We start from the raw sequence: 105,592 nt of genomic DNA on the forward strand, positions 1-105,592 counted from the left end.
GTTCTGGACCGTCAGAACGTGCGCCACCGCATGGTCGGCGTCCGGGCGGGTCAGCTCGTCGTGCAGGTGGCGGTCGGCGCGGCGGACGGCGCGCTCCCCGTCCCGATGAACCCGGCGGTCGCCGTGGCTCCCGCGGCGAGCGTGCGGTTCCAGGCGGCGTGGGTCACGTGGACGCCGTCGGCGTCCGACGTCGCCTCGCCACCCCAGACCTGGGCGACCGTGACGCCCGTGGGCAGCGCGAACGCGACGTCCCAGCCGTCGACGGCGGCGTCGCCGGCCGTCACGATCACCTCGCCCTGCCAGCCGCCGGACCACGAGGCGACGACCCGCACCGTGGCGGTGCAGGCGTCGTCGGTGGGCGGGTCGGTGGGCGGGTCGGTCGGCGGGTCGGTGGGCGGGTCGGTGGGCGGGTCGGTCGGCTCGGTGCCGCCGCCGAACCACGACGCCTCGACGGCGGTCTCCCGCAGGCCGTCGGCACCGTCGATGATCCGGGTGCCCCACGCGCTGGGGTTCGTGGCGTCGAAGCCGAGCACCATGTCGAGGTACGGGTCGGTGTTGCCGCTCCACGACCAGGCGAGCCAGCCGAGGTCGAGGCGCTCCGCCTCCGACAGCACCCAGTCCTCGTCGACGTCGGCGGAGGTCTGCTGCCAGCCGAACTCGCCGACGATGATCGGCAGCCCCGCGTCCACGAAGAACTCGAGGTAGTCCGTCACCGTCTGGTGCTGGTTGTACACGCTGTACATGTGGATCGAGAAGATCGTGTTGGCGTCGGGGTCGGAGGCGAACACGTCGGCGGCCGCGGGCCGCATGTAGTTCTTCCAGTCCTGGCCCCAGTTGGGCGCGTCGACGACGAGCGCGTGCTCGTACCCGATGTCGCGCAGCCGCACGATGGCGTCGGAGGTCGCGCTGCCCCAGGTCTCGTTGGTGGCGTCGTCGTTGCCCATCGGCTCGTTGCCGATGTTCACCACGACGAAGTCCTCGGTGCCCACGAGCGTCGGGTACAGGTCCTCCCAGTAGTCGACCGCCTGGTCGAGGGTGGCGGCGGCGGGCGCGGACGTGTCGCCGTACCCGGTGGTGTCGTGCACCTCGAGGATGCAGACCAGCTGGTTCTCCTCGCAGAGGTCCACGACGTTCGCGACGTCCTCCGGGGTGTTGCGGGTCCACTGGTCGCCGCTGGACAGGACGACCCGCACGCTGTTGGCGCCCGCGGCCTTGATGTCCGCGAACGACGCGGTCTGCTGGGTGTACCAGGTGTGCGCGTGGTTGACGCCGCGGAGCACGAGGTCGGTGCCGTCGGCCTCGACGACACGGCCGTCGGCGACGTGGATGCCGGGCGGGGTGTCGGCCCGGGCGTCGGCTGCCGTCGCGACGAACGTGGCCGCCGCGCCGGCCGCGAGCGCGGCCGCGGCGACCGCCGCCGGGACGCCGCGCCGCGCCGCACGGCGGGTCGTCGTGCCGGGAGGAAGGGGTGGGTGGGGTGAGCGCTGCATGGCGGGACGTCCTCGTCTCTCGTGCGACTCGGCACGCGCTGCGCGTGCGGTCCCACCCTGGTCGAGGTGCCGGAGCCGGTCAGGCCGATGAAACGCTTAGGCCGAGCCTGCCGGGACGGTGCGGTCCCGGCAGGCTCGGCCTGTCGTGCCGGTCTCAGTCCTCGTTGGCCGCCGACGGCTTGGCGAGGCCCGCGGAGATGAGGTCCATCACCGACGAGTCGGCGAGCGTGGTCGCGTCGCCCACGGTGCGGTTCTCGGCGACGTCGCGCAGCAGGCGGCGCATGATCTTGCCGGACCGGGTCTTGGGCAGCTCCGGCACGACGAGGATGCGGCGCGGCTTGGCGATCGGACCGATCTCCTTGGCGACGTGGTTGCGCAGCTCCTGCTGCACCTCCTCGGCGCCCTCGGGGGTGGACGCGCGGTCGGCGTGCTCGCCGCGCAGGATCACGAACGCCACGACGGCCTGGCCGGTGGTCTCGTCGTTGGCGCCGACCACGGCGGCCTCGGCCACGACGTCGTGCGAGACGAGGGCGGACTCGATCTCCGTCGTCGACAGGCGGTGGCCGGAGACGTTCATGACGTCGTCCACGCGGCCGAGCAGCCAGATGTCGCCGTCCTCGTCCTTCTTCGCGCCGTCGCCGGCGAAGTACAGGCCCTCGAACCGCGACCAGTACGTGTCCTTGAAGCGCTGGAGGTCGCCCCAGATGCCGCGCAGCATGGACGGCCACGGCTCGGAGAGCACGAGGTACCCGCCGCCGCCGTCGGGCACGGAGCGCGCCTCGTCGTCCACGACGTCGGCCACGATGCCGGGCAGGGCCACCTGTGCCGAGCCGGGCTTGGTGGCGGTGACGCCGGGCAGCGGGCTGATCATGATCGCGCCCGTCTCGGTCTGCCACCAGGTGTCGACGATGGGTGCCGTGTCGCCGCCGATGACGCGGCGGTACCACATCCACGCCTCCGGGTTGATGGGCTCGCCCACCGAGCCGAGCACGCGCAGGCTCGACAGGTCGAAGCCGGCGGGGATGTCCTCGCCCCACTTCATGCAGGTGCGGATGGCGGTGGGGGCGGTGTAGAGGATCGAGACCTTGTACTTCTCGACGAGCTCCCACCAGCGGCCGCGGTGCGGGGTGTCCGGGGTGCCCTCGTAGATCACCTGCGTGGCGCCGTTGGTCAGCGGGCCGTACACGACGTACGAGTGCCCGGTGACCCAGCCGATGTCGGCGGTGCACCAGTAGACGTCGCTCTCGGCCTTGAGGTCGAAGACGTTCCTGTGCGTGTACGCCGCCTGCGTCAGGTAGCCGCCCGTGGTGTGCAGGATGCCCTTCGGCTTCCCCGTGGTGCCCGACGTGTACAGGATGAACAGCGGGTGCTCCGCGTCCACCTCGACCGGCTCGTGCACCGGGTCGGCCTGCTCCAGGGCGTCGTGCCACCAGACGTCGCGGCCGTCGGTCCACTCGACGTCCTGCTCGGTGCGGCGCACGACGAGCACGTGCTGGACGGTGGTCGCGGGCTCGCCGTCCTTGGGCGCGAGCGCCGCGTCGACGGCGGGCTTGAGGGCGGACGGCGCGCCGCGGCGGTAGCCGCCGTCGGCCGTGATGACCAGCTTCGCCTCGGCGTCGGCGATGCGGCTGCGCAGCGCGTCGGCGGAGAAGCCGCCGAAGACCACGGAGTGCGGGGCTCCGATGCGGGCGCACGCGAGCATCGCGACGACCGACTCGACGAGCATCGGCAGGTAGACGACGACACGGTCGCCCTTGGTGACGCCCAGCGACGTGAGCGCGTTCGCGGCGCGGGAGACCTCGCGCTGGAGGTCCGCGTAGGTGACCGTGCGGGTGTCGCCCGGCTCGCCCTCGAAGTGGAGGGCGACCCGGTCGCCGAGCCCGGCCTCGACGTGCCGGTCCACCGCGTTGTACGCGGCGTTGAGCTTCCCGTCGGCGAACCACTTCGCGACCGGGACCTCGGACCAGTCCAGCGTCTGGGTGAACGGCGTGGACCAGCTGACCAGCTCCCGTGCCTGGTCGGCCCAGAACCCGAGCCGGTCGGCCGCGGCCTCCTCGTACAGGGACGGCTGGGCGTTCGCCTGCGCCGCGAACGCGGGGCTGGGCGGGAACGCTCGCGTCTCGTGCAACAGGTTCTCGAGGCTGGGGGCGGTGGTCTCGTTCTCTGGCACGCTTACCTCCGGTGCGCATCGTCGCTGGTGCGTTCCCCGGCGAACGACGGCGCGTCGCGACCCCGGGGACGGCGGCGCCCCGCAGGGCCCGCCGTCGGGAGTCTAGACCTGGCGCGTGACCGGGGTCACGCCGTCCCACGGTTCGGCCGCACTCCTTGCAAAAAGGTCGCCGGATCGGTCGTCGCCCGCCCCGCCGGGCGCCCGGGTGGCGACGAAAAGCCGTGGGCCCGCCGCCGTCGCGCCTGGTAGACGTGCATCATGACGACCCCCGAGGTGACGTGGCCGCGACGGTCGGGCCCGATCGTGCTGCGCCCGCCGACGTCCGCCGACCTGGACCAGGTGCTCACGTGGCGCAACCGGCCCGACGTGACGCGCTGGCTGCTGCGTACGCAGGTGGACCCGGAGCGGTTCCGCGCGTCCTGGCTCGCGTCCGTGGACGACCCGACCGATCACGCGGCCGTCGCGGACCTGGACGGCGCCGTCGTCGGGACGGGGACGCTGTCCGTGAGCGACGCCATGGGGCAGTCGCAGGGCGACGTCTGGCGTGGGGCCCAGGGGGCCCTCGGCTACCTGGTCGACCCGGCGTACGCGGGCCGCGGCGTCGCGACCGCGATCGCGGGCGGTCTGCTCGAGGTCGCGTTCGCCGAGCTGGGGCTGCACCGGGTCACGGCCGGTTGCTTCGCCGCCAACACGGCGTCGTGGCGCGTCATGGAGAAGGTGGGCATGCGGCGCGAGGAGCACGGCGTGCAGGACTCGTGGCACGACGAGCTGGGGTGGGTGGACGGCTACACCTACGGGATCCTCGCGGCGGAGTGGCGCGACCGGGACCGGTGAGCCGACACGAGGACGGCGCCCGGGAGACGTGTCGTCCGAGCGCCGCTCTCGCCAGCCCGGACGCGGGTAGCAGGCGCTTGGTCCGATCACTGGGCGGGGTCGTTCCCACCGAGTGGGTCCTCAACCGGGGACTTCCTTAGCGTGGGTCCCGCGTCCGGCTGTCTCCCTCCATGGAACGCCCGCCCGGGCGGTCCTGCAAGCGCTCAGGCGTGCCGACGCCGCCACCAGCGCCGGAGCAGCCAGGCGGCCACACCGGCGAGGACGACGCCGCCCGCGGCGAGGGCCACGGCGGGCGGACGGATCGCGGAGCGGAGGGCCACGGGGCGGGAGAACGTGAGCACGCCCCAGCCGTTCTCGGCGGCCACGCGGCGCAGCGTCTTGTCGGGGTTGACGGCGAAGCCGTGCCCGACGGCGCCCAGCATCGGCGCGTCCGTCACGGAGTCGGAGTAGGCGTAGCTGCGCTCGAGGTCGTAGCCGCGGCGGGCGGCGAGCTCGCGCACGGCCTCGGCCTTCTGCTCCCCGTAGGCGTAGAACTCGATCTCGCCGGTGTACCGGCCGTCCTCGACGGCCATGCGGGTGGCGACGACGTGGTCGGCCCCGAGCACGGTGGCGATCGGCTCGACGAGCTCCGTGCCGGAGGCGGACACGATGACGACGTCGTGCCCGAGCTCGTGGTGCTCGGCGATGAGCTCGACGGCCTCGGCGTAGACGTACGGGTCGATGAGCTCGTGCACCGTCTCGGCGACGATCTGCTGCACCTTGCTCACCTCCCAGCCGGTGGCGAGCTCGGACAGGTGCTTGCGCATCCGCTCCGTCTGGCCGGCGTCGGCGTTGCCGGCGTAGAAGAGGAGGTGCGCGTACGCGCTGCGCAGCACGTCGCCGCGCGTGATGAGGCCTCCGGCGTAGAACGGCTTGGAGAACGCGGCCGACGAGCTCGTCGCGATGATCGTCTTGTCGAGGTCGAAGAAGGCCGCGACGCGCGCCCGGGGTGTCGCCGGTGCCGCCTCGCGCGGTCCGGGTCGCTGGTCGGTCACGGGGCGAGCCTAGCCGTGCGGGTCGCCGCGTCGAGCCGGGATTCATGCACAACTCTTGTGCAGAAGCCTTGTGCACAAGAGTTGTGCATGGTTACTGTGCACGCATGGAACCGACGCCGGAGCGCCCGTACACCCACCTCGAGCTGACCGCCGAGGCCGCCAAGGTCCTCGCCCACCCGTTGCGCTCGCGGCTGCTCGGCGCGCTGCGGCGCGGGGGCCCGGCGTCGGCGACGGCGCTCGCGGCCGAGCTGTCCACCAACACCGGCGCCACCAGCTACCACCTCCGCAAGCTGGAGTCCGTCGGTCTCGTGACCGACACCGAGGAGGGGCGCGGCAAGGAGCGCCTCTGGCAGGCGGCCACGCAGAGCCACGGATGGCGAGACTCCGACTTCGGCGGCGACGAGGACGCGCAGACGGCGCTCGGCTGGCTGGTGCGCGACTATCACCGACAGTTCGACACGAGCTACGCCCACTGGCTCGACGTCGCCGAGAGCTGGCCGAAGGAGTGGACCGACGTCGCCGGCATGACCGACACCTGGGTGGACGTCACGCCCGAGCAGGCGGCCGCGATGGCGGAGGAGCTCGAGGCCGTGGTCAACAGGTACTTGCGCGTCGGCACCGGCGACCCCCGCGCGCGGCGCCTGCACCTGTGGCGGTTCCTGTTCCCGCTCGACGCCGACGACGTGCCGGCCGCCGTCGACCGGGCCTCGGAGAGCAAGGACGAGTCATGAGCCCGCAGCGCGTCTTCCTCCTGCTCACCGCCACCCGGTGGTTCCCCGTCGGGCTGGTCGTCACCGTCACGACGCTGCTGCCGATCGAGCGCGGCCTCACCGTGGCCCAGACGCTCACCCTCGCCTCCGTGACGGGCCTCGTCGTGTTCGCGCTCGAGCTCCCGACCGGCGGCACCGCCGACGCGGTCGGGCGGAGGCCGATGCTCATCGCCTCCGCCGTGGTGCAGGTCCTGGCCGCCACCACGTTCCTGCTGGCGCAGTCGGTCTGGGCGTTCGTCGTCGCGGCCGCGCTCATGGGCATGTTCCGCGCGCTGGACTCCGGTCCGCTGGAGGCGTGGTTCGTCGACGCCGTGCACGCGAAGCACCCCGGGGCCGACGTCGACCGCACGCTCGCGCACCAGGGCACCGTGCTCGGGGTGTCGATCGCCCTCGGCGCGCTCGTCTCCGGCGGGCTCGTCTGGTGGCACCCGTTCACCGGGTGGTCGGCGCTCGCGCTCCCGTACGCGACGTACGCGGTGCTGGCGGTGGTGCACCTCGTGATGGTCGCGATGCTCGTGCGCGAGGTGCCGCGTCGCCCTGCCGCCGTCGGCACGGGCGCGGTGCCGGCGCGACGCCACCGCTGGCGCGCGGCGTTGCGGTCCACCGCCGCCTCCGCCCGGCAGATGCCCGCGGTCGTCGCCTCCGGACTGCGGCTCGCGCGCGACAACCGCGTGCTGCGCGGCCTGCTCCTGGTCGAGCTCTTCGCGGCGACGGCGATGGTCGTGTTCGAGTCCTTGCAGCCCATCCGGATGGCGGAGCTGCTCGGCGGCGAGGCGGCGGCGGGCGCCGTCATGGGTCCGGTCGCGTCGATCGGGTGGGGGGCCTTCGCCCTCGGCGCGGCCCTGTGCGGCCTCGCCAGCCGCAGGTTCGGGGTGGCCCGCACGGCGATGGCCGCCCGCGTGCTCAACGGACTCGGCGCCGTGTGGATGGGGCTGGCGGGCGGCCCCGCGATGCTGGTGGTCGCCTACCTCGTCACCTACGGGCTGCACGGCAGCTCGGGGCCGAGCTACAACGCCCTGCTGCACCGCGAGGCGCGCCGCGACAACCGCTCCACCGTGCTGTCCATGGCGTCGATGGTGGGGTTCGCGTCGTACGCCGTCGCGTCGCCCGCGCTGGGCTGGGTGGCGCAGAGCGGGTCGACGCCGCTCGCGATGATGCTCGGCGGCGCGTTCAGCGTGCTGGGTGTCCTGTGCTTCCTGCCGGCGCTGCGCGCCGAGCGGGAGCGGGGGCGTCGGGCCGACGACGTCGCGCCCGTCCAGGAGGACGCCGCCGCGGCCTGACGCGGCACGGAACGCGCCCCCAGGCGACCGCCGTCCACAGATCGTCGCGCGCGACCCCGGCGGGTCCGCGGTGCGGACGAGCCTGGGGCGCATGGACGACGCACCCACCCGCACGCTGCCCCGGCCGACGACCACCCGGCCGACGACCACCTGGCCGCCGCACGGGCCCGCGCCCTGGGCACCGGGGCGGGGGCGCCGCACGGTCGCCGTCGTCGGCGCGTGCGGAGGCGCCGGGGTGAGCACCCTGGCCGCGGCCCTCGCCCAGGGGCTCCGGCGGGCGGGGGAGGGCGCGGTCCTCGTGGACCTCGACCTGCCGGGCCCCGGCGTCGACGTGCTGCTCGGCATCGAGGACGAGCCCGGGGCACGCTGGCCCGAGCTCGCCGCCGCCCGCGGGGACGTGGACGGGGTCGGGCTGGTCGCCGCGCTGCCCCGCTGGCGTGCGGTACCCGTGCTCTCCGGTGCACGGCTGAGCCCCGCCCGCCCCGACGACGCGGTGGTCGTGGACGTCTGCACCGGGGTGCTGCGCGGCGGCGAGACGGTGGTGCTCGACCTGCCCCGCCCCGCCGCGTGGACCGCGGCCGCGCGGATGCTCGTGACCACCGCCGACGCGGTGCTGCTCGTCGCTCCGTGCACCGCGCCCGGCGTCGCCGGCGCGCTGGCGACGTGGTCCGAGCTGGTCGAGCTCGACGTGAGAGACCCGTGGCTCGTCGCGCGGCGGCCCGCACCCGGCCGCGTCGACGCGGCTGCCCTGGTCGACGCCGTCGGGCTCCCGGTGGCCGCGACCGTGCGCGCGGACCCCCGCCTCGCCGCCGCCGTCGACCGCGGCGACGGGCCACCCGTCGGGAGGCGGACCCCGCTCGGTCGTGCCGCGGCCTCGCTCGTGACGGCGCTGGCAGGTGCGTCGTGACGGGACGAGCGCTCGTCGACCGCGACCTGCTCGACGACGTGCGGGCCCGTGTCGGCCCGTCCGGGACGGCGCTCGACGACGCCGCCGTGCGGGTGGCCCTCCAGGCCACCGGGCGCGTGTTCGGGTCGGCGGCGCTGACCGACCTCGCGCGCGCGGCCCGGGCCGAGCTCACCGGCGCCGGGCCGCTGCAGGAGCTGCTCGACGCGCCCGACGTCACCGACGTGCTCGTCAACGGGCCGCACGACGTCTGGGTGGACCGCGGCGACGGGCTCCGGCGGGTGGACCTCGACCTCGGCACCCCCGACGCCGTGCGAGCACTCGCCGTGCGGATGGCGGCCGTCGCCGGGCAGCGCCTGGACGACGCCGCCCCGACCGTGGACGCGCGCATGCCCGACGGCACACGGTTGCACGCCGTCGTGGAGCCGGTCGCCCCTGCCGGCGCGGTGATCGCGCTGCGGGTGCTGCGGCAGGCGGCGCACTCCGTGGAGACCCTGGTCGCCGGGGGCGGGCTGCCGCCGCGGTGGGAGGCCGTGCTGCACGCGCTCGTCACCGGCCGGGCCAACCTGCTCGTCACGGGCGGCACCGGCACCGGGAAGACCACGCTGCTCGCCGCGCTGCTCTCGCTGGTGCCGCCCGCCGAGCGGGTGCTCGTGGTCGAGGAGGCCCGCGAGCTCGCGCCCCGGCACCGGCACGTGGTGTCGCTCGCAGCCCGGCGCCCCAACGTCGAGGGCGTCGGGGAGGTCACCCTCACCGAGCTGGTGCGCGGCGCCCTGCGGATGCGGCCGGACCGGATCGTCGTCGGCGAGTGCCGCGGCGCCGAGGTCCGTGAGCTGCTCCTCGCCATGAATACCGGCCACGACGGCGGGATGGCGACGGTGCACGCCAACGCCGTCGAGCACGTCCCCGCGCGGCTGGAGGCGCTCGCGGCCCTGGCCGGGATGCCGCGGGACGCCGTGGCCGCGCAGGCGGCCGCCGCCCTCGACGTGGTGCTGCACCTGCGGCGGCGTGGCGGCCGTCGCCACCTGGCCGAGATCGGCCTGGTCGGGCGGGACGGCGACGGCCGGCTCACGGTCCGTCGTGCCGCCGAGTGGTCGCCGGGCGCGGACCCTCGGCCCGACGGCGCGTGGGAGGAGCTCGTGGGGCGGTGGTCGTCGTGACCGGACTCGCCGCGGGGCTCGGGGCGGGCCCGCCGGCCGTCGGGCTCTGGGTGGCGCTCGCCGCGTGGCTGGTGCTGGGACGCGGCGGACGCCGCGCGGACCGCCTCGCGCGCCGCTCGGTCCCGCGTCGCCGCCGGTCGGGGGCGCTGCGGCGCCGCGGACGGGACGCGTCGACGGAGGCGGACGCGGTGCGGGTCGCCGTCGCACAGGTGATGGCGCTGCTGCGGTCCGGGGCGCCGCCCGCGGCGGCCTGGTCGCGCGCGCTCGCGGTGCCCGTCGACGCGACCGGCGTGCCTGACCTGGCGGCCCTGGCGCCGGTGGTCGGCGGGGCGGGGCATGCCCGGTCGGTGGTGGCCGCGGCGGTGCTGTCCCGTGACGTGGGGGCCCCGCTCGCGTCGGTGCTCGACGCCGTGTCCGGGGCGCTGGTGGCCGAGGCGGAGGCCCGCGGGGAGCGGGAGGCGTCGTTGGCCGGGCCGCGCGCCACCGCGCGCGTGCTGATGTGGCTGCCGCTGCTGGGAGCGGCGCTCGGCTGGGTGCTCGGCGCCGACCCGCTGGCGACGGCGCTCGACGGTGGGGTCGGATCCGTCGCGGTGTGCCTGGGACTCCTGCTGCTCGCGGCCGGGTGGGTGTGGACCCGCCGCCTGGTCGCGGCCGCCCGGGCTGCGGGGGAGGGGGCGACATGACCGAGATCCCGGCCGGGCCCGGCGCGCTCACGCTCGCGGCGGCCGCGTGGACGGTCGCGGCGGCCGTGCTGCTCGCGCTCCTGCCCTGGTGGCTGGCGCGCGGTGCCGCCGACAGGCGGGTGGCGTGCCTGGCCCTGGACGGTCGCGCGCCCACGCACGCCGACGGGCGCGTTGCGGATCCCGTGGACGTGCCCGTCGTGCTGGAGCTCCTCGGTGCCGCCCTGCGCGCGGGAGCCGGGGTGCCCCGCGCCCTCGAGGCGACGGGCGCGGCACTCGACGGCGCGTCGTGGTCGGGGGCGTCCGGCTCGAGGTCGCCCGACGGCGTGGCCCTGCGCGCGGCGGCGGACGCGCTACGCCTCGGCGCCGACTGGGAGGGCGCGTGGCGCGACGCCCCGGACCGGCTCGGCCCGGCGCACCGGGCGCTGCGCGGGGCCTGGACCGACGGTGCGTCCCCGTCCGGCGCGCTGCGGGCCGCGGGCGAGGAGCTGCTGCGTGCGCGGCGTGCGGCCGCGCGCACGGCGGCGGCGCGCCTGGCCGTGCGGCTCGTGCTGCCGCTCGGCGCGTGCTACCTGCCCGCGTTCGTGCTGATCGGCCTCGTGCCCGTGCTGCTCGCGCTGGGCGTCGACCTGTTGTCCGGGTGACCGTGCCCGGCCCACGACGACCCGGGCGCCGCCCGGGTCCGCCGCGCCCGCCCGGCCGGGTGGACGCGGCACGACCGGCCCGGACCGTCCGGGCCAGGTCGCGCGAAGGACACCGCAAGGAACACCCACGAGAGGAACACGGAGGAGCCATGACGAACGAGGACGACGGCCGCGTGGCGGCTGAGAGCGAGCAGGGGCCGGGGACGGCGCCGGAGGTCGGCGCGACCGGCGGCCGGGGCCGGGGGGCCGAGGCGGCGCCTGCCCACCCGGATCCGGAGGCGGGGCTGGCCACCGCGGAGTACGCCGTCGCCACCGTGGCGGCGGTCGGGTTCGCCGGCCTGCTCATCGCGGTGCTCAAGAGCGATACCGTCCGCGGCCTGCTGGAGAACATCATCAGCTCGGCGCTGTCCGTCTGATGCGCCCGCACCGCAGCAGAAGGGCACGCCCGGCGCGTGCCCACGGGGGTCGGCCGCCGGGAGCCGACGGCGAGCGGGGTGCGGTGACGGCCGAGCTCGCCGTCGGCCTGCCGGTGGTGGTCCTCCTGCTGGTCGCGGTGCTCAGCCTCGCGGCCGCGTCCACGGCGCAGATGCGCGCCCTGGACGCGGCCCGGGCCGGGGCACGCGCCTACGCCATCGGGGAGGACGACGCGGCTGCCCGGCACGCCGTCGCGCAGGTCGGCGGCGACGACGCCGAGCTGGCCGTCACGCGCGACGGCACGTGGGTGCGCGTCTCCGTGACGCGGCCGGTCGTGGGCGGCTGGTTCGCCGGAGCGCCCGTACGGGCGTCCGGCGACGCGACGGCGTGGGTCGAGCCGTGAGCGCCGCGGGCGACGCGACGCGCGAGGGCAGGTCGCGCGGCGGCAGGACGCGCGAATCCAGGGCGGAGCAGGACGGGACGTCCGCGAGCCGGGAGCGCGGCGCGGGGACCGTCGTCGTGCTCGCTCTGACGGCGGTGGTCGTGCTGCTCGCGCTGGCCGTCGGCGCGCTGGGGGCCGCGCAGCGGGCGCGAGGTGCGGCCCAGGCCGCCGCGGACCTGGGTGCGCTCGCCGCCGCGACCGCGTGGCGGCAGGGTGCCGACCCCTGCGCGACGGCCGCCGAGGCCGTGCACCGCAACGGCGGGCAGGTGGTGGCGTGCGTCCCGGAGGACGGCGGCACGGTCGGCGTCCGGGCGTCGCGTGCCGCCCTCGGCCCGGACGTCGGGCCGTGGGCGGGGTCGCTCGGCGACGCCACCGCGCACGCCCGCGCCGGGCCGAGGCCCGGCGCGTCACCCGGCCGCGAGCCGTCGGCCGGGACCGAGCCGGCACCTCAGCCTGGGGCATCGCCGTGAGGCGTGCCGGGACCGAGGTGCGGCCGGGGCCGGGATCAGGAGGGGTTGACGTTGAACAGCGCGGCGCGCTCGCTGATCTTGCGGGCGCGGGCCAGGCGGGGCTTGTCCGACCCGTCGCGGATCACGGAGCCGGACGCCTCGAAGTCGGCCAGGAAGTCGATCGCCCATGCGACGTCCGCGCTGGACGGGCTGAAGGACTCGTTGATGACGGCCGGCGTCTCCAGGTCCAGGCAGAGCTTGCCGGTGAGGCCGAGGGCCACGCCGTCCGCGGACTGCTCGCGCAGCAGCGAGTGGCTGGTGCCGACGGTGGGGCCGTCGATCGGGCCGGGCAGCCCGCCGATCCGGCTGGCGGTGACGAGGCGCGAGCGCGGGTAGGCCATCGCGAGGGACTCGTTGGCGGTGCCCGTGTCCCGGCGGTAGTCCCCGGAGCCGAACGCCAGGCGGAAGGCCCCGGGGGCGCGCGCGATGCTCACGGCGTCCTCGATGCCCAGCGCGGACTCGACCAGCGGGATCACCGGCACGCTGCCGCCGAGCCGCTGGGCCGTGTCGATCACCTGGTCGGGCGACTCGGTCTTGGCGAGCATGACGCCGCGCAGACCCTTCGAGTCCCACAGGGCGCGGACGTCGTCCGCCCACGCCTGCGAGCCGCGCTCGTTGATGCGCACCCAGGCGCGGCCGCCCGCGGAGAACCAGTCGAGCACCTTCTGACGGGCCTCGTCCTTGCGGCTGTCGTCGACCGCGTCCTCGCAGTCGAGGATCACCTGGTCGGCGCGGGAGAGCTGGGCGGCGTCGAACATGTCGTCGCGCAGTGCCGACAGCAGCAGCCACGAGCGGGAGTTGGCTGGGTCGACGCGCGTGTCCTCGCGGGAACGGCGGCGTTCGGCGAGGTCGATCTCGGTAGTCACCTCACGATGGTAGGTTCCGCCGGCGCGTGGCTCAGCACGGCATCCAACAAGCGCACGGCCGCGGACTTGTCGAGGGGCGCGTTGTCGCTGCCGCACTTGGGCGACTGGACGCACGCCGGGCACCCCTCCGCGCAGGCGCACGCGGCGATCGCGTCGCGGGTGGCGCGCAGCCAGCGCGCGCCCAGCTCGTACCCGCGCTCGGCGAAGCCGGCGCCGCCCGGGTACGCGTCGTACACGAAGACCGTGGCCTCCCCGGTGTCGGGGTGCACCTCCGTCGAGACGCCGCCCAGGTCCCACCGGTCGCACGTCGCCAGCAGCGGCAGCAGGCCGATCGACGCGTGCTCGGCCGCGTGCAGCGCGCCCGGCGTCTCGTCCGCGGAGATCCCCGCGGCGCGCAGCACGAAGTCCGGCACCGACCACCAGACGGCGGTCGTGGCCAGCGTGCGCGACGGCAGGTCGAGCGCCTCCGTGCCGAGCACCTGCATGTCGGGCAGCCGGCGGCGCTGGAAGCTCACCACCTGGCTCGTCACCTCCACCGGGCCGAGGCCCCACCGCACGGGGCCCCAGTCGCGGCCCTCGACCGGCCGGTGCCCCTCCTCGTCGATCGCGATCTCCATGACCTCGTGCGACCAGGTGCCGTGCTCCACGTCCTTGCGCACCACGAGCGCCACGTGCTCGGCGAGATCCAGATGATCCACGACGAACGTCGCGCCCTGGTGCACGTACACCGCGCCGTCGTGCACCTGCCCGTCCGCCGACCCGGCGTCCACGGTGCCGAGCAGCCGCCCCGTCGTCGCCTCGACCACGCGCACGGGCCGCCCGCCCGTCCCGCGCAGGTCGGCCATCGCCGACGCGGGCTGCGCGTGCGTCCAGTACCAGCCGGAGGGGCGGCGCCGCAGCGCGCCGCGGGCGACGAGCACGTCGAGCACCTCGCGCACCGCCACCGGGTCCCCGAAGGGGGCGAGGTCGTCGGCGCGCAGCGGCACCTCCTGCGCGGCGGCGCACAGCTGCGGCGCCAGGACGTGCGGGTTGGCCGGGTCGAAGACGGTGGCCTCGAGCGCGGCGTCGAACACCGCCTCGGGGTGGGTCACGAGGTACGTGTCCAGCGGGTCCTCGCGCGCGACGAACGCGACCAGGCCCTCGGCGCCGGCTCGCCCGGCGCGCCCCGCCTGCTGCCAGAGGGACACGCGGGTGCCCGGCCAGCCCGCGACGAGCACGGCGTCGAGCCCCGAGATGTCGACGCCCAGCTCGAGCGCGTTGGTCGTGGCCAGCCCGCGCAGCTCGCCGGTGCGCAGCGCCTCCTCCAGCTCGCGGCGCTCCTCCGGGAGGTACCCGCCGCGGTAGCTCGCGACCCGTGCCTCCAGCCCCGCGGCCACCGGTCGCAGGTGGTCCCGCGCCTGCTGCGCCACGGACTCCGCCCCCCTCCGCGACCGGGTGAACGCGAGCGTGCGCGCGCCGTGCGCCGTGAGGTCGGCGAGCAGGTCGGCCGTCTCGGCGGTGGCCGAGCGGCGCGGGTGCTCCGCGGCACCGCGGGTCGTGAGCACGGCCTCCGCCTCGTGCTCCGAGTGGGACGGGTCGAGCGGGTCGGGCAGCGCCCACGGGTCGTCGTCGTGCGACGGCGCCTCGCCCGTGGCCCGCGACCGTTCGAACCCCGCCACCTCCGGCGGCTGCCACAGCGCGAACGTGCGCCGCCCCGCCGGCGACGCGTCCGCCGTGACCGCGACGACGTCCTCGGGCGCCACCCCCACCAGCCGCGCCGTGCTCGCCGCGGGCTCCGCCGTCGTCGCGCTGGCCACCACGAACACGGGCGACCTGTCGGACCGAGGGTCGGCGCCGGCGAGCGGCGCGTCCGACCGGTCCGCGGCCGCCCGGCGGTCGGACGCCGCGCCCACCCCGGCGAGCTGGGTGTCCGACAGGGGGCGGTAGTGGGCCGCCAGCCGGGTGAGCCGACGCAGCACCAGCGACACGTGCGCCCCGAAGACGCCGCGGTACGCGTGCCCCTCGTCGACGACGACGTACCGGAGCCCGCGCAGCAGCCGCGCCCACCGCCGGTGGCCGGGCAGCAGCGAGAAGTGCAGGAAGTCGGGGTTGGTGAGCACGACGTCGGCGTGCTCGGTCACCCAACGACGCTCCTCCGTGGGGGTGTCGCCGTCGCAGGTCGCCACGCGGGGGCGCGTCCCGGGCATCCCCGCGACCAGCCGCTCCAGGCCCGCGAGCTGGTCGGCTGCCAGCGCCTTGGTGGGGGAGAGGTAGAGCACGGTGGCGGGCTCGGCCCCGCGCACCGCCGTGAGCGCGGGCAGCCAGAAGGCGAGGGACTTGCCCGAGCCGGTCGACGTCGCGAGCGCGACGTGCCGCCCGGACCGGGCGGCGTCGGCGGCCTCGACCTGGTGCGCCCAGGGGCGGTCGACACCGAGCGTGCGGTAGCCGTCGACCACGCCCGGGTCCGCCCAGGCCGGCCAGTCCGACGTCACCCCGGCGCGCGCGGGGAAGGTGCGCACGTGCGTGAGCCGGTCCGCCCGCGCGCCGTGCGCGGTGAGCACGTCGAGCAGCGGGTGCTGCTCGGGCTCGAGGTCGGGGGCGGCGGGCACGGGCGACAGTCTCGCACCGCGCGCAGGGCGCGCGGTCGTGCCGACGGACGCACGGCAGGAGGGTGAAGTTTGTCCCGACATCAGGCTGAAATCATGCGAAAGACGCATTTCCCCGACGGATCGACCCTAGGATCTTTCGGCTGCAGGCCGCTCCGTCTCCCGGGGCCCGGCCGCACCCCCGACTCCGACGAAGGACCCCTTCATGCGCCATGCCACCGTCGCGGCGACCGCCGCCGCCCTCCTCCTGATCTCCGCCGGGCCGGCTGCCGCCGGCGGCTCCGACGACGAGCCGCCCTACCAGGTCACGGCGGACGGGCTCACCCTGCCCGCGGGCGACGCCTTCCGCGACGGCGGGCACGTCAACATCCGGTACACGACGCCAGGGGCGGGACAGCAGGGCGCCGGCATCCACTTCGAGACCCTCAACCAGAGGCCCTCGGGGGCGTACGTCGGGAAGCAGTTCCTGCCGTGGTCCGCGGTGCTCGGCGAGGTCCCCGCCGAGCTGTGCATCACCTGGGTCCAGGTCGAGGGCTACAACGAGCACTTCGGCGAGGGTGGGCAGGAGCCGGTGTGCACGCCGGCCACCGGGTCGGTCCCCGAGCCGTCCGAGACCCCCGAGCCCTCGATGCCCCCGGCCACGGGGACGCCGTCCACGCCCGACGTCGAGGCGCCCGGTCCCGAGACCCCGTCCCCGGTCACGCCCCCGCGGGAGGACACGACCGAGGAGCCGGCCGTCCCCGGCGGCGAGCCCGAGACGCCGGGCGCCGCGTCCGATGACGACACGCAGCCCGCGCCCGCGGACGAGCCCTCGGCGTCACGCCCCCAGGCGACGGGGTCGTCGCACGACGTCGCGGGCGGCGCGCTGCCGCTGGTCGACGCCGACGCCCCGGAGCAGGCGGTCGCGCTGGCGGGGGACCAGGCCGACGGGACGACGGACGCCGTCGCGCAGCTGCCGCGCACGGGCGCGACCGTGGCAGGGCTGGTCGTCGCCGCGGCCGCGCTGCTCGGCGCGGGGGCCGCACTGCTGCTCGTGCGCCGTCGCCGCCGCGCCTGAGGCGCAGTTCGGGCATGTCAGCCCATGGGCGAAGCGTGCGGTAGCGGCGTGATGTCGCCGTTTGACCCGGGATGGCGTCCGCATCCGGTGAAGAGGGCGTGAGCATTCCCGAACGGGTTTTGTTATCCGATCGTGACATCGTTCCCTGGTACGCATGCCTCGATCCACCCCCCGTCGTTCCGTCGTGGCCGCAGTCGCCGGCGCGCTCGTCACCTCCGCCATGGTGGTGCCGGCCGCGGCCGCTGCGAGCCCCGCCTCCGCGGCCCCCGCGTCCGCCGTCACGCAGTCCGTGCGCACCGCCGCCGGCGGTGGCGGCGTCCGCTGGGTGAAGTGGAACAAGGCCCCCATGACGAAGACCCCGTCCAGCAGGTCCCGGACCGTCGCCCGGCCCGACGACGGCACGCGGCTCCGCGTCCTCGACCGCGGTACGCACCGCCTCCAGGTGCGCACGCCCGCCGGCAAGGTCGGCTGGGTGTCCAAGAAGGCCGTCACGGCGACCAAGCTCAAGGACGTGTCCGGCACCCGCTACACCAAGGGGAAGGTCACGCTGACCAAGGACATCGGCTCGCGCTCGACGAAGGTCACCAAGGTGCGCCTCGGTACCAAGGTCACCGTCCTGGCCCGCACCACCGGCCGCGACACCAACCGTGTCAAGGTGCGCGTGCCCGGCGGCAGGACGGGCTGGATCTCCACCAGCCGCATCACGAAGCGCAACGTGTGGGGCCAGCTCGCGCGCTGCGAGTCGGGTGGCAACCCGCGCACCAACACGGGCAACGGGTTCTACGGCATGTACCAGTTCACCGGCCGCACCTGGCACGCCGTCGGCGGCAAGGGCCTGCCGCACCGCCACGGCAAGTCCGAGCAGACCAAGCGCGCGCAGATCCTGCAGGACCGCGCCGGCTGGGGGCAGTGGCCGCACTGCACCCGCAAGCTCGGCCTGCGCTGACGGCCCTCACCACGACGGGGGGTCAGCCGGCGAGGACCGCCTGCATCGCGCGGGACAGGTACCAGGGGTCGACGACGGCGGTGAGCTCGCGCGCCGAGTGCATCGACAGGATGGCGGCGCCGACGTCGACGACGCGGATGCCGAGGCGCGTCGCGGTGATCGGCCCGGTCGTGGAGCCGCAGGGCACCGTGTTGTTCGAGACGAACTCCTGGCTGGGCACCCCGGCCGTGGCGCACGCGGCCTGCCAGCGGGCGGCCCCGTGCGCGTCCGTCGCGTAGCGCTGGTTGGCGTTGATCTTGAGGATCGGGCCGCCGCCCGCGTGCGGGTGGTTCGCCGGGTCGTGCCGCTCCGGGTAGTTCGGGTGCACCGCGTGGCCGACGTCGGACGACACGCACAGCGACGCCGCGAACGCCCGCGCCCGCTCGTCCTCCGAGGCGCCCAGCCCGGCCGACACGCGCCGCAGCACGTCCTCCAGGAACGGGCCGGCCGCGCCCGAGCGCGAGCCCGAGCCGATCTCCTCGTGGTCGAACGCCGCGACGACGCCGATCCCCGTGAGGTCCTCCGGCGCGACGCCGAGCAGCGCCGTGATCGCCGCGTGCGTCGAGAGCTGGTTGTCCAGGCGGGGCGACGCCCACAGCGCCTCGCCGATGCCGAACGCGCGCGGGGGCTGCGTCTCGGCCAGGACGACGTCGTAGCCGAGCACGTCGGACGCGGCGATGCTCGCGTCGGCCGCGGCGGCGAGCTCCGCCAGCACGTCGGCCTGCGACACGTCGCCGAGCCCGACGACGGGCTGCGTGTGCCGCTGCTTGTCGAGCGTCAGCCCCTCGTTCGCGGAGCGGTCCAGGTGGATCGCGAGCTGCGGGATGCGCGCGATCGGCCCGGTGCGCACCAGGTGCTCCGTGCCGTCGGAGGTGACGAGGCGGCCGGCGAGCTCTACCTCGCGGTCCAGCCACGAGTTGAGCAGCGGGCCGCCGTACACCTCGACGCCGGCCTGCACCCAGCCGTCGCGGCCGGTGGTCGGCTTCGGCTTGAGCTTGAACCCGGTGGAGTCGGTGTGCGTCCCGAGGATGGTGAACGACGTCGTCGCGCCCGCGGTCGGCGGCACCGCGACGGCGATCGCCGAGCCGTCGCGGACCACGACGTAGCGCCCGCCCGGCACGACGTCCCACGCGGACGTCTCGTCCAGCCGGACGTAGCCGGCGGCCTCCGCGCGGCGGGCCACCTCCTGCGCGGCGTGGTACGACGACGGCGAGGCGGAGACGAACGCCCCCAGGTCCTCGGTGTGGGCGCGGGCGGCTGCGGGGACGACGTCGGGCATGACCGTCATCTTTCCACGTGACCGGAGCGCGCGGCGGGCCGCTCAGTCGCCGCGCGGCCCCAGCCAGCCGTCGACGAGCTGCATCCACCTGCCGTCCCCGTCGACGGTCAGCCGCCACCCCTCGTACCCGTCCGGTCCCGCCGCGCGCATCGTGTCGGACTCCTGCCGCGTGATCGCGCCGGCGCCCACCGCCGCCTGCCAGTCGGCCTCGGCCGAGGGGCAGCCGCCGCCCATGGACATGCGCGGCCAGCCGTACGCGCGCTGGACGCCGTCGTCGCCGACCGGCTCGACGGCGCACACCCGCGTCCCCGACAGCAGCCGCGCGAGGATCGCGTACACGTCCTCCGTCTCCTCCGCCCCCGGCAGCTCGAGGAGCTCGCGCGGCGAGCGCGCGCCCCAGTTCTCGTCGACCCGCCGGGGCGCCTCGGCGAGCTCGATCAGCCGCTCGTCGTCGCACGCACGAGCGGCGTCGAACAGCGAGACCACGGTGACCTGCGTCGCCTCCGGAAGCCCCGCGACGTCCGGGTCCGGCAGGTCGAGCCCGCGGGCCGAGCACTCCGGGCCGCTCGCGTCCGACGTCCCTGCGGGGGCGCGCGCGGTTCCCGCCCCGGCGACCGGGTCCTCGAGCGTGACGGTCACCGGGTCGGACAGGACGAGCTCGACGTCCGTGAGGTCGGGCGACCACAGCTGCACGAACGCGCGCACCTGGTACGTCCCGGCGCCGAGCACGGTCCGGAACTCGTCGGTCGTGACACCGTCCACCGTGCGGGGGTCGGGATCGCAGGTGCTGAGCGGCGTGTCCTCGGCGTCCCGTGCGGCGGGCGCGTCGCCCACCCGGTCCATCCCCGGCTCGGTGGTGTCGATACCGACGTCGACGACACGGGCACCCAGCTGCCACAGCAGCGTGGGGGCGCTCACCCGGTGCCCGGCGTCGGCCGAGTGCTCGACCGTCAGCCGGGTGGGTGCGCGCCAGGTCCGGACGGTCTCGGTGCCGTCGGCGCTGGTGTCGTCCTCGAGCGCGGGCTCCCCGAGGAGCTCGAGCCGGCGGCCGTCGGTGTTCCCCGGCAGGTCGTCGAACCGCATGCCGCACTCCAGGTCGGTCCCCTCGAGCCACGCCGGCTGGTAGCCCGTCGCGGTGCCCGCAGTCTCGGGCGGGGAGGCGGTCCCCGTGCCCGTGTCCGGGGAGGGTTCGCCCGAGGGCGACGGCGTGGGCGTCGGGCTGGTCGCCGGGCCGGGCAGGGGCTGCGGCGCGTCGGGCAGCAGCGCGGCGCCGCCCAGCGCCAGCCCGGCGGCGACGGTGAGCACGGTGGCGCCGATGCCGGCCTGCTTGGCGGTGCGCCGTCGTCGCACCCGGTGGCGCACCGATCCCAGCGCGTCGTCGAGGCCCGAGGCCGACGCGCCCAGGCCGGCGAGGGCGTCCAGCTCGCGGCGCAGCGCCTCGTCGGTGCGGGCGTCCGCCCAGTCGTCCCGCGCGCGGTTCGTGCTCATCGTCCGGCCCTCCGTCCCGTGGTCGTGGTGGTGGTGCGCCCGGTCCCGTCGTCGGCGACCCGCAGCACGTCGCGCAGCGTCGCCGTCGCGTCGGCGAGGTAGCGCTTGACGGTGCCCTGCGCGAGACCGAGCGCGTCGGCCACCTGCGGCACGGTGAGGTCCTCGAGGTAGCGCAGGACGACGCACGCCCGCTCGCGCGGGGCCAGGCGACCGAGCGCGGCGGCGACGTCCGCACGCGCCGTCGCGCCCGAGGCCGCGCCGCGGGTCCGGTCGGCGGTGGCCACGAGCGGCCGCGCCGCCGCCCAGCGCTTCGTGCGCCGGTGCTCGTCGAGGAAGAGCGTGAGGATCGCGCGCCGCACGTACGCCTCGCTCGTCCCGCCGCCGTCCAGCGGGTGCACGCCCGCGCCGCCCCGCGCCTCCCCGGAGGTGCCGCGGCGCAGCCGCGCGAACACCTTGACGAGCGCGTCCTGCACCAGGTCCTCCGCGAGCCTTTGGTCCCCGCACAGCACGTAGGCGTACCCCACCAGGGCGCGGCCCCGTGCCCGTGCGAGCTCGGCGAGCTCGTCCTCCCAGCGACTCATCGTCGACCCACCAGTCCCTCCCGTGCCGTCGTCACCCGCTTGGACGGCCGGCGGACGGGAAACGTTGGGGCCAGGATTCCACGGTGGTTCGTGACGGCCGTCACATGTGGGTAGACTCCCCGCATCCCGCCGTCAACGGCGACGGCGGGACCTTACCGACGGGCGGTCACCGCCGTCCCGCCGGGTCGAGGAAGCACGTCAAGGAGGACGGATGCTCACGTTCGGTTCCAGCAGCATCACGATCGTCGCGGTCATCGCCGTCATCGGGCTGGCCGCGCTCGTGTGTGCGGCCACCCTGCGGCGGCAGGTGCTCGCCGCCCCCGAGGGCACGCCCGGCATGCAGGAGATCGGGCGGGGCGTCCAGGAGGGGGCCTCCGCCTACCTCAACCGCCAGTTCCGCACGCTGGCCCTGTTCGCGGGTGCGGTCTTCCTGCTGCTCTTCGCGCTGCCCGGCGACGGCGGGGTCCGGGTCGGGCGGTCGATCGCGTTCCTCTTCGGTGCGGCGTTCTCCGCCGCCATCGGGTACCTGGGCATGTGGCTCGCCGTGCGCGCCAACGTGCGGGTGGCCGCAGCCTCGACCCGCCCCGACGGGCGTGCGGAGGGTGCACGGATCGCGTTCCGCACCGGCGGCGTCGTGGGCATGTCCGTGGTGGGGCTCGGGCTGCTGGGGGCGGCGCTCGTCGTGCTCGTGTACCGCACGGAGGCACCGGCCGTGCTGGAGGGCTTCGGCTTCGGCGCCGCGCTGCTGGCCATGTTCATGCGGGTCGGCGGCGGCATCTTCACCAAGGCGGCCGACGTCGGAGCCGACCTGGTCGGCAAGGTCGAGCAGGGCATCCCCGAGGACGACCCGCGCAACGCCGCCACCATCGCGGACAACGTGGGCGACAACGTGGGCGACTGCGCCGGCATGGCCGCCGACCTCTTCGAGTCGTACGCCGTCACCCTGGTCGCCGCCCTCATCCTCGGCAAGGCCGTGATGGGGGAGCAGGGCCTCGTCTTCCCGCTGATCGTCACCGCCGTCGGCGCGTTCGTCGCGCTGCTGGGCGTGCTCGTCACCCGCGTGCGGGGCAGCGAGAACGGCCTCAAGGCCATCAACCGTGGCTTCTACCTGTCCGCCGTCGTCGGGGCCCTGCTGGCCGCGGTCGCCGCGTTCGTCTACCTGCCGTCGTCGTTCGCCGACCTGTCCGGCACCGCCGAGCTCGGCGAGGTCACCGCCGACCCGCGCGTCGTCGCGTCGCTGGCCGTCATCATCGGCGTCGTGCTCGCCGGGATCATCCTGTGGATCACCGGCTACTTCACCGGCACGACGTCGAAGCCGACGCTGCACGTCGCGGCGACGTCGCGCACCGGCGCGGCCACCGTGGTGCTGTCCGGCATCGGGGTGGGCTTCGAGTCCGCCGTCTACACCGCGGGCGTCATCGCCGCCGCGATCTGCGGCGTCTTCCTGCTCGCCGGCGGCTCGCTCTGGCTGTCCCTGTTCCTCGTGGCGCTCGCGGGCTGCGGGCTGCTCACGACCGTCGGCGTCATCGTCGCGATGGACACCTTCGGGCCGGTGAGCGACAACGCGCAGGGCATCGCCGAGATGTCCGGCGACGTCGACGACGAGGCCGCGCAGATCCTCACGGACCTCGACGCGGTGGGCAACACGACCAAGGCGATCACCAAGGGCATCGCTATCGCGACGGCGGTGCTCGCCGCGACCGCGCTCTTCGGCTCGTACGCCGACGCCGTGTCGACGGCGCTGGGCGAGGTCGCGGAGCGGGGCGCAGGCCTGGTCCCGGCGATGCTCAGCTTCGAGATCGTGTCGCCCGTGACGCTCGTGGGCGTGATCCTCGGCGCCGCCACGGTGTTCCTCTTCTCCGGCCTCGCCATCGACGCCGTGACCCGCGCGGCGGGCGCGATCGTCTTCGAGGTGCGCCGCCAGTTCCGCGAGCACCCCGGGATCATGACCTACGAGGAGCGGCCCGAGTACGGCCGCGTCGTGGACATCTGCACCCGCGACTCGCTGCGCGAGCTCGCCACCCCCGGCCTGCTGGCGGCGTTCGCGCCCATCGCGGTCGGGTTCGGGCTCGGGGTCGGGCCGCTGGCCGGGTTCCTCGGCGGCGCGATCGGCGCCGGCGTCCTCATGGCCGTGTTCCTCGCGAACTCGGGCGGCGCGTGGGACAACGCGAAGAAGATCGTCGAGGACGGCGCCTACGGCGGCAAGGGCTCCGAGGCGCACGCCGCCACCGTCATCGGCGACACCGTTGGCGACCCGTTCAAGGACACCGCCGGCCCCGCGATCAACCCGCTCATCAAGGTGATGAACCTGGTGTCGGTGCTCATCGCGCCCGCCGTGGTGATGCTGAGCGTGCCGGCCGACGCGAACCAGGCAGTGCGCATCGTCATCGCCGTCGTCGCGGCGGGCATCGCCTTCGGCGCGGTCATCATGTCCCGCCTCCGCGCGGCGCGCGTGGACCGCGAGCAGGCGGACGAGACGGCGAGCGTCCCCGCGACGTAGCGGCCCGGTGGCCGAGCCTGTCGAGACCCGCGGCAGGGTCTCGACAGGCTCGACAGGCTCGACCGGCGGCCGGGGTCACTGGCCGGTGCGGCCGTCGATGCACTCGCGCAGCAGGTCGGCGTGCCCGGCGTGGCGGGCGTACTCCTCGACGAGGTGCTCGAGGATGTCGCGCACCGTCGAGCTGGTGCCGTCGAACGGCACGACCCGCCCCATGTCCGCGTCGGTCTGGGTGGCGAGCCACGCGTCGGCGGCCGCCGTCTCGCGCCGCCAGGAGGTCCACGCCTCCGCGACGATCTCAGGGTCCGCGACCGCGCCGTCGAAGTCCCAGTCCGGGCCGCCGTCGGCGACGTAGAGCTTCGGCAGGTCCATCGCGCCCTGCAGGACGCGGCGGGACCAGGAATGCTCCACCTTGGCCAGGTGGCGCACCAGCCCCAGCAGCGACAGGGTCGACGGCGGCACGGAGCGGCGGGCGAGCTGCTCGGCGTCGAGCCCTTCGCACTTCATCTCGATCGTGGCGCGGTAGGACCGCAGGTAGGACCAGTGGGTCTCCAGCTCGCCGACCGGGTCGGCCCACTGCTGGCGGGGGTCGTCCTCGGGGTCCACCCACAGGTCGGGGAACCGGCGTGCCTCGGGCGTCGTCGCGGGATCTGTCATGGCGACATCCGACTCCCCCCGACGACGCGCACGCAAGGGGATAGTCCCGGATGGTCCCCGGTCGGTCGTCGTTCCCCCGTGAACGTCGTGTTTCCGGCCGTGCCGAAGCTCCCGGGTCGCGACATGCTGGGCCGGGGACGGCGCTCGGCGCCGGCCCCTGGCGGGACGACGGAGTCCACGCCGCCGACGAGAAGAAGGAGACCCATGAAGCTCCCACGCACCGTCGCGGTGCTCGGCACCCTCACCCTCCTGGCGACGACGTTCGTGACCGCCGCGGCCGCCGACGACCGGCAGGACCGCCAAGGCCGCGGGCCCGAGCGGGACGCACCTGCCGCCGGCGCGGCGTCGTTCGCCGACCTGGCGCGCACGGCACAACGCTCCGGGCCCGGCCACGGCGGCGGGACGACCGGCGGCGCGATCGACATGCCCCGCGCCTACCCGTCCCAGCCCGACCTCACCGTGTACCCGCCGGCGGACGACGACGCGACCGACCTCAACGGCACGATCAGCTACGCCGAGATCGCCCCGCGGCTGACGGCCCTCATGGACTCGAGCGACCGGGTCTCGACCCAGGTGGTGGGTCGGTCCACGGCGGGCCGCGACCTGTACCTGGTGACCGTGACGGCGCCGGAGTCCCGCCGCGAGACCGCGCGGCAGACCGGGTGGCGGGAGGAGATCCGCACGTCCCCGGAGCGGGCCGCGGCCGACCGCCGCCTCGCCGAGGGCTACAAGACGCCGCTGTGGATCAGCGCCAACATCCACGGCAACGAGTGGGAGGGCACCGACGCCGCGATGCAGGTCATCGACGAGCTGGCGACGTCCGACGACCCGGCCACCGCGGCCCTGCTCGAGGACCACCGGCTGTACTTCTCGCTGACGCTCAACCCCGACGGGCGCACCCTGGGCACCCGGGCCACGAGCCTGAGCCTCGACGCGAACCGCGACATGATCACCGGGGCGACGCCGGAGTCGCGGTCGTTCGTCGCGACCGCGCAGGCGCTGCAGCCGCTCTACGCGGCCGACTTCCACGGCTACACCGACGTGCTGCAGGTGGAGCCGTGCGGGCCGCCGCACGGCGAGAACTACGAGTACGACCTGTTCATCCCCCATGGGTACGCCGTCGCGCGCCAGGTGGAGGACGACGTGGTCGCCGCGCAGATCCCCGGGAACACCTACTACGACCCGGCCACGGACGAGGCGGTCGACGAGAACACCGGCTTCATCAAGATCCCGTACCGCGACACCCCGTCCGGGTGGGACGACTACCCGCCGATCTTCACCGCGCAGTACGCCGCGTTCCACGGCGCCACGACCAGCACCGTCGAGCTGCCGAAGGGCCGCACCGGCCCGGCCACCACGCCCGAGGACGCCGTGATCAACACGGCGGTGGCGAAGCAGACGATGACCTCGATGATCGACTACGTGGCCGGCCACCACGACGCGATGCTGGACGACCAGATCGAGGCGTTCCGCCGGGGCGTCGCGGGGGAGCCGAAGGACGCGCTGACGGTCGACGACGTGGCGGCCGTGCCCGGGCCGGACGAGTGGAAGCAGCACTGGGACGTGGTCGACGACCAGGACCCGGTCGACCTGCCGCGCGCCTACGTGATCCCGGTCGGCGACGGGCAGCGGTCCGCCGCCGACGCCGAGGCGCTGGTGGACCAGCTCCTGTTCCACGGCATCGAGGTCGGCACGCTGACGCGCGCCACCCGCGTCGGTGGCGCCACCTACCCGCGCGGATCGTTCGTCGTCGACCTGCACCAGCCGCTGCGCGGCCTGGCGAACGCCCTGCTCGACCTCGGCACCGACATCTCGGCGAAGGTGCCGTCGATGTACGACATCTCGGCGTGGAGCCTGTCGTCCCTGTGGGGCGCGACGGTCGACAGCGTCGGGTCGACCACGGACCGGCCGGTCGGGAAGGTCGTGCCGCTGCGCGGCGAGCCGTCGGACACCCGCGTGCCGCGCGGGGCGCGGCACGTCGCGTTCGACGTCGCGGGCGTCGAGGACTACCGCGCCCTCAACGCGCTGCTCGAGGAGGACGTCCCGGTCTGGCTCCTGGACGACGGGCGCGCCGTCGTCGGGCGCGGGGACGGCCGGACCGTCCGGGAGGTCGCGCGCGAGCACGACGTCCCGTTCGAGGCCGCGACGCGGCAGGAGCTGCGCCGGCTCGACGAGGCGGCGGAGCTCGACGACCTCACGGTCGCTTACGCGGGCAGCCAGGACGACCTGCTGTCCCTGACCGAGCTCGGCTTCGACGACCTGGTCCGGGTGACCGCGGCCGGCATCGAGGCCGGCGCGGCGACCGGGACGACGGGCCTCGAGGACGCCGACGTGCTCTGGGTCGGGTCGTCGCTGACGCTGCCCGCCGGCAGCGCCGGCCGGGAGGCGGTGCAGGGCTGGGTGGACGACGGCGGCTCGGTCGTGGGTCGCACGGCGGCCGCGTTCGCCGTGGCCGAGACGTACGGGCTCGTGGAGGGCTCGGCCGTCACGGGCAACCGGTCGGGCAACGGGATCGTCGACGTCGACACCGCGCGCTCGTCGTTCCTGTCCGCGCACCCCCAGGACCAGGCGTTCGTCTATCCGGCGACCTGGTTCACCGACCTGGGCGAGGGCACCACGGCCGAGCAGTCCTACGACGCGGACCGGCCGTTCCTCGCCGGGCACTGGACGCCGTCCGGCGCGGGGTCGGACGGCCCCGACGCGGCGGCAGGGCACGCCGCGGTGGTCTCGGGCGAGGCGGAGTCGGGCGCGCGGGCCGTCGTGTTCGGCACGTCGGTGTTCTTCCGCACCCACCCGAAGGGCGGCCTGGGCCAGGCGGCGCAGGCCCTCTTCTGGGCCACCTCGGACGCCTGACCAGGCGTTCGACCTGCCCTGCCGCCCGGGCCGACGCCCGGGCGGCAGGGCCGTGCCGCAGGATCAGGACGCGCGCCCGCGGCGCAGCACGCCGGCCGTGACCCCCGCGCCGACCCCCACAGCCGCGGCGACCCCGAACGCCCACCAGAGCCGGGTGCGCAGCGGCACCAGCAGCGCGTCGACGGTGTCGTCGAGCACCTGGCGTCCCGCTGCGCCGACGTCGAGCCCGGCGAAGACCGCCTGCACGGCCTCCGGCAGCAGCACGAGGAGCACGAGCATCGCGACGGCGGTCAGCACCCCGGTCACCGCGACCGTGCGCAGGCGTCGTCCGGGCCGGGCGACGAGGGCGGCCAGGACGGCGAGCAGCACCGTCGCCGGCAGCGCCCACGGGGTCCACCGGTCCAGCACGGCGACGGCCGACTGGGCGGTGGCGAGGTCGTCGGACGCGTACAGGACGACGTCCGCGTCGGTCGACGCGAAGCCCTCGGGGACGGGCAGCCCGCGGTCGCGCAGCGCCTGCCCGACCGCCTCCAGGAACGGGTCGAGGGGGAGGGTCACCACGCCGTCGGCGGCGTCGACGACGTCGCTCTCGTCGCGCAGCACCGCCACCGTCGCGGCGTGCCCCTGCCGGCTGGCCTCCTCCCAGGCGGGCGGGAAGGCGTCCGAGCGCACGAAGACGTCGGCCACCTCGCCGATCACCGGGCGCAGCGCCCCGGCGAGCACCCCCGAGTCGATCTGGCCGACCACGGTGCCGGTCAGCGCCTCGGCCACCGCGTCCTGCGTGGTGATCTCGTCCGCCAGCGGCGCCGTCGCCGCGACGTACGCGTCCGTGTCCAGCAGGGTGCCCTCGACGTACCGCGCGGGCACGGTGACCACCGCCGCCAGCACCGCGAGCAGGACCAGGACGCCGCTGAGGAAGCTCCGCACACCCGCCATGGTCGGCACGCTACGCGGCCGCGCGGGGTCGGGGCGCGGGGTGGGGCGCGGGGCTAGAGCCCCGTGCGCCCGTCGATGCACTCGCGCAGCAGGTCCACGTGGCCCATGTGCCGGGCGTACTCCTCGAGCACGTGCAGCAGCACGTCGCGGGCCTCGACGGTACCGCCGTCGTAGGGCACCTCGCGGCTCAGGTCCTCGCCGGCGAAGCAGTCGTCCGCGGCCTCGACGGCGCGGTGCCAGGCGTCCCACGCCTCGTCGACGCAGGTCGCGTCCGGGAGGGCGCCGTCGAAGTCGACGTCGGGGTAGCCGGGCAGCTCGAACGGGCCGCGCTCGTCGAGGCCCTCCAGCACCCGCCGGAACCAGTGGTGCTCGACGTTCGCGAGGTGCCGGACGAGCCCGAGCAGCGAGAGCGTCGACGGCGGCACGGCACGGCGTGCGAGCTGCGAGGCGTCGAGGCCCTCGCACTTCATGACCAGCGTCATGCGGTAGCGGCAGAGGTATTCCCAGAGGGTCTCCTTCTCGCCGACCGGGTCGACGCCCGTCGCTCGCGGGTCATTCTCGGGATGCACCCACAGGCCGGGCGTGGTAGAGGTCACGCGCGTAATCTGGCCGAACGCCCGCCACGGGTCAAGCCGCATGCTCCCACCTGCGGCGACGTTCCGGCGTCGTGCGCTCTCCCGGTAGCCTTCGGCAGCATGAGGGCCAGCACGAGACGCGCCGGTGGCGCCTCGCGCGGCGTGGTCGGTCGCCTGAGGCGACCGGTGCCGGGGATCTGGCGTCGCCGCTCGTCGTTCGCGGCCGCCGGCGCCGTCGCGCTGCTCCTGGGCATGGGGGTCGGGGTGGCGTCCGGCTTCGTGGCGGACGCCGGCGCCCCCGCCGAGGCGGTCCTCGCGGCCGGCCCGCCCGACGAGTGCCCGGTGGTGCAGGCCGCGTGGTCGCGGTCGGCGTCCCTCCAGGTCGAGATGACGGCCGACGACCCGGCCACCCTGCGGCGCGGCTTCGTGGGTGCCCGCGACGCCCTCGCCGAGGTCCGGCCGCCCACGGAGGTGCGTGACGACTGGCTCACCGTGGCGACCTACGTCGGCGCGGTCGCCGACGAGATCGAGGCGGCCGGCGAGGGCGAGGTCGCGACGGCCGTCGCCGAGGCCCTGGCGGAGCTCGACACCCCGGCGATGACGGCGGCGTCGAACCGCGTCACCACCTTCCTCAAGGACGATTGCGGCGCGACCGACGCGCCTGACGAGACCCCGGACGACACGTCGGACGACACCCCGGACGACACCCCGGACGACGCGCCCGCCGACTGAGCGGAGATTTCCGCGCGCGCGGGCGGTGACGCACCATAGGGGGATGCGCCGCGCCCGCCTCCTGCCCCGCCACCTCCCGGTCGTCGTCGTGGGGATGCTCGTGACCGGGGCCGCGCTGGCCGGCTGCGGGCAGTCCGACGGCGGCGAGGAGCCGGTCGCGGAGCCCGCCCCGGCGGTCTCGATCCCCGGCGACCTCGCGATGGGCGTCGAGGGCGAGCCGAGCCGGTCGAAGGACGCGGCGTCGGACCCGGAGGCGTCGCCCGACCCGAGCGCGGACGCGACGGACGGCGAGGGCCTCGACCGCGAGACGTGCGCCGGGCTGCAGCAGGCCTGGTCCACGACCAACCGCGCGCTCGTCGACCTCAGCCCGGAGCACCCGCGCGCGCTGGTGCAGAGCTTCCGCACCGCGGACACGGCGATGGCAGACGCCGAGCCGCCGGAGGGCGTGGCGGAGCCCTGGGGCGCGATGGCGGACTACCTCGACAGCGCCGTCACGGCGTTCGAGGGCGTCGACGCGGACGACGCGAACGCCGTGAGCTCCGCGATGGCCGGCGCGATCACCGCGGACGACACGGCCGACGCCACGACGGCCGCCAAGGACATCACCACGTTCCTGTCGACCGAGTGCGCGGGCCGATGACGACGGACGGCCTCGCCCCGACGCCTGCCTCCACGACTGCCTCGGCGCCCGTGCCCGGCGCGGCGGGGCACGCCGGGTCCTTGGTCGACGCGCTGCGGTCGGACCTGACGGCGGCGGGCTACACCGTCGACGGCGTCGGCGAGGCGCTGGGCGAGGTCGCGTCCGCGGCGCTGCACCGCGAGCAGACCGTGCCGGCCCGCCGCGCGCTCGCGGACGTCGGGCCCGCGCACGAGCCACGCGCCGTGCTCGCCCGGCTGTTCCTGCTGGCCGACGAGGTGCCGCGCGGGGCGCTTGACCGGGCGCTGCCCGGCCTCGGCACCGCCGGTGCCGCCCACCTGGGGCTGGTGGCCGCGGCGGGTGAGGGTGACGACGACGCTGTGCGCGCCGTCGTCGACCTGCGCCCGTACGCCGCCGTCGACGCGGGCGGGGAGGCGTCGTGGTGGCTGGCGAGCGACCTCGCCGAGCTGGCCACGGGCGGTCGGCTCGCGACGGACCACGTGCTGGGCGCCGGCGGCGCGTCCACGACGCTCGCCCAGGTCACGGCGCGCACGCCCGTGGGCCGCGTGCTCGACCTGGGCACGGGCTGCGGCATCCAGGCGCTGCACGCCGCGCGGCACGCCCGGCACGTCGTGGCGACCGACCTGTCCCGGCGCGCGCTGGGCTTCGCCCGGTTCAACCTCGCGCTCAACACCCCGGCGGCGGGGGTCGACGTCGCGCTGCGGCACGGGTCGATGCTGGACCCGGTGGCGGGGGAGAGCTTCGATCTGGTCGTCTCCAACCCGCCGTTCGTCATCACCCCGCACGCCGGCGCGGCGGGCGCCGCGGTGGCGGAGGCGCTGGGCGACTACGAGTACCGCGACGGCGGCCGCTCGGGCGACGACCTGGTGCGGGACCTGGTGCGTGACGTCGGCGGCGTGCTCGCGCCCGGCGGTGTCGCGCAGCTGCTGGGCAACTGGGAGCACCGGCGCGGCGAGCCGTGGGACGAGCGCGTGGGCGCGTGGCTCGACGCCGCCGGCCTGGACGGCTGGGTGATCCAGCGCGAGGTGCTCGACCCGGCGGAGTACGCCGAGACGTGGATCCGCGACGGCGGCACCACCCCGGAGCGCGAGCCGGGCGCCTGGGCCGCCGCGTACGGCGCGTGGCTGGACGACTTCGCGTCCCGCGACGTGGAAGCCGTCGGCTTCGGCATCGTCACCCTCCGCCGGCCCACGGGCGGCGCGCGGCCGACGCTGCGCCGCCTCGAGGAGCACACCGGCTCCGTGCACCAGCCGCTCGGCGCGCACGTCGCGGCGTCGCTCGCGGCGCACGACTGGCTCGAGGCGCGCGACGACGCGGCGCTCGCCGGCGCCCACCTCGTGGTCGCGGACGACGTCACCGAGGAGCGGTTCCACACGCCCGGGCAGGCCGACCCGAACGTCGTCGTGATCCGGCAGGGCGACGGGCTGGGTCGCGGGGTGCACGCCTCCACCGGCCTCGCGGCGTTCGTCGGGGTGTGCGACGGCGAGCTCGCCGTCGGGCAGATCGTCGGGGCGCTGGGCGCGCTGCTCGACGTCCCCGCCGACGACCTGCGGGCCGAGCTGTTCCCCGCCGTCCGCGGCCTGGTGCGCGACGGCTTCCTCCGCCCCGCCGACTGACGGCGCCGCCCGGGGGCCTGCCGGGCGTGGGCCGTGCCACATGGGGAGAACTCCCCGTCGCGCCGGGGCGCAGGAGCGGCGCCCGTCGGTCACGATGGTCCCCATGCGCAACCGACTGACGATGACCCGTGCCACCGCCGTGGCCGCCGCCGCCCTGCTCTCCCTCGGCCTCGCCGCCTGCAGCGGCTCCGGCGACTCGGGGTCCGGCTCCGGCGAGGGCACGCCCGCCGCCGAGGAGCAGGCGCCCGAGGAGAGCCCGGCCGAGGAGGAGGCCCCGGCCGACGAGGCGGCCGGCGGCGACGTGTGCGGCGCCGTCCAGGCCCTCACCGAGGCGTCCTCCGCGATGGGCGACGTCGACCCGTCCGACCTGCAGCCCACGGTCGACAAGCTCGAGGACCTCACCACCACGCTCGAGAGCGTCGGCGAGCCGCCCGCGGAGATCGCCGACGACTGGGAGGCGCTGACCACGTCGTTCCGCACCGCGACGGACGGCCTGAGCGCCGCGGCCGAGGACCCCACCGACGCCGAGGCGATGACGAAGCTGCAGGACGCCATGTCCGCCATGACCGGCTCGGAGTTCCAGGAGGCCGCGCAGGCCGTCGGCACGTACGCCGGGACGAACTGCTGACACGCGAGGAATCGTCGGTGCTGGATCGATCCTCGAACCGGCCGTCTGAGGATCGATCCAGCACGCTCGATGCGTGGCGGGGGCGTCAGCCGATGACGACGGCCGCCTCCGGGCGCCGGTACAGGCGCTGCCGGTCGCGCATCGCGAGGCCGGTGCCGAGCGTGATGGGCCCGAGCCGGCCGAGGAACATCAGGGCCACGAGCACGAGCTGGTGCCAGGGCTGCATGTCCGCGGTGATGCCGGTGGACAGGCCGGTGGTGCTGAACGCGGAGACCACCTCGTACAGCACCTGGTCCAGGGTGAACAGGCTGGTGGACAGCGTGATCGCGAGGGTGGGCAGCACCACGGCGGCGACGCCGACGAGCGCGACGGTGAGCGCCTGCCGCTGGGTGCTCGGTGTCAGGCGCCGGTCCCAGAGCGTGGCGTCGGGGTCGCCCCGCAGCTCCGACCAGATCGCGACGGCGAGGACGGCGAACGTCGTCACCTTGATGCCGCCGGCGGTGCCGCCCGACCCGGCGCCGATGAACATCAGCATGTCGGTGAAGAACCACGTGCCGTTGTTGGCCTGCGACAGGTCCACGGAGTTGAAGCCCGCGGTGCGGGGCATCACCGCCTGCGTGAACGCGGCCAGCACCTTCGCGGGCGGGTCGAGGGGGCCGAACGTGCCCGGGTTGCGCCACTCGGCCGCGAGGAAGAACACCGTGCCCACCACGAGCAGCACCACCGTCATCAGCACGGTGAGCCGCGTGTGCACGCTCCAGCGCGACAGGCGCTGCAGATCGGTCGGCCCGTCCTCGGTCCTGCGGGTGCGGTGCAGGCGCCACAGCTCCAGCAGCACCGGGAAGCCGAGGCCGCCGATGATGATCGCCGCGCAGATCGGCAGGCACACCCACGGGTCGGCGACGAACGGCACGAGGTTCTGGCTGTAGATCGAGAAGCCCGCGTTGTTGAACGCGGACACCGCGTGGAACACGCCGGACCAGACGGCGTGGCCGAGCGGTTCGTCGTAGGCGGCGGCGAACCGCGCCGTGAGCAGCACGGCCACCACCAGCTCGGTGACGACGGTGAACCGCAGCACGCCGAGCAGCACGCGCCGGACGTCGCCCATCCCGACCGAGCGGGTCGACTCGGTCGCCACCAGGCGGGTGCTGAGCCCCAGGCGGCGGGTCAGCAGCAGGCCGAGCAGCGACGCGAGGGTCATGACGCCGAAGCCGCCCACCTGGATGAGCAGCAGGATCACGACCTGCCCGAACGGCGTCCAGAACGTCTCGGTGTCCACGACGGCGAGGCCGGTCACGCAGGCCGCGGACGTCGCGGTGAACAGGGCCTCGACGAAGCTCGCGTTCCTCCCGGTGGCGCTGACCGGCAGGCTCAGCAGCGCCGTGCCGGCGCCGATCGTCGCGAGGAAGGCGAGGGTGACCACCTGCGCCGGACGACGGCGCAGGCTCGCGGGCGAGGCGGGGGACGTCGCGGGCACCCGGTGCGGGCGCAGCCACGGGATCGGGTGCACGAAGGATCAGTGTGCACCCGGCGGCGGGCTGGACGCGCCCTGGCCGCGGGCTGGTCACCCCCGTAGCGTGTGGTGCGCCGGGCAACCGTCCGGTACCTGACGGAAGGGATTCTCCGATGAGACGCACGACCTTCAGGACGATGGCCGCCACGGCTGCCGGGCTCACGCTCGCGGCGACCGCGGCGACGGCCCAGGCCGCCGGTCCGGACCCCGACGACGACGTCGCGGGCGCGGACCGATATCCGGCCGGGCTCCTGCGGGCCATGACGGACGACCTCGGCGTGTCGAAGGAGCGCGCCGTCGAACGGCTGGACTTCCAGGACGACGCCGCGGCCGCGCAGGAGCGGCTGCGGGAGAAGCTCGGTGACGACTTCGCCGGCGCGTGGCTCGACCCCGAGCTCGACCGGCTGTTCGTCGCCACGGCGGGCGACGCGGGCGGTGCCGTCGAGGCCGCCGTGCGCGCCGCGGGCGGTCGGGCGGTGGACGCCCGGTACTCGCTGGACCAGCTCGAGGGCTGGGCCGCGGACCTGGGCGACGATGCCGCCGCGGCCGTCGGCGTGACCGGCTGGCACGTGGACGTGCAGGACAACACCCTCGTGGTCGAGACGCTGGCAGGGGCGGACGCCCGGGCGGACGTCGACGACGCGCTGGCCGCGGCGGGCGTGCCGAGCGGCGCCGCCACGGTGCGCACGACCGCCGAGCGGCCACGGGTGCTCGACGACGTCGTCGGGGGCAACGCGTACTACATCAACGGGGCGTCGCGCTGCTCGGTGGGCTTCGCCGTCACGGACGGCTTCGTCACCGCGGGGCACTGCGGCTCCGCGGGCGACCCGACGTCGCAGCCCACGGGCACGTTCGCCGGGTCGAGCTTCCCCGGCGACGACTACGGGTACGTCCAGGTGGGGCTCGGCAGCACGCCGGTCGGTGCCGTGAACGACTGGGCGGGCGGCCAGGTCGCCGTCGCGGGCGCCGAGCCGGCGCCGGTGGGGGCCCAGGTGTGCCGCTCCGGCTCGACGTCGGGCTGGCACTGCGGCACCGTCGAGGCGCTCGACGTCTCGGTCTCCTACGCCGAGGGCACGGTCGACGGGCTCATCCGCACCGACGTGTGCGCGGAGCCGGGCGACTCCGGCGGCTCGCTGCTGGCGGGCGACCAGGCGCAGGGCGTCACGTCCGGCGGTTCCGGGAACTGCACGTCCGGCGGCACGACGTTCTTCCAGCCGGTGGGCGAGATCCTCGACGCCTACGACCTCACCCTGGTGACCGGCTGACCGCCGGGAGGTAGTCCAGAGATCCGCGATGTAGCTCGGAAGACCGCGAGGTAGTTCACAGGTCGGCCCGGTGGCGCTCCACCGTGGCCCGACGAGCTACCTCGGCGGTTCTTCGAGCTACCTCGCGGTCTTCCGAGCTACCTCGCGGATCTCTGGACTACCTCGCGGGGACGACGCGCGGGGCGTCCGGCCCGGCGAGGACGGCGGCGAGGATCGCCTCGATCGCGAACGCGGTCTCCTCCGCGAGGTCGACGGCGTCCGGGTCCAGGAGCCACTGCACCTGGAGGCCGTCCATGACGCCGATGACGGCGCTGGCGGCGCTGCGGGCGCGTGCCTCCTCGAGCGCCACGCCGCGCTCCTGCGCCACCTGCCGCAGCGCCGTGGTGATCTCGCCGCGCAGCACCGTGAAGCGCTCGGTGACCCAGGCGGCCGCCGGGTGGCCGTCGGTGACGGACTCGCCCGTGAGCACCGAGTAGGCCTGCACGATGCCGCGCCGGTCGGCGTTGATCCGCGCGGTCGTCATGAGGTGGCGGAACAGGTCGAGTCCGCCGGGGATGTGCTGCCCCTCGAGGTGCTCGACGTCGACCCGGTCGCGGTACTCCAGCACGGCCCACAGCAGCTTGTCCTTGCTGCCGAAGTGGTGCAGCACGCCCGCGTGCGTGATGCCCACCTGCTCGGCGACGTCGACCAGCGACCCCGCGTGATAGCCCTTCGAGCCGAACACGCGCGTCGCCGCGCCGAGGATCTCCTCGCGCCGCTCGGCCTTCGAGGGGCGGGTCCGTCGCGGGGTGCTGCCGTCTGCCATGGCGTCACCATACTGTGACCTTCGTCTACTTACTTACCTGTCAGTAACTGTGCTTCACTGGGCGCCAGTCGACGCCGACCAGGACGAGGGAGTACCGCCGCGTGTCATCGCAGACCGCTGTCACCAGCACCGACACCAGCACCGACGCCAGCACCGACGCCAGCACCGAGATCGAGATCGACGCGCTCGTGGACCTCCTCGGGGTCGACGAGAAGGCCGCCCTCGTGGTCGGCGCGTCCATGTGGGCGACCCGCGCCGTCGAGCGGATCGGGCTCGAGCCCGTCGTCATGTCGGACGGCCCGGTGGGGGTGCGCGACCCGCAGGGCCACGGCACCTCCGCGATGCTGCCCGCGCCGTCGGCGCTCGCCGCCACGTGGGACGTCGAGCTGGCCCGGCGCACGGGACGGCTCTTCGCGGCGGAGGCCCGCCGGCACGGGGTGGACGTGGTCCTGGCGCCGCAGGTCAACCTCCAGCGCACGCCCGTCGGCGGGCGGCACTTCGAGTGCTACTCGGAGGACCCGCACCTCACGGCCGAGGTCGCCGTCGCCCTCGTCACGGCGGCGCAGGAGCGCGGGGTCGGGATGTGCGTGAAGCACTACGTGGCCAACGACTCCGAGACGGACCGCACGCGCTACCTCGCCCGCGTCGACGAGCGGACGCTGCGGGAGGTGTACCTCGCGCCGTTCGACCGCCTCGTCGCCGCCGGTGCGTGGAGCGTCATGGGCGCGTACAGCGGGGTCGACGACGGCACCGTCGCCGCGCCCGCCCTCGAGCACCGCCCGCTGCTCACCGGCGTCCTCAAGGAGGAGTGGGGCTTCGACGGCCTCGTCGTGAGCGACTGGGTCGCCACGCAGTCCGTCGCGCCCGCCGTGCGCGGGGGCCTCGACCTGCAGATGCCCGGGCCCGACGGGCCGTGGGGCGACGGCCTGCTCGCCGCCGTCCGGTCCGGGGAGGTGGCCGTCGCCGACCTCGACGACAAGGTGCGCCGCCTGCTGCGGCTCGCGCACCGCGTCGGGCGGCTCGCGCTGCCGGGCGGACCTGTCGTCGACGGCGGGCCCGTCCCGGCCGAGGACCCGGTGCCGCTGCTGCGCGAGCTCGTCGGACGCTCCGTCGTCGTGCTCAAGAACGACGGCCTGGTCCCGGTCGCGGACGGGCCCGACGGCGCGCCCCTGCGCGTGGCGCTGCTCGGGGCGCACGCCGTGGAGCCGTTCTTCCAGGGCGGTGGCTCGTCGTTCGTCGTGCCGGACCGCCTCACGTACCCCGCCGAGGCGCTGCGCGCCGCGCTCCCGGCGGGCTCGGTCGTCGATCTCGTCGCCGGCTCGCGCGTGCTGCGCAACCCGCCGGCGCTCGACCCGGCCCGCTGCACCGACCCCGTCACCGGCGCGCCGGGCGTGCGCCTGGAGTGGCTCGCCGCCGACGGCACCGTCCGCCGCGTCGAGACCCGCGGCGCCTGGGACGGCTGGTGCGCCGACGTCGGCCCCGACGACGCGACCCTGCGCCTCAGCGCACGGGTCCGCACCGACGAGCCGGGCACCCACGAGCTCGGGGTGGGCACGGTGGGGGCGCACCAGGTCACGGTGGACGGCAGGACGGCCTCCGCCGGCGACGTCGTCGTGGACGAGGACGTCATCCTCGCCTCGGGCCACAACCACCCGATCGCCTCGACCCTCGCCGTCGAGGGCGGCGCCGACGGCACCCTGCTGGAGGCGGAGCTGCAGGTGGTGCACCCCGTCGGCTACGACCGGTTCGTGCGCGGCGCGCTGGTGCACCGGCTGCCCGGGCCGACGGCCGAGGACGAGCTCGAGGCGGCGGCCGCCGCGGCCAGGGAGGCCGACGTCGCCGTCGTCGTCGTGGGCACCACGCACGAGGTCGAGTCCGAGGGCTACGACCGCGCCGACCTGGCGCTGCCCGGCACGCAGGACGAGCTGGTGCGGCGCGTGCTCGCCGCCAACCCGCGCACCGTGGTGGTCGTCAACGCCGGCGCGCCGGTGCTGCTGCCCTGGTACGACGAGGCGCCGGCCGTGCTGTGGGGCTGGCTGCCCGGCCAGGAGGCCGGGACCGGCCTCGCGGACGTGCTCACCGGAGTCACCGAGCCGTCCGGCCGCCTGCCGTGGACCCTGCCCGCCCGGGCCGCGGACGTGCCCGTGCCGCACGCGATCCCCGCCGGCGGCGTCGTCGACTACGCCGAGCGGCTCGACGTCGGCTACCGCGCCTGGGAGCGCCGCCTCGACGCCGGGCCGGGGGCGGGAGGCCCCGAGCCCGCCGCCCCGTTCGGGCACGGGCTCGGCTGGACGACGTGGGAGTACGAGGCCGCCGACGCCGTGCCCGCCGACGCCGTGCCTGCCGACGCCCGGGAGGACGTCGTCGTGCGCGTCGCCGTGCGCAACACCGGCACGCGCCCGGGGCGCGAGGTCGTGCAGGTCTACGTGACCCCGCCCGCCGGCACGGTCGCCACCGATCCCGAGCGCCCCGTGCGCTGGCTCGGCGGCTTCGCCGTCGTCGACGCCGCGCCGGGAGAGCGCGCCACCGCCGAGGTGCGCGTCCCCCGGCGCGCCCTCCAGACGTGGGACGCCGCCGCCGGCGGCTGGACCACCCCGCCCGGCACCTACCGGCTCACCGCGAGCCGCTCGGTGCGCGACCCCCGGCTCGACGTCGACCTCGTCGTCGCGCCCGGCATCCAGCCCTGACCATCCAGCCCTGACCATCCAGCCCTGACCATCCAGCACCGATCACCTACCCATCGCCCCGCCATCGGCGGCGGGGCTCGTGCAAGGAGGCACACCGTGAGAATCCGCAAGCTCAGCACGGCGGTCGCGAGCGCCGCGGTCGTGGCCCTGCTGGCCGCGGCCTGTGGCGGCGGCGCCGGCGGGAACAGCCCGTCCGCCTCTTCCGGCGGCGTCGGCACGGAGACCCTGACCGTCGGCATGCCCAACGGCGTGCAGACCCAGAACCAGTCGCCGTTCGCGACCGGCTCGTCCGCGCTCTCCCTCGGCTACGCGTTCGTCATCTACGAGCCGCTCATGATGCGCAACCAGGCCAAGCCGTCCGAGGACCCGGAGCCCTGGCTCGCCGAGAAGATCGAGTGGAACGAGGACTACACGCAGGCCGTCATCACGCCGCGGTCGGGCGTGACCTGGTCGGACGGTGAGGACTTCACCGCGGACGACGTCGCGTTCTCGATCCAGCTCCGTATCGACCACGAGGGCCTCAACGCGGCCGCGCTGCCGTACGACAAGGTCGAGACCGACGGCACCACCGTGACCGTGTCGTTCACGGCCCCGCAGTACGTCAACCAGTCCAAGCTGTACGACCTGCTCATGGTGCCGGAGCACCTGTGGAAGGACGTCGACGACCCGACGACGTTCACGAACGAGGAGCCCGTCGGCACCGGCCCCTACACGCTCGAGTCGTGGACGCCGCAGGCGGCCACCGTGAAGGCGCGCGACGACTACTGGGGCGGTCAGCCCAAGGTCCCGGAGATCCGGTACTCGTCGTACAACGACAACAACGCCCTGACCACGGCCCTCACCACGGGCGAGGCGCAGTGGGGCTGGACGTTCATCGCCGACTACGAGAACGTCTACATCGCGCAGGACCCGGAGCACTACCACCAGTACGCCGCCGCCGGCCTCGGCATCGACGCGCTGTTCCTCAACAACGAGAAGAAGCCGTTCGACGACGTCGCCTTCCGGCAGGCGCTCAACATGGTCGTCGACCGGCAGGAGCTGGTGGACGTCGCCACCTCCGGCGTCAACCCGCCGCTGACGAACGCGACCGGCCTGCCGCTGCCCGCGGGAGAGCCGTTCCTCTCCGACGCCTACGCGGACACCGACCTCGCCGTCGACGTCGAGGGGGCCAAGGCGCTGCTCACCGACGCCGGCTACACCTGGGAGGGCGAGAAGCTCGTCGACCCGGACGGCGAGAAGGTGACCTTCGAGCTCACCAACCCGGCGGGCTGGAACGACTACCTCACCGCGCTCGACCTCATCAAGAACGCGGCCGCGACGCTGGGCGCCGACGCCACGGTCAACCCCGTCAACCAGGACGGCTGGTTCGCCGACGTCATCCCGCCGGGCGACTTCCAGGCCACGCTGCACTGGACCGACGGCGGCGCGACGCCGTGGGACATGTACGCCGACCAGTTCGACGGCGCGCAGTACAAGAAGCTCGGCGAGCCGGCCACGTGGAACTTCGGCCGGTTCCAGGACGACGCCGCGACGAAGGCGTTCGCCGACTACGCGGCGGCGACCGACGACGCCACGCGCCAGGCCGCGATGGACACGATCCAGCAGGTCTACGTGGAGCAGGTGCCCGCCATCCCGATCTGGTCGCGCCCCGCCACCGCGCAGTACTCGTCGCTGAACTACGTCGGCTGGCCGTCCGAGGACGACCCGTACAACCAGCCGCAGCCCACGGGGGTCCAGGCCGCCCAGATCGTCATGCACCTGGAGCCCGCGTCCTGATGTCCCTCCACACCACCACCCCCGGGGCGCCTGCCGGCGCCCCGGGGGGCACCCCCAGCACCGACCCCGGCGCGCCCGTGCTCGAGGCCGTCGGGCTCACGAAGCACTACCTGGTCAAGGGCGGCGGCCGAGGCTCCGGGCGCGGCGCCGTCGTGCACGCCGTCGACGGCGTGGACCTCGCGCTGCACGCCGGCCGCGTCGTGGCCCTCGTCGGCGAGTCCGGCTCCGGGAAGTCCACCGTGGCGCGTCTGCTCTCCCAGCTCCAGCCCGCCACCGCGGGCCGGCTGCTGCTCGGCGGCACCGACGCGCGGGCGCGCGGACGCCGCGCGTTCCGCCGCTACGTGAACCGCGTCCAGATGATCTTCCAGGACCCGTTCTCCTCGCTGAACCCGGTGCACCCCGTGCGGTACACGCTCACGCGGGCGCTGCGCATCCACCGCGGCCGTCTGCGCGGGGACGAGCTGGAGCGGGCCCTCGCCGAGCTGCTCGAGCGCGTGCACCTCACGCCCGCCGAGCGGTACGTCGACAAGTTCCCGCACGAGCTGTCCGGCGGGCAGCGCCAGCGCATCGCCATCGCGCGGGCGCTCGCGGCCGACCCGGAGGTGCTGCTGGCCGACGAGCCCATCTCGATGCTCGACGTGTCCATCCGGCTCGGCATCCTCAACCTGCTCGCCGACCTGCGCGACCGGCTGCACCTGGCGATCCTCTACATCACGCACGACATCGCCTCGGCGCGGTACTTCGCGGACACCACCCTGGTCATGTACGCGGGGCGGGTCGTGGAGTCGGGGGACAGCGAGTCGGTCACCCAGGACCCGAAGCACCCGTACACGCGGCTGCTCCTGGCGTCGGCCCCCGACCCGGAGAACCTCGCCGAGCGGCCGGCGGGCGCCCCTCGCGGCGAGCCGCCCAGCCTGGTGCGGCCACCCTCGGGCTGCCGCTTCCACCCGCGCTGCCCGTTCGCCACCGACCTGTGCGCGGCCGAGGCGCCGCCCCTGCTCGACGTCGGCCGTGGGCCGGCGGGCGAGCCCCGGCAGGCCGCCTGCTGGGGGTACGCCGACCGCGCCGACGCCCCGGTGCTGACGCCGACGGGAGGGGACGCATGAGGTTCGTGCTGCGCCGCGCGCTGTTCTACCTGTTCACCGCCTGGGCCGCCATCACCATCAACTTCTTCGTGCCGCGCCTGCTGCCGGGCGACCCGGTCACCGCCCTCATGGGGCGCATGCAGGGCCGGATCGACTCGAACGCCGAGCAGTCGCTGCGTGTGCTGTTCGGGCTCGACCAGGACATGTCGTTGTGGGACCAGTACGTGCACTACTGGCAGATGCTGCTGCACGGCGACCTCGGGCTGAGCTTCACCCACTTCCCGACACCCGTGTCCGACATCGTCACGCAGGCGCTGCCCTGGACGGTCGGCCTGGTCGGCATCGCCACGATCATCGCCTTCCTGCTCGGCACGGCCGTCGGCACCGGCATCGGCTGGCGACGCGGCACCTGGGCGGACTCGCTGCTGCCGATCACGACCTTCTTCTCGGCGGTGCCGTACTTCTGGCTGGGCCTCATCGCCATCGCGGTGTTCGCCGTCAACCTCGGCTGGTTCCCGTCCAACGGCAGCTACGACCGCGGCATGGTGCCGTCGCTGAGCTGGGAGTTCGTCGGCTCGGTGATCTACTACGGCACCCTGCCCGCGCTGACGATCGTCGTGTCGTCGATCTCGGGCTGGATCCTCGGGATGCGCAACATGATGGTCACCGTCTCCAGCGAGGACTACGTCACCGTGGCGCACGCCAAGGGCCTGCCCGCCCGGGCGGTCGTCGTGGGGTACGCGGCGCGCAACGCGATCCTGCCGCAGGTCTCCAGCTTCGCCCTGGCACTCGGCTTCGTCGTCGGCGGCACGCTCGTCATGGAGATGGTCTTCAGCTACCAGGGCATCGGCTACACGCTCTACCAGGCGGTCTCCACCCACGACTACCCGCTGATGCAGGGCTGCTTCCTCGTCATCACGCTGTCCGTGCTGGTCGCCAACCTCGTGGCGGACCTGGCCTACGCGGCGCTCGACCCCCGCACCCGGCAGGAGGGCTGACATGGCCACATCGACCACCGCGATCGAGGTCGCGGCACCCACGGGGCCGAACGACGTCGGGCAGGGCGTCGCGCGCCCGGGCCGGCGCCCCCGGCTGCTGTTCCTGCGCAACTCCAAGGCGCTCGTCGGCATCGCGATCCTCGTGTTCTTCGGGATCCTCGCCGTCGTCGGCCCGTGGATCGCGCCGTACGACCCGAACCAGGTGAGCACCGCCCTGCTGCAGCCGCCGTCCGGCGCGCACTGGCTCGGCACCGACCACACCGGGCGGGACATCCTGTCGCAGATCATCGTCGGGACCCGGGGCGTGCTGGTCGTGGGCCTGGTCGCCGGGCTCGGTGCCACCGTGCTCGGCGTGCTCGTCGGCGTCACGGCCGGGTTCGTCGGCGGGCTGGGCGACGAGGGGCTCTCGGCACTGTCGAACGTGTTCCTCGTCATCCCGCAGCTGCCGCTCATCATCATCATCGCGGCGCAGCTGCCCAGCGCGGGCGGCATCACCGTGGCGCTCGTCATCGGCGTGACCGGGTGGGCGTGGGGCGCGCGCGTGCTGCGCGCCCAGACGCTGTCCCTGCGGAAGCGGGACTTCGTCGAGGCGGCGCGGGCCACGGGCGAGCGCACGTGGCGCATCGTGCTGGCGGAGGTGCTGCCCAACCTCACGGCGATCATCGCCGCGGGCTTCGTCGGCACCGTGACGTTCGCCGTCCTCAGCCAGGTGACGCTCGCGTTCATCGGCATCACCCCGGTGAGCGAGTGGAACTGGGGCACCATCCTGTTCTGGGCCCAGAACAACCTGGCGCTGCAGCGCGGCGCGTGGTGGTGGTTCGTGCCCGCCGGCCTGTGCATCGCGCTGCTGGGCATGGCGCTCACCCTGATCAACTTCGGCATCGACGAGCTGGTCAACCCGCGCCTGCGCAGCACCGGCATGCACGCCCGCACCCTGCGCCGCCGTGGCATCCGCCCGCGCGTCGGCTTCACCCCGGTGGTGAGGCCGGCGCGCCCCACCGAGCCCACCCAGGAGGACAGATGAGCGAGCCCGTGCTGGAGATCCGCGACCTGCACGTGGACTACGGCTTCGGCGACGACCCGACGCACGTGCTGCGGGGCGTGGACCTGACCCTGCACCGCGGCGAGGTGCTCGGCCTGGCGGGGGAGTCCGGCTGCGGCAAGTCGACGCTCGCGTACGCCGCGACCCGGCTGCTGCCGCCGCCCGGCCTCATCACCGGCGGGGAGGTGTGGCTCACCGACCGCGAGGGCCGGCGCAGCGACGTCCTCGGCCTGACCGACGCGCAGCTGCGCGCCGCCCGCTGGCGCGACGTCGCCATCGTGTTCCAAGGCGCGATGAGCTCCCTCAACCCGGTCTTCCGGATCGGTCGGCAGCTCACCGACGGCATCCGGGCGCACCGGCCCGGGCTGTCGCCCCAGGACCTCGAGGCGCGGGCGGCGGAGCTGCTCGAGATGGTCGGCATCTCCGCGGACCGCCTCCGCGCGTACCCGCACCAGCTCTCGGGCGGCATGCGGCAGCGCGTGATGATCGCGATGGCGCTCGCCCTGGAGCCGCAGGTGCTGCTCATGGACGAGCCGACGACGGCGCTCGACGTCGTCATGCAGCGCCAGATCCTCGAGCAGATCATGGAGCTGCGCGACCGGCTGGGGTTCTCCGTCGTCCTGATCACCCACGACGTGTCCCTGCTGGTGGAGGTCGCCGACCGCATCGCCATCATGTACGCGGGCGAGATCGTGGAGGAGGCCACCGCGCAGGAGGTCTACCGCAGGCCGCGGCACCCGTACTCCGCCGGCCTGCTCGGCTCGTTCCCCCCGCTGCGCGGGCCGCGGCGCGAGCTGTCCGGCATCCCCGGCGCCCCGCCCGACCTCCAGCGGCTCGGCGCGGGCTGCCCGTTCGCGCCGCGCTGCCCGCACGCGATGGACGTCTGTCGCGACGTGCGCCCCGTGCTGGGGCCGCCGCGCACGGGCGAGGAGCGGCGCGTCGCGTGCCACCTGCACGACGCCGACCTGGTGGGCGCGGGCTCGAGCGGCCTGCCGCCGGAGCTCGCCCGCTGACCGGTCGACGACACCCCCGGGAGGTATGAAGTTTCACGGTCGGGCAAGGGGCGCCCTCGGAGGTCTGGATCGGCGTCTGACCTGCCGCTATGTTGCACGCGGGCTCGACTGGAGGCGGTGTGCGCGTGGGCGCAGGAGTACGGCGGTGGATGGCGTCGGTGGGTGCGGCGGTCGCGCTCGCCCTGGTCGCGACGGGGCTCGTCGTCCCGCCCGCGACGGCGGACGACGCCGGCGGCGACGCCACCGTCGTCGTCCCGACGGAGGAGCGCTGGTGGGTGGGGCAGGAGGTCACCCTCGAGGTGACCGTCACCCAGGACGGCGCGCCGGGCATCGGCCAGATCACCTGGATGGCCGACGGCTACAGCTCGTCCCAGTGGCGGGCCTCCCTGACGGACGGTCGGGCCACGATCGTGGTCCCGACCGTCGACGACGCCGCCGGCCTGCACCGCGTCGTGGTGCGCCACGTCGACACGTCCGCGGCCGTCGACCCGGCCACCGGTCAGTACCCCGTCCGGTCGTGGGGCGCGGCCGATATCGAGCTCGCCGACCCCACGATCCCGCTGCTGAACGCGACGTCGTGGCACTACGGCGACGCGCACGAGCTCCGCTTCGACCTCACCGGTACGGACGAGCCGAGGGAGGGCGAGGTGACCGTCGACCTCGGCGGCGGGGTGGAGCGGTCTGCGCCGCTGGTGGACGGTGTCGCCGCGTTCGCCCTCGACGGCACGGAGGTGGCCCGCTGGCGGACCCTCCGGTTCGTGCACAGGACCCTCGCGGGGGAACCCGTGTCGAGCTGGGGGGCCTGGGTGCAGGCCACGAGCAAGCCGGTCACGGTGAAGGCCACGGTGCCGTCCTCGGTCCGCTACGGCTCGGACGTCGTCGTGCCGGTGCGCGTCACGTCCACGCTCGGGACGCCCGTGGGGCGCGTGTCCGTCACGCGCAGCAGCGACGGGAAGTCGCTGGCCTCCGCCGCCGTGGTGGGCGGGAAGGCGACGCTGCGGTTCCCGGCGAGCAGGCTCGCGTTCGGCGACTCGTACCTGGCAATCGAGTTCGACGGCGCCCCGGAGTACGAGGAGCACGTCGACCGGTGGCACACGCTCGTCGTCCGCCCCCGGGCGACGTCCGTCGCCGTGTCGACCGGGAGGACGTGGACCTACGGCAAGGGGCGCCGGATCGCCGTGACCGTCTCGTCGCCCGGAGCCACGCCGACGGGCCGGGTCGAGCTGTGGTCGTACGGCAAGAAGCTGCGCACCGGCACGCTCGCGAAGGGGAAGGCGTCGCTGTACGTCCCCGCCACCGGCGTGAAGGCGCAGGGCGGTGAACCGCAGTACATGGTGGTCAAGTACGTCGGGCCGTCCACCTTCGAGCGGTCGCAGCGGGCCTGGAGCCAGAAGGTCGCCGAGGCGCGGCCGAAGGTCACGTTCCGCATGGATCGCACGTCGTTCCCCGCCGACTGGTCGGACCGTCGCTCGGTCCGCGCGACCGTCACGGTCGCGACGGCGGGGCTCCCCGAGCGCGGCCGCCTGTGCCTCTGGACGCGCGACCCGCAGTCGTCCCAGTCCCGCTGGGCCGGCTGCTGGACCAACTGGTCGTGGAAGGTCGACGACGGGCGGCGGACCCTCCGTGTGCCCGGGGTGCTGCTGTCGGGCTCGCCCGGGAAGTCCTTCATCAAGGTCCAGTACACCCCCAAGGACCAGAGCGTCCGCCAGGTCTTCTCCAACACCGTCACGCTGAGGCACACCCGCCCTTAGCGCGCGGAGAGGTCCCCACGCCGCGCATACGTTTCCGACACACCGGAATGGGTAGCGTGGCCCCGTGCTCACCGAGACGCGCCCCCCGACGCCGCCGACCCCCTCGCAGGGGACGGCGGGCGTCGGCGCGCCGATCCTGCCGGTCGGCGCGTGGCGTGGACGTCGGACCGTCCCGCAGGCGCGGACGGCGCCGCGCGTCGCCGCCGGGGTCGTGGCCGTCCTCGCCGTGCTCGGGGTGTGGCTCACCTGGCGGTTCTTCGTCGGGACGACCGCGGGCCAGCGCGTCGACGAGCTCGCGTTCGGCGGCGCGACCTACGGCCAGGGGCGCCTGTGGCAGGTCGCCGAGCCCGTGCTCGACGTCGTCTCGGTGGCGTTCGTCGTCGCGGGGGTCGGGGTGGCGATGCTCGTCGCCCTGGTGCGGCGCCGCTGGGTGCTGGCGCTGCAGGTCGCGGTGCTCGTGGCCGGCGCGAACGTCACGACCCAGGTGCTCAAGCACGGCGTCCTCGACCGGCCCGAGCTGCTGCCCGGGTGGACCGGCCCCAACACGCTGCCCAGCGGGCACACGACCGTGGCTGCGTCCGTGTCGGTCGCGCTGCTGCTCGTCACGCCGCGGGCCTGGCGGCCGGTGGTCGCGATCCTCGGTGCCGCCTACACGGCGGCCACCGGCGTCTCGACGCTCGTGGGGCAGTGGCACCGGCCGTCGGACGTCGTCGCCGCGGTGCTCGTCGTCCTGGCGTGGGGGGCCGCGGTCTGCGCGCTCACGCCCGCGTCGTCGACGGACGAGCCGCACCGACGGGGCGGATCCTCGTCGGCACCGGGGTCGTACGTCGTGGCGGGCCTGCTGCTCGCCGCGTCGGCGGTCGGCGTCGTCGTCTCCGGCGGCACCCTCGTGGGGCTCGTCACGAACGGCGACCCGGTGCCCCTGTCGCCGGACCTCACCGCGTACGCGGCGGGCGTCCTGGGGGTGCTCGCGGTGACCGCGGCGGCGTTCGCGGCGCTCCTCGTGCTCCGGCAGCTCACCGCGCAGCCCCGCCGCACGTCTCGGTAGAGTGCCGCCCGGCGGCCGTGTCGGGGAAGTGACGAGCAGATGTCGTACCGTGACATGACCGGTCGGCCGGCCACCATCACCACCGCAGCAGCACGCCGCCCGCACCGCCGCAGCACCAGGGAAAGCAGGAACGGATGCCCCAGCCACGCAAGCTCGTGATCGTCGAGTCGCCCACCAAGGCCCGCAAGATCCAGGGCTACCTCGGTGACGACTTCGAGGTCGAGGCGAGCGTCGGGCACATCCGCGACCTGCCGCAGCCGCGCGACCTGCCGACGGACATGAAGAAGGGCCCGTACGGCAAGTTCGCCGTCGACGTCGACAACGGCTTCGACCCCTACTACGAGGTGCACGCGGACAAGAAGCAGAAGGTCCGCGAGCTGAAGAAGGCCCTCAAGGAGGCCGACGAGCTCTACCTCGCCACCGACGAGGACCGCGAGGGCGAGGCCATCGCCTGGCACCTCATCCAGGAGCTCAAGCCGAAGGTCCCGGTCAAGCGGATGGTGTTCCACGAGATCACCCGCGAGGCGATCCTGCGGGCGCTGGAGAACACCCGCGAGCTCGACGAGGACCTCGTCGACGCGCAGGAGACCCGCCGCATCCTCGACCGCCTCTACGGCTACGAGGTCTCGCCCGTGCTGTGGCGCAAGGTGCGCCAGGGCCTCTCCGCGGGCCGTGTGCAGTCCGTCGCGACGCGGCTCGTCGTGGAGCGCGAGCGGGAGCGCATGGCGTTCGTCCCCGCCGACTACTGGGACGTCACCGGGCAGTTCGCGCCGACCGAGGGCGACGACTCCGGGCAGGCGTTCCGCGCCCGCCTCACCGGGCTCGGGGCCGACCGCGTGGCGTCCGGCCGCGACTTCGACGACCGCGGCCGCCTCAAGGTGCGCACCGGCGTGGTCCAGCTCGACGAGGCGTCGGCGCGCGCCGTCGTCGCGGGCCTCGCGGACGCCGCCTTCGCCGTCCGGTCGCTCGAGACCAAGCCCTACTCCCGCAAGCCGGCCGCGCCGTTCACCACCTCGACGATGCAGCAGGAGGCCGGTCGCAAGCTCCGCATGAGCGCGCGCCAGGCGATGCGCACCGCGCAGGCGCTGTACGAGAACGGCTACATCACCTACATGCGGACCGACTCGCCGTCGCTGTCCGCGGAGGCCACCGACGCCGCGCGCCGGCAGGCGGCCGAGCTGTACGGCCCCGAGTACGTGCCGGGCGCCCCGCGCCTGTACGCGTCCAAGAGCAAGGGCGCGCAGGAGGCGCACGAGGCGATCCGCCCCGCGGGCGACTCGTTCCGCACCCCCGCCCAGGTGGCCCGCGAGATCTCCGGCGACCAGTTCAAGCTGTACGAGCTGATCTGGAAGCGCACCGTGGCCTCGCAGATGGCCGACGCCAAGGGGTCGACGGCGTCCGTGCGGCTCGCGGCCTCGCTGACAGCCGCCGCGGGCGAGCTCGCGGGCCGCGACGCCGTGTTCTCGGCGTCCGGCACCGTCATCACCTTCCGTGGCTTCCTGGCCGCGTACGAGGAGGGCACGGACGTCGCCGAGGGCGACGGCGCCGGCGCGTCGGGCAAGGACGCCCGGCTGCCGCGCATGGCCGAGGGCGACCCGCTGCGCGGCGACGACCTCGCCGCCGAGGGGCACTCGACCACGCCGCCCGCCCGCTACACGGAGGCGTCGCTGGTCAAGGCGCTGGAGGAGCTCGGCATCGGGCGCCCGTCCACGTACGCGGCGACCATCTCGACGGTCCAGGACCGCGGCTACGTGCGCACCAAGGGCCAGGCGCTGGTGCCCACCTGGCTCGCGTTCGCCGTCGTGAAGCTGCTCGAGGAGCACTTCCGCTGGCTGGTGGACTACGACTTCACGGCCGAGATGGAGGCCGACCTCGACCAGATCGCGTCGGGCAGCCGGGACCGCGTGGCCTGGCTGACGCGGTTCTACTTCGGCGACGGCTCGGGCGACAGCACCGGCTGGGGCCTGCACGAGCTGGTGGAGAACCTCGGCGAGATCGACCCCGTGGCGATCAACTCGGTCGAGATCGGCGAGGGCATCCGGGTGCGCGTCGGCCGGTACGGCCCGTACGTCGAGGACCTGGGCGCCGAGGTCGAGGAGGGGCAGAGCCCGCCGCGCGCGTCCATCCCCGACGACGTCGCGCCCGACGAGCTCACCGTGACGAAGGCGCGCGAGCTGCTGGCCGCCGGCGCCGAGGACGGCAAGGTGCTCGGCACGGACCCGGTGTCGGGCAACGAGATCATCGCGAAGAACGGCCGCTACGGCCCGTACGTCACCGAGGTGCTCGACCTGCCGGAGATCGACCCGAGCCTCTCGGCGGCGGCGCAGAAGAAGGCGAAGGCCGCGCAGCCGAAGCCGCGCACCGGGTCGCTGCTCAAGTCGATGACGCTCGAGACGGTGACGATCGACGACGCGCTGAAGATCCTGTCGCTGCCGCGCGTCGTGGGCACCGACCCCGAGTCGGGCGACGAGATCACCGCCCAGAACGGCCGCTACGGCCCGTACCTCAAGAAGGGCACGGACTCGCGGACCATCGCGTCGGAGGAGCAGCTCTTCACCATCACGCTGGACGAGGCGCTGAAGATCTACGCCGAGCCGAAGCGCGGGCGGGGCGCCCGCGCGGCCACCCCGCCGTTGCGGGAGCTGGGCGACGACCCGACCAGCGGCAAGCCGATCGTGGTCAAGGACGGCCGCTTCGGCGCGTACGTCACCGACGGCGAGACCAACCGGACGCTGCCGCGCGACCTGACGCCCGAGAGCATCACGCCCGAGCGGGCCGTCGAGCTGCTGGCGGAGAAGCGGGCGGCCGGCCCGGCCAAGAAGCGCACGACGACGCGCAAGCCCGCCGCGAAGAAGCCGGCGACGAAGAAGCCGGCCGCCAAGAAGTAGCGCGACGGCGCTCGCACGACCTGAGGCGGTCAGTCCTCGCGCTCGACGAGGTACACGTGCCCGTCGGGGCGGGTGACGCGCTGCAGGGAGCGGCGCAGCGCGGCGTCGCGGGCGAGGTCCTCCGCGCTGGGCGGGATCGGCGGCGTACGGCGGATCGACGCGGGCCCGAAGAACCTCAGGAGGCTCTCGGTGACCTTCATGCCCCAGGTCCGGTCGTCGTCCTCGCGGCGTGCCATGACACTCCCTCAGCAAAGCTTGGTGGGCCAACCATTGGTGCGCCAACTATATGCCGACTCGTAGGGTGGGCGCATGGACCTGCCCGCCGACCCGCTGCGCCTCGAGGCGCAGGTGTGCTTCTCGCTCTCGGCGGCCGCCCGGGCGATGGTGTCGATCTACCGCCCGATCCTCGAGCCGCTCGGGCTCACCCACCCGCAGTACCTCGTGATGCTCGGGCTGTGGCAGGACGACCGCGCCGGCGCGACGACGACGGTCACCGGGCTGAGCGCGCGGCTCCTGCTCGACCCGGGCACGCTCTCGCCGCTGCTCAAGCGGCTGGAGCGCCAGGGGCTGCTGGAGCGCCGCCGCGGCGCCGGTGACGCGCGCGTCGTCGAGCTGCACCTCACCGCGGCGGGTCGCGCGCTGCGGGACCAGGCGGAGGAGGTGCCCGCGAAGGTGGTCGCGGCGAGCGGGCTGAGCCTGGTGGAGCTGGAGCAGGTGCGGGACGTCGCCAACCGGGTGGTGGCGGCGTCGGGTGGCGTCCCGGCCTGAGACCCGACCCTCCGCGGGCCGCTGTCCGGCGGGTACCGTGTCGGCCATGACCGACGTCACACCCGCCTCGTTCGCGCCCGGCCTCACCACCGACGACCTCGCCGGGACGGTGCCCGACCCGCGGACCGCTCCGGCCGTGCGCTGGGGCGTGCTCGGCGCCGGCAACATCGCCGGGTCCTTCTCCGACGGCGTCCGGCAGCACACGGCGGCGTCGGTCGTCGCGGTGGGCTCGCGCGACGTGGCCAAGGCCGAGGCGTTCGCGGCGGCCCACGCCCCGGGCGCGCGGGCGCACGGCGACTACGACGCGCTGGTGACCGACCCCGACGTCGACGTCGTGTACGTCGCGACGCCGCACTCGCACCACCACGAGCACGCGCTGCTGGCGATCCGGGCGGGCAAGCACGTGCTCGTCGAGAAGGCCTTCACCCAGGACACCGCACAGGCGCGCGAGGTGCTCGACGCCGCGCGCGCGGCCGGCGTCTTCGTCATGGAGGCGATGTGGACGCGGTTCCTGCCGCACGTCGCGGCGCTGCGCGGCGTGATCGCGCGCGGCGAGATCGGCCGCGTCGTGGGCGTGATCGCGGACCACGGCCAGCAGTTCCCCTTCGACCCCGCCCACCGGCTCTACGCGCCGGGCCTGGCCGGCGGCGCGCTGCTGGACCTCGGCGTCTACCCGGTGTCCTTCGCGCACGACCTGCTCGGCGCGCCCGAGACCGTCACCGCGGTCGGCGCGCTCACCGAGACGGGCGTCGACGGCCAGATCGGCATGGTGCTGGGCTACCCCGGCGGCACGCAGGCCACCCTGTCCACCACGCTGTGGGCGCGCACCGCGAACACGGCCGTGATCTCGGGCACCGAGGGACGGATCGAGGTGGCGCGCACGTTCTACGCGCCGACGTCGTTCACGGTCGAGCGGCACGACGGCGCCACCTGGGCGTACGACGGCTTCCGCGGCGAGGGCAAGCAGTACCAGGCCGCCGAGGTGGCGCGCCGCGTCGCGGCGGGGGACGTCGAGAGCCCGCGCATGTCGTGGGACGGCACGCTCGAGGTCATGCGCACCATGGACGACGTCCGCCGCCAGGTGGGCGTCGTCTACCCGGGGGAGTGACCCGGACCCTCGGCGGGGACGGTCAGCGCAGGTCGCCCGGCACGAGCCGGCGGCCGGAGACCTCGCTCGGCGCGATGCGGATCCACACCGTCTTGCCGTCCTCGAGGTAGCTGACGAGCCCGGTCGTGCGCGCCTCGGCCAGGTCGTCCTCGTGCTCGAGGATCTGGGCGCGGCCCTTGACCACGACGCTCCACGCCCCGTCGTCGCCGATCTCGTCGGCCTCGAACGCGACCCGAGGGCTGATCGTCACCTCGGCGAGCTTGGTGCCGGGCTTGGTGCGCAGGAAGATGCGCTGGTCGGCGACCGCGAAGCTCACGGGGAAGATCTCCGGCTCGCCGGCCACCGACGTGACCAACCGGCCGATCTTCTGCCCGGCGAGCAGCGACCAGGACTCTTCCTCGGTGAGCACGGTCTGGGACGGCTGCGGCTGGGTGGACATCGAACCTCCTGCGTGTCGAGGGATCACTGCCATCGTGCCCCCGCACGGTGCCCGGCGCTACGGCGGGCGGCGGTGTCGTCGGTCACGGCTAGGGTGTCCGGCGTGAGCAGCGCACCCGGGTACTTCGTCTCGTTCGAGGGCGGCGACGGCGCCGGCAAGTCCACGCACGTGCGCCTGCTGGGCGAGTGGCTGCACGAGGTCACGGGCCGCGAGGTCGTCGTGACGCGGGAGCCCGGCGGCACGGACCTGGGCGCCACGCTGCGCCGGGAGGTGCTGCACGGCGAGGACCTCGACCCCCGCACGGAGGCCCTGCTGTACGCGGCGGACCGCGCCCACCACGTCGCCACGGTGGTGCGGCCGGCGCTCGCGCGCGGGGCCGTGGTCGTCACCGACCGCTACCTCGACTCCTCCGTGGCGTACCAGGCCGGCGGTCGGGAGCTGTCGGAGGAGGAGATCGAGGCGCTCTCCCTGTGGGCCACGGCCGACCTGCTGCCCGACGTCACGGTGCTGCTGGACCTCGACCCGCTGGTCGGCGCCGCCCGGCTGTCGGGCGAGCCGGACCGGCTGGAGCGGGCGGGCGACGAGTTCCACCGCCGCACGCGGGAGACGTTCCTGCGCCGGGCCGCCGCCGACCCCGAGCGCTGGGTCGTCGTGGACGCCTCGGCGAGCCTGGACGACGTGCAGGCACAGGTGCGCGTGGACGTCGCCGCCCGGCTCGACCTCACCCCCGTGGTCGAGGAGGCCGCGACGGTGCAGGACACCGAGGGGGACAAGGCCGGGGAGGGTCGCGCGTGAGCGTGTGGGACGACGTCGTCGGCCAGCCGGACGCCGTCGCCACGCTGCGCCGCGCCGCCACCGATCCGGCCGCGATGACGCACGCGTGGCTGCTCACCGGCCCGCCCGGCTCGGGCCGGTCGGTCGCGGCGCGGGCGTTCGCCGCGGCGCTGCAGTGCACCGGCACCGACGGCGAGACCGGTGGCTGCGGGCGGTGCCGCGCCTGCACGACGACGCTGGCAGGCACGCACCCGGACCTCACGGTCGTCGCCACGGACAAGGTCGTCATCACCATCGACGAGGTGCGCGACCTCATCATGACCGCGGCACGCACGCCGTCCTCCGGCCGCTACCGCGTGATCGTCGTCGAGGACGCGGACCGCATGGCCGAGCGCACCACCAACGTGCTGCTCAAGGCCATCGAGGAGCCGCCGCCGCACACCGTCTGGGTGCTGTGCGCCCCGAGCGCGCAGGACGTGCTGCCCACCATCCGGTCCCGATGCCGTGGCGTCGTGCTGCGCGTGCCGCCCGCGCAGGACGTCGCGGACCTGCTGGTGCGCCGCGACGGCATCGACCCGGCGGTCGCGCTCACCGCGGCGCGCGCCGCCCAGTCGCACGTCGGGCTCGCCCGCCGGCTCGCCCGGGACGCCGACGCGCGCGAGCGTCGCGACGCCGTCCTCGAGATCGCGCGGCGCATCCGCGGCGTCGGGGACGCCGTGCTCGCCGCGGGGGAGCTGGTGGACGTCGCGAAGGCCGAGGCCGTGGCGGCCACGACGGAGCGCGACGCCGTCGAGAAGGCGGAGCTGATGCGCGCCCTCGGCGTGCAGGAGGGCGACACCCTGCCGCCCCGGCTGCGCTCGCAGCTCAGGCAGCTCGAGGACGACCAGAAGCGGCGCGCCACGCGCCGCCAGCGCGACGTGCTCGACCGGTCGATGGTGGACCTCCTGTCCCTGTACCGGGACGTGCTCGTGGTGCAGCTGGGCGCCGCGGTCGACCTGGTGAACGCCGAGCACGACGGCACCGTGCGCGCGCTCGCCGCGGACTCGACGCCCGAGCAGACCATCCGCCGGATGGACGCGATCGGCGTCGCCCGCGAGCGGCTCGAGGGCAACGTGGCGCCGCTCCTGGCGCTCGAGGCGATGGCCGTCGCGCTCCGCCCCCAGGGGTGACCACCCCGCGCGGGTCTCGCGGGCGACAGTTGCCTCATCACCCCTTCATGCGGTGAGGTGTTCCGCGGCGGGGGCCATGGTGGCCCCATGACCAGACTGGGGGTTGGCATGAGGATCCTGCTGCTCGTCTCGGCGTTCAACGGGCTCACACAACGCGTGTGGGGGCACCTGGCGGACCGGGGCCACGACGTGGGCGTCGAGCTGGCGCCGGCGTTCGGCTCGCCGGAGGAGCTGACGGCGCGGGTGGAGGCGATCGGCCCGGACCTGATCCTCGCGCCGTTCCTCAAGCACCGGGTGCCCGAGGACGTCTGGCGGCGCTGGACCACCGTCGTCGTGCACCCCGGACCGGTGGGCGACCGCGGTCCGTCCTCCCTCGACCACGCGATCCTCGACGGCCGCGACCGGTGGGGCGTGACCGCGCTGTCCACGGTGGAGGAGATGGACGCCGGCCCGGTGTGGGCGACGTCGACGTTCGCGCTCCCCACGGTCCCCGTCGCCAAGAGCGCCCTGTACAACGGGCTCGTGGCCGACGCCGCGCTGGCGTGCGTCGACGAGGTGCTGCGCAAGGTCGCGGCGGGGGAGGACCCGACGCCCGCCGACCGGCTCGAGCGCGAGGTGCCGGGAACCGGCGAGCTGCCGCTGCTGCGCCGGGCGGCGTTCGAGCTCGACCTGTCCCGCCCCGCCGCCGAGCTGGCGCGCACGATCGCGGCGGCCGACGGTGCGCCCGGCGCCCCCGCGACGCTCCAGGGCGCGCGCTTCTGCCTGTTCGACGCCGTCGCGGTCCCCGAGCCGGTGGACCCGCTGGCCGCCCCCGGCATGGTGGTGGGGCGCGACGAGGACGCCGTGGCGATCGCCACCGGCGACGGCACCCTGTGGGTCGGGTACGCCGCGACCCTGGCCGAGAAGCGCGGCACCAAGCTGCCCGCGTCGTGGGTGCTCGACGTCGCCGGCGTGCCGTTCCGCCCGGCGCCGGCCGCTCTCGCCGAGTCCGTGTACGAGCGCGACGGCGACGTCGGCTACCTCACGATCCGGTCGTACAGCGGCGCCATGCACACCCAGCAGTGCCGCCGTCTCACGACCGCGGTCGAGAAGGCCCTGACGGAGGACACGCGGGTGCTCGTGGTGCGCGGCACCGAGCACGCGTTCTCGAACGGCATCCACCTGGGCGCGATCGAGGCGGCCGCCGACCCGGCCGCCGAGGCGTGGGCCAACATCCAGGCCATCGACGACCTGTGCGAGGCGATCGCGGCGGCCGACCAGCTCACCGTGGCCGCGTTCACCGCGAACGCGGGCGCGGGCGGCGTGATGGCGGGCCTGTGCGCCGACGTCGTCGTCGCGCGCGACGGCGTCGTGCTCAACCCGTACTACGACATGGGCATCTTCGGCTCCGAGCTCCACACGTGGACCGTCGCGTCCCGCCTCGGCGAGGTCGACGCCGACCGGCTGCTCAGCGCGAAGCTGCCGGTGTCCGTCGCGGAGGCGGCGCGGACCGGCCTGGTGGACGCCGTCGGCCCGCGCGACCCGGAGCGGTTCGCCGGGTGGCTGGCCGACCGCGCCGCCGCGCTGACGACGCCCGAGCGCCGGGCCGAGGTCGCGGCCGCGGCCCAGGTGCGCGCGCCCCGCCGTCCGCTGTCGTACTACCGCACGATCGAGCTCGCGGAGATGGCGCGCGACCTCTTCGACGACCGGCGCGGCTTCGCGGCCAAGCGGCGCGACTTTCTGCGCAAGGCGGCCCCGCAGGAGACGCCCGAGCGGTTGCGGTTCGCGGACGTCCGCGAGACGGTCGCCCGGTGACGGATCGCACCCTCCGCGCCCTCCGCGGTCCCCTGCTGGCCGGCGCCGTGGCCGCCCTCGCCGTGCTCGTGACGGCCTGCGCGTCCGGTGGTTCACCGGGCAGCGGGTCGACGTCGGGCTCGCCCGCGCCGTCGTCGCCGGCAGCGCCGTCGTCGAGCCCTTCACCGAGCTCGCCGGCCGGCCCCTCATCCAGCCCGGCACCGTCCGACGGCGCGGCCGCACCGGAGCCCGGGGAGCACGTGCGCGGCCTGCCCGACGGCGCCGAGGGGACGTTCGACAGCCCCGCCGGGGCCGCCTGGTCGCCCACCCCCGGTGTGCTGCTGGTGGTGACGTACGGGTCGAGCTCGTGCCCGCGGGTGGCGGAGGCCGAGGCCGCCTGGGACGACGCGCACGAGGCGGTCGTCGTCGACCTGGTGGAACCGGACCCGGGCCCGTGCACGATGGACTACGCGCCGACGACGAGCGCCGTCGCCGTCCCGTCCGACGCCGACGCGGGGACGCCGGTGACCGTGCGCCTCGGGGACCTGGGCGAGGTCGAGGTGAGGCCGCGCGCGAAGGACGCCACGGCAGGCCCCGTGGCCTGGGTCCCGGCCGCGGGCTGAGCACGTCGGACCGGGGTCCGCGGCGACGGTAGGTTGGGCGGGTGATTTCCGACGAGCGCCGCCCGACCGCCCGCCGCACGACCTCCCTCCGCGCGAGCCTCCGTCGCTCGAGCCTCCGACGCTCGGGCCCGCGCGGCGCCGCCGCCGTCGTCGCCGCGGCCGTGCTGCTCGCCGGGTGCACGTCGCCCGCCAAGGAGCAGTCGCCGGTGGGCCCGGCCTCCGGGCCCGCCGCGTCGCAGGCCCCCGAGGGCTTCGAGCAGTACTACGGGCAGTCGCTCGAGTGGGAGGACTGCGAGGACGGCCTGCAGTGCGCGACGGCGTCGGCGCCGCTGTCCTGGCAGGACGCGGACGCGGGCAGCATCGAGCTGTCCCTGGTGCGCAACCCTGCGGACGGCAAGGACCCGGAGGGCTCGCTGCTGGTGAACCCCGGCGGGCCGGGTGCGTCGGGCGTCGACTTCGTGCGCGGCGACGCGCAGGGCGGTGGTGCGACGTTCGGCAAGCGGCTGCAGGACGCGTTCGACATCGTCGGGTTCGACCCGCGCGGCGTGCAGCGCTCCACCCCGCTCACGTGCTTCGACGACGCCCGCAAGGACGAGTCGCTGGCCAAGGACTTCGACCGCAGCACCGACGCCGGCCTCCAGGCGATGCAGGAGGAGTACGAGGCGTGGAACGCGGCGTGCGCCGAGAACTCGGGCGAGGTCCTCGGCCACGTGGACACGCAGAGCGCGGCGCGCGACATGGACATGCTGCGCGCGGTGCTCGGCGACGACGCCCTGAACTACCTCGGCTTCTCCTACGGCACCCAGCTCGGCGCGACGTACGCGGGGCTGTTCCCGGACCGCGCCGGCCGTCTCGTGCTGGACGGCGCGATCGACACCACGCTGAGCTCGGAGGAGATCTCCCACGGGCAGGCGGTCGGCTTCGAGAACGCGCTGCGGGCCTACGTGCAGGACTGCCAGGCGGGCGCGGACTGCCCGCTCACCGGCTCGGTGGACGACGGCATGCGGCAGATCCGGCAGGTGCTGGACCACGCCTTCGAGCGGCCGTACCCCACGTCCAGCTCGGGGCGCACGGTCACGCAGAGCCTCGCCTTCTACGGCATCGCCGTCACCCTCTACAACCAGGGCAGCTGGCCCGCCCTCACCCAGGGCCTGGACGAGGCCATCAACGAGGGCACCGGCGACGTGCTGCTCTACCTGTCCGACCAGTACTTCGACCGGAACGCGGACGGCAGCTACTCGTCCAACTCGGAGGAGGCGCTGCGCGGCGTGAACTGCCTGGACGACCGGGCCACGACCGACGTCGACCAGATGCGGGCCGACGCCGCAGCGATCGAGAAGGACGCGCCGACGATGGGCTCGTTCTTCGGCTACGGCGGGCTGACGTGCGCCGGGGCGGAGTACCCCCAGGTGGAGCAGGAGTTCGACCTGGAGGCGAAGGGCGCGCCGCCCATCGTCGTCGTCGGCACGACCAACGACCCGGCCACGCCGTACGTGTGGGCCGAAGGGCTGGCGAGCACCCTCGACTCCGGTGTGCTGCTCACCTACCAGGGCGAGGGCCACACCGCCTACCAGCCGTCGCGGGGCTGCGTGGCCGACGCCGTCGAGTCCTACCTCGTGGACGGGGACGTGCCGGCGGACGGCACCACCTGCTGACGGCTCGGGCTCAGACGGACACCTCGGCCGGGCGCTTCGCGCGCGCCCAGTGCCGCAGGGCGAGCACGCCCAGCACGGAGATGACGAGGAGCCCGAGGACGTAGAACACGGTCGACCACGTCGAGGCGTTGTCGGACGCGACCGGCAGCAGCTGGCCGTAGGCGAGCTGGTAGTGCACGCCGCCCGTGACCTTGAGCGCGAGGTAGGCGGAGATGAAGCCCATCGAGTCCCACAGGGCGTGCAGCGCGACCACCGCGAGGTAGGCGAGCACGACGCCGCCCGTGAAGCGGTACCTCCCGGCCGCCGACGCCGCGCCGAAGATCGCCGCGCCGAGGATCGCCGTCCACAGCACGTGCCCGACCGGCGTGAGCAGGCCGCGCACGGCCTCCGTCTGCAGCAGGGCGTTGAGGTCGATCTGGCCCAGGCGGGTGAGGCTCGCGTTGAACGCGTAGCCCGCGGACTCGAAGGCCGCGAACCCGGCGCCGACCGTCGCGCCGAGGAGAGCGCCCTTGAGCCCCGTCTTCTCGGCGACCCGCGCGCCCACCACGAGGAACACGGCAATCTTCACGGCCTCTTCGATCGCGCCCACGCCCACGTAGATCCACAGCGACGGCGACAGGTGCGACTCCAGGATCGACGCGCCCAGCACGCCGAAGATGCCGCCAAAGAAGAACGCCCCCAGCAGCAGCATGATGTCGATCGAGCCGTGCGCCTTCTCCACGACGAACAGCACCACGCTGAACGGCACGAGGAAGCTGCCCAGCAGGATCACCGTCGGGATGAGGTTCGAGTTCTGGGTGCTGAACGTCACCACGGCGGTGACGGCCCACAGCAGGATGCCGAGGACGAGCGTCTTCCACCACCACCCTCGGCCCGTGGTGATGACCGTGCTCTGCGTCGTCGTGGGCTGCATGGGCACGAGTATGCGGAGGTCAGCACGGCCTGTCGCGCGGAAGCGGCGCGGCCCGGAGCCTGCGGTTTTGGAGACGGCCCCGCGCGTCGGGTACTGTAGGCGCGCCCGTTGATCCGGTTCCGCACCGGTGCACGGCACGCCGCCTTAGCTCAGTCGGTAGAGCGATTCACTCGTAATGAATAGGTCATCAGTTCGATTCTGATAGGCGGCTCCGACACGAAGGCCCCGGATTCTCAACGATCCGGGGCCTTTGTCATACCCGGAACGCGACCGGAGCGGAGGGCCCGGGTGGGCCAAGAGGTGGGCCAACTGGGCGCCAGGTGCCCGCGAGGACGGCACGGTGCCAGAATCGCTCCGTGACCGACCTCGCCCAGCCCCGCTTCATCTCCGTCGAGACCGTGGCGAAGGAGCTCGCGATCTCGAACGCTCAGGTCTACACGCTGCTGCGCACGGGGGAGCTCCCGGCGATCCAGGTCGGACCGAAGCGGGTCTGGCGGATCGAGCGGGCGAAGCTCGAGCAGTACATCGAGGCCCAGTACGAGGCCGTCCGCGCGTCCGTCGAGCGCGGCGATGTCGAGGCCGGCGGCGCCGAGTAGCGAGGGATTCGCCGCCTCAACTCTCGGACACACGCACGGTGATGAGACGCTCACCGTCGGCAAGCTGCTCACGCAGCAGCCCCAGGCCGCCGTCGTACGTCGCCGCCTCGACCTCGACGTCGCGCACGGGCATGTCGTGGGTCCCGGAGTTGTCGGGCGGGATGGTCTCGATGTGCGCGCGGAGGATCACGTGTCGGAGCGTAGTCCGTCCTCGGTGTCGAGCTGCCGCTGCACGGTGGCGGCGAGCTCCGGGTCGCGGCCGGGCCGCTCAGGAAGGCGGCCGGTGGCGTCGCGGAACAACCGGTCGGCGGCTGCGAGGGCGAGGACGATCAGCGGGTCGGTCACGCTGCCCAGGGTGGCGCGCCCGAGGCTACGGCACGGCCGGTCGTCCACAGGCGCCTTCCCCGGCGGCCCGGGAGGCTCACCCGCCGAACGAGGTCGCGGGCGCCCTACTGTGAGGCATGAGCGACGACGACTACACATTCCGGCTCCGGTTCCGGCTGGCCGGGCCCGCGATCGGACACGACGCGCCAGAGTACGACCTCGGCGCGAGTGCAGGACTCGATGAGGGCCGCGTCGTGCTCCGGTCTGCCGGCGGCGATACGCCGATCGCGGGCACTCGCGAACTCTGCTTGCTGGGGCGCGGGTTCGCGACCGAACATGAAGCTGAGGCCGCCGCTGGCGAGTGGGAGGCGGCCTTGCAAGTCGGGTTCGCCGCCGCGAGGACGGGTGCGGACTTCGGTGTCCGGACTGCCCCGATGGGGCACCTCACCCAGGCCGGGACCGAGTCCCTCGGCCCTGCGGCTCGCGATGAGCACCTCGGGGTCCACACGTACGAGTCGGCGTCACCGCCAGCCTTCGTCGCAGTGTCGGCGGAGGCACAAGCCGTGGTTCCGATCAGCCACCTCGCGGGGGCGGTCCGAGACGCGCGTCATCGCGGCCCCGACGTCGACGAGAAGATGCGCACGTCCTACGCGATGTACTCGGCCGCCCTGACGCTCAGCGACCCGGACGCCCGCTTCATGATGCTCATGACTGCGTACGAGGTGCTCGTCATCCAGCGTCCTCGCTCGCCAGAGGCCCGCGAGCACCTCGACGCGCTGGCGGCGCAGACGGCGGAGGCGGCCATCACCGACGACGAGCGCGAAGCGATACGGGACGGGCTCGGGTGGTTGAAGCACCAGTCGATCTCGAGCGCTGGGCGCGACCTCGCGGACACGCTCGGCGACCGGGAGTACGACGGCAGGTCGCCGCGCAAGTTCTTCACGTACGCCTACAACGTCCGGAGCAAGCTGGTGCACGGGGATGCCCCGCCCCGCGACGAGGTGACACGGCTCGCCGGGGTCCTTGCGCACATGGTGGGGGACCTGCTCAGCCTGCGCCCGGAGGTGGCTGCACCTGTCGAGACGGCGGCGCCGAAGTAGCGGGTCGACGAACGTCACACACGCTCGACGTCGCTCGGCGCCAGCCACCCCGCCGACGCCGAACCGGCGCGAGTCGACCTCGACCAGCACGAGCCGCGGCGTCCACGCGAAGGCCAGCGTCTCGACGACCTCCTCGCCGTCGAGCTCCCACACGAGCTGGGCACGCACCCGCACGTGGCAGTCGCGCTGCAGCCCGCGCCGTGGGATCGGGTGGGCGTTGAGGATGCGCTGGTGCGGGCGGTCCCAGTGCTGAGCCTCACGACGTCGGCGGTCGGTGTCGAGGTCGTACCCGGGCTCAGGGGTGGGGCCTTGCATGGGGCCAGGGTCGCGCGGGGGTCCGACACTCAGCGCGTCAGGAGGTACCGAAGGTGCGTCGCGGTCGCGGAGATCGGCGCGACCGTCCAGCCCTCGACCCGCCACTGGGTGACGACCGGCGTGGGGTCCTGACCGATCGGGATGCTGCGAATGGTCTGCATAGCATCCAGCCTAGGAAGCAGGTGTCTAGATGCTGTCACGGGGACGCACGAAGGCGGCCCCGCCCTCCGGAGAGGACGGGGCCGCGTCGTGCGCTGCGTCAGGCGTCGGCCTGGTACAGGAGGCCGGTGCCGAGGTAGAGCCGATCGAGGGGCGTCGACTCCCAGTAGAGCGCCGACAGGGCGCCGGACTCGTAGAAGAGGTTCGACACCGTGCCGGTCGGCTCCTGGGTGACCGCCTCGGCGCGCAGCGCCTGCACCGCCTGCCCGTTGAGGTAGTTGCGGATCACGCGGCTGTCGTCGAGGCGGACCACGCCGCCGCCCTGGCGCATCTTCGTGATGCCGCTGAGGATCGGCTGGTTCGTGGGAGGGTTCCCGGTGCCGCCCCCGGTGGTCACGAGCACCGCGCCGGCCGCACTGTAGACGCGGAGCTCCCACCCGGTGGGGTTCACGTTGGCGAAGATGAACCGGTCCTCGGTGGTGCTGAGTGCGCCGTCCTCGGTGAAGAGGTAGTTCCCGTCGAAGGGCGCCGTCGGGGTGTCGCCCCAGACCTTCATGAGCAGCGCGCCGGCGCCGCCGCGGAACAGCTGCAGCTTCGGGACGCCTGCGGCGGTCTCGAGCGAGAAGAACGGCGCAGCTCCGCCGGGCGTGGTGATCCGCGCCCAGCCGCACACGGTGAGCCGGTCGAACGTGCCGCCGGTCCAGAACGCGACGTCACCCTCCGCGCCGTGCCCCCCGACGGACTCGAGGGCCTGGCCGTGGACGCCGGCCACGCGCGACCCGCTGGCCGTGAGCGTCAGGTCGTTGCCCTTGAGGGTGTAGTCCCGGACGACGGCGCCGGTCTCGTCGTACGAGTAGGCGCCGACCACGAGGTTCTGCACCGCTGCGTCGAACAGGGCGGCCTCGGAGGTGTAGACGGGGTCGTTGAACCAGCGCACGTCCTCGATCGCGGCCTGCGCGCGCCGGTCGGTCACCCCGCCGGTGCCGCGCCCGACGGCGAAGACGCCGTTCTGCTCGGACGCCGCGCCCGCACCACGGTTCACGGTGGCGACCACGGTGCCGTCGACCCAGAACGTCACGTCGCCCGTGCCGAGCGCGTCGTACGCGACGCCGACGCGGTGCCAGGCGCCGTCGAGCACGTTGACGCCCGACGAGTAGGTGACGTCGTTCCCGATCCCGCCGACAGTGATCCGCGCCGCGAGGTTCCCGCTCGCGTCCGACAGGAGGAACGACTGACGCCGATCGCTGCCGCGCAGGTTCTCCGCGATCACGCGGACACCGGCGGTCGAGCTCTGCGACTTCACTCGCGCGAAGCACGAGAAGCTCGCGCCGTTGCCGATGTAGTCCCCAGCCGCGTACGCCCGCGACGCGCCGCCAGCGACGGCGAGCAGGGCCTTGCCGGTGACCCCCGCGGTGAGCGCGACGCCGGGGTCGAGGGTGAGGTGTCGGGAGTACCCCGCCATGTCGGGCAGGGTGCCGTCCCCGAGGAGGGCGTTGCAGTTGTACGCCGCGACGATCGCCATCGTGTGCCCCTCAGCCGATGATCGGGTAGAGGGTGAGGGGCGCCTTCGTCGCCAGGGCGTCGTACGCCGCCTGCGTCATCGGCGGGGCGATCACCATCCCCGTCGGACCCGATACCTTCCCCGCGACGTCGCTCGCCGCGGCCGCGCCGAGGGTCGTGCGACCGTTCGCCGCCGACGTCGCGCGCATGAGCGCCTTGCCGACCGTGGTGGCGTCGGTGATGTCGTCGGCGTCGATCGGACCGCCGCCGCCCCCGCCGCCGCCAGCCTCGAGCGCGACGAGGCGCGTCTCGAGGTTCGTCACGGAGCTGATCGGCTGGGTGCCTGTGTGGTTCGCCCGGTTGCGGTCGGCGCCGCTGTTCGCCCCGGCGGCCGCCAGAGCGATCGAGTCCACCTGATCCTTGCGGTAGTACCGAGCGTCACCGCGGGTGTCGTTGTGGTACTGCAGGTGGTCGTCGTCAGTGAGCCCCGACAGGAGCCCGTGGTCTGAGACGCCACCACCGCCGCCCGTCCCGCCTCCGACGGTCGCCCACGTGACATCGCGGTTCGCGCCGGACGCCTTGACGAGCGCCTGGCCGGTGGTTCCGCCCACGGGAATCGCGATCGGCGCGGCGGCGACGGCGGCCTCTGCGTCCTCAGCTGCGGCCTTCGCTGCCTCGGCGGCGGTCTCGGAGTTCTGCGCCGCAAGCGCAGCGGCATCTGCGGCGGCGCCCAGCTCTTCGATCCGGGCCGCGTTCCCCTCCTCGGACACGAGCGGCACCTCGACGCCGTCGCCGTAGAACGACACGCGTCCGAAGGCGTCGTCGACGTAGAACCCGCGGACGAACGTGTTCTCGGTGACGGTGAGGTTCGCGCCGGCGATGATGGCGGTGCCGCCCTGGTCCTCGTAGATCGAGGGGGAGGACGCCGGGTTGCCGCGCGCGATGATCTTCCCGGCGATGCCCTTGAGGTTGGCGAGGGGCAGCCCGGTCGCGGCGTTCGCGAGGATCTGCGGGGGGTAGTAGATCAGGGCCACGATGCGCTCCTCAGAGTCCAGGCCAGCGGCGGTAGTTGGCGAGCTGCTCGCGCGCGCCGTTGACGGCGCCGAGCACGGTGAAGAAGGCGGCGCCGGTGATGTACACGACGACGTCGCGCACGATCGCGGCCGCGGTGCGGGCGGTCACGGGTCAGTCCATGAACGGCGGCAGATCGCACGACCCGTCGCAGCCGGCGGGGGCGCAGTCGCGGCACATCACGCCGTACGGCTGCGGGTGCGCGCGGGGAAGCGGTTGCGCCGCGCTCTCGTCGCGCTCGGGGGCGCACGGCGCGCCCCCCGCGCAGGGGCACGCGCCGCGCGCCATCGGTCAGCCCTCCAGCTCGGGGTCGACGTCGCGCGGGTTCTCGAGCGGGCCGACCGCGGTCGGCCGGTACGCGACGCCGAGGCCGCCAGCGATGAGGCCGAAGACCGACGTCGCCACGCCGCCGGACGCGACGACGCGGGTCGCCGTGTCGGGGTCGAGCCACACCGGGGCGAGGCCGGTGGCGAGCAGCACGAGCGCCGAGGCGCCGAGGAGGATGAAGTACGCCGCCGTGCGCACGCGCTCGGGGACGGCAGGAGTCGTGGCCATGGGTCAGCTCTCCTTCCGCAGCGCGACGATCTGGGAGCGGATGGCGCTCAGGAAGCTCGCCGCGCCCCAGTGGGGGTTCTTCTTCACGTCCGTGTCGGCCGGCGCGGCCAGCACACCGTCGGTGTTCCAGACGGCCTCGGCGATCGCCTTGCGGCCGGCCGGCGACTTCACGTAGGCGTCGATGACGTCCTCGAGCTCCTTCTTCGTGGCCATGTCGAACCAGTCCTTCGTCTCGGTGAGTGCCTTCTGCGTCCCGGTGCCCACTCGGGCGTCGGGGGTCAGGTCGGCGGAGCGTTGGAACGCCTTGACCGCCGTCGTCGTCGTTTCTCCGAAGTCGCCGTCGGCGCCGGCGGTGCCGAGGTCGTAGCCCCGCTGGATGAGCTCGCGCTGCAGGGCCTTGACGTCGTCGCCCTGGTCGCCCGGGTAGAGCACGGGCCAGCCGGCCTCGTAGGTCGGGGTCTTCGGGTACGACGTGGACCGGGTGCGACCCCAGTGCCACGACTCGTCGACACGGCGCCCCTCGTCGTTCGTGAAGCCGTACTTCGGGGCGAGCGACTGCAGGCGCTTGTACACCGTGCCGCCGAAGCCACCTGTGCCGGTGATGTCGACGGTCGTGCCGGCGCCATGGTTCGACGTGCCGGGCACGGCCGCGGCAGCGGTGCCTGCGCGCCGGGTCCACGCCTGGCCGTTCCAGTAGCGGACGTCTCGTGTGAAGCCGGGCTCTCCGGCGTGGTTCCCGACCCGGTAGCGGTCCCGGAAGATCCGCTCCTGGACGTCCCTGGGCCGGAACGAGTCCGTGATGTCGAGGTCCTCGCCGTACTCTGCGCGGTACGCCCGCACGAGCGCGTCGAACGCGCGTGCCGAGGCCGGCTCGAGCCGGTGTCCCTGCTGAGTCTCGAGAGGGATGGTGTCGCTGCGGGCGATCTGCGCCATGGTGCGCCTCCCGGGCATGACGAAGGCCCCGCCGGATGACGGGGCCTCAGGGGTGGATGGTCAGTGCGTGACGTCGTTCTTGTGCCGCTGCCGTCGCTCCATCTGCACCGTGCGCTGCACGGCCAGGGCGGCGAGGTAGGCGTACACGCCGAGCACGACCCAGTCGCGAGCCGCGTAGTCCGGCCAGATGTAGGAGGCGTTCACCATGCCGAGCGCGATCACCAGCGCCGACGCCACGCCCCAGACGTTGCGGCCCTCGGGGGAGCGCCACCACTTCGCGCGCAGCGAGTACCAGACGAGGAAGACGAGCCAGGCGAGCAGCGCGACGAGGCTCACGACGTGGATGACGTCTCGGATCATGACCGGCCTCCGCTGTAGACGTGCCGGATGCTCTCGGCGAAGTGGTTCTCGCGCTGGATCTCGCGCAGCCGGTCCGCGACGCGCCGTACCTCCCGGCCGCGACGTACCGTCGCGTGCAGGTGGTCGACGGACTCTCGCAGTGCCTGGTCTGCCTCGGCCTGGGCGTTCTCGCGCTGCGCCTTCCGCTTGCGCCAGATCATGACGACCCCTCCGTCGCGGCGGGATGCTCGGGCACGTGGCCCGCGCGTCGCGCCTCGGCCTGGATCTCGGTGACGATCCGGGCGGTGGTCCGCGAGTTCTCGAGGAGCTCGCGCTGCTGCTCGTCCTTCTCCTGGTTCGCGACCCGCTCGGCCTTCCACGCCGCCTGCCACGTGTCCGCGCGGGACTTCTCCGCCTCAACCTCCCGGCGGGTCGCGAGGCCCTTGCCCGTCAGCAGCATGACGACGAGGACGAGGAGCACGGCACCGGGGGAGAGGTCCGCGACCCATGCGGGGAGGAAGTCCATCAGGGACACCCCCGGAGCGCGCCGTCGTGCGAGGTGGTCATCGCCATCACCCGATCGGGTAGCAGGGGATGTACACCTGGAAGTTCTGCCCCGCTTCGATGGTGAACGGCTCCACGTGCAGCACGCCGTCGCCCTCGATGTAGGCGCGGAACGAGGTGGATCCCACCCACGCCTCCCCGTAGACGCGCTCCGAGGGCTTCATGCTGGCGGGGACCGTCAGGAACGACGAGTCGACGCCGCTGATCTGGCCCGTCTGCCGCTTGCCCACGAGCTTGACCCAGCCGCAGCCGTTCTTGCGCTTCCGCGACCACGTGAGGCCCGAGTAGTTCGGGATCGTGAGCGACGCCGAGATCCAGTCCGTCTCGTCGACCTCGACCCGTGCGAGCGGCACGAGGCCCGCGGTCATCGCGCCCGACGAGTCGAACCGCGCCCCGCCGATCGCCCCGAGGTCCTTCACGTCCCACTGCGGGGTGCCGGTCCCGTCGACGACCCGGGTGTGCAGCTCGTCGCCGATGCGGACGACGGTGCCGGGCGAGGTGACGTAGTCGCGCGCCTTGACGTGCGCACCCCACAGCCCGCCGCCCTCGCCGGACCACAGTCGCAGGTCGATGAGGTTCGCCGTGACGATCGTCGCCGCACCAGGCGCGACCGGAACGAGGTACAGAGGCTGGTCCGCCGTCGTGAACCCGGCGCCCGTGGACCCCGTCGGGTTGCGCAGGACCACGCCCGAGGCGAGGGCCTGCGCGGAGCCGCCCTGCAGCAGCGTGAGCGTCGCGGTGCCGCCGCTGCTAGTCCACACCCGCCGTTCGACCAGCGTGTCCCACCTGACGGTGCTCCCACCGTTCGCGCCGGCGTTCAGCACCGTCGACGCCGAGTGCTTCGCGAGCACGCCGTCGCCCCACGCCTTCCCCGCGGCGACGGTGATCGCGCGGTCGCCGGCGCCACCCGCGGTCACCTTCAGGTCGCCCGCGCCACCCACCGCGTACCGGCACCCACGCCCGAACACGTCCGGCGTGTCGGCGGCCGACACCTGGCCCTTGAACCCCCGCACGACGTCAGCCAGTGCTGCCATCAGACCCTCCCTGCCCGGTCCACGCGCACCGCGCGTGCCACCTGTGTGATCGCAGCCGCCAGTTCCTGGTTCGGCTTGTCCGAGTGCTCACCGATCCGCGCCGTCACGGTCAAGCCACTGCCCTTCGCCCACGTGATCTCGACCTCGCGCACCCGGTCCGTCAGGAGCGGTGCACCGTGCATCTGGATCGGGAAGACGTCGCCCTTCTCGAACGTGACGCCGTACCGCCAGTCGTCGGTCTCCTTGAACTCGACCTGCAGCGACGCCTTCTGTGCGGCCGCGTTCAGGGCCTCCCAGCCCTTCGCATCCATGACGGCGTCGTCTGTCGTGTCCGTGGCCATCACGACGGCCGGGCTCCACCCGCAGTCGCCGTGCAGCGCTTCGGCGGCCTCGTTGATGACCTCCCGGTACTTCGTGACCCCGGAGACCTCGCCGCCGGCAACCATCACGCGCGTGAAGTCGGGCGCCTTCGTGCCCCACGTGCCCTGCACGACCCCGGAGCGCTCCGTGAGCGGCACCGTGTGCTCGACCGGGGTGCGCGCGTCGAGCACCAGCTCGCCGTCGATCTGCCGCACGAACACCGACAGCATCGAGAACGGCAGGCCTGGCAGCGCGTCCGTGAGCGCCTGCATCCGCAGCGACGCCGTCAGCGGGTCGCCGCGGCCCAGGTCCGGAGCGACGACGAGCGGCCGGTCCGTGGTGGCCAGGTTCGCGGTCACCACGGACTTGATGACCGTCTCTGCCGGGCCTGTCACGGTGAATGCGCCCGCGCCCTGCCCGGTGGCGAGTGACGCCCCGGGGACGGGCCGGCCGAGCAGCGTCGACAGGACCGAGTCGTCGTCCACCACCGTGTAAGTCTGGGTCCAGCGGTCGCCGCCGCGGTCCACGATCCGGCCGCCGACGTGATGGATCAGCCGGTGCGGGTCCTCGCCCGGGTCGGGCCGGTACTGGATCACGAGGTGTGAGCCGTCGGCCTGCAGGTCCTCGTTGATCTCGTCGCCGGTGGCCACGGAGACGGTGGCGGTGCCCGACTCGAACGCCAGCGCGTAGTCCCGCGCCGTCGCCGAGACCTCGGCCGGCTTCGACACCAGGCCCCGGTACGCGAGGTCCTTGTCGTACACGCTCAGCACGAGCCGCGGCCGAAGCATGCCGCTCACCAGGCCGCGTAGTAGAGCGGGGTGATGGACGCCTGCACCGAGCCCGTGCCCGCGATGCTGATGCCGATCTCGACTTCCTCACCGTCGGGGATGGGCTCGAACTCGCGCGGGTTCAGCAGGTGCCCGACCCGCTCGCCGTTCAGCCGGGCGCCGCCCGTCTCTGTGCTGATCGTCAGCAGGTCGCCGAGCTCGAGCGCGAACGGCACCCCGATGCGGAACCCGTTGACGCTGACCTCCGAGCCTGCGTTGAGCTGGTCCCGGAACGTGAAGGTGGGCCACACGCCGACGTCGCTCGGGTTGGTCATGGTCGCGGACTCCGACGTCGCCGCCTCGGAGACGTAGTAGTCCGGCGCCGCGTCCTCCGGGCCGGTGAAGTCGACCGGGTCGCCGAGCGTCCACCGTGGCGACAGGATCGGCGCCCCAGACCACAGCGGCTGATCGGCGACGAGCGTGTACTCGTACGTGCCCCACCCGAGCAGGCCCGGGGACGCGTACCACGGCGGGTCGCCATCGCCGCGCAGCCGCAGCATCACCGACCGGGTCTCGCCCGACTCCGGCTGCCGCACCGACCACATCCCCGGGCGGTTGAACCGCAGCGAGCGGCGGAACAGTGCGTCCCATGCCAGCCACTCCTTCGACCCCGTGCCGTGGTGCACCATCAGCGGCCAGAAGACCTCGCGCGCGAGCTCCCGGTGATCCTGGAACTCCTGCCCGCGGCGCGCCGGCGACTCCGACACGTGCTCCTCGATCGGCGGGAACGTGAAGCCGCGCACCCCCTGCTGCAGCCGGATCGACTTCTCCGGGTCGGTCCCCGCCAACGACCAGCGACGACCGTCCCAGCCCGTCCACGTGATGTCGAGGGGCGACCACGGGTCCGGGGCGGCGGTCGCCGGCGTGCCGGGCGACCCGTAGACGGCATACGGCATCAGACCAGCACCCCCGTCCGCAGCCCGTGCATCACGGCTGCATCCCGCATCTCCGTCTTCAGGCGCCGCATCGCCGCGTCCGGGTCGACCGTCGTGATGCTGTCGACCTGCACCGTGAAGTTGCCGCCCGTCGGCGGGACGAAGGTCGTCGTCGGGGCCGGCGCGGTCGCCGCGATGTGCCGGGTCTGGTCAGCCGTGAGGACGTACCCGTTGACGTTCGGCCGGAACATCTCGGTCCCGAGCTCGTTCACCTGGTACAGCTCGCCGGCCGTGACCGGCCCGCCCGCCGCGCGCTTCTTGAGCGTCGTGTGCTTCCCCGTCAGCGCGACGGAGATCGCGTCGGCCATCACGACGCCCCAGTTGTAGACGTGCTTCTCGAGCGAGGCCTTCTCCTTCTCGAGGCCAGCCTCGAACGACTTCGCCGCCGACAGCCCGCCCTTCGAGAACGCGTCCGTCACGTACTCGCCGGCCTGGCTGCTGTACTTCGAGATGTCGCCGTACGCCTTGTTCAGCTCCGAGATCTGCTCCGGCTCCTTCAGCAGCGCGTCGGCAACGAGCGAGCCCTGCTCAGACCCGAGCTCGGCCACCTCCTGCAGGACCGTGCCCCGAAGGCCCTTCGAGCGGAGCTTGTTCAGCTTCCCCGCGAACGCCCGGAGGGCCCCCGCCTTGCCCTTCGCGTCGGCGACGAGGTCCTTCGCGGTCACCGAGGCCTTCGTGCCCGGGTCCCACACCTGCTCGTTCCACGTGTCGCCGCGGCTGTTCGTCCGCACGACGTCGCGGAACTCGCCCTCCTTGGCCTCCTTGATCGAGTTCCCCAGGGCCTGCTCGCCCTTCAGCGTGTTCCTCACGCTGTCGGAGATGCCCTGCAGCTTCTCGACCCGGGCGGTGGCCTTCTCGAGCCTCTTGTCGATGCCTTCGATCTGCTTGTACAGGCCGCGCATCGCGGTCTCGGCCTCGCGTGCCTTCTTCGCGAGGCGGTTCGACTGGCCCTTCGTCAGGTTCCCGGAGCTGGCGAGACCGAGCATGTCGTCGACCACGCCGTACGCTCCGTCGGCGCCCGACGTCGCCGAGTCGAGGATGTTCCCCCGGCGCATGTCCGTGGCGAACTCGGTGCGCTCCGTACTCAGGGCCGACCGGCGCTCGCGTGCCTTGTCGACCTCCTCCTTACGCCGCTCGTACAGCTTCTCCGCAGCGTCGAGCCGCTTCTCCGCCGCTCGGTCGTCGGCTTCCTTCTTCGTCTTCCGGGCGCGCCTGACAGCCGCGCGCGCCTCCTTGACCTTGCGGGCGGCGGCGTCACGGCGAGCCTCCGCGGCGTCGAGCGCTCGGGTCGCCGAACCGACCGCACCACCCACCTTGTAGGTCGCCTCGGGGTCGGTGATGAGCGCGCCCTTCAGCGCCGCCGCACGGAGCCGGTACATCGCGCGGTGACCGCCGACGGCGGCCACCTCGCGCTCGGTCCACATGTGCTCGCCGTTCGACGCCCAGATCGGGACGTCGTCAGACGTGCCGGTGCCCGGGCCGGTGACCGCGCCGCCGTCCTTGAGAGCGAGGTGCACGTGCGAGTAGTGCGTCCGCCGCGTTACCGGCGCGGCACCGCCCATCACGCCGTTGCGGAGGAACCCGCGCGGCGTGTAGAACAGCTCCTTCGCCATCGGGAACGCGCGACGCAGCAGGTCCCACGTGTGGCCCATGTTCGGCGACACGATGTCGATCGCGCGGCCCATGCCGTGGTACGAGGGGTACCCGGTCGCCGTGACCGCGCCCGGCCGGTAGCCCGACGTGATCTGCGCGCCCGGGTCGATCGCCTGGACGGCCTTCGACATCTGCGCCACGCCGCGCGGCGTCTTGCCGGTCCAGCCCGCGCCTTCGCCGTCGCCCATCGCGCTCTTCGGCGCGAAGAACTGCGTGCCGATCTTGATCGCGAGCTTCGTGTTGTCCTTGATGAACTGGTTGACGTCCTTCTGGGCGCCCTTCGTGTTCGCGTTGACCGGGATCGACGAGGACTGCTCACCGACCCAGTCGGTCAGCTTCAGCACGGTCCTGCGGCCCTGCTTGTCCTTGCCCTTGATCGTGACCGTGCCGTCCGACTCGTCCACCGTCGCGGTGTAGTCGCGCAGCGTGGCGAGCGCCTTGCCGTCCTTCGCGAAGATCTTGACCGAGCCGTCGGCATCGTTCACCTGCGCCGTGACGTCGTCGAGCTTCCGCTCGGCCGGCGCCCCGTCGCCCTTGATCTTGAGCGTGCCGTCGGCGGACTCGACCGAGTTCAGGAAGTCCCGCAGACCCACCTCAGCGGCGGCCGTGTTGACCGAGATGTCCGCCTTGTAGTCCCCCGGGACCAGGCCGAGCTTGTCGGCGAGCGCCTCGGCCTTCTCCTCGCCCATGCCCAGCGCGTCAGCCTGCGCGAGGAAGTCGTCACGGGAGGCCTTGACGAACTTCCGGACCTGCTCCTGCGACTTGCCGTTCTGCTCCATGCTGGCGGCGACCGCGAGGGACTTCTCGGCGATCCCGTCGAGCGCCTCCTCGTTCGCGCGCCCGGCCTCGGTGTTGCGGTCGAGGGTCTCGCCGTTCTCCTTCAGCGACTTCCGCGCGGCGTCGAGCTGCTCCTGGTACGCGCGACGGGCCTCGCGCTCGTCGAGCACCACGCCGGCCGCCTTCGCCTGCGCCTCGATGAGCTCTCCGAGCGACGCGACCTGCTCGTCGATCGCGCCAGTCGTTGTCGCGTAGTTCTGCTGCAGCTCCTCCTGTGAGACGCCCGCGGCCTCGTCCGCCGCAGCCTTCTTCGCCTGCGCCCTCTCGGCGTTCGTCAGCCCGGACGCCTCGGCGTCGAGCGCGCCCAGCAGGAAGACCGACGCGGCCTTCCGGGCGTCACCCTTCGTCAGGACGTCGTCCTGCTTGGAGACGTACGCCTCAGTGGCGGCGGTGACCTTGTCGACCGCGTCCCGCTCGCCGAGGACGTACCCCTGCAGGTCCTCGACGGCGAGCCCGATCTTCTCGGCTCGGTCGACGAGGTACTCGGGGTCCTTGCCGAAGATGTTGTCGATCCAGCTGCGCTGGTTCTTCGTGGTCAGCGCGGCGTTGATCTCCGACAGGGTCGCGTCGGTGCGCTTCCCGAGGTCGTCGAGCGTGTCCGCGTAGGCGTCCGTCTTCGCCTGCGCCTCTGCGGCGTTCTGCGCCCATACGGTCAGCCCGACGGCGGCCACCGCGACCGCGGCACCGACAGCGCCCGCGGCGGCGGAGGCGCCCTTCATCGACCAACCGAGCGCCTCGACCGCGCCCTTGGCGCTGTTCACCCCGATGACGAGCTTGCCCATGCCTGCGACGCCGAGCAGGGCCAGGCCGCCAGAGCCCGCGAGCAGAGTCGTCGCGTTCAGCAGCGGGGCAGGCAGGTCCGACAGCACGTTCACGAGCCCGGTCGCGGTCTGGGTGGCCTCGCGCAGGAAGGAGTTCGCGCCGGACCCGCTGTTGATCAGCAGGGTCTCGAACGCGCCCGAGAGCCCCTCGAGGTCGCCGGACAGGTTGTCGAGACGGTCGGCGGCCGTCCGTGCGGCGTACCCCTGGTCGTTGACCGCGTCGGTCCACTCGTTGACCTTCTCGGCTCCGGCATCGAGGAGGATGTTCGCCGCCTGGATCGACTCGTTCCCGAAGATCCGCCCCAGGGCGGCCGATCGCTCGGCGTCCGATGCCTCGCCCAGCCTGGCCTTGAGCTGACCGGCCGCGCCGGCGAGCCCGATGAACTTGTCCTGACCGTCGAAGACGTTGATCCCGAGGGACTCCATCTCCTTTGCCGCGATCTTCGACGGTGACGTGAGGGACATGACCATCGATCGCAACGACGTGCCCGCCTGCTCGCCCACGAGCGCGTTCGACGCGAACAGGGCCAGGGTGCCGGTCGTCTCCTCGAGCGTGACGCCGAGCTGCGCTACCGGAACGCCTGCGTACTTCAGCGCGCCCGCAAGATCGGAGACGTCGCCCTGCGCCTTGCCGGCACCGGCGGCGAGCAGGTCGGCGATGTGGGTGACGTCCTCGCCGCCGAGCTTGAACTGCGTCATCGTGCCGGCGGCGATCTCTGCAGCGTCCGCTACCGAGAGCGCACCCGACGCGGCCAGGTCAAGCGCGCCCTTGAGCCCACCACCGAGCGTGTCCTGCGCGGTCACGCCCGCCTTGAGCATGTTCTCGATGCCGGCCGCCGCCTCCGACGCGGAGAACGACGTCGAGGCACCGAGCTCGATCGCCTCCTGCCGCAGGTCGGCGAGTTCCTTGGCCGTCGCGCCACCCGTCGCCTTCACGGCCGACATCTGCTTGTCGAACGAGGCGAACGTCTTGGCAGCGATCCCCGCGCCCGCCGTGGCCGCAGCGCCGATCAGCCCGAGGCCCGTGGTGACGTCCCGCGCCGACTGCTCGTACTTGCCCAGGAACGACTCCGCGGACTGCCCGTTCTTCAGCAGGTCCGCGTTGAGGTCCTTCACCGCAGTCCGCGCCATCTTCATGCCGCCGACGAACCCCGACGCGTTCGCCGTCAGGACGTACTTCACAGAGCGATCGGCCACAACTTCACCCCCCGATCGGCGGAATCCTGCGGTTCAATGGGCGGATGGCCAACGAGACGATCGACGAGGCGACCAGGGAGCGGTTCCGCCGGACGAACCGCGCGCTGCTCATAGCCGCGGCGGTCCTCGTGGTGGTCGTCGGCGTGATCGCCCTCGTCGCCTGGCAGCAGAACCAGCGCGAGGCCGCTGAGCGCACGGACGGCTTCTACTGCACGCTGTCCGGCGTGAGCCCGTACGAGCGCGCGCCGGAGACCGGCCGGCTCTGCGCGGACATCCTGCTCAACGACTGAGGCCAGGGAGCACCGCACCGGGCTTCAGGCTCGCTCCCCAGATGAGCGCGTCGTCGTGCTTCGACACACCGGTTCCGGGGCGCGCCTCCTGCGCGCGGCGGATGGCCGTCACGACGTGGCAGCGGATCGGAGGCCCAACCTCGAGCGCGTTCTCCGCGTCCCGCGCCTGGCAGACATCCTTCGGCCACCCGCACATCGGGCAGACCTCGGACGCCTCCCACTCAGCGAGCGCGAGCATCCACTCCCGCTCGGTGTCGTCCCACTCGACCTCGGTCCAGGACGACACCATCCGGCCGCCGGCGTCGTACTCGTAGAACGTCTTCGGCTCCCAGCCGAGGAACCGCTTGTACGAGATCCCCAGGGTGCGCGCGGCCGTCACCTCCGCGCGCACCCTGGGGTCGCGCAGCCGCTCGATCAGAAAGGGCGGGAGCCGTCCCGGTTCAGCCGGATGATGTTCAGCGCGAGCGTCGTGTACTGGCCGTCGGAGATCTCGTCGAGCGCCTCGACCCACTCGGCGGCGGACACCTCGACGGCGTCGCCGGAGGCGTGCTCCTTCACCGACCGCACCGACTCGGGCAGCGCCTCTGCGAGGAACGTGTCCCAGTTGAGGGAGTAGCCCTCGTCCACCTTGTCGTCCTCGCGCGGCCGGTTGCTCTCCTCGATCTCGGCCCACCGCTTCCGCGACAGGGCCTCGAGCTCGATGTCGAGCACCGACGACTGGCCGCGCTTCGTCGCGTCGTCGAACGTCGTCTGCGCCTCGCGCACGGCCTTCGACGCGAGCCGGTCGCCGGCCGCCTTCTTCGCCGCGACGAGCGCGTCGGACGCGGCCTCGATCTCCGCCGCGACGGCGCTGTCCGGGTAGAACGGGATCACGCGGCGGGCGCGCTTGATGTTCAGGGGCATGGCTTCTCCCAGGGGGTGGGGGTCAGGGGGTGAGGGTGTGGTGCCCGGCGGCCGCGAACCCCCTGGTGTCGCGGCCGCCGGGGGAACGGGTCAGGCGCTGGCCGCGACCTTGACCGGGCCGGCGAAGTCCTGCACGAACGTGTTGAACACGCTCCGGCTGTAGGAGTTCGCCTCGGGCGCCATCGGCGTCTTCTGGCCCGCCTTGAACTTCACGATGTACACCTCGTCGTCCGCGGCGTACGGCGCGTCCCACGCCTTGTTCCGGCGCTCGACGTAGTAGTGCACCGACCCCTCGACGAGGAGCTCCGCGAGCTCGTTCGCCGCCGTCGCGGCCGGGCTGTTGGTGTTGTCGACCCCGGTGATGCCGAGCGTGACCGTCTTGCGGCCCGGCTCGTTGCGGTCCACGGTCTGGCACAGCAGCTGCACCGAGATCGTGGCCTGCTCGATGCCGATGAGCGCCGAGTCCGCCGTCGCGTAGCACGACGCGTTCAGGCCCGTGCTGCCCGAGAGGTTCAGCTCGGTCAGCTTCGGGGCCTCGATGTCGGCGATCGCCGGGACGATGTCGATGCGGACGTTCCCGTCGACCGGGGTCACGGGCAGGTCGGGAGTTCCGGCCATGGTGGATCACTCCTTCTCGGTGGCCTCATCCGCAGGCGCGGGCGCGTCCTGCGGCTCCGGCTTGGCGGACGCCTTGCCGGTCTCACGCGAGGCCGTCCGGCCCGCGAGCTTCGGGGGGCAGTGCTTCGGGTGGCGCACGAGCGTCGACGGCGGGTACCGCTCGTCCTTCACGCGCTTCAGGCGGCCGTCGGCCAGCCGGGGGTCCGCCTCGGGGACGTCGAACTCGTGACCCGTGGACGGGTCCTTGACGCGGATGAACACGGCGCACCTCCGGGCACGACGACGAGCCCCGCGCCGGGATTGACGGGGGCTGGGGATCGGTGGGGGTCAGGCCGTCCGGGAGACGGTCAGATCGAACTCGAGGACCACGACCTGGAACCGCAGATCGGTGTCCGTCGCGGTCAGGCCGGCGGCGTACGGGCCCGTGATGCGCGGCGGTCGGAGCGCGCCGACGGCGTAGCCGGGGACGGTGATGCGGGCGCCCTTCCACGCCTGCTCCGCCGCGTCCGCGAGGACCAGCGCCTGCACGCCCGTCTTCGCGGAGACCGTGACACGCCACGTCGCCGTCGCGCCGTGCGTGTTCGCGACCATGCCCGGGATCGGCTCCGGCATCTGCAGGTTGCCGACGAGCCACGGAGCCGTCGCCGTGTTCGACGCCTGGAAGTCGTGGAACGCGGGCGTGAGCGCCGGCACCGTGGGCCGGAGCGCCTTCAGCGCCTCGAACAGCACGCCCGGGGTGGTCACAGCAGGCCGTCCATGATCTTGCCGAGGTACTTCTCGACGGCCTGGGCCTCGGCCTTCGCGGGGGTGTCGATGTCGACGCTGCCGCCGCCACCGTTCGCTCCGCCCTCGACCGCGACGCCGGCCAGGGAGCCGAGGCCGCCGATCTCGGGGCCGACCTCGTAGCCGACCGTCCCGGGCCCGAACGTTCGGTCGTACGAGATCCGCGGAGGCGCGCCGGCCTTCGTGGTGAAGTAGTCGGACTCCTTGAACGCGTCCTGCATGTCGCGCTTGAGGTTCGTCGCGCCCTTCTTCAGCACGGCGTCGACCTCGGGCAGGATCCGCGAGGCCGCGCGCGTGAGGTCCGCCTCGATGCGGCGCAGGTCGCCGGTGCCGGACATCAGGGGCCCTTCTCGACGGCGAGCCGGTACGCCGTGGCGCGGCTCTTGTTCAGCGGGGCCATCACCTGGAAGGTGCGGCCCACGAGGTGCGGGTCGTTCTCGGACGCCGTGATCGTCACGTCGTCGCCGACCATCGGCTGGTAGCCCGCGGCCGTCTTCGCGACGGGGACACTGACCGTGTACCGCTCGACCGTGAACACCGCGGTCGCGGCCTCCGGGGTCGACTCCTGAGCCGCCCACGACTGCACACGGCACTCGCCCTCGTAGACCACGTTCGGCGTCGTCGTGACGGCGCCCGTGACCGGGTCGGTCGCGACGACGTCGGCGCCACGCGTGATGCGGCACGCGTCGGGCATGAGCTCCTCGGCGATCTCGCGCCCGAGCGCGAGCGCGTACGCCGCCAGGTCAGCAACCACCGGGCAGCCTCCATGCCGGGACGCCGAGCCGGATGCTCCCGACCGACGAGCGCGACGACGGCGCGAGCAGCGCGGTCTCTTCCGGGCTCACGTACAGCAGGCCCGTCGACGTCGAGTTGTCGATCGTCGCCTGGAAGTCGTCGAGGCCCACCGAGCGGAGGGCCTTCGGGTTCCGCACGACGCGGAGCACCATGTCCTCGACGACGCCCTGCACGAGCTCGACGTCGAGCGTGCCCTCCTCGATGCGGGAGGGCACGCTCGGCACGGCGGCCACGAGCCGCAGCTCGGCCTTCGCGATGAGCGCCGTGAGCTGGGCGTCGGCGGTCGTGCCCTCGGGGATGGTGATGCCGAAGGCGGCCGTTCGGATGCTGGCCGGGGTCACCTCGAACATCACGCCTCCCCAGGGGTCAGGACTCGTCGGCGTCGTCGGCCTGCGCCGCGGCGATGAGCGCGACGATGTCGGCCTTCTTCGTCGTGTCGCCGAGGTCGACGTCGAGCTCGGCCGCGAGGGCCTTCAGCTCGTCGACCTTCAGCTTGTCGAGCGACTTCGGCTCGTCGCTGCTGTCGGCGGGTGCCGGGGCGTCGGTCAGGTGGTCGCCCACCGTCACGCCGTCGGGCACCTCGTCACCGGCGGCCAGGCGCACGTGCGCGCCGGCGTCGTCGTACGCGTACACGACCCCGTCGAGGTCGTCACGGATCTTGCGCGCCATGGCGGCGCTCCTTCCGGTAGGCAGATCAGGGGGTGGTGCGGTGCGGGCCGTGCCGGAGCACGGCCCGCACCGTGACGGGTCAGGACAGGACGGTCGCCTTGAGCGAGAGGTTCGCGTTGGCGAGGACCGGCATACCGATCGCGTCCGACACGACCTCCGCGATCATCGGCGGCTTCTCGTTCCGGTAGACGCCGACGACGACGCCCGGCTGGTCCGCCTCCGCGATGCCCCAGTCCGCCTCGGTCGAGGACAGCGTCTGCCCCCAGAACGTGGCGCCGAGCTGCGTCTGCTCCCACGCGTCCGGCTCGACCGGCTCGGGCAGCATGAGCAGCTCGTTGTCGGGCAGCACGAGGCCGCTCGCCGTGCGCCGCGTGTAGACCTCGATCGGGGGCAGCCCCGCGCCCTCGATGATGGCGTTGACGTCCGCGACCGTCGCCGGCCGGGACCCGCCACCCACCAGGGAGGTCTTGAACTCGTCGCCCTGCGCCATGACGCGGGCGACCCGACGCGACATGAGGATGACGCCCGGCGCGACGCCGTTCGTCGCCTCGTACACGTCCGACCACGTCTGCAGGTCGGCGAGGCGGGACGTGCTGGTCGCGGCCGACCACAGCGCGGACGCCGTGGCCGTGTGGCCCGAGTCCCGACCGAACGAGTCGGCGGCACCGAGCTCCGCGATCGTCGCGACGCCCGTGCGGAGCACGGTCCCGCGGAGCTTCTCCATGCGGTCGGAGATCGCGAGGGCGACCTGCCGGGCCACGTTGAGGATCTCCCCGAGGATCGTGTCGTCCGACGCGCCACGCGAACGCAGCTGCTCGTACTCCGAGACCGGGATGTTCTTCCCGATCGCGGGGAGCTCGAGCGTGACCCGCTTGCGCGACGGCTTGCCGCCGACCGTCGGCTCCGCGTCGTAGGCGCGGAACTCCGCCTCGGCGACCAGGCCGGCCGAACCGGGCACGAAGCGGACGTTGATGTCCGGGACCTCGCGGTTCGGCAGGAAGCGCGACAGGTTGCCCTTGCGCGCCTCGATGTCGTTGAGCGCCTCCCGGACGTACCCCGTGAGGGTCGCCGGGTCGATGATGTCAGTCCAGAGAGCCATGATCCGACTCCTCCTCTCAGACGAAGACGAACGTCGTCGCGGCGCGCTTGGCGGCGGCCGCGGGGGCGGTGAACGTGCCGGGGACCTTCGAGGCCCGGACGCGTCCGTGGTCGAGGACCGGCACCGCGAAGTCGGCGGTGCCGACGACGGGCTGGTCCGTCAGGACGAAGCCGGCGAGGATGCCGGCGCCCGTCACGGTGGCCTCCGTGCCGTCGTAGGGGACGAGGACGCCCCCGACCTTCGCGACGGGGGTGCCGGACGGGATGTACCCGTTCGGGTAGTGCGTGCCGGCGGTGAAGGTGGAGATGTCGAGGACCTCGGTGCGCGCGTTGGCGATGCCGTGCGTGGACCCGAGCCAGGACTGGTCGCCACCGCCGAACGTCTCGTTCTTGAGACGGGGCATGGTCGTTCCTTCCCGTGGTGGGGTGGGTGAGGGACTACTGCTTCTTCGAGCGACGGTCGTTGAACAGGTCACGGCCGGCGCCCACGCCCGAGGTCTTCTCGGGCTTGTGGCGTCCCTGGCCCATGTCGGGCCACTTGCCGCCGGCGGGCGCGAGCCCGTCGACGTACTGCTGCACCTTGTCGGTGTCGACCTCGCCGCCGTCGGCGGTGAGGAACTTGGTGAGGTCGAGCGGCGCGAGGATCGTCGCGAGCTTCTCGCTCGGGATCCGGCCGGCGGCCGCGACCTTGAACTCGGAGGTGACGAGGCGGGGCAGGTGCTCGCGCTGCGCCTCGGCCTTGCCCTCGGCCTTCGCGTCCGCCTTCGCCTGGTCGATCGCCTTCTCGGCGTCGGTCTGCGTGGCGGCCTTGAGCTCGTCGCGCTCCTTCTTGATGGCGTCGTAGTCGGCGTACTTCCCGGCGCGGCCCTCGTGCTTGCGGGCCTTGTGGCGCCAGTACTCCGCCTGCTGCTCCGCCGTCATGTCCTTGACCGGCGTCTTCTCCGGGAACGCGTACTTCTCGCCCGACTCCGGGTCGGTGAACGTCCCGGCGCCGTCGCTTCCGTCCCTGTCGCCGCCGTCGCCACCCTCCCCGTCGCCACCCTCCCCGTCGCCGCCCTCGCCGTCCTTCATGACGGCGTCGCCGAACGTGCGGCGGTGGAACGCGAGAAGGGCGTCGATGCCGCCCGGCGCGGTGATGTCGATGTGGTCGGTGCCGGGCGTGTACAGACGTGCGCGCATGATGCTCCCCATGTCGGGTGGTGGTGGTTCGCCCCGGAGGGCGGACGCGTCAGACCCTGGCGGTCTGGCGCGCGGTCTGGTTGCGGAGCCGGCGCGCCGCCGCGAGCTCCGTCTGCGACGCCGCTTGCGTGTCCGGGCGCTGCACGGGCGCCAGCCCGCGCGCCTCACGAGCGGCACGGTTGCGGCCCGGGTTCGCGGACCGCTGCCGGGACACGAGCACCGGCCCAAGCTCGCCGTGCTCGTCGACCTCGTAGGCGACGCGCGTCTCCTTCAGGTCGCGCGCGCTCGTCGACGCCGACAGCCGGTATGTCTCGGCGAACGCGTCGTCCATGTCCCACGGGCTGCCCGGGTCGTGCGCGGCAGTGACCGGCAGCGTCGTGCACTTGCAGCGGTGGTGGATCGGCATCAGGGCCTCGCGGTGGTACACCCGGTCCGCAGCCGCCACGCACAGGCCACACGAGCCCGAACGCGAGAGCTCGGGGTGGACGACCCGCCGGTACCCGATCACCGCCGTGGAGCCCGTGAACGACGTGCGCGCCTGCGCGCGCCGCGCGAGCCCGAGGTCGATCCGCGTCGTCGCGTCCGCGCGCTGCAGACCCAGCGCGACGGCGTCGGCGAGCGGCTTGCCCTTCGACACCTCGAACCGCACGGTGTCCGCGACGCGCCCGTAGGCCGTCGCCCACGACGCGACCTCCATGCGCAGCGGGTCGACGATCGACAGTGTGCGCCCCCGCGGTGCCGAGCCCGCCGTCTCGCCGATCGCCCGCGTCAGGTACGCCGACGTGAACGACGCAGCCGTGCGGGACGCGGAGTGCACCGCAGCCCCCGCGCCGGCGGCGGCCGCCGTGATCGCCTCGTGGTCGTACCAGTCGAGGCCGTCGTACGCCGCCTGCACCTGCGCGACCGTGGACTCCTCGAGCGCGGCCTGGTTGTCGGCGTCCGCCTTCGACAGTGCGGCCAGCGTCTCCCAGTCCATCAGCCCTCCGCCGGCGCCTCAGCGGCCAGTGCCTGCTCCTGCAGCTCGGCCGGCTCCGGCGACGGGTTCCGCGCCGCGATCGCGGCTGCCGTCTGCGCCGCAAGGGTCGCGGCGAGCGTCATGTCGTCGGCGCGCTCCGTCTTCATGAGGTCGATCTGCGCGGGGGAGTACTGCCAGATGTCCCGCATGCGGGTCTCCCACGGCACGTCGGCCGCCTTCGCCTTCACGGCGGCGTCGGCCTTCTCCGTGAGGCCGTACCGCTCCGCGGGCCGCCACACGATCTCGATGTCCTCGGCGCGGGCCCGCTCCGTGTCCCCGCTCATCAGGAACAGGGCAGCGAGCGCCGCAGCGTGCACGGCCCCGAACCGGTCCTGCCGGTCCTCGATCTTGAACGTGCGGCCCTCGCGCGCGAACGCGGCGCCGGCCGCCGACTGGTTCTGCCCCTCGGGGGAGAACATCGCCAGCGGCGTGAACGTGACCGCGGACAGCTGCTGGATGAACTTGTCGACGCCGGTCCATACCGGCGTGAGGTCGACGGCGCCCGACTCCCAGATCTCCGCGGAGGCCGGCAGCTTCCACAAGGCGCCCGGATCGGCCGCGAAGACCTCGTTGTAGTCGATCCGCTCGCCGGTCTTCGGGTCGTAGTCCGGTAGGTCCTTGTCGTTCTCGACCTTGATGCCGCGCTGGCGGAACGCCTGCAGCGTCGCGATCGTCATCCCCTGCAGGACCATGTGGTCGAGCCGGTCGAGCAGGTCACGGTGGCGCTGGAACTCGCCGATACCCTCCTCGTTCCGGTACCGGAACACGGGCACGAGGTCCTCGCACCCAGCCGGCAGGGGAAGCCCAGCCTCACCGCCGGCGCTCTCGTCCCACTCCCACGAGCTCGAGAACCGGGCGCCCTCCTTCGACGCCGTCTTCCGGTCGTGGAACGCCCGCCATACTCGGCCCGGCCGGTACAGGTACGCGTAGTCGCGCTCGTCCTCGTCGTGGTGGAAGAACTTCCCAGCCGCGATCCGCTCAGCCTGCACGACCGGGTCGTGCAGGGTGACGACCTGGCGGGGGTCCTCCGCGGTGTACCGCGGCCGGCCGCCGTACATCCCGACGATCGCGTACCCGTTGCCAGCGACGAGCGCGAGCCGGTGCGCGTCGTCCGATTCGTCCTTCATCCCGGACGCCTTGACCAGCCGCCAAGCCTCCGGGTCGCCCGTCGCCGCGTTGTCGACCGCCGTCATCACCGACTGCACCCGCAGCGGGTACTTCACGGCCTTCACGATCATCTCCGCGAACGCCGTCCGTGACGCCTTGAAGAACCGCTGCGCCGACTCCGGCGCCTGCTTCAGCGACGACGGCACCGGCGAGTCGCCCTCGTACCGCGCGAACATCTCATCCATGCCGCCGCCACCGGCCGACTCCGCCTTGCGGCGCTTCTCGAGCTTGTCCGCCAGCCGCTTCAGGTACCAGCCCGGGGAGTCCTTCGTCTTGACGTCGATCGTCATGGGCCCGCCCTCCTCACCTGAGCCGCCGCGGACGGAACGCCGCGCGCTGGATGTTCTCTCCGGCCTTCACCGCGTCGAGGTACCCCTGCCACGACAGCAGGGCCGCCATCGCGGCGTCGAACTTCCGGTCGGGGTGGATCTTCCCGAGGATGAACATCGGGTCGCCGTTGTCGTCGACGAAGTTCGTTTTAGCCTGCCCCGCGTTCGCGATGTGCCGGCCGAAGTCCTCGTGCAGCGGGTCGTCCGCGGTCCACCCGACGGCGCCCGACGCGATCGCCTCCTGGTAGGCGCGGATCGCGTACGCCGTCGTCTTGTAGCGGTTCGTCCACCACTCCTCGACGCGGCCCTTGTGCTCGCCGGCCCACGTCCCGACCTCCGTCACCCAGTACGGCGGGTCGCAGTACATGCGCCACACCTCGTACCGGTCGAACAGCTCGTCGACCTTCTGGTTCACCTCGTCCTCGGGGACTTCCCAGTCCTCGACGTCGAGATCCCGCTCCCAGATGCCCGCGAGCTCCTGCGTGCCCGTCGCGAGGTCCGTCAGCACGAACGCCGTCGAGTCACGACGGCGTGCGCCGTCGAAGCCGACCACGACCTTCGCGCCGGCCGGGATCCGCGTGCGCAGCGCCCCGTCCTCGCGGCCGCCGACCCACAGCAGCTCGCGCCAGCGCTTCGTGTCGAACGCCTGCTGGCCCGACCGCACCCAGCGGTTCAGCCACACCCGCTCGAGGTACGACGTATCCGCGCCCGGCCGGTCCCACTTCGACGCGATCTCGTCGAACTGCCCGGGTCCGAACTCGCCGGCCGGGCCCGTCGCCTCGTCGACCGCCTCGATCCGCTCGGCCTTCACCGTGAGGTCGTGGCCGCCGTCGTCCGACCGGTACAGGTAGAACAGGTCCGGCCGCTCGATCTTGCCGTCGCGGATCGCCTCAGCCTCGGTGTGCACCTGCTCCGCGACCGAGCCCTGCCCGAGCTCGCCCGCCGTGCCCACGTACAGCGAGTACGGGTCGTCCAGCGGACGCTTCGGCAGGTTCGCGTCCATCGTCTGGTGCGCCTCAAGCTGCCGCGGCAGGTAGAGGCGGTGCGGCTCGTCGAAGCAGTTGAGAGTCGTGCGGGCGCCGTCACGCGACCCCGGGCTGTTCGCCAGCGGGACCGCCTTACCGTCCGCACGCCCGTACTCGTCGAGCCGGACGATGCGCTCCTGCGACACGTCGAACAGGTCCGCGTCGGGCCCGTTCTCGATGATGTACGTCAGCGCGCCGAACGCGAGCTCCTCCACCTGCTCGACCGTCACGGCGAGCATCGGGATGTACGGCGACCGCACCGGCCGGCCGACAGGGTTCCCGCTCGCGTCCCAGCCATCGAACCGTGTCGGGCCCTCGGCATGCAGCTCGCAGAACGCGATGAGCGCCATCTTCTCGGTCTTCGCGAGGCCCTTCCGCACGGACAGCCCCACCCGCTTGAAGCGGCGGCGGCCCTCCCACGGGTGACCCTTCGGGTACACCTCGAACGCCCGGTACAGGAACGCCCGGAACTCCGGGTCGATCACGTAGTCCTGGCCTTGCAGCGAGCCCGGACCGTAGACCGCGCGCTCCTCGATCAGGTCGCAGATCTGGGGCCCGAGGGTCGGCCAGTACTCCTCGTCCGGCTCCGGGACGACCAGGAGCACGTCAGCGCACGACGGTCAGACCCCCGCGAGGGTCGTCGTCGCCGCCGTCCTTCTTCGGCCTCTGGGTCCGCGGCGCCTGTCGACGACGCTCGCCACGCTCCTCGACCTCGTCGGTGCGCTCGACCTCCGCGCGCAGCCGCAGCAGCGCGAGCGGGTTGAGTCCGAGCCGGTCGGACAGCATGCGTGCCTCGGTGCCGGCCGCGAGGTTCCCCTGCTCCGCGCGGATCTTCCACCGCACGTACTGGGCGACCTCGCGGTGCGCCTGCGCTTCCTCCCAGATCACGGCCTGCGGCGTCGCCCACAGCTCTGTCCAGAGCGCGACCTCGGCGTCCGTCGCCTGCTCGATCTGCAGGGTCAGCGTCGCGACGAGCATCTCGTTCTTGCTCAGCTCGCGACGCAGGCGGCCCTTCGTCCGTCCGTCCTCGGCCTCCCCGAGCTCCACCTGCAACGACGCGACGCGGTCCTGCGCGAGCTCGCGCGCCGCCACGCGGTCGACGTCGGGCTGCAGCGGCCACGCCGGGGCAGCACCTGCACGCCCCTTCGAGGGCAACGTGCGGAAGTCGGCCTTCGGGTTGTTCCGCCGAGCGCGAGTGCTCGGGTGCTTCGGGGCAGGACCAGGCATGACGACCTCCCATGGCGGGGGAACGAACGGGCCCGCCCATGTCGGGTTCAGCCCGGAGCCAGCGCCTGCCGGCTGTTGCACGAGCGGCACAGCACCGCGAGACGCGATGACGTGCCACCCAGCGCGACCGCGGTCGAGTGCGCCGCGGTCAGATCGTGCGACGGATGCGACGGGCGCTGCCACCCGGGACACACCCACCCGTTCGCGGCCACCCACGTCGCGACGGCCTGACGCCGACGCTCACGCTCCTTCGGGTTCCGCGCCGCCACCGAGCTCGGCGACGGCGGCCGCTGCGAGTGCTCCGCGCAGTACGTCCTGCCGACGACCCGCGCCTCACACCCCGTCCGCCCACACCGCTTCGGCGCTCGCGGCACGGCACCTCCCGGGGGGCCAGATGTGACCACCACCGAAGACCCTCCGAACCCGTACAGCAGAAAATCTGCAGACCCCAGCGGTACTGGCGGGCTGTGGGGGGAGGGGGTGGTGGCCCGGGGTGGTGCCCTCAGTCGCTGTCGAGCGCGGGCCCGATGATCGTGATCCAGGCGATGGCCCAGACCGTGGCGAGGGTCGCGGCCCAGAGGAACACTTCGCCCACGTACTCGGTGTCCTCGAACACAGCGAGGCCGGTCCCGATCTCGATGGTGAAGGCGCCGAACCAGTGGCCCAGGAACGACTTCAGCTTGCGTTTCTGGTCGGCCGAAAGGCCGGCGGTCGCGGCGTCTTGGAGAGCCGCGATGTCGGGGTCGTCGGCGGCTTGGCGCTTGATGTCGGCGGTGAGCTGGTCGCTGAGCGCGAGCGCGTCGTCCGTATCGACCTTGGCGGTCGTGGCGACGGTTCTAACCGCCTCCTGGCGGGCGGCTTCATCGTTGCCGATCCGCCGGGCTGCGTCAGCGATCGAGGCGAGTGAAGCCCGGAGTTCAGGCGTGAAGAGGGCCGCGACTTGTGCCTGCTGGAACTGACGGATGGTGGCCTGCAGTCCACCGAGGTCGCCGAGGTCGGCGATGTACCTGGTGAAGTTCGGCGTGATCGGGCGGACTACTTGGAGCCCCGTGGGCTTGAAGTGCGCGTTGATCGCGTCTCGCAGCGGTTGCATCTGGCTGGCGCTGAGGCTCGCCATCGTCTCGGCGAGCGGTGCCATCATCTGGGTAGCGAGCCGCTGGAGTGGCGCGAAGGCCTCCGCGTTCGCCTTGACGTACGCCCGGAGCCAGTCCGGGCGGTCGTCGTCGCTCATCGCCACCGTCATGCACCGATGGTCCCACCTGGGTGCTTGTCGGTCGAGGGAAACACCGAACGCGGAACGCCCCCGGGAGCCGTTGGGCTGCGGGGGCGTTCTGGTTCCGGGGTCGGTGAAACCTCGGAGGCGTTGCACCCAGGATACCCACACTCGTGTGATTCCGCTGGTGACATCGCGTGTGTCGTGTCAGGTGTCGAGGGTTCTGGCGCGGGCGGCTTCGATGGCTTGGCCGCGGAGGATGTCGGCGACGGCTGCTCGGTGTCCGGGAGGCACGGCGTCGAGGGTGGCTTGGATGGTCGGCCAGCGTGCTTCGACCTCGTCGAGGACAGCCTGCCCGTACTGTGCGGCCTGGGCTACGAGGTCGCGGGCGGTGTCCTGGGTGCTCGGGGTGGTGGGCCACGGGGTGGTGTCGATGCCCGCGTGGTGCAGGGCCTGCACGGTGGCCGGGGTGAGGCATCGGGTGGCGGCGAGGTGGCACAGCGCGTCGAGGGTGGGCAGGTCGAGGAGGGCGCCGGCCTTCGCCATCTGGACGGTCTGCTCGAGGAAGGCGAGGTAAGTGTCCTGCTGCTGGGTGCCGAAGAGCCCGCGCAGCTCGGCGAGGACGGGCGCCTCGGGTCGCTGGTCCTCCTGCACTCGCTGCCAGCCGAGTGCGTGCATGATGCGGTCGATGGTGCTCATGGCCGCCACGCCTCCTCGTCGTAGTCCGGGTGGTCGGCGTAGGGCAGGGCGAGGATGGCGACCACCTTGCCGAGCGAGCGCTGCATGCCGATGATCTCGGCGGGGGTGGGGTCGAGGTCCGCGATACCGGCGTGCATCTCCACGATCCGCCGCTTCGCCTCGACCTCGGCGAGCGCACGTGTGCGCTGGTGTACGTCCTCGGCGTGCTCGTACCAGGCATCCTCGGTGACGGACTCGTACCCGCTGAACTGGTAGGCGTTGCAGATGGGGCAGTGCCCCCGGTTGCCCCAGCCGGGGCCCCGGGCGCTGTCCTCCTCGATGAAGTCGGGCAGTGCGAGCGCTCGCTCGACGTCGTTGTAGCGGGCGGTGAGGAAGTCGGTGAGCGTGGTCATCGGCGCTCCTCGGTGAAGGTGGCGGCGTACTCGTCGTCGGCGGCGATGATGGCGGCCCACGTCTCGGCGTGGAGGTGCTCGCGGTCCCAGCCGAGGACGGGGTGCGCTCTGGCCTCGAGGCGCTCGTGGCTGTGCTCGGGCCAGGGGCCGTCGCCGGCGTGGATCCATGTGACGCGCTCGGGCTTGGGTTCGGGCCGGTACGCCGGTTCGATGCGCATGCGCTCGGCGATGCTCGGCCGGTTCTGCTCGACGGGTGCGCGCTCGACGTCGATGTTGGCGGTCTGGTCGGGGTCGAGGCCGAGGAGTTCGGCGATGTGGCGGTCGCGGCGCTGTCGGGCCTCGTCGATCCGGTGAGTGGTGGGCATGGTGTCCTCCTGGTCCGAGTCTTCGACGGTGGCGGTGGCCCCGCAGGCGCAGTGCGCGGTGATGGTGGGGGAGCAGAGGGTCTGGTGGTAGACCCAGGCGTGCTCGTGGGGGACGTAGATGCGGGCGTCGCTGCGGTCGGGCTGGATGTGCTCACCGACGGTGACGGTGTAGGCCGCGCCGGTGGTGCGGTCGGTGACGTGCGCCTGTTCGCCAGGCTGGGCGTCGAGCGCCCAGGCGCCGAGCTGCTCGATCCAGTGGCTCATCCGACGCTCCGGACGAGCAGGGCGGCGAGCACGCCGGCCGCGAGGCCGACGGCGCCGGTGAGGATGCCGACGGCCCAGTCGCGGCGCCGGTTCCATCGGCGGGCGGCGCGGTCCTGCAGGCGGGCGATGATGGCGTTGAACTCGTCGTCGGTGATCTGGACGTAGCCAGGCTCGGGCGGCTGGCGGTCGGTCATGCGTCCTCCTGCTGGATGGTGGCGAGCGCGGTGTCGAGGGTGGTGCGCTCGCGGTAGGTGCGTGCCTGGTCGGTGGTGAGGCGGACGTGTCGCCGGCGGGTGACGATCCCGGTCCGGTCGGCGTTGACGAGGGCGTCGCCGTGCTCGTCACGCTGGATGACCTCGAGCACGACGGTCCGGATCACGCGGTGGACGGTGAGGCGGCCGTCGCCGTGGCTGTCGAGGATCCGGCTGGGTACGGCGATGTCATCGCGGGGGTCGTCGGCCGGCGTGAGGCCGAGCGCGGCGAGGAGGGCGTCGCGCATCGCGGCGCCGTACTGGTCGATGCGGGCCTCGATAGCGGCGTGGGCGGCGTCGTGGCGTGGGCCGGGGAGCTTCATGCGACGTGTCCTTCCATGCGGTCGGTGATGTCTCCGAGGCGGTACAGGTCGGCGCCGCGCACATCGTGGCCGGCGGGGGTGAGGTGGCCGCGGTGGATCCAGGAGCGGAGGGTTGCGGCGTTGAGGGTGGGGTAGATGCGGCGTGCCTGCTCGGTGGTGACGAGGGCGTCGGGGTGGGTGTCGGGGAGCTGCTGGTGGACGAGCATGTTGGTGTGGTGGAGGCGGGCCTCGGTGGGCCACTCCATGCGGCAGCGGGTGCACTTGCGGACGTCGTCGAGGCCGCCGTGGGTCCAGTCGCGGATGATGCGGCCGCCGCAGTGGACGCAGGGGACAGGCTCCCTCTCGGGGGCGATGCCGAGGAGGCGGCGGACGGTGGCGCGGACCTGCAGGGCGTCGGCGTGGTAGAGCTCCCAGCCGCTGTCGGTCTGGTTCTGCATGGCCCAGAGGGTGCGGTCGAGGAGGTAGCCGAGGGGGTCGTCGCCGACGATCTCGGTGCGGGTGTTGGCCCAGACGGTGGCCCAGTCGCGGAGGATGGCGACGGCCTCGTCGGGGTGCTTGACGGCGGCGATGCGGGTGTCCTCGGGGTCGGTGATGACCTGGTCGAGGCCGAAGGGGAGGCGGGCGGCGTCGTCGCTGGTGGTGATCTTGTCGCGGTCGTAGCGGATGGCGCGGAGGTTGACGAGCTGGACGCCGAATTCGAACGTGGTGATCCACTCGGCGACGTCGGCGACGATCCGCTTGGCGCGGGTGACGCAGCGGTCGCAGACGGCGTTCGCGGTCTCGAGCGGCTCGTGGCACTGGGCGCACGGGTGCGTGGTGGCGCTGCACTGGGTGCAGGCGAAGGTGCCGTCGTCGGTGGGGGTCCACTCGTGGTGGCAGCGGGTGTCGGTCACGAGGCGTCCTCCTGGGTTGCCGGGTGAAGGTGCCGGGGCGTCTCGACCGTCGGAGCGGGGTGCTGAGAGGCTTCGGCGATGGAGATGTCTGAGGGGATGAGCGGGTGGGTCGCTGGCCTTCTCGCGGCCGCCGTTACTGTCGGCTTCACGGCGTGGTGGGACTCGCTGGTGCGGCGACGGGGCCGACTCGACGACGCTGTGACGCGGTTGGAGGAGGCGGCGTCGTACCTCTGGTTCGTCGCGCTGAAGACGCAGCACGGCGCGGGCGACGCGAAGGACTTGTTGGCACCCCACCGCGCGCTTGCGATGGAGGTCATGAGGGTGCGCGGGTTGGCGTGGCGGCCGGCGTTCTTCCTCGTACCGGCTCGGTGGGTAGCTCCGGCCAGGTACGGGCTTGGATTGACGGTGTCGCACCTCGGCAAGGTGTGGCGCGACGTATCTGAGGATCTGGCGTGGAGCGAGAAGGACCGGACGCACCACACGATCGAGGTGTGCCTCGCGATCACTGCGGCCTGTGCCGCGTGGACGTCGAAGCCTCGGAAGTTCTGGCCGGGCCGGGACATCTCCGGGCGGTTGCTCGCACGGGTGCGCTCTGACAACGGGGATTTGCCGCCGTAGTAACTGACCGTCATGACGCCTCGTTCGCGTGGCCAGTCTGGGTGAGCTCGTTGCGGGCGTCGAGGAGCACGTCGATGTCGGGGCCGAGGTCGGGGTGCTCGAGGATGACGGCCTGCAGGCGTCGGAGCGCGAGGTCGATGGATGCGACGCCGGCGGTGATCTCGTAGGTGAGGCCGGTGGTGCCGCGGACGTAGGGCGGGGTGGCGTTGGGGTAGATGCCGGGGATCGCGTTGCCCTCGGTGACCGCCGCCTTCACCTGGCGTGGGGTCGGGGCGCTCATCCCTCACCCCTCTCGATGCGGGTAGCCACATCGAACAGCACCGCGAGAGGCACGGCCCTGACTGGGTAGTCGCTGCCCTGGTACTGCATGACGGCCTGCTCCGACGCCGCGTCCCGCAGCGCCTTCGCCGCTGCTGTGCGCTCGCGGTCCGCGATCACCTGCCGCACCTGCGATGAGGGCAGCCAGACCTCCTCGGTCACGCCGGGTCCGCCGCCGTACGTGCGGATCAGCTCGTCGAGCGTCTTCATGCGTCGTCCTCCTCGTCGTACTCGATCTCGACGGTCGCCCACGTGTTGCCGCGCGAGTCCATGTGCGCGTCGCCGGGGCGGCCGGGGTCGAGGACGCAGCGCCCGAGCCGGTGGCCGCCGAACCGGTAGCCGGCGATCATCTGCGGCGGCCGCTGCCCGCAGAGGGTGCCGACGACGGGGTTCGCGAGCCGCCAGAGGGCGGTCAGGATGCCGGTCATGTGAGCTCCTCGGGTTCAATCTCGGCGTCCAGTCGTGCGAGGGCGTACCTCGCGGACTGACGGCACTGGTTCTTGGCGCCGGGGGACAGGTGCTCCCAGGGCGGCCAGGGCGGGTTGTAGCCGTCGCGGATGGCGCGCGCGGTGTCGTCGATGCGCGGGTCGTCCTTCGGCACGGGGGCGATCACGGCTGGTCCTCCGAGAGCTCGGGCCACGCGACCTTCGCCATGGCGTCGGTGTGGGTCTTCGGCAGGTCGTCGATCGGGTGGCCGAGGGCGCGGGCCCCCATCGCGGCGAGCATGAGCGCGTCGGCCTCGTCGTTGCCGCGGGTCTCGACGTCGGGGTAGCGGCGGACGACGGCGGCGAGCACCTCGTCCTTGCCCGCGTTGCCCTTGCCGGTGGCGTACTTCGCGCGGGCCGTCGGGGTGACGACGGCGACGGGGATGTCGCGGGCGAGCAAGCTGTCCACGACCAGCCACCACAGCCCGGCACGCTCCGACGCCTGCCCGCTGCGGGACGAGAACGCGAGGCCCTCGACGACCGCGAGGTCGGTCCGCGTGCGAGTCCAGTCGCGGACACCGTCGACGATCGTGAGCAGGCGGAGCCGGCGGTCGGCGAGGCTCGATCCGAGCGGCTTGGTCCGGATGCGGTCGACCATGACGGGGGCGACGGCGTCGGGGACGACGGAGGCGACGCCGGTGCTCGTCAGGGACAGGTCCAGGCCGACGACCTTCATCCCGCCACCTCCATATGGCTCGCGAGGTGGGCCAGCGCGACCGCCTGCGCCTCATCCCGGGTCTTCGTCGTCGCCCGCATCTTGGCGCGGTCGACCACGGTGTACGCGTGCTTCTTCATGCCGTCCTCCCGGCGTCGCTGGGGCTCCACGCGGCACCGGACGGCGCCCACGTGCGGTTCGTCGCTCTGCGCTCATCCGTCCACGGCCACTCGCCGCCGCGGACGATCCGGTCCGGCCAGGCGCGCTCGTCACGGTCGCCCCGCCAGCGCACGAACTGGAAGACCGTCGGCTTCTCGCCCTCGGCGAGCTGCGCCAGCGCCTCACGGTCCGCGCGAAGCCCAAGACCGAACTCAGGCCAGCCCATGAGGGCCGCCGAGCCACGCGGCGCGAGGTCGCGCTCCCCGGCCGCGCCGAGGCCCTTGCCGGCGTGCGCCTCCATCACGAGCGCCATGCCCCGGGCGCGCAGCCCGTCGAGCGCGTTGATGAGCGGGGCCGCGTCGTCGTCGTTGTTGATCGCCTTCGGCACGAGCTTGTACAGCGGGCCGATCACGAGGAGGTCGGGCTGGTGCTCGTCGACCTTGCGGTGCACGAGGCTCAGGTCGCGCTCGTCCGTGAGGTTGAGGCGCCCAGACGGCATCTCGTCCACGCACGCCATGTGCAGCGTCTCGCGCGGGTCGACGGCGCCCGCCTGCCGCGCCTTCGTCGCCATCACGCGCACGGCCCGCCGCCACTGCCGCTCGGTGTTCTCCGCGTCGATCACGAGGACGCGCACCGGGTCGATGTGGCTGAACAGCATCGGGTGCACGCCGGCGGCCGCGAGGACCGCGAGCTGCCGCACGAACGTCGACTTCCCCGCACCCTCCCCGCCCGTGAGGATGAGGCGGTCCATGCGCTCGAGCAGGTTCGGGATCAGCCAGTCGTACTCGTCGGAGCCCTCGAGCACCTCGCCGAGCGTCTTCGTCCGCAGCCGGCCGACGGCCTTCCCGGACACGCTCTGCCACTCCTCGCGGGCGTGCGCCATCATCGAGCCCTCGTCCTCGTCCACCTCCGCGAGCTGCTGGAAGCGGATCCCCGTCGCGGCGAGGCGACGGCGCAGGGCGTACTCGGCGACGCGGCGGGCGTAGAAGCCGGCGTTCGACGCCGTCGGCACACCGGACACCAGGTCGTGCAGGTACGACGCGTCGACCTTGATGCCCGCCTCGCGGATCGCCGGCAGCAGCAGGGTGAGGTCGACGGGCTCGCGGGAGAGGTAGCGGCGGACGACGAGCTCGTACAGCGCCCCGAGCACGGGATCGCGGAAGTCGTCGCCCGTGACCTCCTCGGCGCACTGGCGGACGGCGGTCGCGGGCTCGAGGAGGCAGGCGCCGACGACCGACTGCTCGGCGGTCTGGACCTCGACGACGGCGCTCACCGCAGGAGCCACTCGTCGACGCCGACGTTCGGACGCTTCGGCTTGGAGGCCTCGACGTCGCGCCACTCGGCGATGCGGTCGGCGAGCTGGCCGTTGGCGTCGAGCGACAGGACGACCGCGCTCGGTGACCGGGCGCCGGCCTCCCGCAGGTGTGCGAGGAACGCCTTCCGGTCGTCGTCCCCGAGTCCGGCGGCCAGGAGCACGGCGTTGGAGTTGGTGCGCTCCGGCTTGGGCTTCGGGTCCTCGGCGGCGGCGTCCGCCGGGGAGCCGGAGCTAGGAGTAGGAGTAGGAGCAGGAGTAGGGGGTACCGAAACGGGACCCAAACCTTCGGTTGCGTTTGCCCCAAACGGGACCGAAACAGGACCCAAACCGGTACCGAAACCGGACCCAAACGGGTCCTCAGGCAGCGGCCGGGAGCGCGGGTCCAGAGGCTCACGCTCGAGCAGCTCGGCGACCGACGGCTTGCTCCACCCGGCGAGGTCGGGCTCCCGCTTCTGGATCTTCCGCGCCTCGTGCACGAGCACCCCGCGGATGGTGGTGGAGCCGACGCCGGCGAACGCGTTCGCGAACGACACGGCCATGCGCGGCTGGCGCATGAGCCCGTCGAATCGGGCCCATGACCGGACGAGCACCTCCTCGGTGTCTTGGTCGATCACGATGAAGAGGCGCGCCTCGAGGCACCGGGCGATCGTCTCGAGGTCGTCGCGGGTGCGGCCGCGCATGAAGCCGGTCAGCTTCCCGGGCCGCCAGTCGACGACGCCGCAGTAGGTGAGCTCGGGGTGGGTCCAGAGCAGGAAGTACAGATGCTGCGCGTCGGCCGGCAGGGCGCGGAAGTCGTCGTCCTGCCAGATCGCGACGTTGAAGCGGGCGTACTCGCGGGCCATCAGCGCACCACCTCTGGCACGATGGCCCCATGCCTCTGGGACAGACGATCACGCTCCGGTTCGAAGGCGCGACGTGGGGTGAGATGCGCGCCCTGGTCGCCCGGGCGGACGAGCACGGTGTGCCCGACGACGCGCCAGTCGACATCGAGTACGACGACGACGGCGGCCGGGAGCTCGCGCGCGTGGTGGGGATCGAGCTGTTCATCGCGCTCGACTGAGGTCTGGCTCACGCCGCCACCTCCTCTCCGGTGATGGCCGCGACGACGGTCGCGACGAGGTCGCGCGCGGCGGGCGGGGTGACGGCATTGCCCGAGAGCTTCACCTGCTCGCGGCGGTTGCCGACCATGCGGTACTCCCGCGGGAACGCCATCGCCTGCTTGATCTCGTCGGGCTCGAGCATCCGGAACCGGACGTCGTCGAGGTCGAGCGTGGGCCGCTCGGCCTGCAGCACGGACTGGTTGCCCTGCGCGGTGAGCGTGCGGATCGGCTCGCCGACGGGCGTCGTCATCCCCGCGCCGGTGCCCCGGCTGTTCTGGTTCCGGTGGATGAGCGCGTGGTGGTTGCCGGACGCCGTGACGGTGGCTAGCGGGTCCGCCGCCGGCCTGGCCGTCGAGCCGCCGCCGCGGAGCTCCGCGAGGAACGGTGGGAACGCGAGGCCCGTCTCGTTGCGCGTCGTCTGGGCGCGCATCGCACGGTCGGTCGGCGTCGCGACCTTGCCCTCGCGGCCCTCGACGGGCACCGCCAGCGGGTGCCACGCGAGCGCCTTCGACTCCCGCGTGTGCATCGTCTGCGTGACATCGGTCAGCGGCCAGGCCCGGTAGTACGAGTCCGGGTTGCCGAAGCTCGGGTGCTTCGGGTCCGCGGCGTCGTACGGGTTGCCGCCGTGCTCCGCGAGGATCGGGCCCCAGTACCGCTCGATGCCGACCTGGATGCGGCGCATCGTCTTCTCGGCGAGCGGCTTGTCCCGGTCGCCGAGCCGGATACCCGGGTTCGACCAGTCGATGATCGAGGTCGCGGGGAGCCAGGCCGGCTCGACGACCTCGTTCCGGCACGCGGCATTCGGGCACCGGTAGAGGTACTGCTGCCGGTACCGGCCGGGCCGGGTCTGGCCGTTGCCCTTCTTCCACCACTGCATCGCGTCCACGACGGCGTCGCAGCGCGGGCAGTACGCGCGCGGCCGCTGCATGCGCTCGAAGTCCGGGGCCCGCTCGCCGTCACGCCAGAACGTCACGTACACGCGGTCGCGGGACTGCGGCGCCGGGGCGCCGTACGCCTGCGCGTGCATGCTGTTCATCGACACGATGCGGTGCCGGTACCCCATCGAGTACATGGCGGAGAGCCACGCCTGGAACAGGCCGCCGAGGACGCCGGTCGGGCTGGCCCAGTCGACGACCTCGACGACGTTCTCCACGAGCACGGCGCGGTACCCGTGGGCCTCGGTGAAGCGCACGACGTCCCACATGGTCGCCCGGGACCGCTCGGCCGCCTCGTCGGGCAGGACGTCGCCGAACAGGTCGGCCTGCTTCGGTGCCTTGCGGCCCTTCGCGCGGGAGTGGTTCGTGCACTCCGGCGACGCCCAGAGGATGTCGGTGCCGGGCACGTACCGCGGGTCGGTCTGGGAGATGTCGGCCTGAAGGTGGTCGACGTCGGGGTGGTTGCTGTTGTGGGTCTCGATCGCCTTGTCCCAGTGGTTCGCGGCGAGGCGGACCTGCACGCCTGGCACGCTGACGGCTCCCGTGGAGCTGCCGCCGGCCCCACAGAACAGGTCGGTCATGGTGAGGTTCGCGGTCACGCTGCACCGCCCTTCTCCTGCGAGGCCCGCTCGGTGTCGCGGATCAGCTGCTCGTACGGCGTCCGCACGGGCCGCGGCGCGTGACCATGCACGAGCCGGTGGTTGTGGCGCCCGCTCGACGTGTCCTCGTAGGCGCGGCCGCAGCGCGGGTTGCCGCAGGGCTGGGTGCTCATGCCGCCACCGCCCGTCGCTCGCGAGCCTCGCGGTGCTCGCGCTGGTACACCGAGTACGCGGCGTCGCACGCCTTGCAGACGTCCTCGCCGTGCTTCTTGTGCTGCCGGTAACCGCGCGCCGTCCCGTGCTCGCGCTCGGGTCCCGTCGGGCGACCCTGGGCGAGCTTGCGGCGATCGCGCTCGGACACCCCGCCCCAGATCCCGTGCCGCTCGCCGTTCGCGAGAGCCACCTCGAGGCAGCGGGTCGCGATGGGGCACTCGGCGCAGATCTGCTTGGCCTCGCGCGTCGAGCCGCCCTTGTCGGGGAACCAGATGTCGCCGTAGCCGACCTGGGCGCAGAGGGCCTGGGCCTCCTCGTCGTACGTCAGGGTGGCCATCACTCCTCACCGCCCTGCTGCTCGTCGAGCGCCTCGAGTTCGGCGTTGCGCGCGGTGATGGCACCGCGGAGTCCGGGGAAGCGCCACCAGTCACGGAGCTCGGCGAGGTCAGTGCTCGCGGCCACCTGTTCGGCCGTGGGCTGCGGCTCGGCAGGGAGGTCGGGCGCGTCGTCGGCGAGCGGCTTCACGGGGTACACGCCGGACTTCCCGCGGGTGATGATGAGCGGCACTCCGCGCGGCTTGTCGAGGTGGCTCATGTGCGTGATGCGCACGCCGCCGACGGCCTCGCCGCCGAACTTCACGCGCGGGTCGCACCACAGGGTGAGGCGCCTGCCGACGTACGCGGTCTCGTCCTCGCCCCAGATGTCGACGAGCACGCGGCGCATGGACTTGCCGGGGCGCCAGGGCCGCGGGAACTCCTTGAGGTGGACGTTCACCGGCTGCTCGGCGCCCTCGCGGACGACGACGCGCTCCACGGTGAAGGTGCGCGGCCCGCTGAGCAGATCCACGGCGTCGAGCTGGTCGCTGTTCGGCGCGATCGTGTCTCCGATGCCCATCAGCGACGCACCTCCTTGCGTGCGAGGCGGACGCCGTCCGGGTCGTCGCCGTTGTCGAGCAGGCGGCGGTCGGCGCGGCGGAGCATCTCGCCCTGGATCGCGTCCCAGGACCCGGAGGTGCGGTAGATGAGCGGCTCGCGCTTCCCGCCGCGCTTGGCGCTGCCGAGGACCCAGCCGGAGCCGCCCCACCAGACCGTCGGCCTGCCGTCGGGGTCGTACTCCACCCGGTCGAACTCGGGCAGATCGTCGTCGGGGATGGAGGCGAGGATCTCCTCGATGGCCCGGCGCGCTTCGATGACGTTCACGTCAGATCACCAGTTCCTGTTCGATGCGCTCAGTCGTCGGCAGCCCGACGACGGCGGCGTGGTAGCGGGAGGTCATCTCGGCGGCCGTGACCTCGAAGGCGCGGACGGCGCGGATGAAGGCCGCGTGGACGCGGCGGTCGGGGTACACGCGCTTCACGTACAGCGGCATGCCCCCGCAGTAGGAGACGTAGTCGCACCAGGCGCGCCCGGTGACGAGGAGGCCCGCCTGGACCTGCATGACGTTCTCGGCGGGCACGGCATCGGCGAGGATCGTCGCGAGGTGCTTCTTCTGCCGGCGGCTCTTGATCTCGATGAGGCCGACGTCGCCGACGAGGCCGTCGGGGGAGTAGCCGAGCTTCCACGACAGGTGCTCGCGGAGCATGAAGCCCATCTCGGCGACGTCGACGCCCGTGTGCTCGGCGTAGGCGGCGCGGGCACGAGGCTCGTCCTCGATGCCGCGCCACATGTCGTCGCTCGTGTACGTCGGGTCGGTGTACCCGGTGATCCGCTCGGCGACGAGCAGCGCGGTGACCGCGCGGGAGGTGTCGTTGGCCGCGACCTTGAGCGTGCTCGCGGTGACGAGCTGGCCGACGACGGACGCCGTGACGATGCCGCGGCGGACGTCGTTCCACTCGTCGGTGCCCTGGATCACGTCGGGGAAGGTGCGCAGGGTCATCGCTGCTCGACCTCCTCGGCGTCGCGCAGCTCGGTGAGCGCGGCGCGGTACACGGCGCGGGCCTCGTCGACCTCGCGCTTGGTGGCCCGCCCGAACTGGTAGTGCAGCGTCTCGACGCGGCGCACCTCGGCCCGGGCGAGCTGGACTCCGGTGGCGGCCTGCTCGACGGCGCTCATCGGGCGCGCCTGTTCGCGATCTCGAGCAGCACGTCGGCGTGGCAGGGCTGGTCGAGCGGGCACCAGCATGCGAGGTCCTTGCCGGCGAGCTCGGCCTGCACCGCGCGGACCTTGTCGGGCCGCCAGGTCGCGGTGTGGGAGCGGTAGTACGCGACGGCCTCCGCGCGACTGGCGATGAGCACGCCCGCCGAGCGGAAGTCGATGGCGTCGATCCGGCCACCGACACGGAACGGGTTGCCCCACTTCGACGGCCGGGCCACGACGATCGTGCCCTCGGGCTTGCGCCACCCCTTCGTGCGGCGGAGCTGGATGCGCTTCGGGGCGGTCACCGCACGACCCCCTTCCGCGCGAGCACCAGCCGGGCGCGCATCTGGCGCAGCTGCTGCTTCTCGGCACGGGTGGCGAACCGGCCCTCGTTGCGGATGCGGTCGGTGAGCTCGTGCACCTCGCGCTCGATCTCCTGGACGGCGGCGTTCATCGGGCCACCTCCGTTCGGACGTCGTCGATGAGGGCGTAGGCAGGCCGCCGGTGCAGGTCGAAGGCGATGACGTAGACGCGGAGGTGGGCGCTCGGCACGAACGCGACCCCCTCGTCGTAGCCGATCCAGTGCCGGTGTCCGTTCGCGAGGGTGCGGACCCCGGTGATGACCCCGCCGACGGGGTGCGGCACAGCCCATGCGGCCTGGTCTCCGTGGCGGATCCACTCCTTCGCCTCGGGCTGGTACTGGCCGTCCACGACGCCGGGCCCGACGCGTCGGACGAGGGTGTCGGTCGCGGTGACGCGGGTGCCGAGGGGCAGGTACTGGCTCATCGGTCCGCCACCCTCCGCAGCCGGTCGTCGGTGTACGCCAGCGGGTAGGGCTCGCCGTAGAACTGGACGATCCACGCGGGCAGGGTGGGGTGGTGGCGGACGATGGTCCCGACGGCGCCGCGGTGGGTGCTGGTGCGGACCTTGTCGCCGACTCGGTAGGCGTGCATCACTTCGCCTCCTCGGTCGTCCACTCGCGGTAGGTGCTCGTGGCGAACAGCAGGCGGGCGAGGAGCACGAGGTTCACGGACTCGATGTAGCCGAGGTCCGGCAGGCCGCCGATGTCGGCGAGGACCAGCGACACCAGGCCGCCATAGGCGAACAGGGTGATGAGGAACGTCAGCAGGTGGGTGATCCAGTCGGCGCCGGTCCAGCGCTTCCGGATGATCGAGACGTTCACGGTGGGGGTGGGCATGGCTCAGGCCTCCTCGTAGTGGACGGTCGTGACGTCGGCGGCCTCGTCGTACTCGGTCATCACGGGGCGGAAGACGCGGCCGTCCTCGCCCGGGCCGACGAGGTTCTGGTCCATGCGGGCGCGGATGTCGCCGGCGAAGTGCAGGCGGCCGGCGATCTCGCCGGCGGTGGTCTCGGTGCTCATCGGTTCTCCGGGGGAAGCTCGGCGCGCCGGCCTTCGGCTGCTGCCTGGGGGCTGTGGATGTCGGTGGCGGGCGGGTCGGTGCGGTAGTGCTGGCGCTGTCGCCGGCGCTCGGACCGCTCCTCCTCGCGCATGTCGTGCCAGGCGTCGCTCATCGGCGCACCCACCACGGGACTCGGATGCCGCCGCCGTTCCGCTCGAGCCGCACGACGAGGTCGTGGTGGTCGTGGCGGTTGAGCCAGCGGCGGAGGGTGCGGGCGGACTGGCCGCGCTCCCGGGCGGCGGCGAACAGGCTGTAGCCCGCAGCCGCCTGCGCCCTGAGGTGGGCGACGATGTCCTCGACGCGCTCCGCACGACGGCGGGCGTTCGTCTCGCGCCAGGTGGTCACGGCTTCCACCTCCGCCCGAGCGGTGCGCCGGTGGGGATGTCGCGCAGCTTGGTGACGGCGGCGCGCAGGCGGTCGAGCGCGAACGTCGGGACAAGGACGCCGACGATGCCGTTCGGGTCCTCGAGGCCCCCCTCGTCGACGAGCTTCACGGCGGCGTCGACGACGGCCTCCATCGCCCGGTCGAGCGCGTAGACCATGGGGAGTGCGGCCTGCGTGTGCGCGATGGCCGGGATGACGGGCGCCGGCTCGACAGCCGGGTCGCGCCAGGTCTCGGAGTTGCGGGCGAGGGTGGCCCGAGCGGCGGCTGCGAGAGCCTCGGCCGGGGTCATGACGTCGCCCCGTTCATGAGGTCGAGCACGATGTCGTCGAGGATCGAGACGGCGTACTCGTCGGGGTCGTCCTTGAGCGCCGCCTTGTGGCGCTCGATGACCTTGATCGCCTGCAGCCGGCCGAGCTCGATGCCGGACGCCTCGCCCTTGTCGAACGCGGTGACGGAGCCGCCGAGCGACCCGAGCGTGTCGAGCTCGGCGTCCTGCTCGTGCGCGACGGCCAGGCCCTCGACCATGGCGGACGGGATGCCTGCCTTGTCGAGCAGCGGGGCTGCGGCGCGGAGTGCGGCGACGTCGAGACGCTCACGCTCGGCCCTGTCGGCGGCCGCCAGCAGCGCCCTGTCCCTGTCGGAGAGGTGCTCGTCGAAGTTGCGCTCGCCCTCGCCGGCCATGATGGCGCGGGCGAACTCCTCGCCAGCAGCCTTCTGCTCGGGCGTCTGCGGGACGTCGACCGCACGACCGACGGCGTGGTAGTCGACGGGCGCCCCTGCGTGGTGCGTGTGGGTGAAGTGCCCGGCAGCGGACGGGGAGTAGAACAGCTCGGCGGCGTTGGCCGGGTTGAGGGGACCGTCCTCGACGGGCGTCTCCTCGTCGTCCTTGCGGTGCCGGAGCTCGTAGACGGGCGCCATGCCGTCGCCCTCACGCTCGCTGGTGTGGGCGTGGTCCGTGTGGAAGCTGACGACCGGGTTCGCGGGGATGGGGCCGCGGCGGGTCGGGATCGCGTCGCTCATGACGTCGCCCCCTCGAACCGGACGCCAGCCTCGATCGCCGCGCGCAGCACGGTGCGCACGTCGTCGGCGGAGACGGTCGCGATCGGGTGCGCCCCGGAGAGCGACCGGGTCATCGTGGCGACCGCGCGCTCGACCTGCGCCTCGTGCCTCTCGAGGCTCTCGGCGAGCGCGGCGTGGGCACGGGCAGCGGTGCGGTGGTAGGCCGCCTGACCGAGAGGCAGGTCGCCCTTGGCCGGATCTGCCGCGAGACCGCCCCACCCGGGGCCGAGCTCAACGTGGTAGGCCCCCTTGTCGAAGGACGGCTTCGGCAGCGGCCCCTCGATCATGACGGCGTCGAGCGGGGCGACCTGGACCTCGACGAAGACAGAGTCGGTCTCGTACGAGCGGGCGAGCGTGCTGCCGCGGCGCGCCGTGACGACGACCTGGCAGGACTTGTCCAGGAAGTGGCGGTGCGTGCTCATCGGTCCGACTCCTTCCCGAACGCCTCGGCGTCGTCGCTCACGAGGGCGTCGAGCTCGGGGAAGTCGTCGAGCATCCCCTCGAACGCGTGGTCCAGGGCCGCCGGGTCCATGTCACGGATCGCGTCGGCGAGGTCGCCGAGCTCGGTGACCGTGGCGAGGTCGGCGTCGACCTTCTCGCCCACGGCCGCGATCGGGTTCGACTCGACCGGCCACGAGGCGCGGGGCCCGTTGGGGAGCGACGCCGACCAGCACTCGTGCATCGGGCCGTCGTGGTCCGGGGTCAGCGTGCAGATGTAGAAGCTCCCGGGCTTGAGGACCGAGTCATGGCGGGCGCCGCAGTGGGCGCGGTTCGCCTGGACGGCGGAGTCGATCTGCTCGGCGACGGGGTGCGCGTGCATCCGGTCCCGGGGGAACTGGTCGCCGCAGACGGGGCACATGGCCAGGTCGGCCTGCCACCAGTCGCGGACCTTCCGGCCGATGCGGTCGATGATGCTCATCGTCACCGCCCCCGGTTCTGCTGGCGGGAGCGGCGGGCGACCTTGTTCGCGGCCCGGCGCTGCGCCTTCACGTGCGCCGGCACGGTGCCCTGGTAGATCTCGCGCGACGACTTGCGGGAGAGGCCCGCGAGGATCGCCTGCTGGTACGGGGTGTCCATCGGTAGACTCCTTGGTGTGTGGTGGCCCCGCCCGGTTCCTAGGCCGTGAGGCGGGGTCGCTGCTTTCTTGGGGTCAGCGCTTGATGCGGTCGGGCTTCCCGCGGCGCACCCACGCGCGCAGGTCGTCCGCATCGATGACGGGCTTGGCGATCTGCCGGCCGTCTACCTCGGGGTAGTGGGCAACGAGGTCGCCGGCGCGGACCGCGCGGATGATGACGTCCCGCGAGAGCCCCGTCGCGGCGGCAGCGCCGTCGTAGTCGAACGAGACCGGGGCGATGGTCACGGCGGTCATCAGGCCGCCGCCTCACGGGTCGGGGGGTTGGCGAGCAACGCGCGGTGGTCGTCCACCTGCAGCTCGCGGAGGAGTCGGGAGTAGACGACGGCGCTGACGCGGCGCGCGTACCCGAGCTCGATGCGGGTGATGTAGGAGCGGTCGACGCCGATGCTCTGGGCGAGGTCGGCGGTCTTGCGCCCGCGGGCCTCGCGGATCACCCGGAGTGCGTAACCGTGCACCTCCACGGTGCCGCTTCCTGTGCTCATGTCAGGGACCCTAGTCACTTCTAGTCACCTCCCGCAAGAGGTCTGGCTAGAAACTTTAGAGAGCGATGGCTAGAGGTACTGATACAAGCCTGACCTGTGGGGATCTTCACCTGGCAGTCGGTCTAGAAGTTCCTAGATGTGACTGCGACACTGGGTGCATGGCTGAGAACCGCAGTCCTGTGTCCGCCGGAGCCCGGTCCGTAGACGACTCCGGGGCCGTGACGCGCGAGGGGTGGGCGCTCTTCGTCGAGCGCGAGCGCATCGCCAGGGGGTGGGGCAAGGAAGAGGCGGCGCGACAGGCGGGCATCAACTCGATCACGTGGAAGCGTGTGGAAGACGGTGAGCGCGTCCAGGACGCGAGCCTTGGGAAGGTGCTGGCCGCACTTGAAACGGACCAGGCTCTCGCCGCAGAGGCGATCCGCGCATGGGCTACTCGCCCAGCTAGGGACCGCCGTCAGCGCGAGGCGCGGATCAGGGACAAGGAGCGCACAGGGTCGGGCACCCCGAGTAGTGCCGCAACGGGGCATGCCGCCTCGCCGGGCGTGACAGGCCTCAGCATCGAGCGCCTGGTGGACGAGTGGTCACGGCTCCGGCACGAACAGTGGGCGATTGAACGCGAGTACGCAGATCGAACTGGTATCGCTGCCTTCCGTGCGCATGAGGAGCTGCAAGCGATCTTCGCCGGCGGGCGCCCACGCCCCGCGAGTGAGGCGTCGGTTGACCGCTCCTGGGGGCTGCCAGGCGCTCAAGGCGCGCTCCCGTTGCCGGGGACGCAGAGCGACCTGTTCGACGATCCTGACCAGGAGGACTACACGCTGGCGGCCCGCGACCAAGACGACGACGCTGAGGCCGAGGCGCAGCAGGAGGAACCGTGAAGTTCGCGCTGACCAGGCGGCCTCTGGCTTCGGAGCCCGAGGTTCCGGGCCCGGTCGAACTTCCTGACGACGAGGCGGGGGGGCTCTACGAGTGGCGTCCGATTGGAATCGGCGAGAGTGTCACGCAGTACGGGGATGACCGAGGCTTTCGGGACAGCCCGCGGTTTGAAGGAGCTCCGGGACCGGTCGTTGAGCTCGACATCTCGATGCTCCGCGGGCGTAGGAGTGTCGAAGAGGCTGCTCGTGCCGTCCTTCGTAGGCCCCCCAAGCCCACCTCGTGCGTCCGCTACTTCCGGGTGGTCCGGCTGCTGTCGACGGGCTATCTCGCGTTCTCAAGCCCCTCCGCCAGCAACCCTGACCACGTGAGCATCGTGATCGGCGGCACTGAGATCCGCGACTCTCCGGAGTATCGTTCGAAGTGGAGTGCGGCCGATCGTGTGCCGCTTTCGGATGTCTGCGATCAAGGAGAGGGGGAGTGATGTACGACCTGCGCAGTAAGAAGACGGTGATCCTGAACCGTGGCGAGGGTATGGTGCTGCAGCTCCTCCTCCGCCGGGATGACGACAGGTACACGGCCCTCTGGGTCTTCGACATCGACGCAGAGAGACGGTTCGTGGCCCACCTGGTCGTGCGGCTAACCCGCGATGAGGCGCAGCGCGTGGCGGACGCTGATCCGTACACCGTTGGGTTCCTGGAGCCTGTCCGCCCGATCCTTCGCGACAGAGATGCTGACGTCCTGGTAGCGAACTTCGAGGGCGAAGCGATCGGCAGCTTCCCTGTGCACGTTCCTGCAGAGGGGGCCGAGCAGGAGTTCGTGGCGATGCTCGATCGAACGGCTTCGATGGTTTTCGAGGTTGGCGTGGCTCGCGGGGCCGACGCTGACCCGGCGGCTGCCGAAGTGGATCCCGAAGCGGCAGAGGTGCTGAACTCGGCGCGCCACCTTCAGGGTGTGTAGGGCCCGGCGCGCCGGGCCCCTGCCGTACCAGCCAGAGGTGTACACCTGGCTGGGATGACCCTCGAGGACCTGATCGCTGCAGCCGAGGAGTTCGGCCTGCGCGTGAAGTGGGACAACCTCGGTCGCCGGGCGGGGGAGCTGCGGCGCTCCGGCCTGGTGCTGCTGAACCACCGCAAGAGCGTCCTCACGCAGCGGTGCACCCTCGCGCACGAGATGGGGCACTGGTCCCTCGGGCATGACTGGACGCTCTACCACGACATCGAGCGTGACGAGCTCGCCGCGGACGCATGGGCCGCCCGCCTGCTCATCAGCCCCGTCGACTACGCCCTCGCCGAGCGCCTGCACGGGCCGCATGCCGGCGCGATCGCGCGCGAGCTCGACGTCTCGACCCGGCTCGTCGAGGTGTGGCGCTCCGAGGTCTGGAAAGGCGCGACCACGGCTCGCCGTAAGGGGCATCTCCGCGCCGTCTAGCTCCTCGCCTGGATCATCGCTGCTCACGGCGCAGATGTCAGGATTTCCTACCCGTCCAGCCCGTTAGAATTTCCTGTCACGACGTGAGCCCCAGGCGACCGGCGACGTCGACCAGGGCTGCCCGAGTCCGCGTGCGGTCCGTGTGGAGGTAGGCCTTCGTCGACAGGATGCTCGCATGCCCGAGGATGGCTGTGATCGTCGCGTCGTCCACGCCGCCCATGCGCAGCAGCGTGGCCGCCGTGTGCCGAGCCTCGTACAGGTCCGGCCGGCGGCCGATGATCTCCGGCCCGTCCTGCCGCGGC

Annotated in this window: 129 protein-coding genes and 1 tRNA gene (1 of these 130 cut by a window edge); 45 read left to right on the plus strand and 85 right to left on the minus strand. The window is 73.3% G+C overall.

The features are described from left to right. Window positions 1-50 precede the first annotated feature (50 nt). Together ACFQ8Y_RS13860 and acs are read right to left on the minus strand one after the other, a co-directional pair. The gene (locus ACFQ8Y_RS13860; RefSeq protein ID WP_430585816.1) at window positions 51-1,490 is read right to left on the minus strand and encodes a cellulase family glycosylhydrolase; all 1,440 of its coding nucleotides are present in this window, start codon (window positions 1,488-1,490) and stop codon (window positions 51-53) included. 154 nt (window positions 1,491-1,644) lie between these two features. Beyond that, a complete protein-coding gene (gene acs, locus ACFQ8Y_RS13865) occupies window positions 1,645-3,660 on the minus strand; it encodes an acetate--CoA ligase (protein WP_430585817.1) in 2,016 nt (671 codons plus the stop codon). 258 nt (window positions 3,661-3,918) lie between these two features. Here acs and ACFQ8Y_RS13870 point away from each other — a divergent pair, with 258 nt between their 5' ends. Then, window positions 3,919-4,494 carry a GNAT family N-acetyltransferase gene (locus tag ACFQ8Y_RS13870; protein ID WP_430585818.1) on the plus strand — a complete coding sequence of 192 codons (576 nt, stop codon included), beginning with the start codon at window positions 3,919-3,921 and terminating at the stop codon, window positions 4,492-4,494. A gap of 203 nt (window positions 4,495-4,697) precedes the next feature. Here the strand turns inward: ACFQ8Y_RS13870 and ACFQ8Y_RS13875 are convergent, their stop codons facing one another. Beyond that, complete coding sequence (locus ACFQ8Y_RS13875) at window positions 4,698-5,528, minus strand: HAD family hydrolase (RefSeq protein WP_430585819.1); 831 nt, start codon at window positions 5,526-5,528, stop codon at window positions 4,698-4,700. A gap of 104 nt (window positions 5,529-5,632) precedes the next feature. On the opposite strand from ACFQ8Y_RS13875, the gene ACFQ8Y_RS13880 reads away from it, so the two are divergent. From ACFQ8Y_RS13880 to ACFQ8Y_RS13920, 9 genes are all read left to right on the plus strand, one after another. Further along, complete coding sequence (locus ACFQ8Y_RS13880) at window positions 5,633-6,259, plus strand: winged helix-turn-helix domain-containing protein (protein ID WP_430564450.1); 627 nt, start codon at window positions 5,633-5,635, stop codon at window positions 6,257-6,259. Further along, window positions 6,256-7,578: an MFS transporter gene (locus ACFQ8Y_RS13885; protein WP_430585820.1), complete on the plus strand. Its 1,323-nt coding sequence runs from the start codon at window positions 6,256-6,258 to the stop codon at window positions 7,576-7,578. Before ACFQ8Y_RS13880 ends, ACFQ8Y_RS13885 begins: the two co-directional genes overlap by 4 nt. Before the next feature lie 91 nt (window positions 7,579-7,669). Further along, on the plus strand, window positions 7,670-8,485 hold the full coding sequence (ssd, locus tag ACFQ8Y_RS13890; protein WP_430585821.1) for a septum site-determining protein Ssd: 816 nt from the start codon (window positions 7,670-7,672) through the stop codon (window positions 8,483-8,485). After that, complete coding sequence (locus tag ACFQ8Y_RS13895; protein WP_430552379.1) at window positions 8,482-9,642, plus strand: TadA family conjugal transfer-associated ATPase; 1,161 nt, start codon at window positions 8,482-8,484, stop codon at window positions 9,640-9,642. Before ssd ends, ACFQ8Y_RS13895 begins: the two co-directional genes overlap by 4 nt. Further along, window positions 9,630-10,325 carry a type II secretion system F family protein gene (locus ACFQ8Y_RS13900; protein ID WP_430585822.1) on the plus strand — a complete coding sequence of 232 codons (696 nt, stop codon included), beginning with the start codon at window positions 9,630-9,632 and terminating at the stop codon, window positions 10,323-10,325. Before ACFQ8Y_RS13895 ends, ACFQ8Y_RS13900 begins: the two co-directional genes overlap by 13 nt. Beyond that, window positions 10,322-10,966 carry a type II secretion system F family protein gene (locus ACFQ8Y_RS13905; RefSeq protein WP_430564455.1) on the plus strand — a complete coding sequence of 215 codons (645 nt, stop codon included), beginning with the start codon at window positions 10,322-10,324 and terminating at the stop codon, window positions 10,964-10,966. The genes ACFQ8Y_RS13900 and ACFQ8Y_RS13905 overlap by 4 nt, the downstream gene beginning before the upstream one ends. 149 nt (window positions 10,967-11,115) lie before the next feature. Then, entirely contained in the window at window positions 11,116-11,382 is a 267-nt protein-coding gene (locus tag ACFQ8Y_RS13910) for a DUF4244 domain-containing protein (protein WP_430585823.1), read from the plus strand. Window positions 11,383-11,465: 83 nt separating this feature from the next. Then, window positions 11,466-11,783: a TadE family type IV pilus minor pilin gene (locus tag ACFQ8Y_RS13915; protein WP_430552383.1), complete on the plus strand. Its 318-nt coding sequence runs from the start codon at window positions 11,466-11,468 to the stop codon at window positions 11,781-11,783. Continuing rightward, on the plus strand, window positions 11,780-12,292 hold the full coding sequence (locus ACFQ8Y_RS13920; RefSeq protein ID WP_430564457.1) for an Rv3654c family TadE-like protein: 513 nt from the start codon (window positions 11,780-11,782) through the stop codon (window positions 12,290-12,292). The genes ACFQ8Y_RS13915 and ACFQ8Y_RS13920 overlap by 4 nt, the downstream gene beginning before the upstream one ends. Window positions 12,293-12,327: 35 nt before the next feature. Here ACFQ8Y_RS13920 and ACFQ8Y_RS13925 read toward each other — a convergent pair whose 3' ends face one another. Further along, on the minus strand, window positions 12,328-13,197 hold the full coding sequence (locus tag ACFQ8Y_RS13925) for an HpcH/HpaI aldolase/citrate lyase family protein (RefSeq protein WP_429765942.1): 870 nt from the start codon (window positions 13,195-13,197) through the stop codon (window positions 12,328-12,330). Next, window positions 13,194-15,785, minus strand: coding sequence for a DEAD/DEAH box helicase (locus tag ACFQ8Y_RS13930; RefSeq protein ID WP_430585824.1), 2,592 nt, complete (start codon window positions 15,783-15,785; stop codon window positions 13,194-13,196). Before ACFQ8Y_RS13930 ends, ACFQ8Y_RS13925 begins: the two co-directional genes overlap by 4 nt. Before the next feature lie 202 nt (window positions 15,786-15,987). On the opposite strand from ACFQ8Y_RS13930, the gene ACFQ8Y_RS13935 reads away from it, so the two are divergent. Further along, window positions 15,988-16,839, plus strand: a complete 852-nt coding sequence (locus tag ACFQ8Y_RS13935) for an LPXTG cell wall anchor domain-containing protein (protein WP_430585825.1) — start codon at window positions 15,988-15,990, stop codon at window positions 16,837-16,839. Between the two features lie 154 nt (window positions 16,840-16,993). Further along, on the plus strand, window positions 16,994-17,785 hold the full coding sequence (locus ACFQ8Y_RS13940; RefSeq protein ID WP_430585826.1) for a transglycosylase family protein: 792 nt from the start codon (window positions 16,994-16,996) through the stop codon (window positions 17,783-17,785). Window positions 17,786-17,807: 22 nt separating this feature from the next. Here ACFQ8Y_RS13940 and ACFQ8Y_RS13945 read toward each other — a convergent pair whose 3' ends face one another. The 3 genes from ACFQ8Y_RS13945 to ACFQ8Y_RS13955 are packed head-to-tail and all read right to left on the minus strand — an operon-like array spanning window position 17,808 to window position 21,172. Beyond that, a complete protein-coding gene (locus ACFQ8Y_RS13945; protein ID WP_430585827.1) occupies window positions 17,808-19,103 on the minus strand; it encodes a M18 family aminopeptidase in 1,296 nt (431 codons plus the stop codon). Window positions 19,104-19,145: 42 nt separating this feature from the next. Continuing rightward, the gene (locus ACFQ8Y_RS13950; protein WP_430585828.1) at window positions 19,146-20,591 is read right to left on the minus strand and encodes a hypothetical protein; all 1,446 of its coding nucleotides are present in this window, start codon (window positions 20,589-20,591) and stop codon (window positions 19,146-19,148) included. Beyond that, window positions 20,588-21,172, minus strand: a complete 585-nt coding sequence (locus ACFQ8Y_RS13955; protein WP_430552390.1) for a sigma-70 family RNA polymerase sigma factor — start codon at window positions 21,170-21,172, stop codon at window positions 20,588-20,590. The genes ACFQ8Y_RS13950 and ACFQ8Y_RS13955 overlap by 4 nt, the downstream gene beginning before the upstream one ends. 211 nt (window positions 21,173-21,383) lie before the next feature. Between ACFQ8Y_RS13955 and ACFQ8Y_RS13960 the strand changes: the two genes are divergently transcribed. Then, complete coding sequence (locus ACFQ8Y_RS13960) at window positions 21,384-23,672, plus strand: sodium-translocating pyrophosphatase (protein WP_430585829.1); 2,289 nt, start codon at window positions 21,384-21,386, stop codon at window positions 23,670-23,672. Window positions 23,673-23,747: 75 nt separating this feature from the next. On the opposite strand, the gene ACFQ8Y_RS13965 is transcribed toward ACFQ8Y_RS13960, so the two are convergent. After that, the gene (locus ACFQ8Y_RS13965) at window positions 23,748-24,326 is read right to left on the minus strand and encodes a DinB family protein (protein WP_430564465.1); all 579 of its coding nucleotides are present in this window, start codon (window positions 24,324-24,326) and stop codon (window positions 23,748-23,750) included. A 204-nt stretch (window positions 24,327-24,530) separates the two neighbouring features. Here ACFQ8Y_RS13965 and ACFQ8Y_RS13970 point away from each other — a divergent pair, with 204 nt between their 5' ends. Further along, window positions 24,531-27,179, plus strand: coding sequence for a M14 family zinc carboxypeptidase (locus ACFQ8Y_RS13970; protein WP_430585830.1), 2,649 nt, complete (start codon window positions 24,531-24,533; stop codon window positions 27,177-27,179). Window positions 27,180-27,242: 63 nt separating this feature from the next. Here ACFQ8Y_RS13970 and ACFQ8Y_RS13975 read toward each other — a convergent pair whose 3' ends face one another. Both ACFQ8Y_RS13975 and ACFQ8Y_RS13980 read right to left on the minus strand, forming a co-directional pair. Further along, window positions 27,243-28,115, minus strand: a complete 873-nt coding sequence (locus ACFQ8Y_RS13975; protein ID WP_430585831.1) for a hypothetical protein — start codon at window positions 28,113-28,115, stop codon at window positions 27,243-27,245. 53 nt (window positions 28,116-28,168) lie between these two features. Further along, the gene (locus tag ACFQ8Y_RS13980; RefSeq protein ID WP_430564468.1) at window positions 28,169-28,711 is read right to left on the minus strand and encodes a DinB family protein; all 543 of its coding nucleotides are present in this window, start codon (window positions 28,709-28,711) and stop codon (window positions 28,169-28,171) included. Between the two features lie 99 nt (window positions 28,712-28,810). On the opposite strand from ACFQ8Y_RS13980, the gene ACFQ8Y_RS13985 reads away from it, so the two are divergent. From ACFQ8Y_RS13985 to ACFQ8Y_RS14000, 4 genes are all read left to right on the plus strand, one after another. Beyond that, a complete protein-coding gene (locus ACFQ8Y_RS13985) occupies window positions 28,811-29,422 on the plus strand; it encodes a hypothetical protein (protein ID WP_430585832.1) in 612 nt (203 codons plus the stop codon). A 43-nt stretch (window positions 29,423-29,465) separates the two neighbouring features. After that, a complete protein-coding gene (locus tag ACFQ8Y_RS13990; RefSeq protein WP_430552397.1) occupies window positions 29,466-30,062 on the plus strand; it encodes a hypothetical protein in 597 nt (198 codons plus the stop codon). After that, on the plus strand, window positions 30,059-31,696 hold the full coding sequence (locus ACFQ8Y_RS13995) for a methyltransferase (protein WP_430585833.1): 1,638 nt from the start codon (window positions 30,059-30,061) through the stop codon (window positions 31,694-31,696). The genes ACFQ8Y_RS13990 and ACFQ8Y_RS13995 overlap by 4 nt, the downstream gene beginning before the upstream one ends. A gap of 103 nt (window positions 31,697-31,799) precedes the next feature. Then, entirely contained in the window at window positions 31,800-32,324 is a 525-nt protein-coding gene (locus ACFQ8Y_RS14000) for a hypothetical protein (protein ID WP_430564472.1), read from the plus strand. 85 nt (window positions 32,325-32,409) lie between these two features. Here the strand turns inward: ACFQ8Y_RS14000 and ACFQ8Y_RS14005 are convergent, their stop codons facing one another. Further along, window positions 32,410-33,834: a TrkH family potassium uptake protein gene (locus ACFQ8Y_RS14005; RefSeq protein ID WP_430585834.1), complete on the minus strand. Its 1,425-nt coding sequence runs from the start codon at window positions 33,832-33,834 to the stop codon at window positions 32,410-32,412. 116 nt (window positions 33,835-33,950) lie between these two features. Between ACFQ8Y_RS14005 and ACFQ8Y_RS14010 the strand changes: the two genes are divergently transcribed. Then, a complete protein-coding gene (locus ACFQ8Y_RS14010) occupies window positions 33,951-35,102 on the plus strand; it encodes a S1 family peptidase (RefSeq protein ID WP_430585835.1) in 1,152 nt (383 codons plus the stop codon). Window positions 35,103-35,259: 157 nt separating this feature from the next. Here the strand turns inward: ACFQ8Y_RS14010 and ACFQ8Y_RS14015 are convergent, their stop codons facing one another. Next, on the minus strand, window positions 35,260-35,907 hold the full coding sequence (locus ACFQ8Y_RS14015) for a TetR/AcrR family transcriptional regulator (RefSeq protein ID WP_430552402.1): 648 nt from the start codon (window positions 35,905-35,907) through the stop codon (window positions 35,260-35,262). 101 nt (window positions 35,908-36,008) lie between these two features. Here ACFQ8Y_RS14015 and ACFQ8Y_RS14020 point away from each other — a divergent pair, with 101 nt between their 5' ends. The 9 genes from ACFQ8Y_RS14020 to topA all read left to right on the plus strand — a co-directional run bounded on the left by ACFQ8Y_RS14020 (window position 36,009) and on the right by topA (window position 50,195). After that, window positions 36,009-38,594 (plus strand): beta-glucosidase, encoded by a 2,586-nt coding sequence (locus ACFQ8Y_RS14020; RefSeq protein WP_430585836.1) that lies wholly within the window; start codon window positions 36,009-36,011, stop codon window positions 38,592-38,594. A 96-nt stretch (window positions 38,595-38,690) separates the two neighbouring features. Then, window positions 38,691-40,370 carry an ABC transporter substrate-binding protein gene (locus tag ACFQ8Y_RS14025; protein WP_430563973.1) on the plus strand — a complete coding sequence of 560 codons (1,680 nt, stop codon included), beginning with the start codon at window positions 38,691-38,693 and terminating at the stop codon, window positions 40,368-40,370. Continuing rightward, entirely contained in the window at window positions 40,370-41,476 is a 1,107-nt protein-coding gene (locus ACFQ8Y_RS14030) for an ABC transporter ATP-binding protein (protein ID WP_430585837.1), read from the plus strand. The genes ACFQ8Y_RS14025 and ACFQ8Y_RS14030 overlap by 1 nt, the downstream gene beginning before the upstream one ends. Further along, on the plus strand, window positions 41,473-42,453 hold the full coding sequence (locus ACFQ8Y_RS14035; RefSeq protein ID WP_430552406.1) for an ABC transporter permease: 981 nt from the start codon (window positions 41,473-41,475) through the stop codon (window positions 42,451-42,453). Before ACFQ8Y_RS14030 ends, ACFQ8Y_RS14035 begins: the two co-directional genes overlap by 4 nt. 1 nt (window position 42,454) lies before the next feature. After that, on the plus strand, window positions 42,455-43,477 hold the full coding sequence (locus ACFQ8Y_RS14040; RefSeq protein WP_430585838.1) for an ABC transporter permease: 1,023 nt from the start codon (window positions 42,455-42,457) through the stop codon (window positions 43,475-43,477). After that, complete coding sequence (locus ACFQ8Y_RS14045) at window positions 43,474-44,508, plus strand: ABC transporter ATP-binding protein (protein ID WP_430585839.1); 1,035 nt, start codon at window positions 43,474-43,476, stop codon at window positions 44,506-44,508. The genes ACFQ8Y_RS14040 and ACFQ8Y_RS14045 overlap by 4 nt, the downstream gene beginning before the upstream one ends. Window positions 44,509-44,657: 149 nt before the next feature. After that, the gene (locus ACFQ8Y_RS14050) at window positions 44,658-46,259 is read left to right on the plus strand and encodes a hypothetical protein (protein WP_430585840.1); all 1,602 of its coding nucleotides are present in this window, start codon (window positions 44,658-44,660) and stop codon (window positions 46,257-46,259) included. Between the two features lie 64 nt (window positions 46,260-46,323). Continuing rightward, the gene (locus tag ACFQ8Y_RS14055; RefSeq protein WP_430585841.1) at window positions 46,324-47,307 is read left to right on the plus strand and encodes a phosphatase PAP2 family protein; all 984 of its coding nucleotides are present in this window, start codon (window positions 46,324-46,326) and stop codon (window positions 47,305-47,307) included. Between the two features lie 134 nt (window positions 47,308-47,441). Further along, window positions 47,442-50,195 (plus strand): type I DNA topoisomerase, encoded by a 2,754-nt coding sequence (topA, locus tag ACFQ8Y_RS14060; RefSeq protein WP_430585842.1) that lies wholly within the window; start codon window positions 47,442-47,444, stop codon window positions 50,193-50,195. Window positions 50,196-50,224: 29 nt separating this feature from the next. On the opposite strand, the gene ACFQ8Y_RS14065 is transcribed toward topA, so the two are convergent. Continuing rightward, on the minus strand, window positions 50,225-50,431 hold the full coding sequence (locus tag ACFQ8Y_RS14065; protein ID WP_430552412.1) for a hypothetical protein: 207 nt from the start codon (window positions 50,429-50,431) through the stop codon (window positions 50,225-50,227). Between the two features lie 73 nt (window positions 50,432-50,504). On the opposite strand from ACFQ8Y_RS14065, the gene ACFQ8Y_RS14070 reads away from it, so the two are divergent. Continuing rightward, window positions 50,505-50,963 carry a MarR family winged helix-turn-helix transcriptional regulator gene (locus ACFQ8Y_RS14070; protein ID WP_430563980.1) on the plus strand — a complete coding sequence of 153 codons (459 nt, stop codon included), beginning with the start codon at window positions 50,505-50,507 and terminating at the stop codon, window positions 50,961-50,963. A gap of 46 nt (window positions 50,964-51,009) precedes the next feature. Further along, the gene (locus ACFQ8Y_RS14075) at window positions 51,010-52,071 is read left to right on the plus strand and encodes a Gfo/Idh/MocA family protein (protein ID WP_430585843.1); all 1,062 of its coding nucleotides are present in this window, start codon (window positions 51,010-51,012) and stop codon (window positions 52,069-52,071) included. 22 nt (window positions 52,072-52,093) lie between these two features. On the opposite strand, the gene ACFQ8Y_RS14080 is transcribed toward ACFQ8Y_RS14075, so the two are convergent. After that, on the minus strand, window positions 52,094-52,510 hold the full coding sequence (locus ACFQ8Y_RS14080) for a pyridoxamine 5'-phosphate oxidase family protein (RefSeq protein ID WP_430563982.1): 417 nt from the start codon (window positions 52,508-52,510) through the stop codon (window positions 52,094-52,096). Between the two features lie 102 nt (window positions 52,511-52,612). On the opposite strand from ACFQ8Y_RS14080, the gene tmk reads away from it, so the two are divergent. The 5 genes from tmk (at window position 52,613) to ACFQ8Y_RS14105 (ending at window position 58,504) form a co-directional block, all read left to right on the plus strand. After that, window positions 52,613-53,305 (plus strand): dTMP kinase, encoded by a 693-nt coding sequence (gene tmk / locus ACFQ8Y_RS14085; RefSeq protein WP_430563983.1) that lies wholly within the window; start codon window positions 52,613-52,615, stop codon window positions 53,303-53,305. Beyond that, window positions 53,302-54,453 (plus strand): DNA polymerase III subunit delta', encoded by a 1,152-nt coding sequence (locus ACFQ8Y_RS14090; protein WP_430585844.1) that lies wholly within the window; start codon window positions 53,302-53,304, stop codon window positions 54,451-54,453. Before tmk ends, ACFQ8Y_RS14090 begins: the two co-directional genes overlap by 4 nt. Window positions 54,454-54,561: 108 nt before the next feature. Continuing rightward, on the plus strand, window positions 54,562-56,247 hold the full coding sequence (locus tag ACFQ8Y_RS14095; protein ID WP_430585845.1) for an enoyl-CoA hydratase-related protein: 1,686 nt from the start codon (window positions 54,562-54,564) through the stop codon (window positions 56,245-56,247). Continuing rightward, window positions 56,244-56,849, plus strand: coding sequence for a hypothetical protein (locus tag ACFQ8Y_RS14100; protein WP_430585846.1), 606 nt, complete (start codon window positions 56,244-56,246; stop codon window positions 56,847-56,849). The genes ACFQ8Y_RS14095 and ACFQ8Y_RS14100 overlap by 4 nt, the downstream gene beginning before the upstream one ends. Before the next feature lie 41 nt (window positions 56,850-56,890). Beyond that, entirely contained in the window at window positions 56,891-58,504 is a 1,614-nt protein-coding gene (locus ACFQ8Y_RS14105) for an alpha/beta hydrolase (RefSeq protein WP_430585847.1), read from the plus strand. 10 nt (window positions 58,505-58,514) lie between these two features. Here ACFQ8Y_RS14105 and ACFQ8Y_RS14110 read toward each other — a convergent pair whose 3' ends face one another. Continuing rightward, on the minus strand, window positions 58,515-59,417 hold the full coding sequence (locus ACFQ8Y_RS14110; RefSeq protein ID WP_430585848.1) for a PrsW family glutamic-type intramembrane protease: 903 nt from the start codon (window positions 59,415-59,417) through the stop codon (window positions 58,515-58,517). Between the two features lie 138 nt (window positions 59,418-59,555). Here ACFQ8Y_RS14110 and ACFQ8Y_RS14115 point away from each other — a divergent pair. Beyond that, window positions 59,556-59,628: transfer RNA gene (locus ACFQ8Y_RS14115), tRNA-Thr, on the plus strand. A 145-nt stretch (window positions 59,629-59,773) separates the two neighbouring features. Beyond that, entirely contained in the window at window positions 59,774-60,013 is a 240-nt protein-coding gene (locus ACFQ8Y_RS14120) for a helix-turn-helix domain-containing protein (protein WP_430585849.1), read from the plus strand. Window positions 60,014-60,029: 16 nt separating this feature from the next. On the opposite strand, the gene ACFQ8Y_RS14125 is transcribed toward ACFQ8Y_RS14120, so the two are convergent. Both ACFQ8Y_RS14125 and ACFQ8Y_RS14130 read right to left on the minus strand, forming a co-directional pair. After that, complete coding sequence (locus tag ACFQ8Y_RS14125) at window positions 60,030-60,203, minus strand: hypothetical protein (protein WP_430585850.1); 174 nt, start codon at window positions 60,201-60,203, stop codon at window positions 60,030-60,032. Then, on the minus strand, window positions 60,200-60,358 hold the full coding sequence (locus ACFQ8Y_RS14130; RefSeq protein ID WP_430585851.1) for a hypothetical protein: 159 nt from the start codon (window positions 60,356-60,358) through the stop codon (window positions 60,200-60,202). The genes ACFQ8Y_RS14125 and ACFQ8Y_RS14130 overlap by 4 nt, the downstream gene beginning before the upstream one ends. A gap of 116 nt (window positions 60,359-60,474) precedes the next feature. Here ACFQ8Y_RS14130 and ACFQ8Y_RS14135 point away from each other — a divergent pair, with 116 nt between their 5' ends. Beyond that, on the plus strand, window positions 60,475-61,437 hold the full coding sequence (locus ACFQ8Y_RS14135) for a hypothetical protein (RefSeq protein WP_430585852.1): 963 nt from the start codon (window positions 60,475-60,477) through the stop codon (window positions 61,435-61,437). Window positions 61,438-61,781: 344 nt separating this feature from the next. On the opposite strand, the gene ACFQ8Y_RS14140 is transcribed toward ACFQ8Y_RS14135, so the two are convergent. The 13 genes from ACFQ8Y_RS14140 to ACFQ8Y_RS14200 form a co-directional block, all read right to left on the minus strand. After that, window positions 61,782-61,913: a hypothetical protein gene (locus ACFQ8Y_RS14140; protein ID WP_430585853.1), complete on the minus strand. Its 132-nt coding sequence runs from the start codon at window positions 61,911-61,913 to the stop codon at window positions 61,782-61,784. Between the two features lie 98 nt (window positions 61,914-62,011). Continuing rightward, entirely contained in the window at window positions 62,012-63,433 is a 1,422-nt protein-coding gene (locus ACFQ8Y_RS14145) for a LamG-like jellyroll fold domain-containing protein (protein ID WP_430585854.1), read from the minus strand. 10 nt (window positions 63,434-63,443) lie between these two features. Next, window positions 63,444-64,445, minus strand: a complete 1,002-nt coding sequence (locus tag ACFQ8Y_RS14150) for a hypothetical protein (RefSeq protein WP_430585855.1) — start codon at window positions 64,443-64,445, stop codon at window positions 63,444-63,446. Window positions 64,446-64,455: 10 nt separating this feature from the next. Beyond that, complete coding sequence (locus ACFQ8Y_RS14155; protein ID WP_430585856.1) at window positions 64,456-64,593, minus strand: hypothetical protein; 138 nt, start codon at window positions 64,591-64,593, stop codon at window positions 64,456-64,458. Window positions 64,594-64,773: 180 nt separating this feature from the next. Further along, window positions 64,774-65,037, minus strand: coding sequence for a hypothetical protein (locus ACFQ8Y_RS14160; RefSeq protein ID WP_430585857.1), 264 nt, complete (start codon window positions 65,035-65,037; stop codon window positions 64,774-64,776). Between the two features lie 3 nt (window positions 65,038-65,040). Beyond that, window positions 65,041-65,970 carry a peptidoglycan-binding protein gene (locus ACFQ8Y_RS14165; RefSeq protein ID WP_430585858.1) on the minus strand — a complete coding sequence of 310 codons (930 nt, stop codon included), beginning with the start codon at window positions 65,968-65,970 and terminating at the stop codon, window positions 65,041-65,043. A gap of 60 nt (window positions 65,971-66,030) precedes the next feature. Beyond that, window positions 66,031-66,330 (minus strand): hypothetical protein, encoded by a 300-nt coding sequence (locus ACFQ8Y_RS14170; RefSeq protein ID WP_430585859.1) that lies wholly within the window; start codon window positions 66,328-66,330, stop codon window positions 66,031-66,033. Next, window positions 66,327-66,530, minus strand: coding sequence for a hypothetical protein (locus tag ACFQ8Y_RS14175; RefSeq protein ID WP_430585860.1), 204 nt, complete (start codon window positions 66,528-66,530; stop codon window positions 66,327-66,329). Before ACFQ8Y_RS14175 ends, ACFQ8Y_RS14170 begins: the two co-directional genes overlap by 4 nt. Next, window positions 66,527-66,835 (minus strand): hypothetical protein, encoded by a 309-nt coding sequence (locus tag ACFQ8Y_RS14180; RefSeq protein ID WP_430585861.1) that lies wholly within the window; start codon window positions 66,833-66,835, stop codon window positions 66,527-66,529. Before ACFQ8Y_RS14180 ends, ACFQ8Y_RS14175 begins: the two co-directional genes overlap by 4 nt. Window positions 66,836-66,881: 46 nt before the next feature. Then, a complete protein-coding gene (locus ACFQ8Y_RS14185) occupies window positions 66,882-67,907 on the minus strand; it encodes a hypothetical protein (RefSeq protein WP_430585862.1) in 1,026 nt (341 codons plus the stop codon). Continuing rightward, window positions 67,907-69,055, minus strand: coding sequence for a hypothetical protein (locus tag ACFQ8Y_RS14190; protein ID WP_430585940.1), 1,149 nt, complete (start codon window positions 69,053-69,055; stop codon window positions 67,907-67,909). The genes ACFQ8Y_RS14185 and ACFQ8Y_RS14190 overlap by 1 nt, the downstream gene beginning before the upstream one ends. Window positions 69,056-69,060: 5 nt before the next feature. Further along, window positions 69,061-69,990, minus strand: coding sequence for a hypothetical protein (locus ACFQ8Y_RS14195; protein WP_430585863.1), 930 nt, complete (start codon window positions 69,988-69,990; stop codon window positions 69,061-69,063). Beyond that, a complete protein-coding gene (locus tag ACFQ8Y_RS14200; protein WP_430585864.1) occupies window positions 69,990-74,522 on the minus strand; it encodes a phage tail tape measure protein in 4,533 nt (1,510 codons plus the stop codon). The genes ACFQ8Y_RS14195 and ACFQ8Y_RS14200 overlap by 1 nt, the downstream gene beginning before the upstream one ends. Window positions 74,523-74,581: 59 nt before the next feature. Here ACFQ8Y_RS14200 and ACFQ8Y_RS14205 point away from each other — a divergent pair, with 59 nt between their 5' ends. Beyond that, the gene (locus ACFQ8Y_RS14205; RefSeq protein WP_430585865.1) at window positions 74,582-74,827 is read left to right on the plus strand and encodes a hypothetical protein; all 246 of its coding nucleotides are present in this window, start codon (window positions 74,582-74,584) and stop codon (window positions 74,825-74,827) included. Here the strand turns inward: ACFQ8Y_RS14205 and ACFQ8Y_RS14210 are convergent. The 23 genes from ACFQ8Y_RS14210 to ACFQ8Y_RS14320 form a co-directional block, all read right to left on the minus strand. Beyond that, window positions 74,817-75,206, minus strand: a complete 390-nt coding sequence (locus ACFQ8Y_RS14210; RefSeq protein ID WP_430585866.1) for a hypothetical protein — start codon at window positions 75,204-75,206, stop codon at window positions 74,817-74,819. The genes ACFQ8Y_RS14205 and ACFQ8Y_RS14210 overlap by 11 nt on opposite strands. Before the next feature lie 35 nt (window positions 75,207-75,241). Then, a complete protein-coding gene (locus ACFQ8Y_RS14215) occupies window positions 75,242-75,730 on the minus strand; it encodes a hypothetical protein (protein WP_430585867.1) in 489 nt (162 codons plus the stop codon). 90 nt (window positions 75,731-75,820) lie between these two features. Further along, window positions 75,821-76,348: a hypothetical protein gene (locus ACFQ8Y_RS14220; protein WP_430585868.1), complete on the minus strand. Its 528-nt coding sequence runs from the start codon at window positions 76,346-76,348 to the stop codon at window positions 75,821-75,823. A 6-nt stretch (window positions 76,349-76,354) separates the two neighbouring features. Then, entirely contained in the window at window positions 76,355-76,609 is a 255-nt protein-coding gene (locus tag ACFQ8Y_RS14225) for a hypothetical protein (RefSeq protein ID WP_430585869.1), read from the minus strand. A gap of 66 nt (window positions 76,610-76,675) precedes the next feature. After that, entirely contained in the window at window positions 76,676-77,092 is a 417-nt protein-coding gene (locus ACFQ8Y_RS14230) for a hypothetical protein (protein ID WP_430585870.1), read from the minus strand. Further along, window positions 77,089-77,469 (minus strand): hypothetical protein, encoded by a 381-nt coding sequence (locus ACFQ8Y_RS14235; RefSeq protein ID WP_430585871.1) that lies wholly within the window; start codon window positions 77,467-77,469, stop codon window positions 77,089-77,091. Before ACFQ8Y_RS14235 ends, ACFQ8Y_RS14230 begins: the two co-directional genes overlap by 4 nt. After that, window positions 77,469-77,885, minus strand: a complete 417-nt coding sequence (locus ACFQ8Y_RS14240; protein ID WP_430585872.1) for a DUF6093 family protein — start codon at window positions 77,883-77,885, stop codon at window positions 77,469-77,471. Before ACFQ8Y_RS14240 ends, ACFQ8Y_RS14235 begins: the two co-directional genes overlap by 1 nt. Then, window positions 77,875-78,276, minus strand: a complete 402-nt coding sequence (locus ACFQ8Y_RS14245; RefSeq protein WP_430585873.1) for a hypothetical protein — start codon at window positions 78,274-78,276, stop codon at window positions 77,875-77,877. The genes ACFQ8Y_RS14240 and ACFQ8Y_RS14245 overlap by 11 nt, the downstream gene beginning before the upstream one ends. 16 nt (window positions 78,277-78,292) lie before the next feature. Then, window positions 78,293-78,595 carry a hypothetical protein gene (locus tag ACFQ8Y_RS14250; RefSeq protein ID WP_430585874.1) on the minus strand — a complete coding sequence of 101 codons (303 nt, stop codon included), beginning with the start codon at window positions 78,593-78,595 and terminating at the stop codon, window positions 78,293-78,295. Between the two features lie 79 nt (window positions 78,596-78,674). After that, entirely contained in the window at window positions 78,675-79,694 is a 1,020-nt protein-coding gene (locus ACFQ8Y_RS14255; protein ID WP_430585875.1) for a major capsid protein, read from the minus strand. 16 nt (window positions 79,695-79,710) lie between these two features. Beyond that, the gene (locus tag ACFQ8Y_RS14260) at window positions 79,711-80,097 is read right to left on the minus strand and encodes a head decoration protein (RefSeq protein ID WP_430585876.1); all 387 of its coding nucleotides are present in this window, start codon (window positions 80,095-80,097) and stop codon (window positions 79,711-79,713) included. 34 nt (window positions 80,098-80,131) lie between these two features. Further along, a complete protein-coding gene (locus tag ACFQ8Y_RS14265) occupies window positions 80,132-80,872 on the minus strand; it encodes a hypothetical protein (RefSeq protein WP_430585877.1) in 741 nt (246 codons plus the stop codon). A gap of 49 nt (window positions 80,873-80,921) precedes the next feature. Beyond that, the gene (locus tag ACFQ8Y_RS14270; RefSeq protein ID WP_430585878.1) at window positions 80,922-81,848 is read right to left on the minus strand and encodes a hypothetical protein; all 927 of its coding nucleotides are present in this window, start codon (window positions 81,846-81,848) and stop codon (window positions 80,922-80,924) included. Next, window positions 81,848-83,344 carry a phage portal protein gene (locus tag ACFQ8Y_RS14275; protein WP_430585879.1) on the minus strand — a complete coding sequence of 499 codons (1,497 nt, stop codon included), beginning with the start codon at window positions 83,342-83,344 and terminating at the stop codon, window positions 81,848-81,850. The genes ACFQ8Y_RS14270 and ACFQ8Y_RS14275 overlap by 1 nt, the downstream gene beginning before the upstream one ends. Window positions 83,345-83,357: 13 nt before the next feature. Beyond that, complete coding sequence (locus ACFQ8Y_RS14280) at window positions 83,358-85,013, minus strand: hypothetical protein (RefSeq protein ID WP_430585880.1); 1,656 nt, start codon at window positions 85,011-85,013, stop codon at window positions 83,358-83,360. A gap of 1 nt (window position 85,014) precedes the next feature. Then, window positions 85,015-85,635, minus strand: a complete 621-nt coding sequence (locus ACFQ8Y_RS14285) for a hypothetical protein (protein ID WP_430585881.1) — start codon at window positions 85,633-85,635, stop codon at window positions 85,015-85,017. A 502-nt stretch (window positions 85,636-86,137) separates the two neighbouring features. After that, window positions 86,138-86,878 carry a hypothetical protein gene (locus ACFQ8Y_RS14290; protein ID WP_430585882.1) on the minus strand — a complete coding sequence of 247 codons (741 nt, stop codon included), beginning with the start codon at window positions 86,876-86,878 and terminating at the stop codon, window positions 86,138-86,140. Window positions 86,879-87,055: 177 nt separating this feature from the next. Next, window positions 87,056-87,547: a hypothetical protein gene (locus ACFQ8Y_RS14295; RefSeq protein WP_430585883.1), complete on the minus strand. Its 492-nt coding sequence runs from the start codon at window positions 87,545-87,547 to the stop codon at window positions 87,056-87,058. Beyond that, complete coding sequence (locus ACFQ8Y_RS14300; protein ID WP_430585884.1) at window positions 87,544-87,939, minus strand: DUF6221 family protein; 396 nt, start codon at window positions 87,937-87,939, stop codon at window positions 87,544-87,546. Before ACFQ8Y_RS14300 ends, ACFQ8Y_RS14295 begins: the two co-directional genes overlap by 4 nt. Then, complete coding sequence (locus tag ACFQ8Y_RS14305; protein WP_430585885.1) at window positions 87,936-88,568, minus strand: hypothetical protein; 633 nt, start codon at window positions 88,566-88,568, stop codon at window positions 87,936-87,938. The genes ACFQ8Y_RS14300 and ACFQ8Y_RS14305 overlap by 4 nt, the downstream gene beginning before the upstream one ends. Then, on the minus strand, window positions 88,565-88,762 hold the full coding sequence (locus ACFQ8Y_RS14310) for a hypothetical protein (RefSeq protein ID WP_430585886.1): 198 nt from the start codon (window positions 88,760-88,762) through the stop codon (window positions 88,565-88,567). Before ACFQ8Y_RS14310 ends, ACFQ8Y_RS14305 begins: the two co-directional genes overlap by 4 nt. Continuing rightward, on the minus strand, window positions 88,759-89,142 hold the full coding sequence (locus ACFQ8Y_RS14315; protein ID WP_430585887.1) for a hypothetical protein: 384 nt from the start codon (window positions 89,140-89,142) through the stop codon (window positions 88,759-88,761). Before ACFQ8Y_RS14315 ends, ACFQ8Y_RS14310 begins: the two co-directional genes overlap by 4 nt. Further along, window positions 89,139-90,035: a hypothetical protein gene (locus ACFQ8Y_RS14320; protein ID WP_430585888.1), complete on the minus strand. Its 897-nt coding sequence runs from the start codon at window positions 90,033-90,035 to the stop codon at window positions 89,139-89,141. The genes ACFQ8Y_RS14315 and ACFQ8Y_RS14320 overlap by 4 nt, the downstream gene beginning before the upstream one ends. A 78-nt stretch (window positions 90,036-90,113) precedes the next feature. On the opposite strand from ACFQ8Y_RS14320, the gene ACFQ8Y_RS14325 reads away from it, so the two are divergent. Then, window positions 90,114-90,653 (plus strand): hypothetical protein, encoded by a 540-nt coding sequence (locus ACFQ8Y_RS14325; protein ID WP_430585889.1) that lies wholly within the window; start codon window positions 90,114-90,116, stop codon window positions 90,651-90,653. A gap of 10 nt (window positions 90,654-90,663) precedes the next feature. On the opposite strand, the gene ACFQ8Y_RS14330 is transcribed toward ACFQ8Y_RS14325, so the two are convergent. From ACFQ8Y_RS14330 to ACFQ8Y_RS14365, 8 genes are read right to left on the minus strand one after another with little or no spacing between them, the layout of a single operon-like run. Then, complete coding sequence (locus ACFQ8Y_RS14330) at window positions 90,664-90,933, minus strand: hypothetical protein (RefSeq protein ID WP_430585890.1); 270 nt, start codon at window positions 90,931-90,933, stop codon at window positions 90,664-90,666. Continuing rightward, the gene (locus tag ACFQ8Y_RS14335) at window positions 90,930-91,181 is read right to left on the minus strand and encodes a hypothetical protein (RefSeq protein WP_430585891.1); all 252 of its coding nucleotides are present in this window, start codon (window positions 91,179-91,181) and stop codon (window positions 90,930-90,932) included. Before ACFQ8Y_RS14335 ends, ACFQ8Y_RS14330 begins: the two co-directional genes overlap by 4 nt. Next, window positions 91,178-91,399, minus strand: a complete 222-nt coding sequence (locus ACFQ8Y_RS14340; RefSeq protein ID WP_430585892.1) for a hypothetical protein — start codon at window positions 91,397-91,399, stop codon at window positions 91,178-91,180. The genes ACFQ8Y_RS14335 and ACFQ8Y_RS14340 overlap by 4 nt, the downstream gene beginning before the upstream one ends. Next, the gene (locus ACFQ8Y_RS14345; RefSeq protein ID WP_430585893.1) at window positions 91,396-91,584 is read right to left on the minus strand and encodes a hypothetical protein; all 189 of its coding nucleotides are present in this window, start codon (window positions 91,582-91,584) and stop codon (window positions 91,396-91,398) included. The genes ACFQ8Y_RS14340 and ACFQ8Y_RS14345 overlap by 4 nt, the downstream gene beginning before the upstream one ends. Next, complete coding sequence (locus tag ACFQ8Y_RS14350) at window positions 91,581-92,132, minus strand: hypothetical protein (RefSeq protein ID WP_430585894.1); 552 nt, start codon at window positions 92,130-92,132, stop codon at window positions 91,581-91,583. The genes ACFQ8Y_RS14345 and ACFQ8Y_RS14350 overlap by 4 nt, the downstream gene beginning before the upstream one ends. Beyond that, window positions 92,129-92,251, minus strand: coding sequence for a hypothetical protein (locus tag ACFQ8Y_RS14355; protein WP_430585895.1), 123 nt, complete (start codon window positions 92,249-92,251; stop codon window positions 92,129-92,131). The genes ACFQ8Y_RS14350 and ACFQ8Y_RS14355 overlap by 4 nt, the downstream gene beginning before the upstream one ends. Beyond that, complete coding sequence (locus ACFQ8Y_RS14360; protein WP_430585896.1) at window positions 92,248-93,543, minus strand: AAA family ATPase; 1,296 nt, start codon at window positions 93,541-93,543, stop codon at window positions 92,248-92,250. The genes ACFQ8Y_RS14355 and ACFQ8Y_RS14360 overlap by 4 nt, the downstream gene beginning before the upstream one ends. Beyond that, window positions 93,540-94,427 (minus strand): hypothetical protein, encoded by an 888-nt coding sequence (locus tag ACFQ8Y_RS14365; protein WP_430585897.1) that lies wholly within the window; start codon window positions 94,425-94,427, stop codon window positions 93,540-93,542. The genes ACFQ8Y_RS14360 and ACFQ8Y_RS14365 overlap by 4 nt, the downstream gene beginning before the upstream one ends. A gap of 29 nt (window positions 94,428-94,456) precedes the next feature. On the opposite strand from ACFQ8Y_RS14365, the gene ACFQ8Y_RS14370 reads away from it, so the two are divergent. Further along, window positions 94,457-94,645, plus strand: coding sequence for a hypothetical protein (locus tag ACFQ8Y_RS14370; RefSeq protein WP_430585898.1), 189 nt, complete (start codon window positions 94,457-94,459; stop codon window positions 94,643-94,645). An 8-nt stretch (window positions 94,646-94,653) separates the two neighbouring features. On the opposite strand, the gene ACFQ8Y_RS14375 is transcribed toward ACFQ8Y_RS14370, so the two are convergent. From ACFQ8Y_RS14375 to ACFQ8Y_RS14480, 22 genes are all read right to left on the minus strand, one after another. Then, the gene (locus ACFQ8Y_RS14375) at window positions 94,654-96,219 is read right to left on the minus strand and encodes a DNA cytosine methyltransferase (protein WP_430585899.1); all 1,566 of its coding nucleotides are present in this window, start codon (window positions 96,217-96,219) and stop codon (window positions 94,654-94,656) included. Next, window positions 96,216-96,392 carry a hypothetical protein gene (locus tag ACFQ8Y_RS14380; RefSeq protein ID WP_430585900.1) on the minus strand — a complete coding sequence of 59 codons (177 nt, stop codon included), beginning with the start codon at window positions 96,390-96,392 and terminating at the stop codon, window positions 96,216-96,218. The genes ACFQ8Y_RS14375 and ACFQ8Y_RS14380 overlap by 4 nt, the downstream gene beginning before the upstream one ends. After that, window positions 96,389-96,769, minus strand: coding sequence for a WhiB family transcriptional regulator (locus ACFQ8Y_RS14385; protein ID WP_430585901.1), 381 nt, complete (start codon window positions 96,767-96,769; stop codon window positions 96,389-96,391). Before ACFQ8Y_RS14385 ends, ACFQ8Y_RS14380 begins: the two co-directional genes overlap by 4 nt. Further along, the gene (locus ACFQ8Y_RS14390) at window positions 96,769-97,326 is read right to left on the minus strand and encodes a hypothetical protein (RefSeq protein ID WP_430585902.1); all 558 of its coding nucleotides are present in this window, start codon (window positions 97,324-97,326) and stop codon (window positions 96,769-96,771) included. The genes ACFQ8Y_RS14385 and ACFQ8Y_RS14390 overlap by 1 nt, the downstream gene beginning before the upstream one ends. After that, complete coding sequence (locus tag ACFQ8Y_RS14395; RefSeq protein WP_430585903.1) at window positions 97,326-97,631, minus strand: hypothetical protein; 306 nt, start codon at window positions 97,629-97,631, stop codon at window positions 97,326-97,328. The genes ACFQ8Y_RS14390 and ACFQ8Y_RS14395 overlap by 1 nt, the downstream gene beginning before the upstream one ends. A gap of 1 nt (window position 97,632) precedes the next feature. Continuing rightward, a complete protein-coding gene (locus ACFQ8Y_RS14400) occupies window positions 97,633-98,307 on the minus strand; it encodes a lambda exonuclease family protein (protein ID WP_430585904.1) in 675 nt (224 codons plus the stop codon). Next, complete coding sequence (locus ACFQ8Y_RS14405) at window positions 98,304-98,483, minus strand: hypothetical protein (protein WP_430585905.1); 180 nt, start codon at window positions 98,481-98,483, stop codon at window positions 98,304-98,306. Before ACFQ8Y_RS14405 ends, ACFQ8Y_RS14400 begins: the two co-directional genes overlap by 4 nt. After that, window positions 98,480-98,812, minus strand: coding sequence for a DUF4326 domain-containing protein (locus ACFQ8Y_RS14410; RefSeq protein WP_430585906.1), 333 nt, complete (start codon window positions 98,810-98,812; stop codon window positions 98,480-98,482). Before ACFQ8Y_RS14410 ends, ACFQ8Y_RS14405 begins: the two co-directional genes overlap by 4 nt. After that, the gene (locus tag ACFQ8Y_RS14415) at window positions 98,809-98,961 is read right to left on the minus strand and encodes a hypothetical protein (protein ID WP_430585907.1); all 153 of its coding nucleotides are present in this window, start codon (window positions 98,959-98,961) and stop codon (window positions 98,809-98,811) included. The genes ACFQ8Y_RS14410 and ACFQ8Y_RS14415 overlap by 4 nt, the downstream gene beginning before the upstream one ends. Next, window positions 98,958-99,293, minus strand: a complete 336-nt coding sequence (locus ACFQ8Y_RS14420; RefSeq protein WP_430585908.1) for a hypothetical protein — start codon at window positions 99,291-99,293, stop codon at window positions 98,958-98,960. Before ACFQ8Y_RS14420 ends, ACFQ8Y_RS14415 begins: the two co-directional genes overlap by 4 nt. Continuing rightward, entirely contained in the window at window positions 99,290-99,460 is a 171-nt protein-coding gene (locus ACFQ8Y_RS14425; RefSeq protein ID WP_430585909.1) for a hypothetical protein, read from the minus strand. Before ACFQ8Y_RS14425 ends, ACFQ8Y_RS14420 begins: the two co-directional genes overlap by 4 nt. Beyond that, a complete protein-coding gene (locus ACFQ8Y_RS14430) occupies window positions 99,460-99,705 on the minus strand; it encodes a hypothetical protein (RefSeq protein WP_430585910.1) in 246 nt (81 codons plus the stop codon). The genes ACFQ8Y_RS14425 and ACFQ8Y_RS14430 overlap by 1 nt, the downstream gene beginning before the upstream one ends. Before the next feature lie 3 nt (window positions 99,706-99,708). Beyond that, window positions 99,709-99,888 carry a hypothetical protein gene (locus ACFQ8Y_RS14435; protein WP_430585911.1) on the minus strand — a complete coding sequence of 60 codons (180 nt, stop codon included), beginning with the start codon at window positions 99,886-99,888 and terminating at the stop codon, window positions 99,709-99,711. Then, window positions 99,885-100,040 (minus strand): hypothetical protein, encoded by a 156-nt coding sequence (locus tag ACFQ8Y_RS14440; RefSeq protein WP_430585912.1) that lies wholly within the window; start codon window positions 100,038-100,040, stop codon window positions 99,885-99,887. Before ACFQ8Y_RS14440 ends, ACFQ8Y_RS14435 begins: the two co-directional genes overlap by 4 nt. Further along, a complete protein-coding gene (locus tag ACFQ8Y_RS14445; RefSeq protein ID WP_430585913.1) occupies window positions 100,037-100,273 on the minus strand; it encodes a hypothetical protein in 237 nt (78 codons plus the stop codon). Before ACFQ8Y_RS14445 ends, ACFQ8Y_RS14440 begins: the two co-directional genes overlap by 4 nt. After that, window positions 100,270-100,602, minus strand: coding sequence for a hypothetical protein (locus ACFQ8Y_RS14450; RefSeq protein ID WP_430585914.1), 333 nt, complete (start codon window positions 100,600-100,602; stop codon window positions 100,270-100,272). The genes ACFQ8Y_RS14445 and ACFQ8Y_RS14450 overlap by 4 nt, the downstream gene beginning before the upstream one ends. After that, window positions 100,599-101,333: a hypothetical protein gene (locus ACFQ8Y_RS14455; protein ID WP_430585915.1), complete on the minus strand. Its 735-nt coding sequence runs from the start codon at window positions 101,331-101,333 to the stop codon at window positions 100,599-100,601. Before ACFQ8Y_RS14455 ends, ACFQ8Y_RS14450 begins: the two co-directional genes overlap by 4 nt. Next, complete coding sequence (locus ACFQ8Y_RS14460) at window positions 101,330-101,794, minus strand: hypothetical protein (protein WP_430585916.1); 465 nt, start codon at window positions 101,792-101,794, stop codon at window positions 101,330-101,332. The genes ACFQ8Y_RS14455 and ACFQ8Y_RS14460 overlap by 4 nt, the downstream gene beginning before the upstream one ends. Further along, window positions 101,791-102,291, minus strand: coding sequence for a hypothetical protein (locus ACFQ8Y_RS14465; RefSeq protein ID WP_430585917.1), 501 nt, complete (start codon window positions 102,289-102,291; stop codon window positions 101,791-101,793). Before ACFQ8Y_RS14465 ends, ACFQ8Y_RS14460 begins: the two co-directional genes overlap by 4 nt. A 2-nt stretch (window positions 102,292-102,293) precedes the next feature. Next, complete coding sequence (locus ACFQ8Y_RS14470) at window positions 102,294-102,449, minus strand: hypothetical protein (RefSeq protein ID WP_430585918.1); 156 nt, start codon at window positions 102,447-102,449, stop codon at window positions 102,294-102,296. Between the two features lie 73 nt (window positions 102,450-102,522). Then, complete coding sequence (locus ACFQ8Y_RS14475) at window positions 102,523-102,741, minus strand: hypothetical protein (protein ID WP_430585919.1); 219 nt, start codon at window positions 102,739-102,741, stop codon at window positions 102,523-102,525. Next, window positions 102,741-102,989 carry a helix-turn-helix domain-containing protein gene (locus tag ACFQ8Y_RS14480; RefSeq protein WP_430585920.1) on the minus strand — a complete coding sequence of 83 codons (249 nt, stop codon included), beginning with the start codon at window positions 102,987-102,989 and terminating at the stop codon, window positions 102,741-102,743. The genes ACFQ8Y_RS14475 and ACFQ8Y_RS14480 overlap by 1 nt, the downstream gene beginning before the upstream one ends. Before the next feature lie 158 nt (window positions 102,990-103,147). Here ACFQ8Y_RS14480 and ACFQ8Y_RS14485 point away from each other — a divergent pair, with 158 nt between their 5' ends. Genes ACFQ8Y_RS14485 through ACFQ8Y_RS14500 form a run of 4 tightly spaced genes read left to right on the plus strand, consistent with a single transcriptional unit; the run spans window position 103,148 to window position 105,290 of the window. Continuing rightward, entirely contained in the window at window positions 103,148-103,864 is a 717-nt protein-coding gene (locus tag ACFQ8Y_RS14485; RefSeq protein ID WP_430585921.1) for a hypothetical protein, read from the plus strand. Then, the gene (locus ACFQ8Y_RS14490) at window positions 103,861-104,343 is read left to right on the plus strand and encodes a hypothetical protein (protein WP_430585922.1); all 483 of its coding nucleotides are present in this window, start codon (window positions 103,861-103,863) and stop codon (window positions 104,341-104,343) included. Before ACFQ8Y_RS14485 ends, ACFQ8Y_RS14490 begins: the two co-directional genes overlap by 4 nt. Then, the gene (locus ACFQ8Y_RS14495) at window positions 104,340-104,819 is read left to right on the plus strand and encodes a hypothetical protein (protein WP_430585923.1); all 480 of its coding nucleotides are present in this window, start codon (window positions 104,340-104,342) and stop codon (window positions 104,817-104,819) included. The genes ACFQ8Y_RS14490 and ACFQ8Y_RS14495 overlap by 4 nt, the downstream gene beginning before the upstream one ends. 54 nt (window positions 104,820-104,873) lie before the next feature. Beyond that, on the plus strand, window positions 104,874-105,290 hold the full coding sequence (locus ACFQ8Y_RS14500) for an ImmA/IrrE family metallo-endopeptidase (protein WP_430585924.1): 417 nt from the start codon (window positions 104,874-104,876) through the stop codon (window positions 105,288-105,290). Window positions 105,291-105,366: 76 nt separating this feature from the next. Here the strand turns inward: ACFQ8Y_RS14500 and ACFQ8Y_RS14505 are convergent, their stop codons facing one another. Then, window positions 105,367-105,592, minus strand: partial view of a tyrosine-type recombinase/integrase gene (locus tag ACFQ8Y_RS14505; RefSeq protein WP_430585925.1) — the 3' portion only. 1,016 nt of this gene lie beyond the right edge of the window; 226 of the gene's 1,242 nt are visible here — the last part of the coding sequence; its start codon lies beyond the right edge, outside the window; its stop codon occupies window positions 105,367-105,369.

This window comes from Isoptericola sp. NPDC056605 (assembly GCF_042792795.1).
Classification (GTDB): Bacteria; Actinomycetota; Actinomycetes; order Actinomycetales; family Cellulomonadaceae; genus Isoptericola.

Excerpts from the sequence above, each read along its gene's own strand:
- ACFQ8Y_RS14235 (WP_430585871.1), bottom strand. The coding sequence starts at position 77,469 with ATGTCCGGCACCGGCGACCTGCGCCGCATCGAGGCGGACCTCACGCGC.
- ACFQ8Y_RS13995 (WP_430585833.1), top strand. The coding sequence starts at position 30,059 with ATGACGACGGACGGCCTCGCCCCGACGCCTGCCTCCACGACTGCCTCG.
- ACFQ8Y_RS14480 (WP_430585920.1), bottom strand. The coding sequence starts at position 102,989 with ATGAGCACAGGAAGCGGCACCGTGGAGGTGCACGGTTACGCACTCCGG.
- ACFQ8Y_RS14425 (WP_430585909.1), bottom strand. The coding sequence starts at position 99,460 with ATGCACGCCTACCGAGTCGGCGACAAGGTCCGCACCAGCACCCACCGC.
- ACFQ8Y_RS14110 (WP_430585848.1), bottom strand. The coding sequence starts at position 59,417 with ATGCAGCCCACGACGACGCAGAGCACGGTCATCACCACGGGCCGAGGG.
- ACFQ8Y_RS14350 (WP_430585894.1), bottom strand. The coding sequence starts at position 92,132 with ATGAAGGTCGTCGGCCTGGACCTGTCCCTGACGAGCACCGGCGTCGCC.
- topA (WP_430585842.1), top strand. The coding sequence starts at position 47,442 with ATGCCCCAGCCACGCAAGCTCGTGATCGTCGAGTCGCCCACCAAGGCC.
- ACFQ8Y_RS14365 (WP_430585897.1), bottom strand. The coding sequence starts at position 94,427 with ATGGCCCGCGAGTACGCCCGCTTCAACGTCGCGATCTGGCAGGACGAC.
- ACFQ8Y_RS14440 (WP_430585912.1), bottom strand. The coding sequence starts at position 100,040 with ATGAGCGACGCCTGGCACGACATGCGCGAGGAGGAGCGGTCCGAGCGC.
- ACFQ8Y_RS13910 (WP_430585823.1), top strand. The coding sequence starts at position 11,116 with ATGACGAACGAGGACGACGGCCGCGTGGCGGCTGAGAGCGAGCAGGGG.
- ACFQ8Y_RS14250 (WP_430585874.1), bottom strand. The coding sequence starts at position 78,595 with ATGGCGCGCAAGATCCGTGACGACCTCGACGGGGTCGTGTACGCGTAC.
- ACFQ8Y_RS14205 (WP_430585865.1), top strand. The coding sequence starts at position 74,582 with ATGGCCAACGAGACGATCGACGAGGCGACCAGGGAGCGGTTCCGCCGG.
- ACFQ8Y_RS14380 (WP_430585900.1), bottom strand. The coding sequence starts at position 96,392 with ATGAGCACCCAGCCCTGCGGCAACCCGCGCTGCGGCCGCGCCTACGAG.
- ACFQ8Y_RS14045 (WP_430585839.1), top strand. The coding sequence starts at position 43,474 with ATGAGCGAGCCCGTGCTGGAGATCCGCGACCTGCACGTGGACTACGGC.
- ACFQ8Y_RS14160 (WP_430585857.1), bottom strand. The coding sequence starts at position 65,037 with ATGGCCACGACTCCTGCCGTCCCCGAGCGCGTGCGCACGGCGGCGTAC.
- ACFQ8Y_RS14265 (WP_430585877.1), bottom strand. The coding sequence starts at position 80,872 with ATGCGCGCACGTCTGTACACGCCCGGCACCGACCACATCGACATCACC.
- ACFQ8Y_RS14470 (WP_430585918.1), bottom strand. The coding sequence starts at position 102,449 with ATGGACACCCCGTACCAGCAGGCGATCCTCGCGGGCCTCTCCCGCAAG.
- ACFQ8Y_RS14475 (WP_430585919.1), bottom strand. The coding sequence starts at position 102,741 with ATGACCGCCGTGACCATCGCCCCGGTCTCGTTCGACTACGACGGCGCT.
- ACFQ8Y_RS14015 (WP_430552402.1), bottom strand. The coding sequence starts at position 35,907 with ATGGCAGACGGCAGCACCCCGCGACGGACCCGCCCCTCGAAGGCCGAG.
- ACFQ8Y_RS14190 (WP_430585940.1), bottom strand. The coding sequence starts at position 69,055 with ATGCTTCGGCCGCGGCTCGTGCTGAGCGTGTACGACAAGGACCTCGCG.
- ACFQ8Y_RS14185 (WP_430585862.1), bottom strand. The coding sequence starts at position 67,907 with ATGGCAGCACTGGCTGACGTCGTGCGGGGGTTCAAGGGCCAGGTGTCG.
- ACFQ8Y_RS14455 (WP_430585915.1), bottom strand. The coding sequence starts at position 101,333 with ATGAGCGACGCGATCCCGACCCGCCGCGGCCCCATCCCCGCGAACCCG.
- ACFQ8Y_RS14040 (WP_430585838.1), top strand. The coding sequence starts at position 42,455 with ATGGCCACATCGACCACCGCGATCGAGGTCGCGGCACCCACGGGGCCG.
- ACFQ8Y_RS14310 (WP_430585886.1), bottom strand. The coding sequence starts at position 88,762 with ATGACCGACCGCCAGCCGCCCGAGCCTGGCTACGTCCAGATCACCGAC.
- ACFQ8Y_RS14465 (WP_430585917.1), bottom strand. The coding sequence starts at position 102,291 with ATGAGCATCATCGACCGCATCGGCCGGAAGGTCCGCGACTGGTGGCAG.
- ACFQ8Y_RS14275 (WP_430585879.1), bottom strand. The coding sequence starts at position 83,344 with ATGACGATCGACGTCAAGACGAAGGACTCCCCGGGCTGGTACCTGAAG.
- ACFQ8Y_RS14215 (WP_430585867.1), bottom strand. The coding sequence starts at position 75,730 with ATGCCCCTGAACATCAAGCGCGCCCGCCGCGTGATCCCGTTCTACCCG.
- ACFQ8Y_RS14335 (WP_430585891.1), bottom strand. The coding sequence starts at position 91,181 with ATGAAGACGCTCGACGAGCTGATCCGCACGTACGGCGGCGGACCCGGC.
- ACFQ8Y_RS13945 (WP_430585827.1), bottom strand. The coding sequence starts at position 19,103 with ATGCCCGACGTCGTCCCCGCAGCCGCCCGCGCCCACACCGAGGACCTG.
- ACFQ8Y_RS14030 (WP_430585837.1), top strand. The coding sequence starts at position 40,370 with ATGTCCCTCCACACCACCACCCCCGGGGCGCCTGCCGGCGCCCCGGGG.
- ACFQ8Y_RS14415 (WP_430585907.1), bottom strand. The coding sequence starts at position 98,961 with ATGAACGCCGCCGTCCAGGAGATCGAGCGCGAGGTGCACGAGCTCACC.
- ACFQ8Y_RS13870 (WP_430585818.1), top strand. The coding sequence starts at position 3,919 with ATGACGACCCCCGAGGTGACGTGGCCGCGACGGTCGGGCCCGATCGTG.
- ACFQ8Y_RS13935 (WP_430585825.1), top strand. The coding sequence starts at position 15,988 with ATGCGCCATGCCACCGTCGCGGCGACCGCCGCCGCCCTCCTCCTGATC.
- ACFQ8Y_RS13880 (WP_430564450.1), top strand. The coding sequence starts at position 5,633 with ATGGAACCGACGCCGGAGCGCCCGTACACCCACCTCGAGCTGACCGCC.
- ACFQ8Y_RS14500 (WP_430585924.1), top strand. The coding sequence starts at position 104,874 with ATGACCCTCGAGGACCTGATCGCTGCAGCCGAGGAGTTCGGCCTGCGC.
- ACFQ8Y_RS14340 (WP_430585892.1), bottom strand. The coding sequence starts at position 91,399 with ATGACCGGCATCCTGACCGCCCTCTGGCGGCTCGCGAACCCCGTCGTC.
- ACFQ8Y_RS14435 (WP_430585911.1), bottom strand. The coding sequence starts at position 99,888 with ATGAGCACCGAGACCACCGCCGGCGAGATCGCCGGCCGCCTGCACTTC.
- ACFQ8Y_RS14095 (WP_430585845.1), top strand. The coding sequence starts at position 54,562 with ATGAGGATCCTGCTGCTCGTCTCGGCGTTCAACGGGCTCACACAACGC.
- ACFQ8Y_RS14295 (WP_430585883.1), bottom strand. The coding sequence starts at position 87,547 with ATGAGCACCATCGACCGCATCATGCACGCACTCGGCTGGCAGCGAGTG.
- ACFQ8Y_RS14220 (WP_430585868.1), bottom strand. The coding sequence starts at position 76,348 with ATGGCCGGAACTCCCGACCTGCCCGTGACCCCGGTCGACGGGAACGTC.
- ACFQ8Y_RS14400 (WP_430585904.1), bottom strand. The coding sequence starts at position 98,307 with ATGACCCTGCGCACCTTCCCCGACGTGATCCAGGGCACCGACGAGTGG.
- ACFQ8Y_RS14355 (WP_430585895.1), bottom strand. The coding sequence starts at position 92,251 with ATGAAGAAGCACGCGTACACCGTGGTCGACCGCGCCAAGATGCGGGCG.
- ACFQ8Y_RS13975 (WP_430585831.1), bottom strand. The coding sequence starts at position 28,115 with ATGGCGGGTGTGCGGAGCTTCCTCAGCGGCGTCCTGGTCCTGCTCGCG.
- ACFQ8Y_RS14195 (WP_430585863.1), bottom strand. The coding sequence starts at position 69,990 with ATGCCGTATGCCGTCTACGGGTCGCCCGGCACGCCGGCGACCGCCGCC.
- ACFQ8Y_RS14050 (WP_430585840.1), top strand. The coding sequence starts at position 44,658 with ATGGCGTCGGTGGGTGCGGCGGTCGCGCTCGCCCTGGTCGCGACGGGG.
- ACFQ8Y_RS14010 (WP_430585835.1), top strand. The coding sequence starts at position 33,951 with ATGAGACGCACGACCTTCAGGACGATGGCCGCCACGGCTGCCGGGCTC.
- ACFQ8Y_RS14180 (WP_430585861.1), bottom strand. The coding sequence starts at position 66,835 with ATGGACTTCCTCCCCGCATGGGTCGCGGACCTCTCCCCCGGTGCCGTG.
- ACFQ8Y_RS13940 (WP_430585826.1), top strand. The coding sequence starts at position 16,994 with ATGCCTCGATCCACCCCCCGTCGTTCCGTCGTGGCCGCAGTCGCCGGC.
- ACFQ8Y_RS14000 (WP_430564472.1), top strand. The coding sequence starts at position 31,800 with ATGCGCAACCGACTGACGATGACCCGTGCCACCGCCGTGGCCGCCGCC.
- ACFQ8Y_RS14070 (WP_430563980.1), top strand. The coding sequence starts at position 50,505 with ATGGACCTGCCCGCCGACCCGCTGCGCCTCGAGGCGCAGGTGTGCTTC.
- ACFQ8Y_RS13860 (WP_430585816.1), bottom strand. The coding sequence starts at position 1,490 with ATGCAGCGCTCACCCCACCCACCCCTTCCTCCCGGCACGACGACCCGC.
- ACFQ8Y_RS14485 (WP_430585921.1), top strand. The coding sequence starts at position 103,148 with ATGGCTGAGAACCGCAGTCCTGTGTCCGCCGGAGCCCGGTCCGTAGAC.
- ACFQ8Y_RS14405 (WP_430585905.1), bottom strand. The coding sequence starts at position 98,483 with ATGAGCGCCGTCGAGCAGGCCGCCACCGGAGTCCAGCTCGCCCGGGCC.
- ACFQ8Y_RS13970 (WP_430585830.1), top strand. The coding sequence starts at position 24,531 with ATGAAGCTCCCACGCACCGTCGCGGTGCTCGGCACCCTCACCCTCCTG.
- ACFQ8Y_RS14035 (WP_430552406.1), top strand. The coding sequence starts at position 41,473 with ATGAGGTTCGTGCTGCGCCGCGCGCTGTTCTACCTGTTCACCGCCTGG.
- ACFQ8Y_RS14430 (WP_430585910.1), bottom strand. The coding sequence starts at position 99,705 with ATGCCCACCCCCACCGTGAACGTCTCGATCATCCGGAAGCGCTGGACC.
- ACFQ8Y_RS14325 (WP_430585889.1), top strand. The coding sequence starts at position 90,114 with ATGGAGATGTCTGAGGGGATGAGCGGGTGGGTCGCTGGCCTTCTCGCG.
- ACFQ8Y_RS14255 (WP_430585875.1), bottom strand. The coding sequence starts at position 79,694 with ATGGCTCTCTGGACTGACATCATCGACCCGGCGACCCTCACGGGGTAC.
- ACFQ8Y_RS13965 (WP_430564465.1), bottom strand. The coding sequence starts at position 24,326 with ATGACAGATCCCGCGACGACGCCCGAGGCACGCCGGTTCCCCGACCTG.
- ACFQ8Y_RS14165 (WP_430585858.1), bottom strand. The coding sequence starts at position 65,970 with ATGGCGCAGATCGCCCGCAGCGACACCATCCCTCTCGAGACTCAGCAG.
- ACFQ8Y_RS14135 (WP_430585852.1), top strand. The coding sequence starts at position 60,475 with ATGAGCGACGACGACTACACATTCCGGCTCCGGTTCCGGCTGGCCGGG.
- ACFQ8Y_RS13905 (WP_430564455.1), top strand. The coding sequence starts at position 10,322 with ATGACCGAGATCCCGGCCGGGCCCGGCGCGCTCACGCTCGCGGCGGCC.
- ACFQ8Y_RS14330 (WP_430585890.1), bottom strand. The coding sequence starts at position 90,933 with ATGAGCGCCCCGACCCCACGCCAGGTGAAGGCGGCGGTCACCGAGGGC.
- ACFQ8Y_RS13990 (WP_430552397.1), top strand. The coding sequence starts at position 29,466 with ATGCGCCGCGCCCGCCTCCTGCCCCGCCACCTCCCGGTCGTCGTCGTG.
- ACFQ8Y_RS14385 (WP_430585901.1), bottom strand. The coding sequence starts at position 96,769 with ATGGCCACCCTGACGTACGACGAGGAGGCCCAGGCCCTCTGCGCCCAG.
- ACFQ8Y_RS14260 (WP_430585876.1), bottom strand. The coding sequence starts at position 80,097 with ATGCCCCGTCTCAAGAACGAGACGTTCGGCGGTGGCGACCAGTCCTGG.
- ACFQ8Y_RS14315 (WP_430585887.1), bottom strand. The coding sequence starts at position 89,142 with ATGAAGCTCCCCGGCCCACGCCACGACGCCGCCCACGCCGCTATCGAG.
- ACFQ8Y_RS14170 (WP_430585859.1), bottom strand. The coding sequence starts at position 66,330 with ATGATCCGAGACGTCATCCACGTCGTGAGCCTCGTCGCGCTGCTCGCC.
- ACFQ8Y_RS13885 (WP_430585820.1), top strand. The coding sequence starts at position 6,256 with ATGAGCCCGCAGCGCGTCTTCCTCCTGCTCACCGCCACCCGGTGGTTC.
- ssd (WP_430585821.1), top strand. The coding sequence starts at position 7,670 with ATGGACGACGCACCCACCCGCACGCTGCCCCGGCCGACGACCACCCGG.
- ACFQ8Y_RS14300 (WP_430585884.1), bottom strand. The coding sequence starts at position 87,939 with ATGACCACGCTCACCGACTTCCTCACCGCCCGCTACAACGACGTCGAG.
- ACFQ8Y_RS14285 (WP_430585881.1), bottom strand. The coding sequence starts at position 85,635 with ATGCCTGGTCCTGCCCCGAAGCACCCGAGCACTCGCGCTCGGCGGAAC.
- ACFQ8Y_RS14145 (WP_430585854.1), bottom strand. The coding sequence starts at position 63,433 with ATGGCGATCGTCGCGGCGTACAACTGCAACGCCCTCCTCGGGGACGGC.
- ACFQ8Y_RS14075 (WP_430585843.1), top strand. The coding sequence starts at position 51,010 with ATGACCGACGTCACACCCGCCTCGTTCGCGCCCGGCCTCACCACCGAC.
- ACFQ8Y_RS14305 (WP_430585885.1), bottom strand. The coding sequence starts at position 88,568 with ATGAGCCACTGGATCGAGCAGCTCGGCGCCTGGGCGCTCGACGCCCAG.
- ACFQ8Y_RS14080 (WP_430563982.1), bottom strand. The coding sequence starts at position 52,510 with ATGTCCACCCAGCCGCAGCCGTCCCAGACCGTGCTCACCGAGGAAGAG.
- ACFQ8Y_RS13985 (WP_430585832.1), top strand. The coding sequence starts at position 28,811 with ATGAGGGCCAGCACGAGACGCGCCGGTGGCGCCTCGCGCGGCGTGGTC.
- ACFQ8Y_RS14390 (WP_430585902.1), bottom strand. The coding sequence starts at position 97,326 with ATGGGCATCGGAGACACGATCGCGCCGAACAGCGACCAGCTCGACGCC.
- ACFQ8Y_RS13960 (WP_430585829.1), top strand. The coding sequence starts at position 21,384 with ATGCTCACGTTCGGTTCCAGCAGCATCACGATCGTCGCGGTCATCGCC.
- ACFQ8Y_RS13955 (WP_430552390.1), bottom strand. The coding sequence starts at position 21,172 with ATGAGTCGCTGGGAGGACGAGCTCGCCGAGCTCGCACGGGCACGGGGC.
- ACFQ8Y_RS14140 (WP_430585853.1), bottom strand. The coding sequence starts at position 61,913 with ATGCAGACCATTCGCAGCATCCCGATCGGTCAGGACCCCACGCCGGTC.
- ACFQ8Y_RS13950 (WP_430585828.1), bottom strand. The coding sequence starts at position 20,591 with ATGAGCACGAACCGCGCGCGGGACGACTGGGCGGACGCCCGCACCGAC.
- ACFQ8Y_RS14175 (WP_430585860.1), bottom strand. The coding sequence starts at position 66,530 with ATGATCTGGCGCAAGCGGAAGGCGCAGCGCGAGAACGCCCAGGCCGAG.
- ACFQ8Y_RS14065 (WP_430552412.1), bottom strand. The coding sequence starts at position 50,431 with ATGGCACGCCGCGAGGACGACGACCGGACCTGGGGCATGAAGGTCACC.
- ACFQ8Y_RS14370 (WP_430585898.1), top strand. The coding sequence starts at position 94,457 with ATGCCTCTGGGACAGACGATCACGCTCCGGTTCGAAGGCGCGACGTGG.
- ACFQ8Y_RS14460 (WP_430585916.1), bottom strand. The coding sequence starts at position 101,794 with ATGAGCACGCACCGCCACTTCCTGGACAAGTCCTGCCAGGTCGTCGTC.
- ACFQ8Y_RS14290 (WP_430585882.1), bottom strand. The coding sequence starts at position 86,878 with ATGACGGTGGCGATGAGCGACGACGACCGCCCGGACTGGCTCCGGGCG.
- ACFQ8Y_RS14450 (WP_430585914.1), bottom strand. The coding sequence starts at position 100,602 with ATGACCCCGGCCGAGGCTCTCGCAGCCGCCGCTCGGGCCACCCTCGCC.
- ACFQ8Y_RS14245 (WP_430585873.1), bottom strand. The coding sequence starts at position 78,276 with ATGTTCGAGGTGACCCCGGCCAGCATCCGAACGGCCGCCTTCGGCATC.
- ACFQ8Y_RS14270 (WP_430585878.1), bottom strand. The coding sequence starts at position 81,848 with ATGGACTGGGAGACGCTGGCCGCACTGTCGAAGGCGGACGCCGACAAC.
- ACFQ8Y_RS14420 (WP_430585908.1), bottom strand. The coding sequence starts at position 99,293 with ATGAGCCAGTACCTGCCCCTCGGCACCCGCGTCACCGCGACCGACACC.